Origin of the sequence: Nonomuraea composti (assembly GCF_012034275.1) — a bacterium.
GTDB classification, from domain to species: Bacteria; Actinomycetota; Actinomycetes; order Streptosporangiales; family Streptosporangiaceae; genus Nonomuraea; species Nonomuraea composti.
Genome location: NZ_JAATEP010000001.1, coordinates 397490 through 511189 on the forward strand (window position 1 = coordinate 397490; position 113700 = coordinate 511189).

Genomic DNA, 113700 nt, shown 5'->3' on the forward strand with positions numbered 1-113700 from the left:
GATCCGCACCCGGGGGCTGACCAAGCGTTTCAAGGGCGGCCAGGTCGCCGTGGACAAGCTGGACCTGACCGTGCCGCGCGGCTCGGTGTTCGGCTTCCTCGGGCCCAACGGCTCGGGCAAGACGACCACGATCCGCATGCTGCTCGGCCTGGTGGCGCCCACCGAGGGCGAGTACTCCGTGCTCGGGCTGCCGCTGGCCCAGGCCCTGCCGAAGGTGGGGGCGGTGGTCGAGGGGCCGGCCTTCTACCCGTACCTGTCGGGCGCGGCCAACCTGATGCGCTTCGACGCCGCCGACCCGGCCGCGCACGGCGCCACCGTCAAGCGGCGCGTCGCCGGCGCGCTGGAGCGGGTCGGCCTGTCGGCCGCCGCCGGCAAGCGGTACCGCAACTACTCGCTCGGCATGCGCCAGCGCCTGGCCATCGCGGCCGCGCTGCTGGGGCCGCGCGAGCTGCTCGTCCTGGACGAGCCGACCAACGGCCTCGACCCGCAGGGCACCCGCGAGGTGCGCACGCTGGTCAAGGAGATCGCGGCCGAGGGCACCACCGTGTTCGTCTCCTCGCACCTGCTGGCCGAGGTCGAGCAGATGTGCACACACGCCGCGATCATGCGGACCGGCAAGCTGGTCGCGCAGGGCACGATCGCCTCGCTCAGCGGCGGCCTGGTCACTCGCATCAAGGTGGAGACGCCCGACCCCGACGACGCCGCCCGCGTGCTGGCCGGGCTCGGCCTGGCCGACGTGCGCGCCGAGGGCCGCGAGGTCACGGCGGAGCTGGGCGGGCACGCGCCCGAGCGGATCAACGCCGCGCTCGTGGGGGAGGGCGTGTCCGTACGAGGGCTGGCCGTGGTGCGGCCGAGCCTGGAGGACGTGTTCGTGGGACTGACAGGGGAGGGCTTCGATGTCGACGCCTGAAGACGCGGCCGCGGGGGCGGGGACACTGACGGACACGACCGGGCCGCGCCGCACGCCGGGGCTGGTGCCGGTGACGGAGACCCTGCGCACGGTCGAACGCCACGAGCCCGCACCCGAGCCCCCGGCGACGGCGGGGCCGGGCACGCGGCCGGTGCGCGCGTTCTGGCGGCTGCTCGGCTCCGAGCTGGGCCTGACCTTCCGCCGCCCGCGCAACCTCGTCATGCTGGCCGTGCTGGGCGTCGTGCCGGTGATCGTGGGCGTCGCGCTGCGCACCTTCGGCGGCGCCGACGACGACATGACCGGCCTCGTCCAGGACGTGGCGGGCAACAGCCTCATGCTGACGTTCGTCTCGTTCTCGTTCCTGGTGCTGCTGCTGATGCCGGTGGCCGTGAGCGTCGTGGCGGGCGACTCGGTCGCGGGGGAGGCCGGCGGCGGCACGCTGCGCTACCTGCTGGCCGCGCCGGCCGGCCGCACCAGGCTGCTGGCGGTCAAGTACCTCAACGCCGTCGTCTACGCCTACGCGGTGACGGCCGTGGTCGCGCTGTCGGCGCTGGTGACGGGCCTGGTGCTGTTCCCGGCAGGGGACGTGACGCTGCTGTCCGGCACCACGGTCACGCTGGCCGACGGGCTGGTCCGGATCGCGATCTCCGTCGGGTACGTCGGCGCGGGCATGGCGGCGCTGGCCGCGGTCGCGCTGGCGCTGTCGGTGTTCACCGAGGTGTCCATCGGGGCCATCGCGGGGACCGTGGTGCTGGTCATCGTCTGCCAGGTGCTGCGGGCCATCCCCGAGCTGGGCTCGATCGCGCCGTACCTGCTGCCGACCAGGTTCACGAACTTCGACGCGGTGCTGCGCAGCCCGATCGACGTGGCCGCGCTGCGCGACGGGCTGCTGACGTTCGGGGCGTACATCGTGCTGTTCGGCTCGATCGCGTGGGCGCGCTTCTCCGGCAAGGACATCACGTCCTGACGCGGGACGGCCGGAAGCACGGGCCCGCGCCTGGCGATCAGGCGGCGGGCCCGCGCGCTGCGTGCGATCCGTACGATCTCAGGCGGACGGGCGGCGGCGCAGGCCCAGGACGCCGATCACGACGCCGATGACGCCCACCGCCAGCCCGACCCCGCCGAGCAGGCGGGCGGTGCCGTCGGACGACGAGGAGGCGGCCACGGGCGTCACCGACGGCGAGGCGGGCCCCGTGGGCGCGCTCGTGGGCGACGCGCTCGTGTGCGCCGTGCTGCCCTCAGCGGCGGCGGGCACCAGCTTGAGCAGCGGCGCCGGGTGCTCGGCCTCCGTGCCGTCGGACTTCGGGGCCTCCGACCAGTCGACGACCTCGCCCCCGGAGTAGGTCTGCTTGGTCGGGAACATCAGCGAGTCGACGTCCTTGGGCAGCTGCCCCATGGACACCTCGAACTCCTGGAACTCCCCGGGATTGATCTTCCCGCCCTCCCAGACGACCTTGGTGACGGCCTCGTCGAGGTCGCCGTACTCGGTCTTGACGGGCGCGGGCAGCTTGCTCTCGGTGACCTTGACCTGCCACCCGGGCACGGGCTTGACGGACACGAAGGCCAGCGGGTGGTCGGTGGGGAAGGACACCTCGATCTTGGTGGTCGAGGCGTTGTCGCGCTCGTTCGGCACGCGGAAGGCGACCTTGGTGAACCCGCCCTGCTCGGCGGTGCCCGGCTGGATGGTGACGTGGGCCAGCGCGGGCAGGGCCAGGCCGGCGGTGAGCGCGGCGGTGGTGGCGAGCACGGTCGCGGCACGGCGGACGAAGGACATGTCGAAGCTCCACTTGGGTGATGGGGATGAAAAGGGGTGTCAGAAGGTCAGGCGGGAAGTGGAGGACCACGCCTGGCCAGGCTGTGCCGGAACCCCGGCTGCGGCGGCACCACCCTGGTGCGGACGACGGGCGCGCCGGGCCGCGAGACGGGCACGGCGGCGGGGGAGAGCAGGACGGCGAGCCGGCGGCCGACGCGGCGCAGCAGCGACCACAGGGCGGCCTCGCCGCGCGACAGCCACAGGCCGGTGATGACCGTGGCGGTGAGGTGCGTGAGGAGCATGCCGGCGTTGACGGCCAGGCCGCCCTGGGCGTGCCCGTGCACCGAGACGTAGGAGGCGCCCTCGCCGGCGAACAGCTCGTGCAGCCCGAGCTGCGCCCCGACCAGCACGAGGTTGATCGTGCCCGCCGAGCGCTCCCTGCCGCACAAGGCCAGCCCCAGCGCGGAGACGCCCGCGAGGCCGAGCGCGGCGGTCTGCGGCGCGGGCGCGGCACCGCCGCCGAGCACGTGGGCGAGCGCGGCCAGGGTCACGCAGACGGCGGCGAAGGCGGCCGTCCGCGCGAGGCGTAGGGGAAGTCGCGCACGCATGGGTGTGCCCCATGCTCTCACGGGGCAAGGGGAGATGAGACCTCGAGTCCCAAGCTGCTCAATGCCTGGTCCGAAAATGGCATTTGTCGCTAGGGTCGTGCCGATCGCGCTGACATAGAGGTGAGAACGTTGCGGCACTTAGGTGGTTTGCTGATCGGCCTGGTGGTGACGGCGGCCGTGCTCGGAGGCGGCGGATGGGCGGTGCAGCAGGCCGCCGCGAACGCCGCGGCGAACCCGCCCGACGGCCAGCGGATGTGGATCGCCCTCGGCGCGATGGCCGCCGTCGGACTCGTCGTGGGGCTGGTTACGGCCGGCCGGATCTCCCCGCTGGCGACTTTCGTGCCGTCCCTGGTGCTGCTGGCCTGGACGGTCGTGTACGCGCTCGACACGAACCGGGCGCTCTCCCTGGTCCCGGCCGAGCCCTCGATCAACCGGATCCTGCTCGAAGCCGGCACCGGCGCCAAGACCCTCCTCACGACCGGCGTGTACGCCCTGCTCGGCGTGGCCCTGTTCATCCCCGTACTGATGCCCTCGCGGTGGTCGCGCCGCGACGACGAGCTCGACGAGGACTACGAGAACAGCCCTGAGGGCAGCTACTACTGACCCTCGCGAAGACCTCGGCACGGCCGTCTCCCTCCCGGGAGGCGGCCGTACGCATGTGACGCAGGTCACACCCGAAAGCGCGAACTCCTGCCGGTCCTGCGGGCGAAAGCCAGCGAACACACCGTACGGACGGGAGCGACATGTGACCGACGAAGTGCCAGGCGGACCCGCCGACTCCGAGCTCATCCGGCGGTCCGAGCAGGTCCCTGAGCTCTTCGCGGAGCTCTTCGACCGGCACGCGGCCGCCCTGCGGCGCTATGTCGCGAGGAGGCTCGGGGACTCGCTGGCCGACGACGTCGTCTCCGACGCGTTCCTGACCGCGTTCCGGCGCCGCCGCCACTACGACGCGGGCCATCCCGACGCCCGCCCCTGGCTGTACGGCATCGCCGCCAAGCTCATCCAGCGCCACCGCCGCGTCGAGGTCCGGCTCTACCGGGCCCTGGCCCGCACCGGCGTGGACGAGCTGACCGAGCCGTACGCCGACCGGATCGACGACCGCGTGGCGGCGGAGCAGGCGGGCCTGGCCGCCGCGCTGGCGGACCTGCCCGCCGCCGACCGCGAGGTGCTGTTACTCGTGGCCTGGGCGGACATGACGTACGAGGACGTGGCCCGCGCGCTGAGCGTCCCCGTCGGAACGGTCCGCTCCCGCCTGCACCGGGCCAGGGCCAGGACTCGCCGCGCGCTCGGCGGCAGCGACCCCACCACGGCACGAGAGGAGTCCTTGGATGGATGACCTGCGTTCCCTTCGCGAGCTGCGTGCCGTGGTGCCGGAGCCCGACGAGGCCTGGCTGGCCCAGGGCCGGCGCCGGCTGCTGCGCCGGATGCGCGGGCACGGGCGCGGGCGCCGGTTCGGCCGCGCGCTCCTGGTGGCCGGCGCGCTGGGCACGGCCGCGGCGGTCGCGCTGGTGGTGGTCAGGCCGCAGGAGCCGGTGCCGCCCGCCCCGTCGAGCGGGCCGCCGATCGTCCAGCTCGACGCGGACGCGGTGCTGGCCCGCGCGGCCGCCACGGTCGGCCGGCGCAAGGCCGCCGAGGTGCCGCGGCCGACGCAGTGGCAGTACACCAAGAGCCTGGACAAGCAGCCGAACGGCGACACGGTCAGGGCCAGCGAGCAGTGGATGCGCTACGACGGCAAGCAGACGGCCGCCTTCGGCGAGGACGGCCGCCTGGTGATCAGCGACGTTCCGCCCGACCCGGGCGACGACGACCTGTCGCCGCAGCAGTACGACCAGAAGCTGCGCGAGCTGCCCACCGACCCGAAGAAGCTGCTGGCCAAGGTGACCAGGGACCGGCACTGGATCGACTACCCGAGGGAGGAGGGCGTCCCGCACGTCGTCGCCCCCGACGCGGACCGCGCCTACGGTGTGATCATGCTGTACCTCAGCCGGTACGGCGTCATGCCGCCCGAGCTGGAGTCGGCCCTGTTCGAGGCGCTGGCGCTGATCCCCGGCGTCCGGATCGAGCAGGGCGTCACCGACGCGGCCGGCCGCAGCGGGCTGGGCGTCTGGCGCGAGACCGGCCGCGGCGACGAGATCACCCGCAGGTACCGGATCCTCGACCCGCGGACGTACCGCTATCTGGGTGAGAGGACGGTCTGGCTGCGCGACCAGTACTTCGATGGCGATCCCGAGCCGGCCGTCACCAAGGGCTCGGTGTGGCTCACCGCCCTGGTGACGTCGACGATCGTGGGGCGGCCGGGCGAGCGCGGCTGACGCGCCCGCCGGGCGGGGCCGTTACGAGGCGCTGCCCGTGTAGAGGCGGGTGACGACCTCCTCGATCGACGACTGCTCGGGAGCCGTGGCCATCAGGTCGTCGAGGGTGCCGTCGAAGGCCAGCCGCCCGTGGTCGATCAGCATGACCCGGCGGCACAGGCGCTCGATGTCGCCGAGGTCGTGCGTGGTCAGCAGCACGGTGGTGCCCCGCTCGGCGTTCACCCGCAGCAGGAAGTCGCGGATGCTGGCCTTGCTGACCACGTCGAGCCCGATCGTCGGCTCGTCGAGCACCAGCACGTCGGGCGCGTGCAGCAGCGCCGCCGCCAGGTCGCCGCGCATGCGCTGGCCGAGGCTGAGCTGCCGCACCGGCGTGCGCAGGAACGCGCCGAGGTCGAGCGTGTCGGTCAGCTCGTCGAGCCGGGCGGCGAAGGCGGCGCGGTCGATCCGGTAGAGGTGCCGGATCAGCTCGAAGCTGTCGCGCAGCGGCAGGTCCCACCACAGCGTCGTCCGCTGCCCGAACACGACGCCGATGCGCCGCGCCAGCGTCGTGCGGCGGCGCGAGGGGTCGAGGCCCGCCACTCTGACGGTGCCCGAGGTGGGGGTCAGGATGCCGCACAACATCTTGATCGTGGTGGACTTGCCGGCGCCGTTGGGGCCGAGGTAGCCGACGAACTCGCCCGCCGACACGGTGAACGACAGGTTCTGGACGGCGTGGACGACGCTCCGCTTCACCTTGAACGAGCGGCCCGCCCGGTCAAGCTCGATCATTGCTCAACTCCCCGTGGATCGGTAGTGCCGGAGGCCCTGCCGCCAGACGAGCGCGGCCGACAGGGCGAGGACCAGCGCGGCGGCCGGTCCGAGGAAGCGCATGAACCCGGGCGTGCCGAACGGGTCGGCCCGCTCCAGCACGTACAGGCCGGGCTGCCAGTTGACGAACGCCAGCGGCAGCACGTACGTCACGCCCTTGACCAGGTCGCGGGAGTAGACGCTGAACGGGTACTGGGTGAGCTGGCTGCCGCCGTACGTCAGGGTGTTGACCACCTCCGGCGCGTCGGTCAGCAGGAACTGCAGCGCCCCGGCGATCGTCCACAGCGACGCGAAGATGACGATGCCGGTCAGCACCATGACCGGGATCATCCACGCGCGCTCCCAGCCGATGCCGAGCGCGGAGACGGCGTAGCCGAGCACGAGCCCGGCCTGGAGGATGCGCCCGATCCGGGTGGCCATGAAGCGGTCGGCGGCGAGCTGGATCCACGCGCCGACCGGCCGGATCAGGAACGTGTCGAGGGTGCCGGCCTTGATGTGCGTGCTGACCCGGTCGAGGTTGCTGACGAAGGTGTCGCAGATGGTGAAGGCCAGGTTGGCGGCCCCGTACAGGAACAGCACCTCCTCGCGGGAGAAGCCGGCCAGGGTGGTGGTGTTGGCGAAGATGATCAGGATGACGGCCACGTCGATGGCGGCGATGGCGAAGCCGAGCACGGTCATCATCGCGAACGACACCGGGTACGCCGCCGCGGCCCTGGTCCAGGTCCACAGCAGCAGGAAGTACGTCCTAGCCACCCTGGATCACCACCTTGTGGCGGATCGCCCTGGTGCCGAGCGCGCCGAGGCCGAGCAGGACCACCGCCCAGAGCGCCTGGACGGCGAGCGTGTCGGCCACGGCCGCGGTGCCGAGGTAGAGGTCGGTGGGCAGCTGCACCATGGCGGCCCACGGCAGCACCATGACGAGGTCGCCGAACCAGCCGGGGAACAGGTGCAGCGGCACCATCATGCCGCTGAAGAACGTGCTGAGGACCATCGACAGGACGGTGACGCCCCGGTCGTCGAGCAGCCAGCAGACCGACAGCGCGACCAGGTAGCGCCAGCCGAAGCTGACGATCACGGCGAGCGCGAAGCCGGTCAGGAACGCCGCCCACTGGCCGGGCCGGGTGGGGACGCTGATGCCGAAGAGCAGGGCGCCGAGCAGCATGGGCGGGATGCCGCGCACCAGGAACAGGTACGCGGCCCTGCCGACGTCCTCGGCGAGCGTCCACAGCTGCAGCGAGGCGGGGCGGACCAGGTCGAGCGCGATGTCGCCGCTGCGGATGCGCTCGGGGATGGTCAGGCCGCCGCCGAAGAGCTGCATCGGCCCGATGAAGGCCTGGGTGACGAAGCAGAAGGTGATGGCGTCGGTGATGTCGTAGCCGGCCAGGCCGGGGCGGGCCTGCCAGACCGCGACGAGCGTGTATGCGCGCAGGATGCCGAAGACGCTGTTGGTGAACGCGCCGGCGAGCGCGCCACGGACGTAGGTGGCGTGCTTTCGGAAGCCGTACCGGACGAGCCGGGCATAGAGCGGAAAGGTTTTGCACCTCCAGGGTGTGAGGGCACGGTCACGGACCGTGCCCGGACCCGCGCACGGGTCTGCCGACGGGAAAGACGCGATTATCCGGTGCGGGCCCGGCGCCGCGCAACGCAATAAACGCCCGCCGCCACCCTCCCGTCACCGTGCCGAAATATCCCCGCAAGGGATGAGTTACTTACTGGCCGGTAGGGATCGCGCGTGGCGGGAAGGAATCACCCGAAAGGGGGCGGTATGCGAGTCGATCGGGACGTGATACCCGAGTATCCCCTGAGCTGGCAGGCCAAGGCGCTGACCGGCCTCTTGCGCGGCACCGTGAAACCGGCCTCCAGCCTGCTGCTGCGCCACCCGCTGGCCCTGGCCGGGGCCGCCCGCCTGGGAGACCTCGCCCGGCTGGTCAACGTGCCGCAGCCCGCGCACGTCGCGGTGGTGCCCGCGACCTTCTCCGCGTGCGGCGGCGAGTGGGTGCGCGGCGGGCAGGGGCTCGACGAGCGCAAGGTCGTGCTGTACTTCCACGGCGGCGGCTACTTCTCGTGCTCGCCGCGCACCCACCGGCCGATCACGTGGCGGCTGTCGGTGGCGGCCGGGCGGCCGGTCCTCGCGCTCGACTACCGGCAGGGGCCGGTGCACCGGCTGGCCGACTCGCTGGCCGACGCGCTGGACGCCTACGACTGCCTGCTGCGACGCGGGCACGAGCCCCAGGACGTGATCCTCGCGGGCGACTCCGCGGGCGGCCACCTCACGCTGGCGACCCTGCTGGCGCTGCGCGACCGGGGCCTGCCGCTGCCGGCGGCGGCCATCTGCCTGTCGCCGTGGGCCGACCTCACCGACGTGCCGCGCCGGGCCAACCGCTGGCAGGACCCGATGCTGCCGGCCGGCCGGGTGCGCTGGCTGGCCCGCCGGTGGACCTCCGGCCTGGACCCGTGGGACCCGCTCGTCTCGCCGGTGCACGGCGACTTCACCGGCCTGCCGCCGCTGATGATCGTGACCGGCTCGACGGAGGTGCTGCGCGACGAGGCCTGGCGGGTGGCGCAGCGGGCGCGGCTGGCGGGGGTGCCGGTGCGCTACGAGGAGTGGCCCCGCATGCCGCACGTCTTCCCGATCCTGGCCGACGTGGTGCCCGAGGCGCGGCTGGCGTTCCGGCACATCCGGCAGTTCCTCGGGGCGGTGGCGGCTATACCGGAGTCGATGGGGGACTCGGCCGCCGCGTGAATTCACCTGCCCCGTTTAGGGGCATGGGTTTACGGTAGGAGGAACGGGAGGTGTAAGGTTAGGTATACCTAACTCAGGGGGACTGTTCCATGGCTGACAAGCATGCGGATCACCACCGGGGTGTCGTCCAGCGGACCGAGCGCATCTCCCGCCACATGGTCCGGGTGGTCATGGGCGGTGACGGGCTGGCGGGCTTCGCCACCAGGGGGCTCACCGATCATTACGTGAAGCTGGTCTTTCCGTGCGAGGGGGTCGAGTACCCGCAGCCGTTCAGCGTGAAAGCCTGCCGTGAGACGCTGCCGCGCGAGGTCTGGCCCAAGCTGCGCACCTATACCGTACGAGCTTGGGACCCCTACAGCCACGAGCTCACCCTCGACTTCGTCGTGCACGGCGACGAGGGCCTGGCCGGCCCGTGGGCCGCGCACGCCCGGCCCGGCGACGAGCTGCTGATCCTCGGCCCCGGCGGCGGCTACGCGCCCGACCCCGACGCGGACTGGCACCTGCTCGTGGGCGACGAGAGCGCGCTGCCCGCCATCGCGGCCTCCCTGGAGGCGCTGCCCGACGGCGCGACCGCCCGCGTCCTCATCGAGATCGACGGGCCGCAGGACGAGCTGAAGCTCGAAACGGCCGCCGACGCCCACATCAGGTGGGTCTACCGGGGCGGCAGCCCCGTCGGCGAGCGGCTCGTGGCCGCCGTCCGCGAGCTCGACTTCCCCGACGGCGACGTGCATGCCTTCGTGCACGGCGAGGCCGGCTTCGTGAAGGAGCTGCGCCACCACCTGCGCCTGGAGCGGGGCGTCCCCCTCGACCGGCTGTCCATCTCCGGCTACTGGCGGCTCGGCGCCGACGACGAGACGTGGCGCCAGGTCAAGGGCGAGTGGAACCGCCAGGTCGAGGCGGAGGAAGCCGCCGCCATCGCGTCCTGACTTACCGCGGAGGCACGACCCCCTTTCCTTCGATACCCCTTTTGTCAGACATGCGGAAAGCCCGCCCTGGATGCCCTCACAGTGTTGCCTTGCCATGACACTGTCAGGAGGGGCGGGACCGGATGGCGCGTGGTGCGAGCGAGCTGCCGCCCGGCGTGCGGCCGCTCACAGTGGGGGACCCGGCCGTCATCGGCCGCTACCCGCTCCTCGGCCGCCTCGGAACGGGCGGGATGGGCGTGGTGTACCTGGCCGAGCACCCTCAGGGTGACCTGGTCGCGCTCAAGACGCCGCAGGCGGTGCATCTCCACGATGCCACGCTGCGGGCGCGCTTCGCAGAGGAAGTGGCTTTCTCGCGAAGAATACTCCCGTTCTGTACGGCGGCGGTCGTCGAGGACGGCACCGACGGGGACCGGCCCTACCTCGTCACCGAGTACCTCCCCGGGCCGGCGCTCTCCCAGGTCGTCGCGGCCACCGGCCCGCTCCCGCCCCGCCTCGCCCACGGCGTCGCGCTCGGCGCCGCGGCGGCGCTGGTGGCCGTGCACGAGGCCGGGCTCGTGCACCGCGACCTCAAACCGGGCAACGTGCTGCTGTCCCCTTCCGGGCCGCGCGTCATCGACTTCGGCATCGCCCGCGACGTCGACACCCTCGCCGCCCACACCCAGGCCGGGCAGGTCATGGGCAGCCCCGGGTGGGTGGCGCCCGAGCGGCTGACCGGCGGGGCCGCGCTGCCCCCCTCCGACGTCTTCGCCTGGGGGTGCCTCGTGGCCTTCGCCGCCACCGGGCGGCATCCGTTCGGGGACGGGGAGCCGGACGTGCTGACGCGGCGGATCCTGTTCGACCCGCCTTCTATCGAGGGCGTGCCCGCTCTGCTCCGTGCCGCCGTCTCGGCCGCCCTCGCCAAGAACCCCGCCGACCGGCCCTGGGCCGCCGACCTGCTGCGGGCGCTGCTGGCGGCGGCCGGCGCCGGGTCTCCTCGGGAGTTGCGGCCGGCCGTGGAGGAGGTGCTGGGGGAGATCTGGAGGCCCGTCCCCTACCCGGCCGGGGGCGGCCTGGCCCGTCTCGTACGTACGGAGGAGGCCGCCGGGCGGGGCCGGGGGAAGGGCAGGAGGAGGCGGGCGGAGGGCCGGGGGGATGGTGCGGCGGGGGCGCGGGCGAAAGGCCGGGCGAGGTCGCCGGCGAGGTCGCGGGCGCAGCTTTCGCAGGCCAGTTTCGCGGCCCTGGCCACGGTCTCCATCGCGGCCATCACGGTCGTCGCCGCCTCGGGCGGGGACGGGCCGAGCGGCGGGTCGCTGCTGCCGGGGGACCCGTCCGTCGTGCGGTCCTCGTCCAGTGCCGCCGTGTCCGCCGCGCGGCCCTCGGCCGTCATCCGTGGGAACGCGCCTCCGGTGCGGCTGGCCACGAGGACGGCGCGGCCCACGGTGTTCGTGACGCGGACGCGGACGAAGGGGCCCGTCGTCGTCCTGACGCCTTCGGGGGAGCGGCGCGGCACGTCCCGCGTCACGGAGAGCAGCGGCCCCGGCGGCGGGGAGGGGTGCGTGACCCCGGCGGGGCGCAGGCGGGGGAACGCGGCCGGGCTCGACTGCCCGCGGCCGACGGGCACGATCAGCCCGATCCCGCAGGACGGGCCGGGGGAGTCGCCGATCCCGTCCGGCACGCCCTCGGACACCCCGGCGACGACCGGCACCGCCACTCCCTGAAGCGCTGCGCTCCTTCGAGTGGCGGGGCCGCCGTCAGCCGGGACCTAAGGAGCCGCCGGCGCACGCGGACGGTCTTCCGGCGGCCCGCACGCGGACGGCCGCCGGCGGGGCGGTCGTCGCCCGGACGGCCGCCGGCCTCGTAGGCGGCCGGGTGGCGGCGGTCGGGACGGCCGTCAGCCGGACGGCCGTCGGCGGGGCGGCGGGGCGGGCACGGCAACGAGGAGCGAGGTGTCGCAAGGCGCCTCCTGACACGAGCGATGGTGCTGCTGCCAGTGTGACCCGGCGGCATCGCCGCAGGCTGTGCCCTCGGTGACAGGCACTTCCGCCGAAAACGGGCGGGTGGGCGGAGCGGTGGCGGACGTGCGTGGCGTCGCGTGCGTGGGTTGGGTGTGCGTGGGTTGGGTGTGCGTGGGTTGGGCGGGCCGCGCCGGTGCTGGGTTACCGGCGCGGCCCGCTTTCGCCGGGGGAACCTTCCCATGCCCTGGAGGTGGCCGGCGAGCTCGGACGAACCTCAGCGGATCTCAGCGGATCTCACCGGTTCTCAGTGGTGGAACTGCTCTTCCTCGGTCGAGCCCTTGAGCGCCGTCGTCGAGGAGTCGGGCGCGACGGCGGTGGAGACGAGGTCGAAGTAGCCGGTGCCGACCTCGCGCTGGTGCCGGGTGGCGGTGTAGCCGCGCGACTCGGCGGCGAACTCGCGCTCCTGGAGGTCCACGTACGCGGTCATCCCGTCGCTGGCGTACCCCTGGGCGAGGTCGAACATCGAGTAGTTGAGCGAGTGGAACCCGGCGAGCGTGATGAACTGGAACTTGTACCCCATGTGCCCCAGCTCGCGCTGGAACTTGGCGATGGTGGAGTCGTCGAGGTGCTTCTTCCAGTTGAACGACGGCGAGCAGTTGTAGGCGAGCATCTGGTCGGGATACTCGGCCTTGATCGCCTCGGCGAACGCGCGGGCCACGTCGAGGTCGGGCGTGCCGGTCTCCATCCAGAGCAGGTCGGAGTACGGCGCGTAGGCCAGGCCGCGCGCGACGCACGCCTCCAGCCCGTTCCTGACCCGGTAGAAGCCCTCGGCGGTGCGGTCGCCGGTGACGAACGCCTGGTCGCGCGGGTCCACGTCGCTGGTCAGGAGCGTCGCGGCCTGGGCGTCGGTCCGCGCGATGATCAGTGAGGGGACTCCGGCGACGTCCGCGGCGAGGCGGGCGGCGTTCAGGGTCTTGATGTGCTGGCCGGTCGGGATGAGCACCTTGCCGCCGAGGTGGCCGCACTTCTTCTCGGAGGCGAGCTGGTCCTCCCAGTGCACGCCCGCGGCGCCGGCCGCGATCATGCCCTTCATCAGCTCAAACGCGTTGAGCACGCCGCCGAAGCCGGCCTCCGCGTCGGCCACGATGGGCGCCAGCCAGTGGGGGGCGTCACTGTCACCCTCGGACCAGGTGATCTGGTCGGCGCGCAGCAGCGCGTTGTTGATGCGGCGCACGACGGCGGGCACGGAGTTGGCCGGGTAAAGGCTCTGGTCGGGGTAGGTGTGGCCGCCCAGGTTCGCATCCGCGGCCACCTGCCAGCCGGACAGGTAGATGGCCTTCAGCCCGGCCTTCACCTGCTGCACCGCCTGGTTGCCGGTCAGCGCGCCGAGGGCGTTGACGTAATCCTCGGTGTGCAGGAGCTGCCACAGCCGCTCGGCGCCGAGCCGGGCCAGCGTGTGCTCCTCCTGGACGCTGCCGCGCAACCGGATCACGTCCTCGGCGCTGTACGTGCGCTCGATGCCCTCCCAGCGAGGGTCGTTGTCCCATTCGTCCTGCAGCTGCTCGGCAGCTCCCTTGAGGCGATCGTTCATTGTTCACTCCCTTGTCGTCCCCTGGGCTCACGCCGAGTCTCTGCCCTGGCCGCCACCACCAAACAGCCCGAAGTGGTCAGAAGAATCGCGAATCTTCCGCTCGCGTACATTACTGATGGGTATTCAGAGGCGAAGAAATCGCAACTTTTACCGTTGGCCTATACCAATCTCGTGCGCGGAACGCCCCTCACGGCGGCTCGCCCGGGACACGGACCCGTGGCGCCGGAAGGCTAGAAAATGGGCCGAATTTCTGTCTAAGATCCTGCTATGGCCTCCTTGCTAGGCGAAGAACCGCTGTCTTTGACGCAGGAGCTTGATCTGATCGCGTTTGGCCAGCGCCTGCGCCACCTGCGCAAACAACGCGGCCTGACGCTGTCGGACCTCGGCTCGCGCGTCGGCAGGGCGCCCAGCCAGCTCTCCCTGCTCGAGAACGGCAAGCGCGAGCCCAAGCTCTCCCTCCTCAAGTCGCTGGCGACCGCCCTCGGCGTCCCCGTCGAGGAGCTGCTGCGCCGCCAGCCGCCCAACCGCCGCGCCCAGCTGGAGATCGCGCTGGAAGAGGCCCAGCGCGACCCCGTCTACGCCGGGCTCGGCCTGCCCCGGCTGAAGGTCTCCGCCCGCGTGCCGAACGACGTCCTGGAGCACCTGCTCGGCCTGTACGGCGAGCTGCGCGCCCGCCAGGCCCGCGGCACCGCCACCCCCGAGGAGGCCAGAGTCGCCAACGCCGAGCTGCGGCGCAGGCAACGGGAGGTGGGCAACTACTTCCCCGACATCGAGAAGGCCGCCGCCCAGGCGCTGGAGGCGGTCGGCTACCGCACCGGCGCCCTGTCGCAGAGCACGATCCAGAGCCTGGTCACCCACTTCGGCTACACCGTGCACACGGCACAAGACCTGCCGCGCTCCGTCCGTTCCATCACCGACCTGCGCAACCGCCGCATCTACGTCAAGCACGAGCAGCTCGGCATGCACACGCCGCGCACGATCCTGCTCCAGACGCTCGGGCACCTCGCGCTCGGCCACGACAAGCCCCGCGACTTCGCCGACTTCCTGCGCCAGCGCACCGAGGCCAACTACTTCGCCGCCGCCGTCCTCGTCCCCGAGAAGGCCGCCGCGCTCTACCTCCAGGAGGCCAAGTCCGACCGGGCGCTGTCGGTGGAGGACCTGCGGGACGTCTTCGCCGTGTCGTACGAGATGGCCGCGCACCGCTTCACCAACCTCGCCACCCACCACCTCGGGCTGGTCTGCCACTTCGTGCGCAACGACGCCGGCGGCACCATCTACAAGGCGTACGAGAACGACGGCATCGTCTTCCCCGCCGACGAGCAGGGCGCGATCGAGGGGCAGCGGATGTGCCTGCAGTGGTCGGGGCGGCAGGTGTTCGCCTCACCCGACCGGTTCTCCGTCTACTACCAGTACTCCGACTCGCCCACCGGCACGTACTTCTGCGTGGCGCACGTCGATCCCTCCCGCGAGCGGGACTTCGCGATCACGCTGGGGGTGCCGTACAAGGAGTCGCGCTGGTTCAGGGGGCGGGAGACCACCCACCGCACCAAGTCCGGCTGCCCGAACGGCGACTGCTGCCGCCGGCCGCCCGCCGAGCTGGCCGAGCGCTGGGAGGGGTACGCCTGGCCGTCGGCCCGCGCCAACTCGCACGTGCTGGCCGCGCTGCCGCCGGGCTCGTTCCCCGGCGTGGACGAGGCCGACGTGTACACGTTCCTGGAACGGCACGCCACCGCCACCTGAGGCCGGGAGCCCGGCACGTCCCTCTTGGGCTCAGCGCTCGATCTCAGCGCTCGGTCTCAGCTCTTGGGGTCAGCGCTCGGGCGGGAGGCAGAGGGTCAGCGCGCCCGCGGCGATCTCGGCCTTGAACCGGTCGGTGAGCCCGCGCTCGCCGCCGTCGAGCTCGTACCGTAACGGGCGTCCGAAACGGGCCGAGACCTTCCTGGCGCGTGAGACCCGCACGAGCGGCGAGCCGTCGGAGCGGCCCGCGGCCATCCTGGCGAGCACCCGCGCCCACTGCACCGGCCCCTTCGCGGTGGTGATGCCCACTTCGAGCCAGCCGTCGTCCGGCCGGGCGTCGTCGAACGCCTCGACGCCGGCCGCGATCGTGCTCACGTTGCCCAGCAGCAGGCAGCTCGCCCGGCCCTCGAACCAGGTCGCCCCGTCCAGCTTGATCTTCATCGGCACCCGCGGCCCGCTCACGTGCCGCACCGCCGCCCTGAAGTAGCTGAGCTTGCCGAGCCGCCGCTTGGCCCGGCCGTCGACGTCGGCGATCATCTCGGCCTCGAACCCGGCGCCGGCCATCACCGCGAAGTGCTCGCCGTTTACGATGCCGAGGTCCAGCTTCTCCTGCCGCCCGTGGAAGCCGATGCGCACGGCCTCGTCCAGGTCGGCGGGGATGCCGAGGTTGGTGGCGAACAGGTTCGCGGTGCCGGCGGGCAGGATGGCCATCGGCACGCCCGAGCCGGCCATGGCGTCGGCGCAGCGCTGCACCATCCCGTCGCCGCCCCAGACGAAGACCAGCTCGGCGCCCTCGTCGAGCGCCCTGCGCACCTTCTTGCCGGCCTTCTTGCTCTTGGACACCTCGTACCAGAGCAGCTCGCCGACGTCCTGCTCGCTGATGAGCACGCGGAGCGCGTCCAGGCCCGCGCCTAACGTCTTCTTGCGATGTGCCACGACGGCCACGGTGGGGGGCATGCGAACCTGGCTACCCACGGCGCGCCCGGATACGCCTGGACCGGGATCATCCTGGGGCGTCGCGCGGATCAGTCGAGGGGGGCGTCGCTGTAGGCGACGTCCTCGTGGGCGAACCTGCGCAGCGCGCTGAAGACGACGTCGCCGAGCGCCGTCCACACCACGGCGGTCTCCAGGATCGCCTCGGGCTCGGAGCCCCGGGTGAGCCGGCCCAGCTCCGCCTCGGCGACCTCGCGGGCCGCCTTGGCGTAGACCTCCAGCAGCTCGATCTGGTCGGTCTTGCCGAGCCGGTGCAGGGTGGCCAGCGCCGAGGCCAGCGTCAGCCTGGCCGGGTTGGACGGGCGCACCTTCCAGCCGAGCCGCTCGATCAGCGCCTCGGTCTCCTCCTCGGCGGCCCGCCAGGCGTCGTCCTTGACCACCTTGGGAGTGACGGACATGGCGAACTGCGCCTTGCCGGCCTGGTCGATGACGCTCATGCCGGGCGCGTCCATCTTCTCCAGGACGTCGCGGGTCGCCGCGACGCTCAGCCCGCCGACCTCCAGCAGCGCCCGCACCAGCCGCAGCCTGCGGACGTGCTCCTCGGTGTACTGGGCCTGGTTGTAGCTGGTGCGCTCGCCGGGGGACAGGAGACCTTCGCGCAGGTAGTACTTGATCGTCGGGACGGGCACGTCGGCCCTGCGGCTCAGCTCCGCGATGCGCATGGTCTCCCCTTCCGCCCAACTCGTACCCACGAGCCGGCCCTTGCCAACCCGCCGAAAAGGATAGTAGACAGTTCTCGTATCCATTTTTCGACCCAGTCTCGGGAGTTGATCGTAATGGACCACCGACCGCTCGGCCGGACCGGCGTCAAGGTCAGCCCGCTCTGCCTCGGCGGGATGATGTTCGGCCGGTGGGGCGACAACGGCCCCGGCGAGACGGCGAAGCTGATCACGCGGGCCCTCGACGCCGGCGTCAACGTCATCGACACCGCCGACGTCTACTCCGCGGGCGAGTCGGAGGAGCTGATCGGGCGCTTCCTCGCCGAGAACGGCCTGCGCGACGAGGTCGTGCTGGCCACGAAGGTGCACGGCCGGATGGGCGAGGGCCCCAACCGCGGCGGCAACAGCCGCGCCTGGATCATGCGGGCCGTCGACGACAGCCTACGGCGACTTCGTACCGACCACATCGACCTTTACCAGATCCACCGGCCCGACCCCTCGGTCGACATCGACGAGACGCTGGGCGCCCTGACCGACCTCGTACGCGCCGGCAAGGTGCGCTACATCGGCTGCTCCACCTTCCCCGCCCACCAGGTCGTCGAGGCCCACTGGGCGGCCGAGCGGCGGCAGCGGGAGCGCTTCGCCAGCGAGCAGCCTCCCTACTCGATCCTGGCCCGCGCGGTCGAGGCCGACCTCCTGCCGGTGTGTCAGCGGTACGGCATGGGCGTGCTGGCGTGGAGCCCGCTGGCGGGCGGCTGGCTGTCGGGCCGCTACCGCGAGGACGCCGAGCTGCCCCGGAGCAGGCGCGCCGCGCTCCTGCCCGCCCGCTACGACATGGAGCTGGAGGCGAACCGGCGCAAGCTCGCCGCCGCCGAGCGGCTGGCCGTGCTGGCCGAGCAGGCGGGGATGTCGCTGGTGCAGCTCGCGCTGCAGTTCGTCATGCGGCACCCGGCCGTCACCTCGGCCATCATCGGGCCGCGCACGATCGAGCACCTCGACAGCCACCTGCGGGCCCTCGACGTCCGGCTGACGCCCGACGTGCTCGACGCGATCGACGAGATCGTGCCGCCCGGCCTGACGATCAACCCCGCCGACACGGGCTGGCGCCCGCCCGAGCTGCTCGACCCGGCCCTGCGCCGCCGCCCGTAGCCCCCGCGCGCGCCTCGGGGAGCGAGCATGACAATTCTGGATAGTGGAAAGTGCTACTCTCAATCCGAGCCTCGTCATCGAAGGAGAGATGATGTTCGCCACCATCGGCCGCTTCGCCGTCAGGCGACGAACGTGGGTGTTCGTGGCCGCGATCCTGTTCGTCGTCCTGGGCGGCTTCTGGGGCTCGGGGGCCGGCGGCGTCCTCGGCGGCGGGGCCGGCCTCGACCACCCGCACGGCGAGTCGGCCCAGGCCAACCGCCTGCTCGCGGGCACCCTGGGCAGGCACGTCGCCGACGTCGTGGTCATGTACGAGAGCGACACCATGTCCGTCGACGACCCGCGCTTCAGGCGGCAGGTCGAGCAGGCCGTCGCCAGACTGCTCCGAGACTCCTATGAATGGGTGGAGAGCTACTACTCCACCGGCTCGGCCGACTTCGTCTCGCACGACCGGCACAAGACCTACGTCGCCCTGCAGCTCCCCGGCGCCGTCGAGGAGGAGCAGGGCGCCGTCCACGACCGCATCCTCCCGCTGCTCGACGCCCCCGGCCTCACCGAACGCTTCGGCGGACTGACCGCCGTGGGCCGCCAGTTCAACACCATCAGCGACCGCGACCTGGCCACGGCGGAGCTGCTGTCCTTCCCGCTGCTGATCATCCTGCTGCTCGTCGTCTTCCGCAGCCTCGTCGCGGCCGCACTGCCCCTGGCCATCGCCGTCCTGGTGGCGGTGGGCTCGCTCGTGGTGCTGCGCATCGTCGGCGGCCTGGTCGACCTGTCGACCGCCGCGATCAACGTGGTGGTGATCCTCGGCCTGGGGCTCGCCACCGACTACGCGCTCCTCATCGTCAACCGGTTCCGGGAAGAGCTCGCCGTCGGCCGTGTGGACGAGAACGGTGTCGTCCGCCCGGCCGCGGCCGGGGACGCCGCCGCACGCGCGCCCGCGATCGAGAACGCTGCCGCACGCGCACCTGAGGCCGGGGACGCTGCCGTGTCCGGAACCGCGATCGAGAACGATGCCGTACATGCAGCCGCGATCGAGAATGCCGTCGTGCGTGCGATCGCCACGGCCGGCCGCACGGTCGCGGTCTCCGGGATCACGGTCGCGGTCACGCTCGGCGGCCTGCTCGTCTTCCCGTCCCGGTTCCTGACCTCGCTCGCCTACGCCGGGGTCAGCGTGGTGCTGTTCGCCGTGATCAGCGCGCTCACGGTGCTGCCCGCGCTGCTGCGGGTGGCCGGCCACCGCATCGACGCGCTGCGCGTCCCGCTGGTCGGGCGGCGCCGTACGAGGCCGGAGGGCCGGCGGTGGTACCGCACCGCGCACGCCGTCATGCGGCGCCCCGTCACCGTCGTGCTGGGCATCACCCTCGCGCTGGGCGCGCTGGGGACGCCGCTGCTGGGCGCGGTCTGGTCCCGCCCGGCCGAGTGGGCGCTGCCCGCCGACACCGACAGCGTCATCGTGACCAGGCAGCTCGCCGAGGAGTTCCCGTACGACCCGACCAAGGTGATCAGCACGGTCGTCCGCATGCCCGGCCCGGCCGGCACGCCGGAGGCCAAGGCCCAGCTCGACGCGTTCGCCCAGCGGCTCGGGCGGATCGACGGCGTCGAGCGCGCGCGGGTGACCGGCACCGAGGGCGACCTCGCCCGCATCACCCTGGGCTACTCCCTGTCCCCCTACGGCCAGGAGATCAGGGACGTGGTGGCGAAGCTGCGTGCCGAGCCGCCACCACCGGGCGCCACCGCCCTGTTCGCCAACCGGCCGGCGGCCATCGCCGACATGCTGGCCATGATCGGCGACGGGCTGCCGTGGATGCTGCTCATCACCTCGGTGGTCACGTTCGTGGTGCTGTTCCTGGCGTTCGGCTCGGTCACGCTGCCCCTCAAGACCGTGCTGACGAACCTGCTGTCGTTATCGGCGGCATTCGGCGCGATGGTGCTGATCTTCCAGGACGGCTTCCTGTCGGGGTTGCTCGGCTTCACCGCGCCCGGCTTCATCGACGCCAACATGCCCGTCATGATCGCGGCGATCGCGTTCGGCCTGGCCATGGACTACGAGGTTTTCATGCTGGCCCGGATCCGCGAGCACTACCTGGCCTCCCGCGACCCGGTGGAGTCGGTGGCGGTCGGCGTCCAGCACACGGCCCGCATCGTGACGGCCGCCGCGCTGCTGCTGGGGGTGGTGGTGGGCGCGTTCGTCATCACGAACGTCACCGTCCTGAAGATGATCGGCGTCGGCCTGGTGGTGGCGCTCGTCGTCGACGCGACCATCGTCCGCGGCCTCCTCGTCCCGGCCTCCATGAAACTTCTCGGCCCCTGGGCGTGGTGGGCCCCGCGCCCCCTGGCCCGCTGGTGGGACCGGCACGGGCTGCCCGAGCCCGAGCAGCCCACCATGCCGGTCGCCGCCCCGGTCTCCGTGCCCGACGCGGGGCGCCGGTCGCGCTGACCACCAGGAGACCGGTCATGGTGGCGGTCCGCTCCCAGCCGGAGGCGCTGCCTCGGTCCTGCCCGCGGGGCAAGAACTTGCGGTGTGCTGAGGCGGCACCCACCGAAGGGCAAGGGTTCACGGTGGGGTGGCGGGTGTCTCACGGCGGGGCAAGAGCTCGCAGGGCCGTGGAGGCAGACGTCCGACCGCGGGGCAAGGGCTCCGCGGTGGGGCGGGTGGGCGCCCCACCGCGGAGGAAGGCTCGTGGCATCGGGGGCGGGCCGCCCACCGCGAGGAGGACGGGTGGTGGCGACTTCGGAGGCGCGTGGCGGCTCGGGGGAAGTCGTCCGGGTGGCGTTGGTCAGGTGGGGAGGACTGCGCCGGTCCACTGGGTGGCGGCGGCGGTGTAGACGGATCGGGTCTCGCCGTCGAAGTACGGGGACATGCTCGTGTCGAAGCGCAGGTCGGCATCGCGGTCGGTGACGCTGATCGTCACGCCGTTGAGGTAACCCTGGCCGGTGGCCTTGTCGTAGCGCAGGAGCCAGGAGGAGCCGAGGGCGCCTTCGCCGGTGAAGGGGGAGCCGACGCCGAGCAGTTCCTCGCCTTTGAGGCTGGGGACCTGCACGGAGGTGGGGCGGCCGCTGGAGCTTTCGAGCGTGTCGCCCGTGTACGGCAGGGTGCCGTCGGGGTGCGGGCCGGCCGGGTAGCCGAAGACGTCGGTGGCGGAGTCCACCGGCTGGTTCCAGGCCAGGCCCTGGCCGCCGGCGTTGTCGCCGAGCCTGCCGAAGTTGACCGGCTCGCCGGTGGCGGAGGGGGCGACGCCCTCGTACACGGTGATGAAGGCGTAACCGCGGTCGAAGTCGCCGTAGGCGTCGAAGTCGTAGTGCCCGTAGAGCTGCCGGCCGACGTAGAGGCCCAGGGGAGCGGTGCCGTTGGTGTAGGCGGGCACGAAGGCCCACTTGTCGAGGGCGTAACCGGTGCGCTGGATGTCGAACCCGCAGTGCGCCGCCGTCGCCACGACGTTGCGGTACTGGGAGTGGACGGCGGTGCCGGTGCACCAGTGCGGCAGGCCGTCGGCGCCGAGGAAGAACACCTTGCCCGAGGTCGCGGGCGTGACGGCCGCCGCGGTCGAGGTGGTGGCGGGGAGGGATGGGGGGATGGTGCCGGGCTTGGTGTCGGGGGTGGCGCCGCCGCCGTCGAGGAGCTTGCTGGTGGAGGTCCGGACGTTGTACGGGGTGGCGGCGGTGAGGTTGGCGCCGCCGTCGGCGAGCCAGAACGTCGCGATCTCGGCGGCGGCCGGCTGCGTGGCGGCGAGTGGCTTGCTGATCACGTTGGCGGCTGCTGTGGTGAGCGGTTCGCTCGTCGCGCCGGCAGTGGTGGCCGGGGCGGCCACGATGAGGGAGGCCAGGAGAGTGATGGTTAATGCGCCTGTTGTTCGATTTCTCATGCGATTCTTCTCCATGTGGGGGGCAGGCCCTGGCGGTTTCGAACATATGATCGCCGCCAAGCAAAGAGGCTACCTGTCGCTTCCGTTCTGATCAATGGAGGTGGGACGTGTCATGCGGCGTTCACCCTCACGCCATCCGCCTCTTGATCATCATCATTCCGCCGTCGGTACGTTCGGGCAGCGGCCCCTCGTTCCTGGAGAAGTCGCAAGGCCCTTTTCCGCGGCACCCCCACAAACAGGTGGAAGATGTTACAAGCGCACGGTAAATCGGCATTCATCCGTCGTCTCCTGATCCCGCTGCTGTCCCTCATGATGGTGGTGTGCCTGGCCCCCGCCCTGCCGGCGAGCGCGGCCGACCAGGACGTCACCATCACCCTCAACGCCTCCGACCTCGGCCTGAGCACCGCCGTCCTGCGGGACATCGTCCCTGAGATGCAGGCGGAGATCAGGGAGCACGGCGGGCTCGGCGGCGCGCTCAAGCAGGCCGTCGCGGACGGCTCGGCCCCGATGCACGAGCGGGTCGACACCTCCGTGTGGCCCAACTTCACCGGCACGGTGAACCTGACGGGCAACGGCGGCGGGCTGGTGCTCACCATCCCGGCCGGGGAGATCACCAGCTCCTCGTTCTGGCAGGACATCGCCGCCACGGCCATCGGCTGGATCGTCGGCTACGGGCTCAGGATGTTGTGCATCGGCTTCCTGACGTCCAGCGGTGTGGGCGCGGCGATCATCCCGCTGGTGTGCACGCCGCTCCAGACCACCGTCACCGGCATCATGGCGGCGCTCATGACGCACGCGTTCGCGGGGACGCTGGGCACCATTGAAGCGACCAGGGACATCATCATCGCGGGCATCCTCGGGCTCGCGGGCGGCTACCTGTGGGAGAGGTATCTCGCGCCGTGGGCGAAGGCGCAGCTCGCCTCGTCCATCAAGAAGGCTGGCGGCTGGATCAGGAACCAGGTGCCGTGGCTCAACCGGTGGTTCGGCGGCGTGACCGCCGAGCGGGTGGAGAATCTCGGCTGGCGCTTCGAGGAGCTGGAGGAGCTCATCGCCGAGGAGACGGCGGCCTGGGCCGGCGTCGAGTCGAACCTGCAGCGCGACCTGCGCATCCTGCCGCTGGGCGACTCGATCACCTATGGCGCGGGCAGCTCGGACGGCGGCGGCTACCGGCCGACGCTCAACAACCTGCTCAGGCAGGACGGGGCCAACGTCACGTTCGTCGGCTCGCAACACTCGGGCCCGGCGCCCGACGCTCACGAAGGGCGTTCCGGGTGGACGATCTCCCAGGTCGCCGGCATCACGGACGCGGCGCTGAGCACGTACCGGCCGAATGTGGTGCTGCTGCACATCGGCACCAACGACCTGAACAACAACGACGACCCGGGCGGCGCGCCGGCCAGGCTCGGCGCGCTCATCGACCAGATCTTCCGCACCGCCCCCGACGTGACGCTGCTGGTCTCGACGATCGTCCCGTCGAACTGGGGGCCGACGCAGGAGCGGATCCTGCGGTTCAACGAGGCGGTCCGGTGGGAGGTCGGGGTGCGGTGGGGCTCGGGCAAGCACGTCTACATGGTCAACATGACCACGGTGACGCTGACCGACCTGGCAGACCTCCTGCATCCGAACGACTCCGGCTACCTGAAGATGGCCGGCGCGTTCTACCAGGGGCTGGTGCAGGCGGGGCGGGCCGGCTGGATCGGCGCGCCCGGCGGCGGGAGCCCGGCTCCCGCCCCGATCAGGGGCTGGTTCCCGCAGGGCACGATCGCGTCCGGCACCTACAGCGGGGACACCAGCAGAGTCGTCTACGCCGACGTCAACGGCGACCGCAGAGCCGACTACCTCCAGGTCAACGCCAACAGCTCGGTGCAGGCGTGGCTGAACGGCGGCCCCAACCCGAAGGAGCCGGCGGGGGGCGCTGACTGGTTGTGGTACCCGCAGGGCACGATCGCGAGCGGTGTCGGCGCGCCCGGGGCCAACATCCGCTTCACCGACCTGAACGGTGACGGGCGGGCCGACTACGTGAAGCTCAATGACGACAGCTCGGTGCAGGCGTGGCTGAACGGCGGCCCCAACCCGAAGGAGCCGGCGGGGGGCGCTGACTGGTTGTGGTACCCGCAGGGCACGATCGCGAGCGGTGTCGGCGCGCCGGGCAGCCACATCCGTTTCGCGGACCTGAACGGTGACGGGCGGGCCGACTATGCGAAGGTCAATGACGACAGCTCGGTGCAGGCGTGGCTGAACGGCGGCCCCAACCCGAAGGAGCCGGCGGGGGGCGCTGACTGGTTGTGGTACCCGCAGGGCACGATCGCGAGCGGCGTCGGCCAGCCCGGCCACCGCGTCCGGTTCGCCCCGCTCTACGGGAGCCGGTCCGCCGACTACATCCTCATGGGCCGCTCCGACGACAACCACACCGGCACCCAGCCCTACGACAGCTCCGTGCAGGTCTGGCAGAACGGCGGCCCCGCGCCAGAAGGCGGCGACTGGTACTGGTGGCCGGGCGGTGAGGTCGCGAGCGGTGTCCTCGTCGAGGGCGCGCGGATCCAGTTCGCCGACCTGAACGCCGACGGCCGGGCCGACTACCTCGACGTCGCCCCGGGCACGGGCGCCACCCGGGCCTGGATCAACTTCGGCTGACCCTCCGCATCCGGGAAGGTCACCGGCCGCGGGCGGTCTTGAGATGGGCGGCGGCCTGCTCCAGGTGGGTAGCGGGCCGCCGACGCCGCGCGCGCCGCGTCCTCGGCCGGTGACGCCCGCGTCGAGCGCGAGACCCAGCGGATATTGCGCATTTCGTGCAATACTCATCGCGCGTCTTGCGCAGGTCCATGGGGCCGGAGGTGGCGGCGTGGGGCCCGGTTCGTGCTCGCCCTGGCCGATGATCTCTCAGGGGCAGCGGAGACGCCCGCCGCGCTCATGGTGCCCGGCCGGTCCGCGACCTCGCCCGCCTGAAGGAGGCGGGCCCGCCGGCCCGCACGTACGGCGGCGCGATGGCCGTGGTCAGGCACCCGGAGGCGTCGCTGCGGCGGCAGCGCATCGGGGAGGCGTTCGAGGCCAAGCGGGCCATCGCCGCGTGGGCGGCCGGGCAGATCCGTCCCGGCGAGACGATTCTGCTCGACGCGGGCTCGACGACCGGCGCCTTGGCCCACGAGCTGCGGCATGCCACGGACCTGACGATCGCCACCACCGGGCTCAACGCCCTCCAGGAGCTGGTCGGCGCCACCGGCGTGCACGTCGAATGCCTCGGCGGCACGCTCCGGCAGGTGAGCCAGGGCTTCGTCGGCCCCGCTCGCGGAGGCGGCGCTCAGCCGGGTGACGTTCGACCGGGTGTTCCTGGGGGCCGACGGGGTGACGGCGGAGGACGGCATCTGCGAGGCCAGCCTGCGGCAGACACGCATGAAGGAACTCATGATGGGCCGCTCCCGGCACGTCTACCTGCTGGTGCACGCGGCCAAGCTGGGGCGGGGGCCGTTCCACGCGTGGGCCCGCATGCCCGACACGTGGACCCTCGTGACCGACGCGAGCGCCACCCGGGAGGCGCTGGAGCCCTTCGTGGCCCGGGGCGTGGACGTCGTGACCCTGCCCGTCGGGGACTGATGGTAGTTCCTCGGGCTGCTGCCCCTCGCGGGTGCGGCGAGCCGGGTGCGGCGAGCCGGGGTGGTGAGCTGCTCCGATCGGTGGGCAGGACTGGGCGTTGGACGCGTTCACGCAGGTGAGCGGGGCGCCAGGGTAGAAGGAGGGGGAGCGACACCGTACGAAGGCCGAAATATGGGGAATCGGGGGGAGGTGTCGCATGCTCCCAGAAGTGCGTGGATGGTTGCGGCGCCGTACGTCGTCCGCCGGGGACTGGCCGCTGCGGGACCTGCTGGCGGCCAAGGGGGAGACCACGGTCAGCGTGGTGCTCCCGGCGCGCGACGAGCGGGAGACCGTCGGGGAGATCGTCGGCGTGATCCGGCGGGAGCTGGGCGGGCTCGTGGACGAGCTCGTCGTCATCGACTCCCGCTCCACCGACGACACCGCGCTGGTGGCGGCGCGGGCGGGGGCCCGGGTGCACGCTCAGGACGAGATCCTGCCGCAGCTCAAGCCGCTCGACGGCAAGGGCGAGGCGCTGTGGAAGTCGCTGGCGGTCACGTCGGGGGACGTGCTGGTGTTCGTCGACGCCGATATCCGGAAATTTCGCTCTTCCTTGGTGCTTGGGGTGCTCGGGCCGCTGCTGGGCGACCCGACCGTGGCGTACGCCAAGGGCTGCTATGACCGCGCGATCGACGCGGCCGGCAACGGCGGCGGGCGCGTCACGGAGCTCGTCGCCCGCCCGCTGATCAACCTGCACTGGCCCGAACTGGCCGGTTTCGTGCAACCGCTGGCCGGGGAGTACGCCGGGCGCCGCTCCGCCCTGGAACGGGTGCCGTTCGTGACCGGATACGGGGTCGAGCTGGGGCTCCTGATCGATCTGCTGGAGCTGGCGGGGCTGGACGCGTTCGCCCAGGTGGATCTGGGGGCGCGCGAGCACGCGCCGCAGTCCACGGAGGCGCTCGGCGGGATGGCGGGGCAGATCATGCTCGCCGCCTGGTCGCGGCTGGAACGCCAAGGGAAGATCCGGGCGTTCCATGAGCCGTCGGTGCGGCTCGCCCAGTTCCGGCGGGGGCAGGAGGGGCACGACGTGCTGGTCAGGGACGTCGGGATCGGCGAACGCCCGCCGATGCTCACCATCGAAGCCTGACCCCGCTGCCCACCCCGCGACCACCCGCCCGGGTCGTCGGTCTCGCCTCACCACTCGTGGCGGCGAGGCGAGGAGGTCACTTGAGTGCCGTGGCGACGAAGGCGGCGATCTGGTCGCGCATGCCCTCGTGATCCTCGGCCGCGTCGCCCAGAATGATCCGCGCGAGCTGCGGCATCATGGAAGGCAGCAACGCCAGCCCCGTCAGCATGAACAACGTGCGCGCCGTGGCCACCGAAGGCTCCCGCTCCCCGCGCGCCGCCGCCAGCGACGCCGTCTTGCGCCCGCAGCGCTGCACCCGCGCCTCCTGCCCTTCCAGCAGCTCCTGCCCCCGGTAGTTGAGCGCCTCCCACATCAGCAGGCGTACCAGGTCGGGATGGCGGTGGTAGTAGTCGGTGAGCTTGGCCACGTAGTCGGCGGGGTCGGCGCCGGGCAGGGCGATCTGGGCGGTCAGGTCGTCGAGCGCCTCCGTGATGACCGCGTCGAACAGCTTCTCCTTGCTGCCGAAGTGCCCGTAGATGCGCTCCTTGTTGACGCCGGCCCGCTCGGCGATGCGATCGACGCGCGCGCCCGCCACGCCGTACGCGGCGAACTCCTCCCGCGCGGCCTCCAGCAGGGCGGCGCGGGTGGCGGCGGTCGAGACCTTGGGTGTCATGGCGACATCTTAGCCACCAACCAGTTGGTTGCAAACCAACTGTCTAGTTGACATCCAACCAGTTGGTTGGCTAGCGTCCGACGCCATGACACTCACTGTTTCCCCGACCCCCCGGCTCCGGCCGCCGACCCCCGCCACGGCCCCCTTCGCCAGCACGCTGACGGCGTTCACGCTCACCGCGATCCTGGTCAGCGGCCAGTTGTACGTCGTGATCCCCCTCCTGCACGACATGGCCACCGGCTGGGGCGCCTCGCCCGGCGGCCTGACGTGGCTGGTGACCGCGTTCGGCATCGGCTACGGCATCGGATTCCTGGCGTTCGGCCCGCTTTCCGACCGGTACGGCCGCCGCCGGTTGCTGATGATCGGACTGCCGCTGGCCGCGTTGACGACGGCGCTGGTCGCGTTGAGCCCGTCCCCTGAGGTGGCGATGGGGTTGCGGGCGGTCCAGGGCGTGGCGGTGGCGATGTTCCCGCCCGCCGGGATGGCGTACCTGGGGGAGCGGCTGGAGCCGCGCCGCCGCGTGGTCGCCATCGCGGCGGTGACCGGCGCGTTCCTCGCCTCCGCCGTGCTGCTGCAGGTCGCGGCCCAGCTCCTGGTGGACGTGATCGGCTGGCGCGGGCTGTTCGCGCTCTCGGCGGCCGGGTTCGTGCTCGCCGCGCTGGGCCTGCGCGCGGTCATGCTCCCCGACCCGCCCCGGGAAACCGCAGGCCCCGCCCGAGCGGGCGGCCTCGCGCAGGCGGGCGACTCCGCGCAGGCGGGCGGCGCCTCGCACCACAGCGCCGCCGGATCCCTGCTGTCGGCCTACCGGCCGCTGCCGGGCCTGCTGTTCCACCGGGTGCTGAGCCTGCGTTACCTGGCCACGGTCATGCTGATGGTGAGCTTCGTGGCCGTCTACACCGGCCTGCAGATCTACGGCGGCACCTCACCCGCCGAGCTGCTCGCGCTGCGCGCGGCGGGGCTGCCGTCGATCGTGCTGATGCCGCTCCTCATGCCCTGGCTGGCCAGGGTCCGCATGACGACCAGGGCGGTCGCGTTCCTGGCGGTCGCCGCGCTCACGCTCGCCGCCGTCGGTCTCACCGGCACCGCCGTGCTGGTGCTCCTGCTCGCCCTGTACGTCGCCGCCATCACCGGCGGCCTGCCCAGCATGAACGAGTCGATCTCCGCCGAGGCCGGCGGCGCCCGGGGCACGGCGCTGGCCCTGTTCTCGGCGGCCCTCGCGGTGGGCGGCAGCGTCGGCCCGCAGGTGGCCGCCGCGTTCGGCGGTTTCACCCCGCTGATGTACGGCCTCGCGACCGGCATGGCCCTGGCCGCCCTGCTCGTCCTGGTCTCCACCTGGACGGCAGGAAAGCGATAGCCCCCGCCGAAGGTTCGCGGATGGGCATTCCGGTGGCGGGCTACCGCCCGGTAAGGTGTTACCGCCGGTAACTTTGAGGGGGAGCGCATGGCGGGGTTCTGTCCGGAGCCGAGCGACGACGTCGTCCAGGTACGCGACTGGGTGCACACGTTCGCCCGCGACGTGATCCGCCCCGCGGGCGCCGAATGGGACGAACGCGAGCAGACCCCCTGGCCCGTCATCCAGGAAGCGGCCAAGATCGGGCTGTACTCGCTCGACTTCTTCGCCACCCAGTGGTTCGAAGAGAGCGGGCTGGCGCTGCCGGTGGCGTTCGAGGAGATCTTCTGGGGCGACGCCGGCATCGGCCTGTCGATCACCGGCACCGGCCTGGCCGCCGCCGCCCTGGCCGCCAACGGCACCCCCGAGCAAATGGGGGAGTGGCTGCCGCAGATGTTCGGCACGGAGAACGACGTCAAGCTGGGCGCGTTCTGCGCCTCCGAGCCTGACGCCGGCTCCGACGTCGGCGCCATCCGCACCCGCGCCGTCCCCGACGGCGACGACTGGGTGCTCAATGGCGTCAAGACCTGGGCCACGAACGGCGGCATCGCGAACGTCCACGTCGTCGTCGCCTCCGTCGACCCGGCGCTCGGCACCAGGGGCCAGGCGTCGTTCGTCATCCCGCCGGGCACGCCCGGCCTGTCGATGGGGCAGAAGTTCCGCAAGCACGGCATCCGCGCCTCGCACACGGCCGAGGTGGTCCTGGAGGACGTCCGGGTGCCCGGCTCGTGCCTGCTCGGCGGCAAGGAGAAGCTGGAGGCCCGGCTGGCGCGCGTACGCAAGGGAGAGCGCGCGGGGGAGCAGGCGGCGCTGCGCACCTTCGAGACCACCCGCCCGTCCGTGGCCGCCATGGCGGTGGGCATCGCCCGTGCCGCCTTCGAGTACGCCCGGGACTACGCCCGCGAACGCGAGCAGTTCGGCCGCAGGATCGGCGAGAACCAGGCCGTCGCCTTCCTGCTCGCCGACATGGCCACCCGCGTGGACGTCGCCCGCCTGCTCACCTGGCGGGCCGCGTGGATGGCCCGCACCGGCCGGCAGTTCGAGCAGGCGGAGGGCTCGATGTCGAAGCTGGTGGCGGGGGAGACGGCGGTGTGGGTGACGGAGCAGGCGATCCAGATCCTGGGCGGCGCCGGCTACACCAGGGAGCATCCGGTGGAGCGCTTCCACCGCGACGCCAAGATCTACACCATCTTCGAGGGCACCTCCGAGATCCAGCGGCTGATCATCGGCCGCGCGGTGACCGGCCTGCCCGTCCGCTGAGCGCCGCGCGCGGCCCGCTTACCCTTTGTCCTCCAGGATCCGGTTGAGTTTCTCCGTCAAGGGCGTGGAGAGTTTCTCCTGGACTCCGGGGAGGATGGCGAGGTCGTCCTGGGCTGTCGCCTCCGCGAGGGCTTGGCGTACTTCGTCACGAGTGAGTCGGGGGGAGTTGGGCATCTTGATCTCCTTGGTTCGCTTCTTATACGTTCTGTACCCTAATAATTACACACTGTAACCACATGCCGTTCCGCTGAGAACTGGCCTTACGCGATCTCACAACAAGGGCCCCCAAACCATCACCCTGCTTTATCGCACGATCACGATGACCCCGTCCGCGCGCCAGAAGGACACTGGATCCACGTGAATGTCGTGCCCCGCGCCAGGCTGCTCGCCGGCGGGAAGAAGGCGGGGCCGAATTCGCGGCGTTCCCCATGAAATGGAGCAATGCGCGATGCAGGAAATCCAAGGTTTGTCCTTCACCGATATCGCCGAGCAGTTCGGCACCCCGGCCTACGTCTATGACGCCGATGAGATCACGGCGACGTACCGGCGGTTGCGGGGTGCGTTCGACGAGCGGATCCAGCTGTTCTATTCGCTCAAGCCCAATCCCAACATCAGCGTCGTCGGCCTGCTGGGCAGTCTCGGCGCGGGGGCGGAGGTGTGCTCGCTGGGCGAGCTGCGCTCGGCGCTCGCGGCGGGCGTGCCGGCCGACCGGATCCTGATGACGGGGCCGGGCAAGAGCGTCGAGGAGCTCACGGAGCTGGTGACGCGGGACGTGCGGGCGATCATCTGCGAGTCGTTCGCCGAGCTGCGGACCATCGACGAGATCGCGGAGCGGCTCGGCAAGCGGCCGAAGGTGATGCTGCGGGTCAACCCGGCGCACGGTGTGGAGGGCGGCAGGCTGACGATGGCCGGGCGGCCCCGGCAGTTCGGGATCGACGAGGATCTCGTGCTGGAGGCCACCACGACCGTGGCGGACCATCCGCACCTCGACATCGTCGGCGTGCAGATCTACACCGGCACCAGGATCCTCGACGCCGAGGTGATCGTGGGCAACACCGAGCGGGCGCTCGACCTGGCCGCGAAGGTCGCCACGAAGCTGGGCATCCACGTCCGGATGGTGGATCTGGGCGGCGGGATCGGGCTGGCGTACTTCGAGGGCGAGAGCGACCCCGATGAGGAGGTGTTCGTGTCCGGCATCAACCGGGCGGCCAGGCGGTTCCTGGAGGCCCACCCGGACGCGATCATCGCGATGGAGCCCGGCCGCTACCTGGTCGGCACGGCCGGCGTGTGCGTGCTGCGCGTACGGTACGTCAAGGAGTCGCGCGGCCAGCGTTACGCCGTCACCGACGGCGGCTCGAACATGAACATGTCGGCCATCGGCCTGGGCACCTACGTCAAGCGGAACTTCCCGACGGTGCTGCTGTCGGACGAGCGTCCGCTGGACGGCAAGTGGTCGGTGACCGGGCCGCTGCTGACCCCCACCGACGTGCTGACCAAGCAGGCCGAGCTGCCGGAGCTGCGCCCCGGTGACCTGGTGGGCATCCTGCGGATGGGCGCGTACGGGCCGACCGCGTCCATCGCGTACATGAACGGGCAGGGCTACCCGGCGGAGATCCTGGTCGTGGACGGCGTGGCCCACCTCGTACGCGAGCGCGACACCCCCGACGACCTGCTGCGCAAGCAGCGGCTGGTGGACTTCGCCGAAGGCGGAGGCGGGGGTGGGGACGGGCGGGTGGACATCCGGCCGGCGATCGCCGACGTGCTGGGCCGCGAGGTGAGCGAGCTCGGCACCGACAGCCGGCTGCACGACGACCTGCACCTCGACTCGCTGTCGATGGTCGAGCTGGTGGCCAGGCTGGAGGACGAGTTCAAGATCGTGGTGGATCCGGAGGCGCTGACGCTCGCCCACTTCGCCACGGTCGACTCGCTCACCGCGTACGTCAGGAGCCGCCTGGATGAACAGTGAGCTGCTGCACGACCTGCTGGACGCCGCGCCCGCCGGCGCCGTCGCGATCGCCGAGCGCGGGCACCCGGTGCGGTACCGGGACGTCACGGAGGCCGGCACGCGCATCGCCGCCTGGCTGGGCGAGCAGGGCGTCGGCCCGGGCGACCGGGTGCTCCTGTCGCTGACCAGGGCGCGGGCGCTGGACACGCCGGCGTGGGTGTACGCGTGCTCGGTGGCGGGCGCGGTGTTCTGCGTGCTGCACGAGCAGGTGGCCGGGCCGGCGCTGGACTACGTGCTCGACGACGCCGCGCCGGCGCTGGTGGTCTCCGACAGCCGCAAGGTGCTCGGGCAGGCGGTCGCGCACGGGGTGCCGGCCGCCGGGCCCGACGCCGGGCCGGCCGGGGTCGCGCCGCACCGGTACGCCAGGGTCGGCGCGGACGCCCCCGCCTGCATGATCTACACCTCGGGCAGCACCTCCCGGCCCAAGGCGATCGTCTCCACGCACGCGCAGATGACGTTCGTGGCGCGGGCCATCCAGTCGCGGCTGCGGTACCGGCCGGGCGACGTCGTCTACACCACGCAGCCGTTCTCGTTCGACGTCGGCCTCTACCAGATCTTCCTCGCGGCGCTGGCCGGCGCGCAGGTGTGGCTGCCGGGGCAGCTCGGCGCGAGCCTGCGCATCGTCCCTGAGCTGCGGGAGTCGGGGGCGACCGTGCTGCCGACGGTGCCGGCCGTCGCGCAGGCGCTGGCCGTCGGCCTGGCCAAGAGCGCGGAGCCGGTGCCGGTGCCCCGCCTGCGGCTGCTCACCAACACCGGCGCGGCCATGCCCGCGGGGGTGCTCGCCGCGCTGCGGGCGCGGCTGCCGGGCCTGCGCGTCCAGCTGATGTACGGGCTGACGGAGTGCAAGCGGGTCTCCATCATGCCGGTGGACGGCGACCTCGAACGGCCGGGATCGTCCGGCCTGCCGCTGCCGGGCACGCAGGTCACGATCGTCGACGCCGCGGGCCGGCCACTGCCGCCGGGGGAGGTCGGCGAGATCGTGGTCAACGGCCCGCACGTGATGAGCGGCTACTGGAACCAGGAGGAACTGACCGCCGACCGGTTCCGGCCGTCCGGCCTGCGGACGGGGGACTTCGGCCACCTCGACCGCGACGGCTACCTGTACGTCGAGGGCCGCCGCGACGACGTCTACAAGCAGAGCGGCTTCCGCGTCAGCGCGACCGAGGTGGAGGCCGCCGCGCTGGAGCTGCCCGGCGTGCGCATGGCCGTCGTGCTGCCGCCGAGGGACGGCGACGAGAGCGCCGTGCTCGTCGTGGTCGGGGACACCGAGCCCGCACGCGTACGGGCGGGGCTCGCGCACCGGCTCGAACCGTTCAAGGTGCCCAAACGGTGCGTGGTCGTGGACGAACTGCCGCTCAACCAGAACGGGAAGGTCGACAAGAAAGCGCTTGCCGTCATCACCTGACCATTTCCGGTCGGTCATGTTTTCCTTTTTGCCGCAGGCTCCGAATTCGGGGTCTGCGGCTTTTTACATGGTGCGCACATCCGGCCGGGCGGCGCCGTACGTATAGGGTCTGGGAGTCGCGGAATCGCGCATGCCGTACCGGGGGAAGTCCACATGGGAAGCCTTTTTTCGCTTTGGCACCAGAAGGCGGAAAGCAACGCGCGCAGAGCGGTGGACACGTACGCCGCGCGCATACCCGAATATGCCAGGATCGCCGGCGACCGGGAAATCCGGTCCGAGCTGCTCGACTTCATGATTTTCCTGCGGCGGCGGGTCGCCGAGCTGTCCGCGCAGGATCGTCCGTTCACCTCCGACGACCTCGGCGTCATGGCCGAGATGGGCCGCCTGCGCGGCGCGGGCGGCCTCACGCTGCCCGCCCACCGTCACGCCCTGACGCTGCACACGTCGCTGACGCTGCGGGAGATCTCCGAGCTGAGCGGGCCGCACGACCTGGAGGAGATCAGGCGGCTGATCGCCTGGGTCACGACGCGGGGGGAGGCCGGCCAGCAGGTCTACACGCAGGCGTTCATGGACGCCCGCGACGCCGTCCTGCCGGTCGGGCTGCGCCTCGGGCAGCTCGCCGAGGCGCTGCTCGGCAACGACCCCGCCGCCGCCGACCACGCCGTCGGCCTGCGGCTGCCCCTGCATGACGGCTACCTGGTCACGGTCGTCAGGATCGGCGACCGGCAGCCCGTGCTCCCCGAGGAGGCGCAGGCCGAGATCGTGCGCGAGTTGCTGACGGCCGGGCAGGTGCCGATGTGCTTCACCGGGCCGGGCGAGTTCGTGGCGCTCATCCCGCAGCCCGACGTGGACGGGGCCGGCGTCGGGGCCAAGGCGCGGGCCCGGGCGGTGGCGCTGACCAGGCGGCTCGGCGAGCTGACCGGGCTCCAGTGCGCGGCCGGGGTGGCGGCCGGTCGGCGGGGGCGGCTGGCCGAGGCGTTCGACCAGGCGCGGCAGATCAGCCGGGTGGCACCCGTCCGCGCCGTCACGGACAGCACGGTCACCGACGCCGTCCACCAGCTCGCCGACGTGTTCGTCGAGTTCGGGGTCGCGGGCACGCCGCCGATTGACGAGTGGCTGAGCACGATCGCCGAGCGGCTCGCGAACGGGCCCGACCTGGTCGTCACGCTGGACGCGTACTACCGCAACGACCTGCACCGGATCCGGACCGCCGCCGCCCTGCACATCCATCCGCGCACGCTCGACTACCGCCTCCAGCGGGCGCGGCGGGTGACCGGCCTCGACCCGTCGTCGGTGCGGGGGATCAGGGTGCTGAGCGCGGTCGTGACGCGGGCGCTGTCGGGGGTGTGGCTCGACTGATCGGTGGAAAGGCGGGAAAACGGTTGCCGCGGCCGCTCGCGCCGTCCTGCCGCTGGAGCCGCCGGAGGTAGAGTGACCGAGGGTAAGGTGGCCGGAAATCAGGGGAAAGCATGCGGAAGCTGGCGCGTCACGCCACGATCACCGACGTCGCGGCGCTGGCCGGGGTGTCGGTGGGCACGGCCTCCAAGGCGCTCAACGGGCGCGGCTCCCTGCGCGAGGAGACCCGCACGCGCGTCAAGGAGGCCGCCAGGCAGCTCGGCTTCGAGGTCAACGCGGGGGCGCGCAGCCTGCACTCCGGCCGCACCTACACCGTGGGCATGATCACCACCGACACCATCGGCCGGTTCAGCATCCCCGTCCTCATGGGCGCCGAGGACGCGCTCGGCGCCGGCCAGATGTCGGTGTTCCTGTGCGACGGGCGCGACGACCCGATCAGGGAGCGGTACCACGTCAAGACGCTGCTCAGCCGGCGCGTCGACGGCATCATCGTCACCGGCCGGCGCACCGAGGCCCGCGCGCCCATCGCCCCCGCGCTGCCCGTGCCCGTCGTCTACGCCTTCATCAGCTCGACCGACCCCGACGACTGCTCCGTCGTGCCGGACGAGGAGGGCGGGGCGCGCAAGGCGGTGGAGCACCTGCTGGCCATCGGCCGCACCCGCGTGGCGCACGTGACCGGGCCCGAGCACCACCACTCCGCCCGCGTCCGCTCGGCCGCCACCGTCGCCCGGCTCGCCGAGGCGGGCCTCTCCTTGGCGGGGCCGCCGCTGTTCGGGGCGTGGAGCGAGGCGTGGGGGCGGCAGGCCGTCGGCATGCTGCTGGCCGGCGGCACCACGTTCGACGCCGTCTTCTGCGGCAGCGACCAGATCGCGCGCGGCGTCGCCGACGCGCTGCGCGCCGTGGGGCGGCGCGTGCCCGAGGAGGTGGCGCTGGTCGGCTACGACAACTGGGACGTGATGGCGCAGGCCAGCCAGCCGCCGCTGACCAGCGTGGACATGAACCTGGAAGGGCTCGGCAGGACGGCCGCCGAGATGCTGCTCGCCGCCATCAACGGCACCCCGTCGCCCGGCCGGCACGCCCGGCCCTGCCACCTGGTGGTCAGGGAGTCGACGACGGTCCCGCTGCTGCCGGCCTGACTGCTCTCGGGAAGGCTCATTCGGACGGGCGGTGCAGCAGGAGCATCGCCGCGTCGTCCAGGAGCGGGCCGCCGGTGTGCTGCACCAGATCCGCCCGCAACGCGTCGAGCCCGGCCTGCGGGTCGTCGCGGCGCAGCAGCCAGGCCCGCGCCTCCAGCGGGTAGAACTCCCCGCGCCCGTTGCGCGCCTCGATCACCCCGTCGGTGAAGAACAGGATGCGGTCACCGCTCCCGAACGGCACCCGGTGCGTCTTGACCGCCGCCGACTCCAGCGCCCCCAGCCCCAGCGGCAGGCCAGGGTCGGGCGGCTCGGCGGTGCTCAGCGTGCCGTCGGCCCGGATCAGCAGGGGCGCAGGGTGCCCGAAGTTCACCAGCGCCATCTCGGTCTCGTGGATCTCGGCGACGATCGCGGTCACGAACTGCTCCCCGCCCAGATGCCGGGCCAGGCTCGCCTCCAGCCGCTCGCCGATGTCGGCCGGATCGGCCTCGTCGTAGGCCGCCTCCCTGAACGCCCCCAGCACCCACGCCGCCGTCTCGACCGCCGCCAGGCCCTTGCCCTGCACGTCCCCGATCAGCAGCCGCACCCCGTGCGGGGTCGTGACGATCTCGTACAGGTCGCCGCCGATCTGCGCCTCCGCCGCCGCCGAGGTGTAGGACAGCGCCACCTGGAGGTCACCCGCCCGCCGGGGCACCGGGCGCAGCAGGACGCGCTGAGCCGCCTCCGCGACCTGGCGGACGCTGGCCAGCTCGCGCTCCCGCCGCAGGCGCAGGCGGCTGGCCAGCATGCTCGCCGCCGTCACGCCCACGATGCTGACGACCGTCAGGTTGTTCTCGAACGTGAACAGCAGGTCGTTGTAGACGGCCATCAGCACGCACAACGCCAGCCCCACCGCCCCCACCGCCGCCGTGCGGCGCACGCCGCCCGACACCGACGCGAAGGCCGGGCCGAGGGTGAGCAGCGGCAGGAAGACGAGGTTCTCGCCGGCCAGCAGGTCGGTCAGGACGACACCCAGCATGACGACGAAGGGCAGCCAACGCAGGATTCGCAGCGACCTCATCCGACCCCCGAGTGAACGTCTTCCGACGTACCAGCATCGCGCAGGAAACCCGTCGTTCTCAACCCGGGAGCCCGGGACATCCGGTATGCGCGATTACCTGAAATCCCGCCCAGGGTATATGGCGGATTATGCCGGGCCATCGGCTGAAACGTGTTCGCGCCGGTACGCACGGTGAAAGTAACGAGTTGTTTATCGGCACCTTCTCTAAGCTCAGGATGGATAGATTCGACGTGACGGAAAGGAGCCCGCAGGTGGCATTGGCCGACGCCGGCATACGGCGATTACTGGTGGATTCGGGGGAGCCCAGAGGCTGGGTGTCCCCCAGGACCGACCTGGTGACGGCGCTGCTCGGAGTGTGGTTCGGGGTCGGGCTGATGATCGACGCCTGGGCGCACACCAATCTGACGGCGCTGGAGACGTTCTTCACCCCGTGGCACGCGGTGTTCTACTCCGGGTTCGCCGCGGTCTCCGGCTGGATCCTGTGGCAGGTGTGGCGCAACGTACGCGCCGGAAGGCAAGGGCTGGCGGCGGTGCCGACGGGATATCTCGCCGGGCTGGTGGCGGTGCCGGCATTCGCCGCGTTCGGGTTCGCCGACATGATGTGGCACACCATTCTGGGCATCGAGACGAGCCTCGACATTCTTTTCAGCCCCTCACATCTGGGGCTCATCGTGACGATGCTCCTCATCATCACCACGCCGCTGCGCTCGGCGTGGAACGCCCCCGACGTCGGCACCCGGCCGACGCTCGGGCGCCTGCTGCCCGCCCTCATCGGGCTCGCGTTCGCCACCACGCTCGTGTCCCTCTTCCTGTCGTACGGCGACGCCATGCAGTACCGCGCCGCGCGCATCGTCGAGGCGTTCTCCTCCGTGGAGGACCCCGGCGCCGACCGGCTCGCGCTCGCCATGGTCGTCACCAACGTCGTCCTGCTCAGCCCCGTGCTGCTGCTGGTGCGCCGCTGGGCGCTGCCGTTCGGGTCGGTGACCGTCATGTACACGATCGCCGTGCTCATGCCGGGCGCGCAGACGGAGTTCCAGAACGTGTCCGTGCTGCTGTCGTTCGTGGCCGCCGGGCTCGCCAGTGATCTGCTGATCCGGTGGCTGCGGCCGTCCGGGCAGCGGCGCGGCGCCTACTGGGCCTTCGCCGGGCTGTCGGCGTTCGCCACGTGGACGCTGTACATCGTGATCGCGTCGATCGCGGGCGGCGGGCTGCCCGCCGTGCCCGAGCTGTGGACGGGGGCACCGATCATCGCGGGGCTCATCGGGCTCGCGCTCGGCGCGCTGTTCCTGCCCAACGCGGCCGCCGCCGCCCCTGGTCCGTCCGGCGAGGCGTCCGTGGCGGCTCGCGAAGAGAAGGTCGCGCCCGGCGTGGGCGACGCCGAGCGCGCATGATCGTACGAGCCCTGTGCCTCGCCGCCGTCCTCGTGCTGGCGCTGGCCGGCCCCGCCGGGGCGCACAACGTCACGGCGGGGGCGGACCTGCGGATCGCGCAGACGATCGGCGGGGCCGAGGTCACGGTGGTGGTCAAGGGGACGACCCGGGTGCCGGGGCCGCTGCGGGTCGGCGTCATCGCCTACCAGCCGGTCTCGGGCATGCCCGTCGCCCTGGAGGTCCGTTCCGTCGAGGACGGCCGCACCGTGACGGGCACCGCCCAGGCGGCGGCCGACCCTGCCTACGCCCAGCTCCAAGTGGAACGGACGGGGCCGCACGAGCTGAAACTCAGCGCCGGGGGCGAGAGCGCCGTGATCCCGTTCCGCGTGCTCGTCGAGCGCGGCGGGACGGGCGACTTCCTCATCTACGGCGGCCTGTTCGTGGCCGCGCTGCTGCTGGTCGGCGGCCTGCTCACCGGCGCCACGGCCCGGCCCGGCAGGGCGATGGCGCTGGCGGCCGGGGCCGCGGCCGGGGTGACCGTCGCTGCCATGGTCGTCGTGTTCGAGCCGCAACTGCCCCCGCCCGCGCCCGACGGCGCCGCCCCCACCATCGCCCCCACCGCAGGAGCCCTCGCGGCGGGCGGGCGGCCGTACGCGCAGGCCCGGGTGGAGACCGTGCCCGCGCGGCCGGAGGCGGGCGCGGAGTTCACGCTGCGCCTCGACCTCATCGACGGCTCCACCGGACGGCCCGTCGACGACCTCACCGTGCACCACGAGGCGCTCGCCCACGTGGTCGTCACCAGCGCGGACGGCCGCTACTTCCGGCACGTCCACCCCCTGCGCACCGCGCCCGGCCGCCTGGAGGTCCGCCTGCGCGCCGACCGCCCGGGCCGCTACCTGGCCCATACCGAGCTGGAACGGGAGGACTCGGGCGGCCAGCTCCTCACGACCGGGTTCGAGGTCGGGGGAGAGGCCCCGGCCGTCGCGAAGACCGGCACGGGCGATCCGGCCGGCGCGTCGGGTGGGGCGGGCGATCCGGCTGGTGAGGCGTCCGGTGGGGCGGGCGATCCGGCTGGTGAGGCGTCCGGTGGGGCGGGTGATCCGGCTGGGGTGGCGGGCGGGAGCGGGGTGCCGCGCCTGCGGCCCGGCGTGCCCGTCGCGGGCCGGCCCGCCACGATCGAGCTGGACACTCCCGCCGGGGTACGGCCGTGGCTCGGCATGACCGGGCACCTGCTCGTACGCAACCAGGACGGCGACTTCCTCGGCCACGTGCACGAGATGGGCACCCCCGGCGCCCGGCTGCGCTTCACCTTCAGCTTCCCCGCGCCCGGCCGCTACCTCGCCTGGATCCAGTACGCCACCGCCGACCGCATCGTGACCACCCCCTTCACCGTGGACGTGACGGCATCGGAGGTCAGGCGATGAGAATGAAAGCGGTCCTGGCGGCCGGGGTGCTCGTGGTGGCCGGGGCGGTCGTGTTCGTGGTCGGCAGGAGCGCCTCGGCCGACCCCATCAACGTCACCACCACCGGCACCCATTACGCCGCCACCGTCCTGATCGAGGACCCGCACCCGGGGCGGGTCGCCGTCCAGGTCGAGGTGGGCAAGGGCGACGCCGACAGCGTCGCCCTGTCCGCGGTGATGGCCGACATGGGGCACTCCACCCCCGAGGTCACGGCCACGGAGCGGCAACCTGGCCGCTTCGTGGCCGAGGGCGAGCTGTTCTCGATGAGCGGCGTCTGGGAGCTGTCGATCCGCCTCGACGGGCCGGCTGGCGAGGAACAACTCGCCGTCAAGGCCCTGATCACCGACTAGCACCGGTACGTTGGCGCGGCCGTGCGCGGCCTCCGCGCTTTTTGGCCTCCGCGCCTTGCGGCGTCAGGCCGCGCACCGCTCCGCATGCCGCGCCGCGGGTGCGCACAGGGCGCAGGGAGCCGAGCCCCATGTGCGCCGATGCAGGCAGCGTGCTGCACCCAGCCAGCCTGCTGCCCGCATCGCCGCATCGCCGCATCGCCGGATCGGCCGCGTCAGCGCGTCGGTCGCGTTGGCCGTGTCGGTGCGTCAGGCGGCGTCGATGTGCCGTGCCGCACCGTGCCGCACCGTGCCGCGCCGGTGTGCTCCCACGGGGGCCGCCGTGGCGGGCTGCGCTGACGCGTCCGGCGCCCCGTCCCCCGCCGCACCGGTGGGCGCGAGCAGTGGGCGGTCGTCACCGTTCCGTGTCCTGGACGAGGGTTGACAGTGCGCAGGACGCGGTTGATGATTATTCCTACTTGTATAGTAGGAATGATAGGGAAGGGGAGATCGTGCGAGCTCTCATCCTGCTCGGGCTGGTCGGTCTCGCAGCCCAGCTGGTGGACGGCAGCCTCGGCATGGCCTATGGCGTCACGTCGACCACGCTGCTGCTGGCCATCGGCACCAACGCGGCGGCTGCCTCCGCCACCGTCCATCTCGCCGAGATCGGCACCACGCTCGCCTCGGGCATCTCCCACTGGCGTTTCGGGAACGTCGACTGGAAGGTCGTCGCGAAGATCGGCCTGCCGGGCGCGGTCGGCGCGTTCGCGGGGGCGACGTTCCTGTCGAGCCTGTCCACCGAGGTCGCCGCCCCGGTCATGTCGCTCATCCTGCTCGCCCTCGGCGTCTACATCCTGATCCGCTTCACCGCGTTCGGCCTGCCGCGCGGGAACCTGGGCAAGCCGCTGCGCCGGCGGTTCCTGGCGCCGCTGGGGCTGCTGGCCGGGTTCGTGGACGCCACCGGCGGTGGCGGCTGGGGGCCGGTGGGCACGCCCGCCATCCTGGCCAGCGGCCGGCTGGCCCCGCGCAAGGTGATCGGCTCGATCGACGCCAGCGAGTTCCTCGTCGCGATCGCCGCCAGCGTCGGCTTCTTCGTCGGCATCGGCTCCGAGAACATCAACTTCGCCTGGGTCGCCGTCCTGCTGCTCGGCGGTGTGATCGCCGCGCCGATCGCCGCCTGGCTCGTCCGGCACATCCCGCCGCGCATCCTCGGCTCGGCCGTCGGCGGCGTGATCGTCCTGACGAACGTGCGCACGCTGCTGCGCAGCGACTGGATCGACGCCTCCAGCGGCGTCCAGACGGTGGCGTACATCGTCATCGCCGTCATCTGGGCCGCCGCGATCGCCTACTCGGTGCGCGAGTACCGCCGCGACAAGGCCAACGAGTCGGTCGAGGCGGTGGAGAGCGAGCTGAGCCGGCGTACGCCGACGGAGGAGGAGACGGCCTCCGCCTGAGCCGGCCCATGAGAATCTCCGCCCGTACGCAATACGCCCTGGGCGCCATGCTCGCCCTGGCCGTCGCCGACAGCCCGGTGCACGCTGAGAAGATCGCCGTCACGCAGGACATCCCTCGTCGCTTCTGCGACAACATCCTGCTCCAGCTGCGCCGGGCCGGCCTCATCCGCAGTCAGCGCGGCCCCGACGGCGGTTACTGGCTGGCCCGGCCGCCCGGGGAGATCGCGCTCGCCGACGTCATCCGCGTCACGGAAGGGGCCGAGCAGGCCCTGCGCCCGTTCTCCCCGGCCGCCGCCCCGCTCGCCGAGATCTGGGACCGGCTGCGCAGCCAGGAGGACGCGCTGCTCAGCGAGATCACCCTGGCGGACGTCATCGCCTCCCGAGACCGACACCTCGACCTCGACCGCGACCGGGATCGCGAGCGAGAGCGAGACCGCTCATCCGGGAACGGGCGGGACGTCCCGAGCGATGCCGGCCGCGGAATGTCGTAGGCGGGTGGCAAGCTGGGGCGGTGGCTTTCGGGGTACGCGAGTTCGAGCTGGCGCTGATGCACCGCATGCGCGACGTCAACGCGCAGAAGGTGGAGGAGGCGCTCGGCCGCGCCGGCGCCTCGCGCGCCGAGCTGCGCGAGGCGCACGCCCACTGGACGAGGCTGGCGCACGCCCCGAGGGCACCCAAGGGGGCCGCGGCGCTGCGGATGGCGCTCGGCCCGCCGCCGTTTCGAGGGCGCAGGCCCGCCGGGAGCCTCACCTGTGAGGTCCTGCGCTGGCCGCTGCCGTCCTGGCCGGGCCTGGAGTACGAGGCGCTGGTCGGCCCCGGCGGCGAGCTGTGGAACCAGTGGTTCGTCCGGCCCTCCGGCCCCGTCACGCTGAGCTTCGCCGGCCTGGTGCCCTGGGCCTGCGTGGTGGCCGACGTCGCGGCGAGCTTCCCCGGCGCCGTGCAGATCGACGGGCCCGCGCCGCACCACTGGACGATCGACCTCCCCCACGGCGGGCGCACGCATCGCGCCCGCTTCGTCTACGGCCTCTTCCAGCGCCTCGACCGGGCGCCGTCCATGCCTGACTGAGCAGGGGCCGGGCGCCGTCCGGGCCTGGCTGAGCGACGGACGATGGGCCCAGGTCCTCACGCGGGTGTGTGGATCGTGAGGACCTGGGCGGCGGCCGGGCGCCGTCGGCGGAAGGCGCCCGGCCTTTCGGGAACGCCGCGTCAGCCTGCTTTCCCGAGCTTCAAGGCCGGGGTCATCGGGGGCGCTTGACCGTCAGCAGCGCCTGGTAGGCGGGCTTGGGCGCCAGGTTCTCGTCGAGCAGGCACGCCGCGCCCTCCCCCTCGAACCAGCCGGGCACCCACGAGTGCCGGTCGGTGAAGCCCCAGACGGTCATCTCGCGGCACGCCTTGACGCTGAGGCAGTCGGTCAGGGCCCGGCTGTAGTACGTGGCCTGGGTGGCCAGCTTCTCCGGGGTCACCGGCAGCACCATCCGCACGTCCAGCTCGGTGATCGCGACCTCCAGGCCGAGGTCGGCGAAGCGGCGCATGACGTTCGCCCAGTCGGCCGGGTAGTCGTACTGGATGCCGAGGTGGCCCTGGAAGCCGATGCCGTGGATCGGCACGCCCCGCGCCTGGAGGTCCTTGACGATCGACAGCGTGGTCTCGATCTTGGGGGCGTTCCATTCGAGGTTGTAGTCGTTGATGAAGAGCTTGGCGTGCGGGTCGGCGCGGTGCGCCCAGCGGAAGGCGTCGGCGATGTAGCCGGGGCCGAGGTGCTTGAGCCAGATGCTCTGGCGCATCGTGCCGTCCTCTTCCACGACCTCGTTGACCACGTCCCAGGCCCGGATCTTGCCCTTGTAGCGGCGCACCTGCGTGGTGATGTGGTCGCGCAGGATGGCGCGCAGCTCGGTGGCGTCGATGGAGCCGTCCTCGACGCCCGTGGTGAGCCAGGCGGGGAGCTGGTTGTGCCAGACGAGGGTGTGGCCGCGGACCTGCTGGTGGTTGCGGCGCGCGCTCTCGACCAGGGCGTCGGCGTCGTCCCAGGTGTACACGCCGCGCTGCGGCTCCACCGACTCCCACTTCATCGCGTTCTCGGCGGTGACCTGGTTGAACTCGCGGTTGAGCACCTTGCGGTAGTCGGCCTCGTCGCGCAGCACGGCGACGTCCACCGCGGAGCCGATGTTGATGCCGTTCTGCTGGGCGAGCTGGCGCAGGTCGCGGGGCGGGCGCGGGTGGGCGGAAGCGGCGGCGGGGAGCGGGGCGGCGAGGACGAGCGCGAGGGCGATGATCAATGGCTTCACCGAATGACCTCCGGCGCGGTGGGGGTGGCTGGGGGCGACGACACGGGCTCCGAAAGTTTCGGAATTGTGTCGATAGTTTCACCGATTGCCGGAACCGTAAGCGTTCGCGGACGCCACGTCAACACCCGCCGCCCCGCGTCAAGGACGCGCGGGCCCCTCGCTCAGGCCGCGTGGGCGCGCAGGCCCGCCTTCCGCCACACCTTGAACAGGCGCCTGGCCGAGCCGCCCACCGGGCCGACCGCCTCGTAGAGGACCTTGCGGGAGACCGGCCGGGCCGTCTGGACGGCGGTGACCGCGTCGTCTGCCGAGGTGATCGTGCTGGAGCAGACGCTCAGCAGGTAGTCCGGGATCCGCAGGGCCGGATCCGTGCAGCCCACCAGCGGCACGCCGACGGCGGCGACGACGGGGAACACCGTCCCGGGGATGCCGATCGCGACCTCGGCGCGGGCCGACGCCTGGACCGAAGGGACGGTGCTGATCTCGTACCGCTCCCAGAGCGAGCGGTCCTCGCGCGGGTGCAGGCCCACCAGGATGTGCTTACCTGCCGCCGCGAGCCGCTCGGCCGCGGCGAGCAGCAGCTCGGTGCCCGGCGCCGAGCCGCCGCTCTCGCTGGACCTGGTGACGCTGGTCAGCACCAGGACGGTGCCCGCCTCGGGCGCGTGCCGGGGCAGGTCGTCGGTCTGCGGCGTGCCCACCACCTCGATGGGACGCCGGGTGCCGAGGTAGTCGTCGAACACCGCGGCCTCCGCCGGCGACGACGCCGTGACGGCCCGCAGCCGCCCCCTGAACTCCTTGGCCCTCGGCGCCTCCACCGGCAGCTGGTACGCCAGCGAGCTCGCCACCAGCGGCACCCGGCGCAGCCGCGCCGCGCAGTCGGCCGGCCAGTCGCCGGCGCCGGTCACCACGAGCAGGTCGGCCTCGCCCACCTCGCCGGGCAGCACGACCGGCACCGGGTCGCCGGGCTTGATCCCCGACCGGTCGGGCACGAGCTGCGCCAGGTCCCATCCCAGCCGGCGCGCCTCGGGCAGCAGCGGGGCCGCGTGGTAGGTGCCCCACGGCTCGTTCGTGGCGATCAGGACGCGCGGGGCGGGCCTGATCATGGCCCGGGCGGAGGTGCCGCCCAGCACGGTGAGCCCGGCCCCTGCGAGGGCGCCAGTGAGCAAGGAACGTCGGGAAACAGCGTTAAAAGTCATGAAATGGCAATTTATGGGGTGGTTTGGGCGGGATTGTGAACGTGGATGGTCCGCCAGGCGAACGAGGAAGCCGGGACGGGATTGAACGGATCACCACCCGCCGTACGTGATGAGGGCATGGTGTCACGCATGCTCGCCCTCCTCGCCCTCGCCGCCGCGCTCCTCGTCGGGCTGCCCACGGCCGCCCACGCCTGCAGCTGCGCGGACCTGACGCCCGCGCTCGCCGTGCGGGAGGCGGACGCCGTCTTCACCGGCACCGTGACGAACGTACGCGAGGAGGACAGACCGGGCCGGCCCCGCGTCTACACGTTCCTGGCCGACCAGGTTTACAAGGGGACGCCGGCCGCCAGGATCACGCTCACGAGCAACGCCGACAGCGCCTCCTGCGGGTACCCGTTCCAGCGGGACGGGCGTTACCTCGTGTTCGCGGCCGTCAGCTCCAGCGGGCCCGCGGTCGAAGGGGTCGAGCTGTCGTCCGGCATGTGCTCGGGGAACGTGCCGGTCGACCGGGGCACGGGGCCGCTGCGGCCCGGCGACGAGCGCAAGGCCGGGCACGAGAGCCTGGCCGGGCCCGTGGACGCCGAGTTCGTCCAGGCGCTCGGCACGCCTCAGCCGCCGGCGGCGGCCGTGGAGACCGGCACCGCTGGGCCGCTGCGGGCGGATGGCGACGCGGTCGCGGAGCGGGGCGCCGCAGGTGCCGGCGACGTCTGGGGGTGGGCCGCCGGCGGCGCGGGCGTCGTGCTCCTGGTGGGCGCGCTCACCGCTATGGCGCTGCGCCGCCGGGGCTCTGCGGCGGGTCGTCGCTGAGCCGGCCCTCGGCCTCCCTGCGCCGGCGGCGCGCCGTCAGGAGCGGCAGGCCGAGCCCCAGCAGGACGAGCGCCACCCCGGCGAGCCGGACGAGCGAGGGCAGCCTCCCCTGCTGGACGCAGTCGATCACCACGGCCGACAGCACCTGCCCGCTGATCACCAGCACGGACGCGCTCATCGCGCCCAGCCTCGGGAACACGTGACTGTTCACGGCCACGAACAGCGCCCCGAACACCCCGCCCGCGTACGCCGCGACCGGCACGTCCGTGAGGTCCGGCCACGTACGCAGGACGAGCAGCACCGCGCTCAGGAAGACGAAACCCACCACGTGGTTCCACACCGAGGCCCTGAACGCGCCCGCCCGGGTGCTGAGCTGGCCGTTGATGGTCCGGCTGGCACCGATGAGCACGCCGTTGAGCAGCGCCAGCACGATGAAGAAGAGCACGGGTCACGCTCCGCCGAGCACGATGAGCACGCTGCCCGCGAGCACGCACCCGGCGACCGCCAGGTCCATGGCCGTGACGCGGCGCCTGGGGGTGTGCAGCAGGCCCAGCCGGTCGGCGGCGGTGCCGAACACCACCTGGCCGGTGAGCATCAGCGCGATGGTCCCGGCCAGGGCCAGCTCGCTGTTGACGGCCACGGCCGACAGGACGACGACGAGCGCGCCGGGGATGCCGCCCAGGTAGTACCAGCGCGGCGTCCTGTTCGGGCTGTCGGTTCCTGTTCGCGGCGGCGGTCTGCGCCGGCCGATCGCCAGCACGAGGAGCAGCGCGACCACGGCGCCGATGGCGTGCGCGGCCCAGGAGGCGTAGAGGGCGTCGGTGTGGCGGGCGAGCACGGCGTTGGTCTGGGTCATCAGCGTGAGCAGCACGCCGCCCGCGATCGCCAGCAGCCAGTCGAGCGCGCGGCCGGTCACCGCGCGCGCTCCTGCGCGGCGGCCCCGCCGCCCGGTTCGGTCCCATCGAGTTCCATGTCGGTGCATTGAAACACGTTCGCGTGACCGGCGCGGACCCGGGGTGCGAGAGACGGCTACCTTTGGGCGGGGGCTCGCGTTCTGAACGGCGCCTGGTACGCCCACTGCCAGGCGAGTTCGAGCGGCCCGCGCTCGAACCGGCGCAGCCACAGCGACGCCAGCACCATGAACAGCAGGCAGATCCCGGCCCAGGCCACCGGCACCCACCAGGGCCGCAGCCCGTCGAGCCGGCCGGCCAGCCCGAGGCCCCAGCCGTAGCAGAGCACGCTCGCGGCCACGTTCTGGAACACGTAGCAGGACAGCGCCGTGCGCCCGACGGCGGTGAGCCCGCGCCGCAGCACGCCGGGCTCGCCCCGCAGGCCGAGCACGATCGAGGCGATCAGCGCCAGCAGGCCCAGCGCGACCAGCGGCGCCACGAGGTAGCGGTCCACCATGAACCAGGCGGGGCCGGCGAAGGAGGTGATCAGGTTCAGCGGCACGCCGGCGCCGAGCCCGGCGGCCATCAGCCGGGAGCGCAGCCGCGCGCCCCGCTCCTCGAAGAGCCCGGCCCGCATCAGGCGGGCGCCGAGCAGGAACAGCACGATGCCCAGTGGCACGATGAAGACCAGCTCCGCGCGGAACAGCACCAGGTTGTCCAGCCGGAGCCGCACCTGGTCCAGCCAGCCGCCCGGGTACGCGACCGCCGCCGCCCCACCGCCCGGCGACCCCGCCCCACCGCCCGGCGATCCCGTCCCGCCGCTCGGCGATGCCGTCAGCAGGGCCAGGGTGAGCAGGCCCACCATGGCCACGTGCAGGGTGCCCGCCGCGACCATCCAGGCCGTGACGACGCGCCGGCTGCGGCCGATCAGGTATGCGACGATCATCGAGGTGAGCGCGTACCCCATCAGCACGTCGAACTCGAAGATCAGGACGAAGTGCACCGCACCCTCCGCCAGCAGCAGCGCCGCCCGCCACAGGTAGCGGCCCGGCCACCGCGCGCCCTTGCGCGCCGCGCTGCGGTACTGCAGCTCCAGCCCCACCCCGAACAGCAGCGTGAGCAGGCCGAGGAACTTGCCGTTCGACAGGAACCGCAGGAACGTCTCCGCCACCCCCGGCTCCCCGCCGAAGCTCAGGATGCCGAGCGGGCCGGCCGGGTCGGTGAAGATCCAGATGTTCGTGCCGAGCGTGCCGAGGATGGCCACGCCGCGCAGCACGTCGAGGGCGTCGATGCGTCTGTCCACGCTTCCCACTGTGCTGGCGCGCGGACCGGCATTGATCGTCCAGGAGAGCGAGATCGGCCGTACATCGATGGATGTACGCAGGCGCGAGGAGCCGGTGTGAAGACGTACTACGAAGCGCCCGACCCCTACGAGCCCGCGCCCGGCGACCCGCCCGCGGTGTTCCTGGCCGGCGGGATCACGGGGGTGGCCGACTGGCAGCGGGAGGCGGCGCGCGCGCTCGGACGGGCCGGCGCGATCGTGCTCAACCCGCGCCGGCGCGACTTCCCGATCGGGGATCCCGGGCAGACGCCGGTGCAGATCGCCTGGGAGCATCGCCACCTGCATCTGCCCGGGGTGCTGACCCTGTTCTGGTTCCCGGCGGGCGGCAGCACGCAGCCGATCGCGCTGCTGGAGCTGGGGGCGGCGCTGGACAATCCGGCGCGGGGGATCGTGGTGGGGGCGGACCCGGGGTATCCGCGGGTGGCGGACGTGCACTGGCAGACGCGCCTGGCCCGGCCGGGCGAGGTCGTACGCGCCACCCTTCCCGACACCCTGGCCGCCGCCCTCGCCCGCCTATCCAGACAGGGGAGTGGGACGCCCTGAGCGGGCACGTAGGGGCGGGCGGCTCGGTGCCGGCCGGTGTCCTCGTGGTCGCCGGACGGCCGCCGCCCGCCCCCGAGGGCGTCACGCCTGGACGCCGGCCTCCTTGGCGGCACGGTCGATGGCGGCCAGCTCGTCGTCGGTGAAGTCGAGCCGGTCCACGGCCGCCACGTTCGCCTCCAGCTGCTCGGGGCTGGAGGCGCCCACGAGCACGGAGGTGATGCGCGGGTCGCGCAGCGCCCACGCGAGCGCGAGCTGCGCCACGGTCTGGCCCCGCGAGCTCGCCAGCTCCGACAGCGCCCGGACGAACGCCAGCACCTCGGGCGTCACCCGGTCAGGCGTCAGGAACCGGCCTTCGGCCGCCCTCGAGTCGGCCGGGATGCCGTTCAGGTACCGGTCGGTGAGCAGGCCCTGGGCGAGCGGCGAGTACACCACGCACCCGATGCCCTCCTCCTCCAGCACGCCCAGCAGCGCGTCCTCGATGCGCCGGTTCAGCATCGAGTACGGCGGCTGGTGCACCAGCAGCGGGGTGCCGAGCGAGCGCAGCAGGCGGGCGGCCTGGGCGGTGCGTTCGGGGGAGAAGTTGGAGACGCCGACGTAGAGGGTGCGGCCGGTGCGGACCATGTGGTCCAGCGTGGCGACCTGCTCCTCCAGCGGCGTCTCCTCGCCGTCGCGGTGCAGGTAGAAGATGTCGACGTAGTCGAGGCCGAGCCGGGCCAGCGAGCGGTCGAGGGTGGCCAGCAGGTGCTTGCGGGAGCCGCCGTAGCCGTACGGGCCGTCCCACATGGGGTTGTAGCCCTTGGTGGTGACCACGACCTCGTCGCGCAGCGACTTGGGGAACAGGCGGCCGAAGGCCGACTCGGCGGCGCCGACGGGCGGGCCGTAGCGGTCGGCGATGTCGAAGTGGGTGATGCCGAGGTCGAAGGCCTTGTGCAGGATCGCGCGCTGGCTCTCGAGTGGCTTGCCCTCGCCGAAGTTGTGCCACAGGCCGAGCGACACGGCGGGGAGGAGGAGTCCGCTGCGGCCGCACCTTCTGTACGGCTGGCGTTCGTAGTCCAAGGAAGACCTTCCGCAAAGATCGCGATGAAACGTTTTACGACCCTTAGTCAATCATCTTCTCCGCCTCTCGTTCTTTACTGAGCTGTACAGAATGGGCTAGCCTCCTTGTCCCATGGGAAGGCCACGCGAGTTCAGGGACGAGGCGGCCGTCGAGGCGGCCATGCAGGTGTTTTGGGAGAAGGGCTACGAGGCCGCCACCACCCAGGACCTGTGCGAGCGCACCGGCCTCGGCCGCGGCAGCCTCTACAACGCCTTCGGCAGCAAGCACGCCCTGTACGAGCAGGCGCTGCGCCACTACGCCGCCACCAAGGCCGAGGCGCAGCTGCGCATGCTGGACGAGCCCGGCCCCGTCAAGGACCGCCTGCGCGACCTCATGCTGGGCGTCATCGACGCCGACATGGCCGACCCGGGCCGCCGCGGCTGCCTGGCGCTGAACGCCGCCGGCGAGGCCAGCGGCCGCACCGGCGCCGTCGCCGGCCTGGTGCGGCGGCAGTTCGACGACCTGGAGCAGGCCATCCACCGGCTGGTGCTGGTCGGCCAGGCGTCGGGCGAGCTGTCGTCCGAACGGCCGGCGCTCCAGGTGACGCGGGCCTTCCAGAGCGCCTATTACGGGCTGCGCGTGCTCGCCAAGGTCACCGACGACCGCGCCGCGCTCCTCGACGTCGTCGAGGGGGCCATCGCGGCCCTGTAGACACCCCCCAGTAAGTGGAACGTTTTTGCCGCCCCATTTCTGTACCCATCTGTAAAGAATGGAATTGATCGTGTCCTCGGTCTCCAAGGCCACCGTGCCGTCCCTGATGCTGTGCGTCTTCGGCATCACGACCGGCGAGTTCGTCATCGCCGGCATCCTCCCCGACGTCGCCCGCGACCTGGCCGTCTCCATCCCCGCCGCCGGCCTGCTCGTCACCGCGTACGCCATCGGCATGATCGTCGGCGGCCCCGTGCTGACCGCGCTGACCGCCCGCTACCCGCGCAAACCCCTCATCATGACCCTGCTCGCCATCACGATCGCGGGCAACCTCGCCTCCGCGCTCGCCCCCGCCTACCCCGTGCTCTTCGCGGCCCGCGTCGTCACCGCCCTGGTGACCTCCACGTTCTTCGCCAACGCCATCGTCATCGCCGTCTCCACCGCCGGCCCGGGCAGGCAGGCGTCCACGGTCTCCAAGCTCGTCTTCGGCATGAACCTGGCCATGATCCTCGGCGCCCCCATCGGCACGTTCCTCGGCTCCGGGTACGGCTGGCGGGCCCCGTTCCTCGCCATCGCCGCCTGCTGCGCGGTCGGCCTCCTGCTCGTGACCCGGCTCGTGCCGGACGTCCGCGACGCCACCCCCGCCACCTCCGCCGTCGCCGAGCTGCGCGTCTTCCGCCGCGGCGACGTGCTGCTCGCGATCGCGGTGACCGCCGTCGCGAACGCCGGGCTGCTCATGGTGTTCACCTTCTTCGCCTCCCTCGTCACCGAGATCAGCGGGTTCGCCGCCGGCGCGGTCGCCGTGCTGCTCCTGGTGTACGGCGTCGGCGCGACGGCCGGCAACTTCGCCGGCGGCCGCCTCTCGGACCGGGCCCCGATGGCCGCCCAGCTCGGCCTGCTGGCGGCGCTCGCGGCGGCGCTGGTCGCCATGTGGGCGCTCAGCGGCACCATGGCGGCCACCGCCGTCATGGTGTTCGTGATCGGCGCGCTCGGCTTCTCGGTGATCCCCGGCATGCAGGCGCGCGTCCTCGCCACCGCTGCCGGGGCGCCCACCCTGGCCATGGCCGTGAACGCCTCCGCCTACCAGCTCGCCGCCGCCTTCGCCGCCTGGCTGGGCGGGCGGGTCATCGACGGCGGCCTCGGGCTGCGCTCCCTCTACCTGGTGGGGGCGGCGGTCACGGTGGCGGGCATCGGCGTGAGCGCGTACGCCTGGCTCCGCGACCGCTCCCGCACCCCGGAGCCGGCCACCCAGCCCTGACCCGGCCCGGCTCCGGCTCGGCCGCTCTCCATGACCCCCCGGCTCTAGCGCTTGCCCACCGGCCAGTCGAGCGCCGGCCGGTCGGGCTTGCCCGAGGTGCGCAGCTCGGGCATCCTGCCCGGCAGGTGGTAGCGCACCCGCCAGGCGTAGAAGCCGGCGTCCGCGCGCGGCCGGCCGTCCCTGCCGGGCGCGGGCGTCTCCTCGATCTCGGAGAAGGCGGGCAGCAGCGTCCTCGGATCGAGGTGGTACTCGGCGTGGTACCCGGTGCCCATCGAGCCGACGTAGCTGTACGGGTGCGTCTGCGGGTCCAGCTTCGTCTCCTTGAACGACCACATGAGCAACTGCCCGCCGTAGTAGAGCCCGTCGGCCCGCCGCACCGGCGTGAAGTCCACCGTCAGCCGCAGGTACTGCTTGCCGCCCACCTCGGCCAGCTTCAGCTCGCTTGGGTTGACCAGCCCCTTGTAGTCGGTCCGCAGTGCCCGCACCCACACGTCGGCCTGCTCCGCCGTCAGGCCGCCGGTGGACAGGTTGTCGCTGATGTAGCGGTACGCCCTCTTGGGCGCGCACATCGTGTCGGCCTGGGTGCCCTCGCTCCACTTCTTCAGGTAATAGCTGTAGAGCAACGACCGGCCGTTGTCGCAGAACGACACGGGCGCGTCCGCCTCGCCCGCCCCCCAGGCGAGCTGCCACTCCTTCGTCCGGTAGTCGTAGCCGCTCTCCCACACGAAGTCGGGCCGGTTCCTGTCGAAGTCCGCCCTCTTCGTGTACGACGCCTGCGTGATGTGCATGACGGGCTGCGTGACCGTCGCCTTCCAGCTCGCGTAGAACAACGCGGTGCGATCGAGGCGCGCCACGTCCTGTTCCGTCAGCCTGCCCTTCCGCAGCACCTCCAGGCTGGAGGCGTCCACCTCGCCCGCGTCCGAGCCCGCGTCGCCGCCGCCGGCGAGCTGCCGCCACGCCATCAGCCCGGCGCCGCCGAGCACGAGCACCACGGCGAACGAGATCACGGCCGCGAGCAGCGCCTTCCCGCCGCTCTTCCTGGGCGGCGGGGGCGGGGGCCAAGGGTCGTGCTGGTGGTTCGGTCCTCCCGGCCACTGCGTCATCCGGCCCTCCCGTCACGTCCGCCTCGCTGACAAGGCGGCCACGCTAGCAACACCCCCGCTCGCTTCGAAAATGCTTCAAATGTCGCGTCACAAGAGGGATCCAAGTGACGTACAAGACCGGCTGAGGATCATGGGCCCCGCACAAGCAGAGAAAGGGACCCCAGGACATGAGAAGGACAGCGTTGCTGCTGGGCGCCGCACTGCTCAGCGGTCTGCTGGCCGCCCCGACACCCGCGCTCGCCGTGGCGCCGGCCGCCGTGAAGGTGGCCCAGGTCAAGGCGAGCCCCGCCCGGCAGTCCGGCGCCTGCCCCGCCACCGTCGGCTTCTCGGCCGTGGTGACGGCCAAGGGCGCGGGCGCCGTACGGTACCGCTGGGTGCGCGGCGACGGCAGCAGGAGCGCCGTCAGGAGCCTGCGCGTGAGCGGCCCGCGCAAGGTGGTCGTGCGGGACCGCCAGACGTTCGACCGCAGCACCTCCGGCTGGCAGGCGGTCGAGATCCTGGGCAGGAAGGGCCTGTCGGCCAAGGCGAGGTTCAGCGTCACCTGCCCGGGGCCGGTCGTCGTCTGGAACGACCACCGCCCCCTGCCCGCCCGGCCCGGCAAGCCGCTGACCGCCGCCGCGTCCGTGACGGCCGACCCGCCCTCGTACGGCGGGGCGTGCCCCACGACCGTGCGGTTCACCGGCACGATCCAGGTGTCGCGCACCCCGGCCGACGTGCGCTACCAGTGGGTCGACGATGCCACGGGCGAGGGGCCGGTGCAGGTGCTCTCCTTCGCCGCGAACGGGCCGCGCAGCCGGCAGGTCGTGCTGCCGATGGCGGTGGGCAGCTCCGGCAGCGGGTGGAAGGCGATCCGGCTGATCACGCCGGGGCAGCACTCCACGCGGGCCGCCTACGAGGTGACCTGCACGTCCACGCCGCCGACGTCACCTCCGCCGACGTCACCTCCGCCGACGTCACCTCCGCCCACCAGCCCGCCGCCGACGAGCCCGCCCCCGACGACCCCGCCGGCGCAGAAGCCGCAACCGAGCATCGCCGCGCTCACCCCCGGCGACTACGCGGGCGAATGCCTCGAACCGGTCACCTATCAGGCCACCGGCCGCATCGCGCTCCCGGCCGGCCCGGCGGCGAAGGTCACGTACTGGTGGATCCTGGACGGGAGCAAGTGGCAGCAGCAGGTGCTCGACTTCGCCGCCTCCGACCGGCCCCGCACCCAGGACGTCACCGCGTCCTGGAGCCTGGACCGCACCGGGGCCGGGCGGCACACGCTCGGCCTGATGACCGAGGGCGGCCCGGCGGAGCCGGTGACGCGCGCGTTCGGCTTCACCTGCACCGACCAGCCCGGCGACGCGCGGCTCACCTTCCGCTACCTGCTCACCCCGGTCTTCCACGGCGTGTGCGACGGCTCGTACGGGCTGCGCGCCGACGGCCTGGTGATGACCGACCGCGAGGCCGAGGTCAAGTACCGCCTCGTCGTCGACGGCAAGCCCGGCCCGGTCAGGAGCGAGGTCCTCAGACCCGGCATCAAGAGCAAGATCGGCGACTTCTGGTACGGCTCGGCCCGCAGCAGCGGCACCGGCGTCGTCCGCCTGGAGGTGCTCAACCACAACCGGCCGTTCATGCAGGAGCCCTACACCTGGGAGTGCAGGGACAAGGACCCGGCGCCGGGCACCGTGAAGATCGTCGAGCTGCGGCCGGACGCCTACTACGGCGACTGCGTGGACGCCCCCTACGTGACCGCGCACGGCACGTTCACCGCCACCCCCGGCACCGAGATCACCTACCGCTGGGTCGCCGACGGCAACCCCACCGGGTCCTACACCCACAAGGTGGGGGAGAGCGGCATCCTGGAGGTGCAGGCGGCCTACTGGGACCGTCCCGAGCGCAAGGACGGCACCGTCGTCCTGGAGGTGCTCAACCATGACAAGCCGTCCATGCGGGCGGTGTATCCGGTGACCTGCCGGTAGCGCACCGGGGGGAGAAACGGCTCTTCCCCCGGCCGCTTCCCGGGCACACAGTGGGAAGGACCGCGCGGCGCCGGGAGTGTGCATGGCCGATTCTTCGATGACCCGGTTCTACCGGGAGCACGGTTATGTGCTGGTCAAAGGGCTGATCGGCAAGGACGAGGCGCGGGCGTACCGCGAGGAGTGCCACGCGCTGCTGTCCCGGTTACGCCCGTACGACCCCACCTGGGGCAGCGCGAGGCGGCTGGCCGGGTTCGCCACCGAGCTGCGCCACTGCCACGACGTGCAGTTCCACTCGGCCGCGTTCGGCCGGCTCATGCTCGACCCGCGCTTCACCGGCGTCGCGGCGGCCCTGATCGGGTCGGAGAACCTCCAGCTCCACCACACCAAGATCTTCGTCAAGCCGGCGGAGAAGGGCTCGCCGTTTCCCCTGCACCAGGACGCCGCGCACTTCCCGCACACCCGCCACACGGTCGGCGCGGCCATCTTCCACTTCGACGACGCGCCCGAGGAGAAGGGGTGCGTGCGGGTCGTGCCGGGCAGCCACCGGCACGGGCCGCTGCCGCACGTCGAGGAGGGCGGCTGGCACCTGCCGCCGGAGCGGTGGCCGCTGGAGGAGGCGGTGCCGGTCGAGGCGGAGGCGGGTGACGTGCTCTTCCTCAGCTATCTGACCGTGCACGGGTCCGGGGTCAACCGCTCGGACGAGGCCCGTACGACGCTGCTCATCCAGTTCCGCGACCCGCAGGACCGGCCCGCCGACGACGTGCACCCCTCGCGGGGGCAGGGCATGATGCTGCGCGGCTTCGACCCCCTGACCGGACCATGAGGGCCCGCGCCGGGCTCGTCGCCACGGTGCTGGCGGCGCTGGCGCTCGGTTGCGCGCCCGCGCCGACGCTGCCCGAGACCCACGTGGACGGCGTGCGGATCGTCGAGCGGAAGCCGGTGGGCGCGCGCGGCCAGGCGCTCAGCGTCCACTCCCGCGCGCTCGGCCGCCGGACCCCGGTACGCGTGCTGCTCCCGCCCGGCTGGACCCGCGGCTCCGGGCCCTGGCCGGTGCTCTACCTGCTGCACGGCTGCTGCGGCGCCGGGCATCTCGGCTGGATCGACGAGGGCGGCGCCGAGCGGCTCACCGACCGGCTGCCCGCCGTCGTCGTGGTGCCGGAGGGCGGCCGGGTCGGGTTCTACTCCGACTGGGTACGCGGCCCGAAGTGGGAGACCTTCCACATCGAGGAGCTGATTCCGCTGATCGAGGCCGAGTTCGGGGCCGGGCCCGACCGGGCGATCGCGGGGCTGTCGATGGGCGGGCTGGGCGCCATGGTGTACGCCGCCCGCCACCCCGGCCTGTTCCGCGCCGCCGCGTCGTTCTCCGGCGTCCTCGACACCACCGGCGACCGCTCGGGCGTGCGGCGGCTGGTCGGCGAGAACGGCGAGGACCCCGACGCGCTCTGGGGCGAGCCCGACGGCCCCGAGTGGAACGCGCACAACCCCGCCCGCCTCGCCGCGCGGCTGGGCGGGATGCCGCTCTACGTCTCCTGCGGCGACGGGCGGCCGGGGCCGCTGGACCCGCCGGGCGCGACCGGCGACTACGAGGGCGCGCTGCTGCGCCAGGCGAAGGTCTTCGCCGGGCGGGCGCGGGCGGCGGGCGCCGAGCTCACCACCGACTTCTACGGCGCGGGCACGCACACCTGGCCCTACTGGGAGCGGGCGCTGGAACGGGCCCTGCCGATGTTACGCGCGGCGATAGGCGCCTGATCACTTCCACGTGGCGTCGATCGTGGCGGCCGGTGATCGGCGGGCTGGTAGACGTCCCACCAGACGGCGCCGCCCGTGGTGAGGGAGTCCTGCGGGGCGCGACCTGCACGCCGCGGTAGCCGGCCGGGCCGAGGTGGGCGGTGCACTCCCTTGCCACGGAGGTCCAGTTCCAGCTCCACAGGTTGGCGATCACGTCCCGGTCGCCTTGGGGGCGGCCTGCGCCGCGTCGATGCCCATGAGGACGGCCGCCAGCGGGAATTCTCTGCGAGGATGCAGGACGGCTGGGATCGTGACCGTTCCGTTATCTTCCGTGCGTATCGGCGCCCCTGATCCGCTCTCGTAGGCCACAGAGGGATGAACGGAGGCGGCGAATGACCATCGACTACATCCGCGAAGCTCCCCGGCACGGCGAGACCGAGAGATTCGGGCCGCCGTGGCAGGGCCTCACCCTTCCTCGGGAGCTCCTAGACCGGCACGGCGCCAAGATCCTCGACCCGTGGGCCGTCGGCCTCGACGACGGCGAGACCAGGCCCGACTCCACGGTCTACCGCGCGGACGTGCTCCTCGTACCCGGCCACCTGCTCATCGACCGGGCCGCCACGGAATGGATCGACGCGGCACTCGGCGAGGTCGGGCTCAGACTCTCGCAGGAGAGCATCGAGCGCGCCCACCGCAGGGAGTACGACCACGAGACCGTCTGGATGCCCGCCGTCCTGACCGTCGCAGAAGGCGGGCGCGACGTCAAAGCGGACGCCTGGCCCGCCCTGCGCGCCGTCCGCCGGGCCCTGCGCGCGGCGCCCGCCACCCTCGCCGGACGCGACGACCTGGCCAAGATCTCCCTGGACCACCTGTTCGTCGGCTCCGCCACCAGCGGGATCGGCTCGCTCGACCTCGGCGGCGAGCCCGCCACCAGCGGCCACGCCGTCACCGAGGAGCCCGGCGGAGGCAGCCGCCCCGGCTACGGCCGCACCCCCGTCACCGTCGTCGCCGGGCCGCCCCGCCGCCGCACCCTCCAGGAGCTCGGCGGGCCCCGCGTCACCGTGGCCATCCTCGACACCGGCGTGACCGCCCACCCCTGGTTCAAGCCCGTCACCGACCCCGACGCCTTCCTCACCGTCGACCCGGCCGGACAGCAGCTCATCGAGGACACCCACCCCGCCTACCAGGGCCGCGACATCGCCAAGCTCGTCGGGTACGAGGACCTCGGCCACCTGCCCAACCCCCTCATCGGCACGCTCAACTCCCACACCGGCCACGGCCTCATGCTGGCCGGGCTCATCGCGCAGATCGCCCCCGACGCCCGCGTCCTGTCGTACAAGGTCATGCACAGCGACGGCGTCGTCCCCGGCGAGGCCCTGCACGCCGCGCTCGACCGCCTCGTCGCGCTGCTCGACGCCGGGCCGGCCGTGGACGTGCTGTGCTGCTCCTTCGGCGGCTTCGCCGAGACCGGCGACGCGGCCATGCAAGCCCTGTTCGACAAGGTCAACCAGCTGCGGGCGCGCGGCGTCATCGTCGTCAACGCCGCCGGCAACTACGCCACCACCCGGCCCTTCTACCTCGCCGCCCTCTCCGAGACCCCCGTGCAGGGGCCGCCGCTCGCCCCCATGCTCGGCGTCGCCGCCAAGAACCCCGACGGCACCATCGCCATCTTCAGCAACGAGCACCCCGCCGTACGGTGGCGGGCCCCCGGCGCCATGGTCGTCAGCACCTTCCCGCCCCAGTTCCGCGGCGCCCAGAACGCCACGCTCACCACCGGCGAGCGCGCCTCCCTCGACTGCGACGCCATGGGCACGCACTGCGCCTGGAGCGGCACGTCGTTCGCGGCGCCGATCGTGGCCGGCGCCGTCGCCGCCGAGCTGACCAAGACCGTGCAGCAGGTGGGGGTCGATCGCGTCGCCCGGGCCAAGGCCGTCGTCGACGCGATGATGGACGACAAGGTCGCGCGCCCGGAAGTCGTACCGATCTGATGACCGGCGACCCGGCCCTCGACCCGGCCCTCGACCCGGCCCGCGACGCCGGGCTCGACCCCGCAGCGGATCCCGCGCCGCGGCGGGCGCCCACCCCGCGCGCCCAGCGCCGCGATCGGCTCGCGGCCCTGCTCGTCGAGGCCCGTCAAGGCGACCGCGACGCGCTCGACGCCATCGTCGCCGAGCTCACTCCCGTGCTCTGGCACACCGCCAGGAACCAGGGCCTGAGCCGGCAGGCCGCCGAGGACGTCATCCAGACCACCTGGCTCACCCTGCTGCGTCACCTGCACGCCATCTCCGTGCCCGGCGCGCTCATCGAATGGCTCGTCACCACCGCCCGCCGCGAGGCGTGGCGGGTCAGCCGCGCCTCCCGCAAGGACGACCTGCCCGGCGACGACACGTTCGACGACCTGCCCGACCCCGTGCTCACCCCCGACGAGCTGCTCGTGGACGACGAGCGGCGGCGCGCGCTCTGGCACGCGGTCGAGAGCCTGCCCAAGAGGTGCGCCGAGCTGCTGCGGATCATCGCCTTCGTGCCCCGCCCCCACTACGACGCGGTGGCCGCCGCCCTGAACATGCCGCTGGGCAGCATCGGGCCCACGCGCGGCCGGTGCTTCGCGAAACTGCGCCTCCTGCTCGCGAAGGACCCGGATTGGAGCTCCTGATGAACACGGCCCAAGGGGATTTCCCCGCCTTCAGCCCCGAGGACCAGCACCTCGCCGACGAGATCGCGAACGTCTACCGCGTCGTCGATCCCGTGCCCGCCACGCTCGTCGCCCGCCTGCAGTTCGCCCTCGCCCTCGAATCACCCGAGTTCGAATCGCCCGAGTTCGGGTCGCCCGGGTTCGAGGTGCTGCGCCCGCAGGAGGAGGACGTGCTGCCCGCCGGCGTGCGCGGCGGCGAGGACAGCCGGACGATCACGTTCGACAGCGAGATCCTCACCATCATGATCAGCGTCAGCGCGCGCGACGAGCACGCCGTCCGCGTCGACGGCTGGCTCGCCCCGCCCGGCGACCACCTCGTCGAGCTGCGCTGCGGCGCCGGCGCCCACGTCGTGCGGGCCGACGACCAAGGACGGTTCGTGCTCGACGTGGTGCCGCGCGGGCTGTCGCAGCTCGTCGTACGCCAAGGGGTTGATGATCCGGCGCAGGCGGCGATACTGGCGGTGACGCCCTCACTCATCCTCTGACCACCGCCCCCCCGACTGCGAGGCCGGATGCGCGACCACGGGCGTGCGGCCACGCTCCGCCAGCAGGCGGAGCGCCTGCACAGGCTCAGCGTCGAGGCGACCGACAACGGCCGCCCGGCCCTTGCCGCCCGCCGGCTCCGCCAGGCCCTCACCCTGCTCGGCCGGAACCCCCAGGAGCCCGACGCCTCCGGGGACGCCTCCGGGGACGCCTCCGGTCACGACGCCGGTCACGACGCCGGTCACGACGCCGGTCACGACGCCGGTCACGACGACCTGGTCGCGCGGCTGCTGACCAGCCTCGCGCACGCCGAGGCCGAGCAGGGCCGCACTGAGCTCGGCATGGCCCTGCTCGACCAGGCCCAGCGCCACGCCACCCCCGCCGGGCTGGCCATCGTGCACGCCCAGCGCGGCCTCATGCACCTGCGCATGGGCTCCAGCACCGAGGCGCTGCGCGAGCTGGACCTTGCCGCCCCCATGCTCCAGGACGGCGACCCCGTCGAGCTGGCCAGAGTCCTGCTCAACCGCTCCGTCATCCACATCGCGACCGGCCACGTCCGCCAGGCCAGGGACGACGCCCGCAGGAGCGCCCAGATCGCGCAGGCGCAGCACCACCCCGTCATCGCCGCCAAGGCCCTGCACAACGACGGCTACTGTGACCTGCTGCTCGGCGACGTGCCGGCCGCGCTCAGCGTGTTCGCCCGGGTGGAGCGGCTCTACCAGGACGACAACCCTGGCTTCCTGCCCGTGCTCGCCCTCGACCGGGCCCGCGCGCTGCTCACCGTCGGCCTGACCGACGAGGCCGGGCACACCCTCGACCGCGCCATTGACGGCTTCCGCCGGCAGCGCCTGATGCAGGACTACGCGGAGGCCGAGCTGGCCAGGGCCCAGTGCGCGCTGGACGCCGGCCGGCACGACGAGGCCCGCGCCTGGGCCCGGCGCGCCGAGACCCACTTCCGCCGCCGGGGCAGCGCGGCCTGGGCGCGGCGGGCCGAGCTCATGCGGCTGCGCGCCGACCTGGCTCGCGGCGCCGCCCCACGGTCGGTGGCCAGGCGCGCGTGGGAGCTGGCGGGCCGTTTCACCGGGCTCGGCATGCCTGACGACGCCGAGATGGCCCGCCTGGTCTCGGTACGCGCCCTCCTCGCCGCCGGCCGCCTGCCCGCCGCCACCGTCACCGCCACCGCCCCATGCGCACCCCCGCCCCCTGCGGATGCGCCCCCGCCCCCTGCGGGCGTCGCACCGGCCATGACACGGCAGGACGTGCCGCCGCCGACCGGGGCACCGGGCGCGGCGGAGGCGCCCGCCGCCGGACGGCCGTCGTCCGGTGAGGCGCCGGCGGGCGGTGAGGTGCCGGGCGGCGGCGAGAGGCGGGTCAGCGGTGAGGCGCAGGCCGGCCGCGAGGCGGGGGTCGGTGCGGTGCAGGTGCCTGGGCAGGGGCCGGTCGGTGAAGGGCGGGCCGGTAAGCGGGGGAGGGGCGAGCCGCTCGACGTGCGGTTGATGCGGCACCTCGCCGAGGCCGAGCTGGCCGGGGCGCAGGGGCGGCGGGGACAGGCGTTGCGGAAGGTGCGGGACGGGCTGGCGCTCATCGACTCCCACCGCGGCAGGCTGGGCAGCCTCGACCTGCTGACCGGCGTCGCGGCCCTGGGCGCCGACCTGGCGGCGCACGGGTTGCGGGCGGCGCTGGCGGGCGGTTCGCCGCGGCAGGTGTTCGCCTGGTCGGAGCGGTGCCGGGCGCAGGCGTTCAGGTTCCGGCCGACGCGGGCGCCCGAGGACGAGCGGACCGCCGAGGCGCTGGCCGAGCTGCGCCAGCTCGCCCAGCAGATGCACGCCGACGAGGCCGCCGGGCACCGCCGCCCCGCGCTGCGCAGGCGCTGCCTGGAGCTGGAGCAGGTGATCAGGGAGCGCGGCTGGCAGCTGCCCGGCGTCGGCGAGCGGCTGGCCCCGGCGCCGGTCGCGGCGGTGCGGGAGGCGCTGGCCGAGGACGACCTGGCCATGGTCAGCCTGCTCAACGTGGGCGGCGGGCTGCTCGCCGTCGTGCTCGTGAACGGCCGCTGCCACCTGCACCGGCTGAGCGCGTACGAGCCGGTGGCGGAGGCGGCGCGGCGCCTGGCGGGTGACCTGAACGCGCAGGCGGGACGCAACCTGCGGCCCGCGATGAAGGCGGTGATCGAGGCGTCGGTGCGGCGGCAGCTCGGCGTGATCGCCGGCGCGCTGGAGGCGCCGCTGCGGCAGGCGCTGTCCGGCGCGCGGGGGATCGTGCTGGTCCCCACCATGGGCCTGTCGGCCGTGCCGTGGGGCCTGCTGCCGCAGGTGCGCGGCCGGCCGCTGTCGGTGGCGCCGTCCGCGCTGGTGTGGCTGGCGGCCAGGCGCGCCGCGGAGCCGTTCGTACGGGACGGCAGCTCCTCCGTGCTGGTCGCGGGGCCGGACCTGGAGCACGCCGAGCGGGAGATCGAGCGGCTGGGCGCCGTGCATCCGAAGGCGCGCCGGCTCACGGGCGGCCTGGCCACCGTGTCGGCCACCCTGTCGGCGCTCGACGGCGCGTCGTTCGCGCACTTCGCCGCCCACGGCCACCACGAGCGCGAGAACGTGCTCTTCTCCCGCCTGGTCCTGGCCGACGGCCCCCTCATGGCCCACGACCTGCAACGCCTGGACCGGACGCCGGGCCACGTCGTGCTGTCGGCGTGCGACGTGGGGCAGGCGGTGGTCAGGGCGGGCGACGAGCTGCTGGGCTTCACCGCGGCCCTGCTGCATCTGGGCACGTCCACGGTCATCTCCAGCCTCACGCGGGTGCCGGACGCGGTGGCCGAGCGGGTCATGACGGCCTACCACCGCGGGGTGTCCGTCGGCGCGTCCCCGGCCGACGCGCTCGCCGCGGCCGCCGAGGGGGAGCCCGCGTGCACGTTCGTCTGCTTCGGCGCAGGCTGAGAGCGCCGGTGTCCCAGGGCCCGGGAGTGCGGCGCCTCAGCTCAGGCGCACGCCGATGAGGCAGGTGTCGTCGTCGGTGTCGGAGTTGCAGTGGGTGAGCAGGTCGTCGAGGCGGTGGTCGAGCGTCGTGGCGGCCCGCTCGGCGATGGCGAGGAGCTGGTCCTGGGCGTGGCGCATGTTGTGGTCGCGCCGCTCGATGAGGCCGTCGGTGTACATGAGCAGCGTGTCCCCGGCCCGCAGCTGGAGCTGCCCCTCCTCGTAGCGGGCGTCGGTGAACGCGCCCAGCAGCGGCCCCTTGACCATCGGCAGCTCCGAGCCGTTCCCGTCGCGCAGCAGGATCGGCGGCAGGTGGCCGGCCCGCGCCCAGCGCAGGACGCGCGTCGGCGGGTCGTACAGGGCGCACACGGCGGTCGCGGTCATGCGATCGGCGAGGTGGTGGGCGACCTGGTTCAGCCAGTCCATGATCTGCGCGGGGCCGGCGCCGGTCGTGGCCAGGCCGCGCAGCGCGTTGCGCAGGACCACCATGCCGGTGGCCGCCTGCACGCCGTGCCCCGCCACGTCACCCACCGACAGCAGCACCCGCTGCGACGGCAGCGCCACCGCGTCGTACCAGTCGCCGCCGACCAGATCCTCCTTCTGCGCCGGCCGGTAGCGGACGGCGATGTGCAGGCCCAAGGAGTCCATCGTGGCGTGCGAGGGTGGCATGATCGCCTGCTGGAGCTGCAGCGCCAGGCGGTTGCTCGCGGCCGAGCGCTCCTCGGTGTCGGCGAGCTGGTCGCGGGTGACCGCCAGCGCCACCTCCGTCCAGTGCTGGGAGGAGATGTCCTGGTACGCCCCCCGCACCGCCATGAGCCGCCCCTCCGGCCCGAACACCGGCTCGGCCACCACCCGCATGTGCCGGGTGATCCCGTCGGGGCGCACCAGCCGGAACGCCACGGCCGCGAACCGGCGGTGGTGCAGCACCGTGCGCAGGAACCGGCCGATGGCGATCTCGTCGTCGGGGTGGGCGTGGTCGCGCAGCCGCTCCAGCGGGATCGGCTGGTCGCCGGGCTTCATCCCGTACAGGGAGTAGAGCTGGGCGTTCCAGGTGATCTGGCCGGTGACCGCGCTCTCCTCGAAGCCGCCGATGCGGCCCAGCCGCTGGGCGTGCTCCAGCAGGCCGGCCAGGCGGGCGTCCTCGTCGTGGTCGCGCCACACCATCAGGACGCTGTCGCCGTGCCGGGTGAGGCTGACGTCCGCCACGCCCGTCGTGCTCAGGCCGAGCGCCATCCGTTCGGCGCGGAACGGCTCGCCCGTGGCGTGCACGTGCAGCAGCCGCCCGAACAGGCCGCCCGCCGCCCGCGGGTACGCCTCCAGCAGCAGCGCGCCCGGCACCAGCGGGTACGCCTCCAGCAGCAGCCCGTCGCCGCCGGCGAGGCGGTCATTGACGTGCCGGATGCGGAAGTCGGCCGGCTCGCCCCGCGAGTCCAGGTGCGCCCGCAGCACGAGCGCCGGGTCGGGCAGCGCGTCGGCCAGGTCCACCACCTCCGACAGCGCGCCGGTGGGCGGCGCCAGCGGCACGAACGGCGCGTCCAGCGTGTGCGCGCACAGCTCCGCCATGGCCTCGATCTGCCGTTCGAGCCGGGGCGGGTGCGGGGGCAGGGCGTGCGGCCAGCAGATCTCCAGCACGCCGAGGATCCGGCCGCCCATCGTCATCGGCACCGTCACCCGGCCGCCGCCCGCGACCAGGCGGCCGATGGTGGGCAGGCTCGCGTCGGCGTGCCAGATGATGCGCCGCTCCGCCAGCGCCCGGCCGGCCGGGGTGAGCACGCCGGGCGGCACGTGCCGCCACCGCCTGGCCTCCTCCGGGCCGAAACCGGCGTAACCGGCCAGGCTGAGCGCGGCGCCCGGCTCGGCCACCCACACCGCGACCGCCGTGGCGCCCAGCGGGGCCAGCGCGTGCTCCAGCAGCGCCATGGCCACCACCTGCGTGTCGCGGGCCCCGAGTGCGGCGCTCTCGGCGGCGCGCAGGCGTACCGACACCTCCGGGTCGGACTCGGCCGCCGCGCCGATGCGGTCGCCGGCGACCTCGTTGACGATGTCGGCGGCCAGCTCCAGGCGGGACACGCCGGCCTTGGAGGCGAGCGTGGCGAGCTGCTCGGCGGCCTGCGCGGGGGCGCAGTGCAGGCGCTCGACCAGCACGCCCTTGGCCAGCTCGATCAGGGCGCGGTCGTCGGCGGCGCGCCGCACCCGCTCGATCTCGCGCCGCAACCGCTCGACGGTCGCGGCCAGCCTCGCGATCTCCCCCTCCCCCTCGCCGCCTTGGGACTCGCCCCCGCCCTCATACGATTCGCCCTCATGCGATTTGCCCGCACCGCCCTGCGGCTCGGGCGCGCCGTCCTGCGGCTCGGGCGCGGCGTCCTGCCAGGCGGGCGGGTCCGGCAGGTCGGTGATGTCGGCCGAGCTCAAGGGGGCCGAAGGGACGGGGGGAGGAGGCGCCTGGTCGTCGTGGCTGGAAGGGAAGTGCACGTCGCCGCTCCTCGGAAGGTCGTCAGGACGGGTCCATCCAGTGCTGGATGCGTTCGATGAGATGGTCGGCGTCCACCGGCTTGGTCACGTAGTCGCTGGCCCCCGCCGCCAGGCTCTTCTCCTGATCGCCCGGCATCGCCTTGGCGGTGACCGCGATGATCGGCAGGTCGGCGTACTGCGGCATGGCCCTGATCGTCTCCGTGGCCGTGTAGCCGTCCATCTCGGGCATCATCACGTCCATCAGGATCAGGTCGGTCTCCTCGTGGGCGGTCAGCGTGTCGATGCCCTTGCGGCCGTTCTCGGCGTGCAGCACGTTGATGCCGTGGATCTCCAGCATGCTCGTCAGCGCGTACAGGTTGCGGGCGTCGTCGTCCACGACCAGGACGGTGCGCCCGGCGAGCGTGTTGTCGATCTCGCGGGCCGCCGCCGCGTTCACGGTGCCGGTCCTGACCAGGGGCAGCACGTCGCCCGGCTGGTCGGCGGTCAGGTGCAGCGCGATGCGCTCGCGCAGCTCGTCGAGGCTGGACAGCAGCTCCAGCGGCTGGTGCGCCAGGCTCACCTCCTGCTGGGAGTGCGAGCGCCAGCTGTTGTACGCCAGCACCGGCACCCCGTGCAGCCGCGGCTCGCGGTCCATGATGTCCAGCAGGTGGTAGGCGGACAGGTCGGGCAGGCTGAGATCGAGCACGATGCAGTGGCACGGCTCGCCGGTGAGCATGACGGCCGCCTCCTCGGCGCCGGCCGCCGTGACGACCTCCATCGTCCCGTCCTGGTCGCGGGCGCCGGCCAGGTCGCCGACGACGCTCTCGGAGACCAGCGACAGCAGCCCGTGGGGCCGCTCCTCGATGACGAGCAGCCGCCGCGCCGACACCGGCGCCCGCTCCGCCGGCTGCGCGGGCTCCCCGCCCTCCGCCGGCACGACCTCGAACCCGGGCCGCGCCACCGGCAGGAACAGCGTGAACACGCTGCCCTGCCCCGGCGTGCTCTGCACGGTGATGGCGCCGCCCAGCAGGTAGGCGATCTCGCGGCAGATGGACAGGCCGAGTCCGGTGCCGCCGTACTTGCGGCTGGTGGTGCCGTCGGCCTGCTGGAACGCTCCGAAGATCACTTCGAGCTGCTGCTCGGGGATGCCGACGCCGGTGTCGACGACGCGCAGCGCGATGGCGGGGCCGTTCGGGCGTACGGAGACGGGCAGCTCGGACGGCGAGGCCGGCTCGATGCGCAGCTCCACGCTGCCGGTCTCGGTGAACTTGACCGCGTTCGAGAGCAGGTTGCGCAGCACCTGCCGCAGCCGCGAGTCGTCGGTGAGCAGCTCGGCGGGCACGCCCGGCGCGGTGGTGACGCGGAAGGCGAGACCCTTCTGCCCGGTCATCGGGCGGAAGGTGGCCTCGACGTAGTCGAGCAGCTTGCGCAGCTGCACCCATTCGGGGTTGATGTCCATCTTGCCGGCCTCGACCTTCGACAGGTCGAGGATGTCGTTGATGAGCTGCAGCAGGTCGGAGCCGGCGGAGTGGATGATCCCGGCGTACTCGACCTGCTTGGGCGTCAGGTTGCGGGTGTGGTTCTGGGCGAGGAGCTGGGCCAGGATCAGCAGCGAGTTGAGCGGCGTGCGCAGCTCGTGGCTCATGTTGGCGAGGAACTCGCTCTTGTAGGTGGAGGCCAGCGAGAGCTGGTGGGCGCGCGCCTCCAGCTCCTGGCGGGCCTGCTCGATCTCCAGGTTCTTGGTCTCGATGTCCTGGTTCTGGCGGGCCAGCAGCGTCGCCTTCTCCTCCAGCTCGGCGTTGGAGCGTTGCAGCTCCTCCTGCTGCTGTTGCAGCTCCTCCGAGCGGGCCTGCAGCTCCACGGCCAGCCGCTGCGACTCCTTGAGCAGCTCGTCGGTACGCGCGTTGGCCACGATCGTGTTCAGGTTGACCCCGATGGTCTCCATGAGCTGGTCGAGGAAGGCGCGGTGCACCGGCGTGAACGCCTGCACCGAGGCCAGCTCGATCACGCCGAGCACCTGCTCCTCGACCACGATGGGCAGCACGATCACCGACGTGGGGTCGGTCCTGCCGAGCCCGGAGGAGATCGTGATGTAGCCGGCCGGCAGGTCGGTCATCGCGATCGTCCTGCGGCTGCGCGCCGCCTGCCCGACCAGGGCCTCGCCGATCCTGAACCGGGTGGGCCGCTCCGGGTCGGCGGGGTAGCCGTAGGCGCTGATGAGCTTCAGCTCGCTCTCCTCGGCCAGGAAGAACGCGCCGTACTGGGCCGAGACCAGCGGCGCCAGCTCGTTCATCACCAGCTCGGCGACGGTGGCCAGGTCGCGGTGTCCCTGCATGAGGCCCGACATGCGGGCCAGGTTGGACTTCAGCCAGTCCTGCTGTTCGTTGGCGTTGGTCGTCTCGCGCAGCGACTTGACCATCGAGTTGATGTTGTCCTTGAGGTCGGCCAGCTCGCCCTCGGCGTCCACCGTGATCGACCGGGTCAGGTCGCCGGAGGTGACCGCGCTGGTCACCTCGGCGATCGCGCGGACCTGCCGGGTGAGGTTGCCGGCCAGCTCGTTGACGTTCTCCGTCAGCCGCTTCCACGTGCCGGAGACGCCCTCGACCTCGGCCTGGCCGCCGAGCCTGCCCTCGCTGCCCACCTCGCGGGCGACCCTGGTCACCTCGGCGGCGAACGACGAGAGCTGGTCGACCATCGTGTTGATCGTCGTCTTCAGCTCCAGGATCTCGCCCCGGGCGTCCACGTCGATCTTGCGGGTCAGGTCGCCGCGCGCCACGGCCGTGGTGACCTGGGCGATGCTGCGCACCTGGTTGGTCAGGTTGTCGGCCATGGAGTTGACGTTGTCGGTGAGGTTCTTCCAGGTACCGGCCACGTTCGGGACCCGGGCCTGCCCGCCGAGCTGGCCCTCCGTGCCGACCTCGCGGGCCACGCGCGTGACCTCGTCGGCGAACGCGCTCAGCGTGTCGACCATCGTGTTGATCGTCTGTGCCAGGGCCGCCACCTCGCCCTTGGCCTCGACGGTGATCTTCTGCGACAGGTCGCCGCGCGCGACGGCGGTGGCCACCTGGGCGATGCTGCGCACCTGGTTGGTCAGGTTGGAGGCCATGACGTTGACGTTCTCCGTCAGGTCCTTCCAGGTGCCGGAGACGCCCCGGACCGTCGCCTGGCCGCCCAGGTTGCCCTCGGTGCCGACCTCGCCGGCCACCCTCGTCACCTCGTCGGCGAAGGAGGAGAGCTGGTCCACCATCGTGTTCAGGGTGTTCTTCAGCTCCAGGATCTCGCCGCGGGCCGAGACCGTGATGCGCTGCGACAGGTCGCCCCTGGCCACGGCGGTGGCGACCTGGGAAATGTTGCGCACCTGGTCGGTCAGGTTGCCGGCCATGAAGTTCACCGAGTCGGTCAGCGCCCGCCAGGTGCCGGCCACGCCCTTGACGTCGGCCTGGCCGCCGAGCCGGCCGTCGGTGCCGACCTCGCGGGCCACCCTCGTGACCTCGGCGGCGAAGGAGGAGAGCTGGTCGACCATCGTGTTGACGGTGTTCTTCAGCTCCAGGATCTCGCCGCGCGCGTGCACGGTGATCTTCTGCGACAGGTCGCCGCGCGCCACGGCCGTGGTGACCTGGGCGATGCTGCGTACCTGGTCGGTGAGGTTGCCCGCCATCGCGTTGACGGACTCGGTGAGGTCCTTCCAGGTGCCGGAGACGCCGGGCACCTCGGCCTGGCCGCCCAGCCGCCCCTCGGTGCCGACCTCGCGGGCCACCCGCGTCACCTCGGAGGTGAACAGGGACAGCTGGTCCACCATGCCGTTGAAGACGGAGGCGATCTCGCCGAGCAGCCCGTCGGCGTCGTCGGGGAGCCTGGTGCGGAAGTCGCCGTCCCTGACGGCGGTCAGCCCCGCCAGCAGCCGGCGCAGCTCCGGCTCCTCACCCGCGTCTCCCGGGCCTCGGGCGCGCTTTCCACGCGCGGACGAATGGGACGTGCCGACGGTGGAGTCGCCCATGACCGGTCCTCCGTAGTCGCCCGGGCTTCCTCAGGTAGCGGAGACATTAGCCGGAACTGTCCGCGGTGCGCGCTAACCCCAGGTTGTCATCTATCTATCACAGGACGTATATGTGAGGTGAGCGAATCCCGCACGGGCCCGGCCACCGCCGGCCCGTCACTCGTCCGTGGCTCGCCGGGCGCGCAGGGCGCGGAGCTTGTGGCGGTTGCCGCAACGTTCCATGGAGCACCAGCGGCGGGCACCGGGGCGGGAGGTGTCGACGAACACCAGGGGGCAGTCGTCGCTCGCGCACTCGCGGATGCGCCCGGCGAACGGCCCGGACAGCAGCTCGATCATCTCCCTGGCCATGGTGGACAGCGCCTGCGCCGCCCGCACGGGCGGCTGCCACGCGGTGCTGGTGCCGTCGGCGCCGAGCCCGGGGACGAGCGGCGCCTCGGCGGCGGCCCGGTTGATCGCCGCGATCGCGGCGGCCGGGACGGGGCGATCGGCCGCCCGGGCGTGCGCGGCCACCCAGATCGCCTGCCGCAACGCCTTGGCCGCGGCCAGCTCGCTCTCGGTCACGGGCGCCGTCACGACGGCGCCCGGCGGCGGCTGGGCCAGCCACGCGGCGAGGTCGGCGGGCTCGTGCAGGCTCTCGAACACCGCGTAGGGGCCCTCGCCGCCGGTGTGCGCGAAGTCCAGGCACAGGGCACCGGCGTCGAACCAGAAAGACCCGCCCTTGGGATCGTGCAGGAGCCGCCCGGTTGTCCTCGCTCGCATGAAACCAGTATAACTGGTGTCGCAGCGAAACCGCTTTTACCGGTTTCACCAACCGAGGAGACAGCGCATGCCCGTACGGCACATCAACCCCGAGGGACTTCACCGCAGCCCGGCCTTCAGCCAGGCCGTCGTGGTCGAGCAGCCCGCGAAGACCATCTACGTCGGCGGGCAGAACGGCGTCGGCCCCGACGGCAAGGTCGTCGGCCCCACCGTCGGGGAGCAGGCCAGGCAGGTGTTCCGCAACCTGGCGACCATCCTGGAGAGCGAGGGGGCGAGCCTGGCCGACATCGTGCACTGGCGCATCGCCGTCGTGGACGGCCACACCTTCGACGAAGGTGTGGCCGCCTTCCAGGAGGTGTGGAACCGGGCCGACCCGCCGCCCGCCATCACGGTGCACGTCGTGGCCGGCCTCAATCCCGGATGCCTCGTCGAGGTCGACGCGGTCGCCGTCGTGTGACGGCGTGGTCAGTGGCCGGAGGAGGAGGCGGCGGCGCGCTCGCGGGCCAGCCGCTCCTCGCCCGACAGCGTGGCCAGCGGCTTCTCCTTGATGAACAGCACCGCCACCAGGGCCAGCACGGTGAGCGGCACGCCGATGAGGAACAGCTCCGCCGTGGCGGTCGCGTACACGTCCTGGATGATGCGGACGACGGGCGCGGGCAGCTTCGAGATGTCGGGCACGGCGTGCGTGTCGGCGCCGGAGCCGCCGGCGCCGGCCATCGGGCCGAGCTTCTCCGTCAGGAGCGTCGTGACCCGGTTGGCCAGCACCGCGCCGAGGGCGCTGACGCCGATCGTGCCGCCCATGCTGCGGAAGAACGTCAGCACGGAGGTGGTGGAGCCCAGGTCCTGGGCGGGCACGTCGTTCTGGGCGGCCAGCACCAGGTTCTGCATGAGCATGCCCACGCCGATGCCGAGCACCGCCATGTAGACGCCGAGCAGCACGGTGCCGGTCCCGCCGTCGATGGTGGCGAGCAGGCCCATGCCGCCGAGCATGACGACGCCGCCGGCCACCAGGAAGCCCTTCCAGCGGCCCGTCCTGGTGATGAGCTGGCCGGCCACGGTCGAGGAGACCAGCAGGCCGAACACCATCGGCAGGCTCATCAGGCCGGCCACCGTCGGCGACTTGCCGAGCGCCACCTGGAAGTACTGCGACAGGAAGACGGTGCCGCCGAACATGGCCACACCGACCAGCGCGCTGGCGATGGTGGCGAGGGCGACGGTGCGGTTCCTGAAGATGCCGAGAGGGATGATCGGCTCGGCGGCCCGCGACTCGACCCAGACGGCCAGCGCGAGGACGATCAGGCCGCCGCCGACGAGGCCGGCCGTCCACCAGGAGCCCCACGCGAACTGGTTGCCCGCCAGCGACGACCAGATCAGTAGCGTGGAGACGCCCACCGTGATCAGCAGGGCGCCCAGGTAGTCGACCTTGACCTCCTTGCGCACCACCGGCAGGTCGAGGGTGCGCTGCAGCAGGATGATGGCCACGATCGTGAACGGCACGCCGAGCAGGAAGCACCAGCGCCAGCCGAGCCAGGAGGTGTCGACGAGCACGCCGCCGATGAGCGGCCCGGCCACGGTGCCGATGCCGAACACGGCGCCGAAGATTCCGGAGTAGCGGCCCAGCTCGCGCGGCGGGATCATGGCCGCCATCACGACCATCGACAGCGCGGTCATGCCGCCCGCGCCGACGCCCTGGACGGCGCGGCTGACGATGAGGATCTCCACGTTCGGCGTCAGGCCCGCGATCAGCGAGCCGGCCACGAACAGCCCCAGAGAGAGCTGGATCAGCAGCTTCTTGCTGTAGAGGTCGGCCATCTTGCCCCAGAGCGGCACGGTGGCCGTCATGGCCAGCAGCTCCGTGGTGACGATCCAGGTGTAGACGGTCTGCGTGCCGTGCAGGTCGGTGATGATGCGGGGCAGGGCGTTGGCCACGACGGTCGAGGCCAGGATGGACACGAACATGCCCACCATCAGCCCTGACAGTGCCTGAAGGACTTTTCTTCTGGACGTGGGCGCAGCGGCCGCGGGCTCGGGCTGCGCGCTGGTGGCTGTCATCTTTCCTCGATCTCTCGGGCAGGAGGGGGCCCCGCGGCGCGAGGCTCCTGCGAACACCGGCAGGACGGAGACGTGCACGCCCTGCGGAAGGGTCAGAAGGGGGTGGGTGACCGGGCCGGTCAGGGATTGGGCAGGCCGGCGGCGAGCTGGCCGAACGCCTCGTCCACCAGGCCCGGCAGTGACGGGCGCCCGCCGGCGGCGCTCCAGCGCAGCATCGCCACCCGGAAGGCCGCCATGGCGGCCGCGGTGGCCAGCTCGGGATAGCCGCTCGTGCCCGGCGCGACGCCGGCGCGGCGGGCGACGGCGGCCGTCACGGCCCGCTCGGTCTCGCTGCCGCTGGCGACGAGCCGGGGGAGCAGCGACGGGTTCTGCTCGAACACCTTCAGCCGGAGCAGCCAGCGCTCGCGCTGCTCCTGCACGCGCTCGGCCTCGGCGCGGGCCATCAGGCGCAGCGCCTCCAGGACGGGCACCCGCGCGGGGACGGCGTCCAGCCGTGCGCACAGCTCGGCCGCGGACGCCTGGTGCGAGCCGATGAGCGCGTCCTCCTTGGACGGGAAGTAGTTGAAGAACGTCCGGGAGGAGACGTCCACCGCCTCCGCGATGTCCTCCACCGTGACCGCCGCGAGGCCGCGCTCGGCGACCAGGGTCAGGGCAGCGTGCTCCAGCGCCGCGCGGGTCTCGAGCTTCTTGCGATCCCTGCGGCCGAGCTCCTCTGCGCTGTCCACGATGGTCACAATGCTAAGGCTAGAGGGAAAATTTCAGGGTCTGCAATGTTTCAGCGTCTGAAGTGCTATATGTCACAGCAGGGGAGCCGCCTCCGGCGGCCTTTCCAGTGGCTTTTCCGGCCCGCGCGTGCATAATCCGGCCGCAGGAGGGACAGGAACGAGCACATGGACGCCCCCTCCGAGATCAACCCCGCGGGCACCGCCCAGGCGCACGACGGGCATCCCAGCCTCAAGCGGGTGATGGGCCCCGGCCTGCTGCTGTTCTTCATCATCGGCGACATCCTCGGCACCGGCATCTACGCCCTGACGGGCCAGGTCGCCGGCGAGGTCGGGGGAGCGGCCTGGCTGCCGTTCGCCATCGCCTTCGTGGTCGCCGCGATCACCGCCTGCTCCTACCTTGAGCTGGTCACGAAGTACCCGCAGGCGGCGGGCGCCGCGCTCTACGTGCATAAGGCGTTCCGCCTGCACATCGTCACCTTCCTCGTGTGCTTCACCGTGATGTGCTCCGGCATCACCTCCGCCTCGGCGGCCTCGCGCGCCTTCGCCGCGAACCTCGCCGCCGGCTTCGGCCTCGACGTCGGCAACGGCGTCATCCTGGCCATCGCCCTGGGCTTCATGCTGCTGGTCCTGGCCGTGAACCTGCGCGGCGTCGGCGAGAGCGTCAAGATCAACGTCGTGCTGACCGCGATCGAGCTGTCCGGCCTGCTGCTCGTCATCCTGCTCAGCCTGTGGTTCATCGCCGGCGGCAACGCCGACTTCTCCCGCGTCGTCGCCTTCGAGACCGCGGCCGACAAGAGCGTGTTCCTGGCCGTGAGCACCGCGACGTCGCTGGCCTTCTTCGCCATGGTCGGCTTCGAGGACTCCGTGAACATGGCCGAGGAGACCAAGGACCCCTCGCGGATCTTCCCGCGCATCATGCTCACCGGGCTCGGCATCACCGGGCTGATCTACGTCCTGGTGTCCATCTGCGCCGTCGCCGTGGTGCCCGTCGGCCGGCTCGCCGACAGCGAGACGCCGCTGGCCACCGTGGTGCAGACGGCCACCCCCGGCTTCCCGATCGCCGACCTGCTGCCGTTCATCTCGATGTTCGCCGTCGCGAACTCCGCGCTGATCAACATGCTGATGGCCAGCCGGCTGCTGTACGGGATGAGCAAGCAGGGGGTGCTGCCCGGCTTCCTGTCGAAGGTGCACCCCACGCGGCGCACGCCGGAGACCTCGATCGTGTTCACCACCGTCATCGCCCTGGGGCTGATCACCTTCGTCTCGCTCGACCCCGAGAGCCCGGTCGTGGCGCTGCTGGGCGGCACCACCTCGCTGCTCCTGCTCGCCGTCTTCGCCGCCGTCAACCTGTCCGTCCTCGTCCTGCGCCGGGACCGCGCCGGCTTCAAGCACTTCAGCGCGGGCCGCGTCCTGCCCGTGCTCGGCACCATCACGTGCCTCTACCTCGTGCTGCCCTGGTCGTCGGGGCGCCCGGCCGGCCAGTACGAGATCGCGGGCGTGCTCCTGGCGATCGGGCTGGTCCTGTGGGCGCTCACCTGGTTCGCCCATCACCGCCGCCAGGCGGACCGCTGACGGCTCACCTGACGGTCGCGTCCACCAGGAGGAACGACAGCACGCCGGTCGCCAGCAGGGTCGCGTACAACACGATCACGCCGATGACCACGAGCACGCGCCGCCACGCGCCGCGCCCGCGAGGGGGCGGCGCGCCGCGCTCCGCCCCCTCTGACATGCTCAAACGCTAACAGTCCTGCTCAGCCACGCACGGTGGTGACGCGCAGGCGCGGGTCCGCCCTGATCTCCGCCTCGGTGAACCGCTCCGTCACCCACTGCCCGCGCGAGAACAGCGCCGTCTGGTCGGCGTGGTGCGGCGAGGACGCGTTCGCGGACAGGGAGTAGGTCAGGATCGTGCGGGTGCGCGGGCCCGACGGGGTGAGCTCCACGGCCATCATGAAGCTGGAGCCGGTGTCCACGTCCGGGTAACGCCCGTCCGCGCCGAGCCGGCCGCGCGACCGGATCCGGTCGAAGCAGCCCTCCGCCTCGGTGCAGCCCGGGATCGCCACCGACGCGTACCGCTGGGCCTGGCCCGGCGTGAGGGCCAGCGGGATGGCGTCCGACGCGAACCGCTGCACGACGTCCGCCAGCGAGCGCAGCACGTACGGGTCGTCGCGCTTGAGCCCGCGCGGCGTGGTCAGCGGGTGCTCCGGATCGAACGGCACCTTCCACCACTGCTGGAAGGGCTCGCCCGGCTTGTGGGGGCGCTCCAGGCCGGTGTAGAACTCGCGCCACAGGATCGCCCCTGCACCGTCCAGCGTGGCGCGCCCGTCCCAGGCCGCCAGGGTCCGGCACGCCTCCCGCAGGTCCACCCGCCGCCCGTCGGACGCGGTCGCCGACGGATGGGCGCGGCACACCGCCGCCACGTCCGCGCGCATCATCTCGAACGTGAGGTTCCGCTTGCCCTGCGCGGTGGCCTGCAACGTCTCCAGCGTGAACCCCGGCGCCCCGAGCCCGTCCGCGCCGGACAGCCGCCGGGCGATCATGTCCAGGCCGACGCGCGGGCGCGGCTCCACGTCCGTCCTGCTCGATCCCCACACCTTGGCGTACGAGGTGAGCGGCGCCGCCGGGTTCGTCATCCAGGGGCTGTTGTTGGAGTTGGCCACGTAGTCCGCCCGCGTCAGCCTCGGCTGGGCGGCCGGCCCGAAGATGCCCGGCACGACGGCGTCGCGGTCCCTGCCCCACAGGCAGGCGGAGGTGGAGCCGTCCAGCACGTACGCCTCCAGCGACGGATCCGGCGACGGCACGGCGCAGCGGCCCGCCTGGGCGTCGGTGACGTGCGGGACGGCCGAGGCGTCGGCGAACGTCGCGCTCCCGCTCACGTCGGTGGCCAGCGTGTAGACGAACGCCATGCCCTGGTGGGCGTCCTGGGCGGCACGCAGCCCCGCCACGTCGCGGGCCTTGCCCATGGCCAGCCACTCGTCGGCCGAGCGCAGGTTCGCGGCGTTGACGTCGGCCAGCGCGTACGCGTACCCGTCGCCGCGGCCCGCGGCCAGGACGGGGCCGTAGCGGGAGGTGTAGAGGGTGCGGCGGGCCACGGTGCCGTCCTGGAGCGGCACCTCGACCACCTGGCGGCCGATCGGCTCGGCCCGGCCGTCCACCAGGTGGGCGCCGTCGCCGGCGAGCCTCAGCCGGTAGAGGGTGTAGCGCTGGGCGTGGGAGACGGTGTGGGTCCAGGCGACGCGCGCGTTGTGGCCGATCTGGACGACCGGGGTGCCGTACAGGCTGCCGCCGGAGACGTCGAGCACGCCGGGGATGGTGAGCTGCACCTGGTAGAAGCGGCGGATCCCGGTCCACGGGAAGTGCGGGTCGGCCAGGAGCATGCCGTGGCCGCTCCGCGTCGCCCGGCGGCCCAGCGCCCAGCCGTTGCTGCCCGGCGCGGGCGCGGCGGCCTCCTCCCCGGTCTTTTCCGGCGGCCCGGTCTTTTCCGGCGGCCCGGTCTTTTCCGGCGCCTCGTTCTTCTCCGGCTCCTCGCCGCCGGCTATCGCCTCCTTGAGCGGGGAGCTGCCCGCCATGCGGTTGAGGTCGAGGAGGTTGGCCCAGATGTCGTCGGCGGTGATCGGGCCGACCCACGACCTGCCCCGGCAGGCCGGGTCGGGCAGGTTCGCCACGCCCGTCTCCTCCAGGTAGCGGTTGTAGCCGGCCACGTAACCGGCCACCAGCTCGCGCAGCTCGGCGCTCGGGCCCAGCGGGGGCGGCTGGGCCAGCACGCGCCGGATCACGCCGGAGGCGGCGACGCTACGGTAGTAGACGTCGCTGGTGAGGTTGTCGACCGGGCGGACGGCGTCGTCCGACCGCTCCTCCGGCCCGAAGGTGCGCGAGCGCTCACCGCGTAACGTGATCACCCAGGAGGCCAGGACGCACAGGTTGTCCTGGGCGAAGGCGTAACCGTAGCCGAACCCGAGGCCGCCGTGGTCCCTGGCGGTCACGTGCGGGATGCCGTACTCGGTGCGGCGGATCTCGGCCGTGTAACGGGTGGCGGCGGTCGGGGCGTTCACCAGGGACGTCGCCGCCAGGGACAGCGCCGTCACCATGGACAGCAGTTTCATGGGGCTCCTACTCGAAACGCGCGTTGTCCGGCGCGGTCAGGTGCCGCAGCAGCGGCACGGCCATGAGGATCACCAGCAGGGACGCGGCCAGCCCGCCCCCGACGGTCGCGAAGTAGACCGGCCCGGGCACGGCCATGGAGGCGCCCTTCATCGCGAGCCGGTCGACGAACGGCCCCGCCACCCCGAACCCGGCGCAGGCGGCGACGGCGGCGGCCAGGACGAGCGGCAGCGCCGACTCCAGCAGCACCACCGCGGCCAGCGTGCGGGCCGGCGTGCCCGCCAGCCGCAGCAGGGTGAACGGCTGCCGGCGCTCCATCAGCCCGCCGCCGACCGCCACCACGAGGCTGCACCCGCCGGCGAGCAGGGTCAGCGCGACCATGGCCAGCGCGATGTTCTCGGCCTGCGTGAACACCGTCGCCCTGGCCTGGGCGACCTCGGCGAACGTCATCGGCGGGCCTGCGCCGTACCGGGCGAGCAGCGTGCGCAGCTCCTCCAGCGTGCCCGGGTCGTCCATGCTGACCAGCACGGCCGCCAGGCCGAGACCGTCGGTGGAGACGGCCCGGCTCGCCGGCCCGGCGACGGGGAGCAGCCGGTCGATGGACAGCGGGTTGTCGGCCTCGACGACCCGCTCGAAGTAGCCGGTCACGGCCTGCGCGCCGGCCGGGCAGCGGCCGAGCGCCGGGTAGCGGGCCAGGCCCGCGCAGTCGGCGGCGGTGGCGGGCGGCGGCGGCCCGTCGCCGGGCACGGGCCCGGCCCGGCCGGTGTCCGGCAGGGCGTAGATGGGCAGCACGCCGACACCGGGCCGGGCGCGCAGCTCGGCGAGCAGTTCGGCGCCGGCCTGCGGCGCCAGCCCGGTCGCGCCCGGGTAGGGGGCGAGCGGGGCGCGCAGCACCCCCGAGAGCGTGCCGCCGGCCACCGCCTGCTGCCCGGAGATCACGGCCGGGACGATCCCGGCGATCGCCGTGCCCATGAACACGGCCAGCACGAGCCCGCTCACCGAGCGGAAAGCCGTCGCGGGGGCGGCGGCCAGCCGCTGCGCGGCCAGCAGGGTCGCCGCGCCCCTGGTCACGCGGGCGGCGAGCCGGGCGGCCAGCATCGTCAGCCACGGGCCCGCCAGGACCAGCCCGGCCATCACGAGCGCGAGCGCCGCAGCGGCGAGCAGCGGGTCCGGCTCGCGCGCGCCTCCCTGGAAGACCGGCCCGGCGACCAGTGCCAGCCCGGCCAGCAGCGGGATCACCCGCCAGGCGCGCGGCGGGCGCGGGGCGGCGGCCTTCCTGGCGGCGCCGAGCGGCGAGATCCGGACGCGGCGCAGCGACCAGAGCGCCGTGCAGCCCGCCAGGACGGGGACGCCGGCGAGCACGGCCGCGTACTGCCAGGGGGCCGGGGCGACCAGGTCGGGGAAGAAGCGGGAACCGGTGACGCGGATCAGGGCCACGGCCGGGCGTACGAGCTGGAAGAGCGCGACGCCGAGCAGCGCACCCAGCAGCGCGCCGAGCGCGGCCTCGACGGCGGCCAGCACGTTCACCTGACCGGCGGTCGCGCCGGCCAGCCGGAACGCGGCGAAGCGCGCCTCGCGGCGGGCGGCGGCCAGCCGGGTGGCCGCGTTCACCAGCACGAGCAGCGGGACGAACAAGCCGATCGCGGCCACGGCGAAACCGATGCGGTAGAGGTCGCTGTCGTCGTTGCGCAGCGCCGCGAAGGGCGCGGTCTCCACCGCCTCCTTCGAGTCCACCTGCCGTGCCCCGGGCATGGCGGCGACCTCCTGCGGGGTCCGCCCCACCACGACGACCAGGTCGTCCGGGCCGGACAGCGCGGCCCGGCCGATCGTTGCCGCGCGGGTGCCGGGGAAGCGGTCGGCCAGCCGCTCGCGCGGCACCGTGTCGAGCAGCCTGCCCAGCGCGGGGGAGACGGCGTACTGCCCGGGGCCCGGCATGCGGGCCAGCCCGGGGATCGCCGGGGCCTGCCCGCCGAGCGCGGCGGCGTCCAGCCGCTTGATCGTCCGGCCGGCGTAGTAGTCCTCCCGGTAGCTCCACAACGCGCCGGCGGCGGTGGCGTCGAGGGCCCAGCCGCTCGGCGCGGCGCCCGTGGTGCACTCCCAGCAGGGCCGGCCGGTGGTCGTCTGGAAGGCGTTGAACAGGGACAGCGTGGTCAGCAGCACCATGACGCCGGCCGCCACGCCGGCCACGATCAGCGCCAGCCTGGCCGCCGCCTCCCCGCCGCCGCGCAGCGACAGCCGCAGCCCCAGGCCGATCATCGCGCGACCTGCCCGGCGAACGGGTCGGTGACGCGGCCGTCGCGGACGATGACCTCCCGGTCGGCGTACGCGGCCACCCGGGCGTCGTGCGTCACCACGATCACCGTCGTGCCCTCCTCGCGGGCCAGCCCGACCAGCAGCTCCATGACGTGCTCGCCGGTGAGTGAGTCGAGCGCGCCGGTCGGCTCGTCGGCGAACAGCACCCGCGGCCCCGTCACCAGCGCCCGGGCGATCGCCACCCGCTGCGCCTGCCCGCCCGACAGCTCGCCGGTGCGCCGGCCGCCCAGCTCCGCCAGCCCCAGCCGCTCCAGCCACTCGCCGGCCCGCCGGTAGGCGTCCCTGCGCCGGGTGCGGCCCAGCAGCATCGGCAGGGCGACGTTGTCGGCCACGGTCAGCTCCGGCACGAGCTGCCCGAACTGGAAGACGAACCCGAAGGAGGTGCGCCGCAGCTCCGTGCGCCTGGCGTCGCTCATTGTGTCGAGCCGCCGGCCGCCGAACCACACCTCGCCGCTGTCGGGCGTGAAGATCCCGGCCAGGCAGTGCAGCAGCGTCGACTTGCCCGAGCCGCTGGGCCCCATCACGGCCAGGATCTCCCCGGCGCGCACCGCCAGGTTCGCCTCGCGCAGCGCGGGGGTGTTGCCGTAGGAGCGGCTGAGCTCGCGCGCTTCGATGATCATGAGTCGCGCACCATGGCCGCCAGCGCGCCCAGCCGCGCCTGCGTCACGTCGATCCAGCGCAGATCCGCCTCGAGGTGGAACATGCCGTGGTCGGCGAGCAGCGCGTCGGTCAGCGAGCCGTTCTGCTTGATCTGGGTGAACTCCCGCATGCGCCGCAGGTGCGTGGCCCGCTGCAGGTCGAGGTAGCCCGCCGCGTCGCGGCCCAGCATCAGCGCCAGCACGACCTTCGTGAACAGCACCGTCTGCAGGTACGGCTCCGCCGCCACCGGCTCGGCCAGCCACGCCTCCACCTCCCGCGTGCCGAGCGGGGTGATGGCGTAACGCTTGCGGTCGGGCCCGTCGCCCGGCTCGCTCTGCCCGGCCGTCACCTTGCCATCCCTGGCCAGGCGGCCGAGCGTGGAGTAGACCTGGCCGAACGGGAGCGGCTTGCCGCGGCCGAAGAAGGTGTCGTAGTCGCGCTTCAGGTCGTAGCCGTGGCTCGGCTCCCGCTCCAGCAGGCCGAGCAGCGCAAGGGGGACGCTCATGCCCGGCGACTATACACCAGGGGTATATACGCGGTGTATAGGCGTTCAGTCCTTGCCCGCGTACGCCGCCAGGCCGTCCGCCATCCGCTGCATGAACCGGGTCAGGTACCACTGCCAGAAACGGCCCGCGAACCGCGGCTTCGCCTCGAAGACGCCCCTCCAGACGATCTCCGTGCCGCCGCCCGGCGCCGCCGTCAGCTCCACCGTGCCCCGGTAGGAGCGGAACGGGCCGCCCAGGTTGTCGTAGACGAACCGGCGGTCGGCGACCAGCTCGACGATGCGCTCCCGCGAGACGTTGCGCCCGGTGCGGAAGATCCGGGTGTCGCCGGCCCGCTGCCGGTCGCGCGGGTCGGCGCCGCCCTCGATCTCGGCCGCGTCGATCGGCGACCAGGAGGGCCAGGTGGCGGCGCGGGTGAGCGCCTCGAAGACCGCCGCGGGGTCGGCGGAGGAACGTGAGGTGACGGTGTAGGTGTAGGGCACCGTCCGAAACTAGGCGGCGCCGCACGCCCGGAGAATGCGGGAGATTGCGCGACCATCGACCGGGCGTTGCGGGCGGCCGGCCCAGGCTCAGGACGACCTGGCTTACGACCGTGCCTTGCGGTAGGCCGACGGGCGGACGCCGACGTGGCTCAGGAACGCCGCCGACAGCGCGCCCGGGCTGCCGAAGCCGCACCGCTCGGCGATCTGCGCGACGGTGAGCGTCGTGCCCGACAGCAGCGAGCGCGCGTGCTCGATCCGCAGCCGCGTGAGATACCGGAACGGCGTCTCGCCGGTGTCCTCGCGGAAGACGCGGACGAAGTGGTAGACGCTGAGGTGCGCCTGCGCGGCCAGGTCGGCGAGCGTCAGCGGCTCCGCCAGCCGCTCCCGCATCACGGCCGCGGCCCGGCGGACGGCCTCGCGCCCGCCGCCCGGCCCGCCGTCGTCGCGGCCCCGCGACAGCAGGTGCGTGGTGAGGAACGCGGCGGCGGACTGCGCGTACAGGTCGCCGGCCTGACCGGCGGCGGGCAGCGACCGCACGACCTGCTCCACCACCGGGTCGCCCGCCCCCAGCGCGGCCGACAGCGCCTCGAAGTCCGGCTCCGGGCCGCCCAGCTCGGCCGCCGTCCGATCGACGGTGGCGCGCGGGATGTGCACCTGCACGGTGTTGAGCGGCGCGGACGCCCGGTAGCTGCGGACCGTCGAGCGGCCCGGGACCATCAGCTCCATGCGGCCGGGGACGTAGCGGCGCCGCGCCGGCCTGCCGCCCGCGTGCGTCCGCATGATCGCGTTACCGGCCGTGCAGAGCACCAGGTGCAGGTCGGACGTGCCCGGCAGCGGCAGCTCCTCCGCCTCGGGGGCATGCGTGAAGGACTGCACCAGCAGCGACCGCCAGCCCGCGTCGTGCCAGCTGCAGTAGGTGTGCCGGACATATCCGCTCGGGTCGGTCTCCGCGTACGGTGCCAGGTCGAAGTCGCGCGTCTCGAACACCGTTCCAGCCTAGGCGGGATGCCCTTGATCGGCTCCGCCCGGCCGGGTCGCTAGCGGGCGGCGAGGTGCCGGTGCGCCCACTCCTCGAACGTGGTGAGCGGCAGGCCGAGGGCCCGCGCGTACTCGGGCCGGGCGGGCTGGCCGGCCACGTTGATGAACTCGTGCGACATGACGCCCGGCCCCGGCATGCCGGCGGCGATCGCCTCCTCCATCGTCAGGTCCGGCGCGGACACCTCCACGCCCAGGGCTCGGGAGAGGACGGCGGCGATCTCCGTCATGGGCAGGTAGTCGCCGGCCAGCTCCAGCTCCACCTGGTGGAAGCGCTCGGGGTCGGCGAAGGCGGCCGCGGCCGTCGTGCCGATGTCGTCGACCGCGACGAGGGAGAGGTGCGTGCCGGGCCTGAGCACGGTCACCAGCCCGCCCTCGACGCCGCGCGGGAACAGGTAGGCGACGGACGGGAGGAAGTTCTCCATGAAGAAGCCCGGCTTGATGATCGTCCAGTGCTCGAAGCCGGCTTCGCGCACGCGGTCCTGTGCCCCGGCCTTGGCGGCCTGCACCGGCTCCATCGCCGCCCAGCGGCCTTCGGCCCAGCCGGGAGCTTCGGTGTGCTGCCCCGCGCCGGAGACGGACGTGTGCACGAACTGCGGCACGCCCGCCGCCCGCGCGCCCTCGACGAGGTTGACGGCCTGGGTCAGCTCGCCGCCGAAGTCGAAGGCGCCGTCCCTGAACGGGGGCATCTGCACCGAGAAGACCGCCCGGGCGCCCTGTGCGGCCCTGGTCACGGAGTCGCGGTCGTCGAGATCGCCGGTGACCAGCTCGGCGCCGAGCGCCTCGATCGCCTTGGCCCGGCCGGTGCCGGGGTCGCGGACCAGCGCTCGCACGGGGACGCCGGCCGCCAGGAGGGCGCGGGCGGTGGCGCCGCCCTGCTGCCCGGTGGCGCCGGTGACGAGGACGGGTGCGTTGCTCATGAGGGTCTCCTGTTCAGCAAAACGGCGGACCCCGCCGTTTCTGTTCAGGTAACATATGGCGGACCCCGCCGTTTAGCAAATGTGAGGTGACGCCATGACCGGCCGGCGCGCGGACGCCCGGCGCAACTACGCGCTCCTGCTCGACGTGGCCAAGGAGGCGATCGCCGAGCACGGGCCCGACGCGTCCCTGGAGCAGATGGCCCGCACCGCCGGGGTCGGGTCCGCCACCCTGCGCCGCCACTTCCCCACCCGCCAGGCGCTGCTGGAAGCGGTCTTCCGCGAGGAGGTCGAGACCCTGTGCGCCCGCGCCCGCGACCTCACCGCCCACCCCGACACCCGGGCGGCCCTGCTGGAATGGCTGCACGCCGTCACCGCCGCCGCCACGACCATCCGGGGGCTGGCCGTCGCGCTGGCCCGCGAGCGGGCCCTCAACGCCGACACGGCCGGCGCCCCCTGCTGCTCGGTGCAGCTCACCGAGGCCGGCGACCCTCTGGTACGCCGCGCGGCCGGCGCCCTCACCCCCGGCGTCACCACCGACGACCTGCTCACCCTCGTCACCGGCATCGCCCTGGCCGCCGAGCACCACCCCGACCCCGCCGCCGAGGCCGAGCGCCTGCTCGGCCTGGCCATCACCGGGGTCAGTCCGCAGTGACCGTTGGTCGGCCAGGCGGGGCCGCCGCGTCGCTCAACTGGAGCGTTCCGACGAGTCGAGCGCGGCGGCGATCGCGTCCTCGACCCGCTCGTGCACCGGCAGGTGCGCCACCACGCCCGTGATCTCGAACAACCGCGCCGGCAACGGCTGCACCCCCGCCAGATGCACGACCCCGCCCGCCTTGAGGCAGTCGGTGGCGCACTTCAGCAGGACGTGCAGGCCCGAGCTGTCCATGAACGGCACCCCGGACAGGTCGAACACCAGCCGTTCGGTGGGGGCGGCCCTGACCTCCTTGAGGTAGGCGTCGAGGTCGGCCCGGTTGGTGGCGTCCATCTCGCCGGTCACGGCGACCACGGTCACCCCGGACAGGTGCTGGTGCGCCAGCGTCAATGACGGCATCTGCGGAGTCACCGCTTTCGCCGGCGGAACTTGACCATCAATGAAGGATAATCCGCTGCGGTCGTTGGCGATATCCCGGTTTTTCCTGGTGCGATGGCAAGATCTGGTGCTTGGGAGGCGGGAGCGGTGCTCTGGCGCCCGTCCTGCTAGCCGTGGCCGTGACCATGGCCCACGAACGCCGCCGCGGGCTTGCCGCCGGGCACCAGCCCGAGCGCCACGACCCCGGCCACCCCCGCCACCACGGCACACCACACGAACCCGGCCACGAACCCGCCGGCCCCCGCCCCCGGCACGAGGCTCGCGGCGGCCACCGTGGACACGACGGCCACCCCGATCGAGCCGCCGAGCTCGTGGAAGGTGTTGATGACGCCGGAGGCGACGCCGTTCTCGCCGGGAGGGATGTTCGCCATGGTCGTGGTGGTCGCCGTCACGAACGCCGGCCCGATGCCCAGCGAGGCCAGCACGAACCCGGGCAGCAACGTCGTGTAGACGCTGGTCTCCGGAGAGCTGCGCGCCATCAGCGCCGCCCCCGCCGCCGTCACCACGAACGCCGCCACCGCCACCGGCCGGCCACCCACCCGCCCGATGAGATGGCCGCCGGCCTGCGCCCCGATCGTGATCGCGACGGCCGCCGGCAGGAAGACCAGCCCGGTCTCCAGGGCGCTGAACCCGAGCACGTGCTGCAGGTAGAGGGTGCTGAGGAAGAACAGCCCCAGCATCAGCCCGGTGGCCACCAGCATCACGAACGTGCCCGAGATCACCGGCCGCCGCGCGAGGGTCGAGGCGCGCATGAGCGGCGACCGCATGGACCGCTCGACGAGCACGAACGCCACGTACAGCAGCGCCGCTCCGGCCAGCGGCAGCACCGTGCCCGCCGCCGCCCATCCGGCGTCGCCCGCCGTGACCAGCCCGTAGATCAGCAGCGCCGTCGCCAGCGTGACGATCAGCGCGCCGGGCACATCCACCGGCTCCCGCCGCCCACCGGCGCCCGCGCCCGTCCTCGCAGCGGCCGCCCCCGCCTTCGGCCCCCTCACTGGCACCACGGCGGGCACGGCGGCCAGCACGATCAGCCCGATCGGCACGTTGACGAAGAACACCCACGCCCACCCGGGCCCGGCGGTCAGCAGCCCGCCGACGAGCACGCCCAGCGCCGCCCCCGTCCCGCCGATCGCGGCCCACACGCCGAGCGCGCGTGCCCGCCGCTCGCCGTGGAAGGTACCGGTGATCACGGCCAGCGCGGCAGGCGACAGCAGCGCCGCCCCGACCCCTTGGAACGCCCGCCCGGCGATGAGCGCCATCCCGCTCCCGGCCAGCCCGCACACCAGCGACGCCGCCGTGAACAGCCCGAGCCCGGCCAGCAGCGTCCCGCGCGCGCCGAACGCGTCCGCCAGCCGCCCGCCGAGCACCATGAGCCCGCCGAAGCAGAGCGTGTACGTGGTCACCACCCAGGTCAGCGACTCCCGGTCGAGCCCCAGGTCGGCGCCTATGGTCGGCAGCGCGACCTGCACCACCGTGATGTCGACGATCAGCATGAACTGCGCCAGGCACAACAGCACCAGCACCGCCCAGCCACTGCCGCCATGCGCCGCCGTGTTGTCATGATGAGCCATCCGCCACTCCTTAACTTGAACACTGATGTTCAAGTTAGCATGCCGGAACGGTACCCCGGTACCGTGTTGCTGGGAGATATGAGTCCCGTCGGATGGCATGCCGGACAAGCGGCATCGCGCGTTTCACACGCGCCCGAACCAGCGAAGCCGCACGCTAAGACAGCGGCTCGCGGGTGGACGACCGGCCTCGCCCGCCCTTACTCGCCCTTCGCGGGCCCCCTGGCCGGCCGGGCGGCAGGCGGAGCGAGCAGCGACAACATCGTCTTGATCAGCACGTCCGCCACCTCCTCAGGGGCGAGCCGGCCCGCCTCCCGCTCCTGCGCGGCACTGTGAATGATCGAGAAGAACGCCGTCACCAGCCACGGCAACGGCAGGTCGTCGCGGAAGTCACCGTCGCGCTGCCCGCGCGCGATGAGCCGCCCGACCCGCCGCAGCGGCGCCTCGTGGTGCTCCCTGATGCGTTCGGTGGCCAGCACCCGATCGGCCGCGAGGAACAACCGCCGGTGCCGGTCGAGGATCTCCCACGCCGAGCGCAGCAGCCCCGCCATGGCCTCGGGCGCCGGCGCCGTGTCGATCGACTCGTCCTCCAGCACGCCGTCCGCGATGCTCACCGCGTGATCGAGCACGGCGTCCACCAGCGCCTCACGCGACGGGAAATGCCCGTACAGCGTGACCCGCCCCACCCCGGCCGCCTTGGCGATGTCGGCCACGCTGGCGGCGGGGTCCGCGCTGAGCAGCCGCGTCCCGGCCTCGAGGATCGCGGCGATGTTACGCTCGGCGTCCGCGCGACGGGCGGGAACGGGCTGTCGTGCCGCGGCCTTCACCATGACCCCACCCTACGACGCCGCCCCCGCACCCCCTGGCAAGGGCACCGGCCATTCGGGACGCCCGCGTCGCGCGCCCCCGCCGCCCCCGGCGGCTACGCTGGAGATCGGAGGCGATCGATGCGCGCACGCGATCTGGCCGTCGACTTCCCGACGGTCACCCTGGACACCCCGGCGCTGGAGGCGGCCAGGCTGCTGGCCGACCGCGACCTGCCCGGGCTCATCCTGGTCGACGAGGGCGGGCGGCCGCTCAGCATCCTGCCCGGCACGCAGGTGCTGCGGCTGGCGGTCCCGGCGTACTGCCAGGACGACCCCGCGCTCGCACGGGTGGTGGACGAGGCGCACGCGGACCGGTTCCTGCACCGGCTCGGCGGCAAGAGCGTGCGGGAGTGCCTGCCGGAGCAGCCGCGCGAGCTGCCCGTGACCGACTCCAAGGCGACGGTGCTGGAGCTGGCGGCGCTGATGGCCCGCACGCGCAGCCCGCTCGTGGCGGTGGTGGACGACGAGCGGCTGGTGGGAGCCGTGACGTTGCAGTCACTGCTCGACCACGCCCTCCAGCTCTGAGCGCGCCGGCGTGGAGCAGGAGATCGTCCAGGCGCTCGGCGCGTCGGCCATCGCGATCGAGCCGCTGACGCACGTGAAGGAGGAGACCGTCCGGGTGCTCGGCGCCCCGGCCACCGCCGTCGAACCGCTCACGCACAACGCGATGAACGGCGTGACGGCGGGCATCTGGCGGGTCCGCACCGGCCGTCGTTCGGCCATCGTCAAGGTGCTGACCAGGCGGAAGGAGGCCGGCGCGGGCTGGGAGAGCGCCACCGACCCGCGGCACTGGAACTACTGGCGGCGCGAGGCCGACGTCTACTCCACCGGCCTGCCCGCCCTGTGGTCGGGCGCAGGCGTGCGCGCGCCGCACCTGCTGCGGCTCGTCGAACGCGACGACGGCGACCTCGCCCTCTGGCTCGAGGACGTCACCGGCACCCCCGCCACCACCTGGCCGCTCGCCCGCCACACCCTGCTCGGCCACCAGCTCGGGCTGGCGCAGGGCGGCGCGGGGCCGGTCGAACAGCCGTGGACGAGCCGGTCGTTCCTGCGGGACTACGTGGGCTCGAAGCGGGTGCCGTACGAACTGCTGGAGGACGACACCACCTGGCGGCACCCGCTCGTCGGCGAGAACCTCCCGCCGGGCCTGCGCGGCGAGCTGCTGCGCCTGCACCGCGACCGCGAGTGGCTCCTGAACGTCATGGAGTCGCTGCCGCGCACGCTGTGCCACCTCGACCTGTGGCCCAGCAACGCCCTCGACGCCGGCGGCGAGAGCGTGCTCATCGACTGGGCGTTCGCGGGCGACGGCGCGCTCGGCGAGGACATCGGCAACCACATCCCGGACAGCGTCTTCGACCTGTACGTCCCGGCCGCACACCTGCCGGAGCTCGACGCGGCCATGTACGGCGGGTACGTCAGGGGGCTGCGCGAGGCCGGCTGGCGCGGCGACGAACGCCTGGTGCGGCTGGCCGTCTGCGCCTCCGCCGTCAAGTACGACTGGCTGGTGCCGCGCATGCTGCAGCACCTCGACCGGCAGCCCGTGGGCTACGGCGGCCAGGCCCCCGTCGAGGCCGCCCGCCTCTACCGGGAGCGCGGGGCCGCCATGATGTTTCTCGCCCGGTGGGCCGACGAGGCCCGCCGCCTGTCGGACGCGCTCGCGTGACGGCCGCCGCCAGCAGCCTCGCCCGCCGCACGCCCGCCCGCCTGCCGCATGCGTACCCGCTGCACGCCTGCCTGCCGCATGCGCACCCGCTGCACGCCCGCCTGCCGCACGCCTGCCCGCTGCATGCCCGCCCGCCCGGTTCAGTGGCGTGGCTCAGCCCCGAACCCGACCGCGAAGGCCACCTTCAGGTAGTGCCAGGCCGGCTCGCTCAAGAGCCCCTTGGTGGCCGTCTCCGCTCCCTCCGCCTCGATCTTCCCGTACAGGGCCGACATAGCCTGCCGATCGCCACCCACCAGCCCCTCCACCGCCTCGCTCCACCGGCCCGCGAGGTCCTGGACGGCCGGTTCCGCCGGGTCGGTGCCGCGTTCGGCGTGCTCGGCCGCCTCCGCGGCGAGCCCGGTGAGCCGGCGCAACCAGGAGGTGACGCCGTCCTGGCCGAGCTCGCGGTGCCGCTGCTCGAAGCGGGCGAGCTGTTCGGGGGTGAAGTGCCTGGCCTGCATCATGGCCTCCATGGTCTTGATGAGCTGGTCGATCGACGGCTCCTCGGACGCGTCGAGGGCTTCGGCCACGCCGAGAAGCCGCCGGTGCAGGGCGCGCTGGCTGGCCAGGTGACGTTCGACCTGGTCGAGCTGGCGGCGTAAGGTGTCGCGGACGTCGCTGCTCTCCAGCGCGCCCGCGATCTCGGCGAGCGGCAGCCCCAGCTCCCGCAGCGCCAGGATCCGGTACAGCCTGCGCACGTCACCGCTGGTGTAGAGGCGGTGCCCGGCCGGGGACCGCCCGGCTGGGGCGAGCAGGCCGATCTGGTGGAAGTGGTGCAGGGCTCGCACGGTCACGCCCGTGGCCGTGGCGAGCTCGCCGATCTTCCAGAGTCGTTCGTTCACGTCCGATCACCGCCTTGAGCACGACGGTAGGTCCTGACGCCGCGTCAGGTGCAAGCCCGCGCGTGCCCCTAGTGAGCCGGGCGTCAATGAGCGTCCGGCTTCCCGCCACACCAGGTACCGGCGTTGCGGTCCGCCGCCGTCGCGGACAACGGGCCGGCTGGACGCCGGAGGCGTCGTCGCGCCGGACGCGCCTCAGCCGGGACGCCTGAGCTCCGAGGCGCGTAGCGCCCCCAAGCGGAAGCCCTTTCGGGGCGGGCAGGAGATGAGCAAGCACCCCCATCGGGTAACGGGTGGGGACGGGCAAGCATCCCATCGGGCAACGGGTGGGGAGCCGGGTCAGGGGAGTTCGGAGAAGCGTTCTACTTGTTCGGTGCGGCCCGAGACCAGGACGATGTCGCCGTACGAGAGCTCCGTCTCCGCCGTCGCGTACGTGAACTCCTCGCCCGGCGGCTTGACCGCCACGATCGTCACCCCGTACTTGCGGCGCAGGTTGGAGCGGCCGAGGGGGACGCCCACGTACTCCTTGGGCGGGCTGGTCTTGGCGATGGCGAAGCCTTCGTCCACCTGCATGTAGTCGAGCATGCGGCCGCTGACGAGGTGGGCGACGCGTTCGCCCATGTCGTGCTCGGGGAAGACGACGTGGTGGGCGCCGATGCGGCTGAGGATGCGGCCGTGCTGGGTGCTGACGGCTTTGGCCCAGATGTCGTTGATCTCCAGCTCGACCAGCAGGGACGTGGTCAGGATGCTGGCTTCGATGTCGCTGCCGACGGCGACGACGGCCTGGTAGAAGTCGGGGACGCCGAGCTGGCGCAGGGCTTCCATGTCGGTGGCGTCGGCGGTGGCGATCTGGGTGATCTGGCCCGCGAGGCTCTGGGTGATCTTGGGGCGGTGGTCGATGGCGAGGACCTCGGCGCCGCGCCGGGTGAGCTCCAGCGCCAGCGACGTGCCGAACCGGCCCAGGCCGATGACGACGACCGGGTCGCCCTTGTACTCAGCCAACGATGACACGCTCCTCGGGTAGCTCGTAGTGCCGGGCGCGCCTGTTGAGTGCCAGGGCGGAGCCCAGGGTGAGGGGGCCGATCCGGCCGATGAACATGAGGACGACGAGCAGCAGGTGCCCGGCCGTGCCCAGGCTCGCGGTGATGCCGGTGGACAGGCCCGCCGTGCCGAACGCCGCGACGACCTCGAACAGGACCTGGTCGAGACTGTGCGGGGTGAGGGCGAGCAGCGCGTACGTGGCGATGCCCACGATGGCGGCGCCCAGGGCGGTGATGGTGACGGCCTGGCGCTGGGCGGAGTTGGGCAGGCTGCGGTGGCCGATGTTGACCCGGCTCTCGCCGCGCAGCTCGGCCCACACGACGAAGGCCAGCAGCCCGACGGTGGTGACCTTGATGCCGCCCGCGGTGCCGGCGCTGCCGCCGCCGATGAACATGAGCAGGTCGGTGGTGAGCCAGCTCGACGGGAACATCTGGGAGACGTCGAGGGTGTTGAACCCGGCCGAGCGCGGCATGACGGCGGCGAAGAACGCGGCCAGCACCTTGCCGCCCTCGTCGAGCGGCCCGAGGGTCTTGGGGTTGCGCCACTCGATCGTCAGGAAGGCGAGGGTGCCGAGCAGCAGCAGGACCGCGGTCACCCACACGGTGATCTTCGTCAGGATGGTCCATTTGCCGGGACGCCGCCAGGAGCGGGCCAGCTCGAACACGACGGGGAAGCCGAGCCCGCTCACGATGCTGGCGATGGCGACGGTCAGGCAGATCCACCCGTCGGACACGAACCGCATGAGGCTGTCGGGCCACAGCGCGAACCCGGCGTCGTTGAAGGCGCTGATGGCGTGGAAGACGCCCAGGTAGAGGGCGCGGCCGAACGGCTCGTCGTACCCGGTCACGAAGCGGGCGGTCAGGACGGTGGCGGCGACGGCCTCGCACACCAGGCTGAACACGACCACCTTGCGCAGGACGTGCCGCACGTCGCTCATGCTCAGCGTCTTCGTCTCCGCCTGGACCGCGATCCTGGCCCGCAGACCTAACCGGCCGGAGACGAGCAGCGTGAACAGGGTCGCCATCGTCATGATGCCCAGGCCGCCCGCCTGCACCAGCCCGGCGATGACCAGCTCGCCGAACACCGACCAGTGCGACTCGGTGTCGACGATCGCCAGGCCCGTCACGCAGACGGCGGACGTCGCGGTGAACAGCGCGGCCAGCCAGCCGGCCGACACACCTTCGGTGGTGGCGAGGGGCAGCGCGAGCAGCGCCGTGCCGACCGCGACGGTCAGCCCGAACGCGGCCACCACGACCTGTGCGGGGTGCCGGAAGCGGGAGGTGAACGGCGTCAGCAGCCCCATCACCGCACCCCGGAGCGCCCGTGACGGCCGTGATCGCCGTGACGACCTGGGCCACGCATCCGCGAACGCCTCCCCCGAACATCCGACCGGCAGTCTCTTGCCGACCAGACTTCCCGGCGCACCGCGCACTACCGTAACAGGCCCGCGAGCGCCGGCGTACTTACGCCTCCTTGACGGGAAAACTAGCGGAGAATGGGCGCCGGACGTTATTCGCCGCCCTTGCGCAGCGCCGACGGCTTGTGGACGGCCTTGCCGCCGCTCTTCTCGCTGCGCACCACGTACTGGGGCTCCTCGGGGGAGGCGGCGACGGTGCGGCCGGCCTCCTTCCGCCGCTTGGTGATCTTCTTTTCGACCTTGCCCTTGGCGGTGCCGCCGTGGCTGCTCCAGGTGACCTCGTCGCCCGGCGACAGGTCCTTCTTCTTCTTGGACGTCATGGGGCCCGCGCTACCCGCCGCCCCCGCCGCCAGCCGGGCGGGGCCGTTTCTTTACCGCAGCGAGCCGAAGAACTCGCGCAGCTCGGCGATCAGGATGTCGGGGGTCTCCAGCGCGGCGAAGTGGCCGCCACGGTCGAACTCGGACCAGCGCACCACGTTGTGGACCCGCTCGGCCAGCGGCCGCACGGAGAAGTCCGTCGGGAACACCGCCACCGCCGTCGGCACGGTACCCCTGGGCGCCGGCGCCCACATGCCGGGGTCGTTGAACCGCTCGTAGTACGTGTGCGCCGACGACCCGGCCGTCCCCGTGAACCAGTAGACGCTGACGTCGGCGAGGATCCGGTCGCGGTCCACGGCGTCCTCGGGCAGCTTGGCGGCCGGGTCCGTCCAGTCCTTGAACCTCTCCACGATCCAGGCGAGCTGCCCGGCGGGGGAGTCGTGCAGGGAGGCGGCGATGGTCTGCGGGCGGGTGCCGTGCAGCCGCATGTAGGCGCCCAGCTTCTCCTGCCACTCCTCCATGCCGGCCAGCCGGGCGCGCTCGGCCTCCGTCAGCGTGCCCATGACCTCGGGGTGCGGGAACGTGAGCAGCGCGTTGACGTGCACGCCGATCACGCGGTCCGGTGACGTGCGGCCGAGCAGCGGGGCGATGAAGGCGGAGACGTCGCCGCCCTGGACGCCGTACCGCTCGTACCCGAGCCTGGACATCAGCTCCGCCATCGCGGCGGCCGTGCGCCCGTCGGTCCAGCCGGGGCCGGGCAGCGGCCCCGAGAAGCCGTAGCCGGGCAGGGAGGGGATCACCAGGTGGAAGGCCGGGCCGCCGTCCGGGCCCGGGGTGGTGAGCGGGCCGATCAGGTCGAGGAACTCGACGACCCCGCCGGGCCAGCCGTGCAGGAGCAGCAGCGGGACGGCGCCGGGCGCGGCGGAGCGGACGTGCAGGAAGTGCACGTTCGCGCCGTCGATGGTGGTGGTGAACTGCGGGTACGCGTTCAGCGCCGCCTCCTGGGCGCGCCAGTCGAAGCCGCCGGCCCAGTGCTCGGCGAGGGGCCGCAGGTAGCTCGTGGGGACGCCACGCTCCCAGCCGGTGCCGGGCACGTCGGGGGCCCATCGGGTACGCCGGAGCCGGTCGCGCAGGTCGTCGAGCTGCTCCTGCGGGATGTCGATGCGGTACGGGGTCACGTCGCTGTTCTTCATGTGAGCGACTGTAGGAACGATCGGTGACAGGTTCTGGCACCGATGCGGGACAGAATGGGGGCCATGTTGGAGACCTCCGCCCGGCTGCTCCGCCTGCTGTCCCTGCTGCAGTCCCGCACCGACTGGACGGGCGCCGAGCTGGCCGGGCGGCTCGGCGTCGGGCTGCGGACCGTACGGCGCGACATCGAGCGGCTGCGCGAGCTCGGCTATCCCGTGGACGCCACCCCTGGCGTGGCCGGCGGCTACCGGCTGGGCGTGGGGGCCGCCCTGCCGCCGCTGCTGCTGGACGACGAGGAGGCGGTGGCCGTGGCGATCAGCCTGCGCATGGCCGCGACCGGCAGCGTCGCCGGGCTGGGGGAGGGGGCGCTGCGGGCGCTGGCCAAGGTGCAGCAGCTGCTGCCGTCGCGGCTGCGGCACCGGGTCGGCGCGTTCCGGGAGACGACGGTGGCGCTGGCCGGGGCCGCCGCGCCCGCCGTGCACGCCGACCTGCTGGCCGCCGTGGCCGCCGCCTGCCGCGACCACCGCCGCCTGCGCCTGCGCTACCGGGGGCGTGATGAGGTGTCGCAGCGGGAGGCGCAAGGGGAAGCGCAGCGGGAGGCGCCGGGGGAAGTGCAGCGGGAGACGCTGCGGGAGGTGGAGCCGCACCGGCTGGTGCACACGTCGCGCCGCTGGTACCTGCTGGCGTGGGACCTGGGCAAGGACGACTGGCGGACGTTCCGGATGGACCGCGTCGAGGGGCCGCTCGGCCCGCCGGGCGCGCGCTTCACGCCCCGCCCGCTGCCGGAGGACGACGCGGCCGGGTACGTGTCGCGCTCCATCACCTCGGCCCCCTACCGCTACCGGGCCCGCATCCTCTACCACGCCCCGCTGGAGGCGGTCGCGCCGCGCACCTCGCCGGGCGCGGGGCGGCTGGCGGCGGTGGACGAGCGGACGTGCGTGTTCCTGGCCGGGTCGAACTCGCTGGACGAGCTGGCCGTGCACGTCGCGGTCAAGGGCTTCGAGTTCGAGGTGCTGGACCCGCCGGAGCTGGGGCCGTACCTGCGCGAGGTGGCCGGCCGCCTCATGCGGGCGGCCGGAGAAGGCGGGCACACCGAAGGCGGGCATACCGAAGGCGGGCATACCGAAGGCGGGCATACTGAACGCCATGCCCGATGAGCTTCCCATGACCGTGGAGGAGCTGGTCGCCGCCGAGCGCAGCGGCCGGCGCCTGAAATATCTGTACTTCTGGGGACACCAGCCGGCCCGGGACGGCGGCGTCGGCCAGGGCTGCCTGAGCCAGTGGTGGCCGGTCACGTTCACGGAGGACGGGCACACGTTCGCCTCGGCCGAGCACTACATGATGGCGCACAAGGCGTGGCTGTTCGGCGACGAGGAGGCGGCGGCCAGGATCCTCGCCGCCGGCCATCCGAACCAGGCCAAGGCCCTGGGCCGCACCGTCAAGGGCTTCGACCAGGCGACGTGGGAGGAGCACCGCTTCGGCATCGTCGTCCGCGGCAACCTGGCCAAGTTCAGCGGGCACGCCGACCTGGCGGCCTACCTGCTCGGCACCGGCGGCCGCGTCCTGGTGGAGGCCAGCCCGTACGACCGGATGTGGGGCATCGGCCTGGCCGCCGGCGACGAGCGCGCCGCCTCACCCGAGCGCTGGCGGGGCCTCAACCTGCTCGGCTTCGCCCTGATGGCCGCCAGGCGGCAGCTCCAGGCCGGAGGCCACGGGTAGCCACCGGGCTCAGGTCGGGAACCGCAGGTAGCCCGGCGGCACCCCGTCCACCAGCCACACCCCGTTCGCGCTGCGCAGGAACGCGTGCCCCTCGGCGTGCATCACCCCCGCCGCCACGACCAGCACCACGGGCGCGCCCCGCCGCGCCCCCACCCGCGTGGCCGTCTCCCGGTCGGGCGACAGGTGCACGTGGTGCCGGCTCATCGGCCGCAGCCCCTCCCGCCGGATCGCGGCCAGGAACCGCCGCACCGTGCCGTGGTAGAGCACCTCGGGCGGCTCGACGGCGGGCAGCCCCAGGTCCACGGGTACGGAGTGCCCCTGGCTGGCCCTGATCCGCCCGGCCTCGATCGCGTAGCGGCGCTTGTCGTTGCCGGCGACGACCTGCCGCAGCTCGTCCGGTGTGATGGGGAAGCCGTGGGCGGCGGCGGCCCGCAGCAGCTCCGCCACCTCCACCCAGCCGCCGGGGTCGAGGGTGAGGCCGATGCGCTGCGGGTCGTGCCGCAGGTGCCTGGACAGGTACTTGGAGACGCGGATCATGCGACGTTCGTCCATCAAGAATCATGGTGCCCCGTGCGGCGCCCCACCGCCAGCTGATTACCCCGCAATAGCGGACATCCAGGACACGCCTTGGCGTGCCGTTGGGGCTCGGGTGAGCCGTCCAGGGTAAGGGCCGGGCATGGACACCCAGGTCACGACGCCCGCCACGCACATGCCCCCGGCCCGCGAGATCGACGTGGAGACGCTGCGCCGGCGGCTGGAGGAGGCCGTGGACGGGGAGGTACGCTTCGACACCGGCAGCCGCGCCGCCTACTCCACCGACGCCTCCAACTACCGCCAGGTCCCGATCGGCGTGGTCGTGCCGCGCACCCTGGAGGCTGGGGTGGCCGCCGTGTCCGTGTGCCGGGCCAGGGACGTGCCCGTGCTGTCGCGCGGCGGCGGCACCAGCCTGGCCGGGCAGTGCTGCAACGCGGCCGTGGTCATCGACTGGTCCAAGCACTGCGGCCGGGTCGAGTCCGTGGACGTGGCCGGGCGGCGGATCGTCGTGCAGGGCGGGGCCGTACTCGACCAGGTCAACCAGGTGCTGGCGGGCGACGGGCTGATGGTCGGGCCCAAGCCGTCCAGCCACCGCGCCTGCACGATCGGCGGCATGATCGGCAACGACTCGTGCGGGGCCTCCGCGCAGGCGTACGGGAAGATGGCCGACTCCGTGCTGCGGCTGGAGATCCTCACCTACGACGGCGTGCGCGCGTGGGTGGGGCCGACCGGCGAGGACGAGTACGCCCGCGTCCAGAGCGGCGGCGGCCGCCTGGCCGAGATCTACCGGCAGCTGCGCGACCTGCGTGACGACACCATGGAGCTGGTCCGCACCCGCTTCCCCCGCCTGGAGCGGCGCGTGTCCGGCTACAACCTCGACCAGCTCCTGCCCGAGAACGGCTTCAACCTGGCCCGCGCCCTCGTCGGCAGCGAGGGCACGCTCGTCGTCGTGCTGCGCGCCGAGCTGGCCGTGGTGCCGCGCCCCGCCGCCCGCGCGCTGGCCGTGCTCGGCTTCGAGGACATCTTCACCGCCGCCGACGCCGTCCCGTCCGTGGCCGCGCACCGGCCGCTGGCGCTGGAGGCCATGGACGAGACGATGTACCGGCTGGCCCGCGCCGAACGCCCGCACGACCCGGCGCTGCGCGACCTGCCGCCGGGGGCCGGCTGGCTGCTCGTGCAGTTCGGCGGTGACAGCGCCGACGAGGCGCGCCAGCGGGCCGAGGACATGATGCGCGACCTGTGCCGCGGCGACGGCCGGCCGCCGCCGTCGCACGCCTTCCTCGGCGACCCGGCCAGGGAGGACGAGCTGTGGCGGCTGCGCGAGTCGGGGCTGGGCGTGGAGGCGTACCCGCCGACCGGGCGGCAGACGTACGAGGGCTGGTCGGACGCGGCCGTCCCGCCCGAACGGCTCGGCTCCTACCTGCGCGAGTACGACCGGCTGCGGCACCGCCACGGCTACGCCCACTCCGCCCTGTACGGCCACTTCGGCCAGGGCTGCGTGCACGGCCGGCTGCCGCTCGACCTGCACACCGACGACGGGATCGCCCGCTACCGCAGGTTCGCCGAGGAGAGCGCCGACCTGGTCGCCTCCTACGGCGGGTCGCTGTCGGGCGAGCACGGCGACGGGCAGGCGCTGGCCGAGCTGCTGCCGCGCATGTTCGGCGAGCCCGTGGTGGCGGCGTTCGGCCGGTTCAAGGCGATCTTCGACCCCCGGAACCGGATGAACCCCGGCAAGATCGTCCACCCGCACCGGCTCGACCAGGACCTCGCCCAGCGGCACTTCTACCCGCTGGAGCCGCGCCGGACGTTCTTCGACTACCCGGCCGACCACGGGCGGTTCGGGCACGCCGCCACCCGCTGCGTCGGCACCGGCAAGTGCCGCAAGCACACGTTCGAGGGCGGCGTCATGTGCCCCAGCTACCGCGTCACGCGCGAGGAGGAGCACTCCACGCGCGGGCGGGCCAGGCTGCTGGAGGAGATGGTGCGCGGCGACCTGATCACCGACGGCTGGCGGTCGGAGGCCGTGCGGGACGCGCTCGACCTGTGCCTGGCCTGCAAGGGCTGCCGGGCGGAATGCCCGGTGAACGTGGACATGGCCACCTACAAGGCCGAGTTCCTGGCCCACCACTACCGGCGCCGGCCGCGGCCGGTCGCGCACTACTCCATGGGGTGGCTGCCCCTGTGGGCCGCGCTCGCCTCCGCCGCCCCGCACGTGGTGAACGCGCTCACCCAGACGCCGGGGCTGTCGCGGCTGGTCAAGGCCGCCGCCGGGGTCTCCGGGCGGCGGGCGCTGCCCCGGTTCGCGGGGGAGCGGTTCACCGACTGGTTCAAGGGGCGCGGCGTCGTCGGGCCCGGCACGCGCGGGCGGGTGGTGCTGTGGGCCGACACGTTCTCCAACAACTTCGACCCGCGCGTGGGGCGGGCGGCGGTGGACGTGCTGGAGGCCGCCGGGTTCGAGGTGCACGTGCCGCCGGTGACGCTGTGCTGCGGGCTGACGTGGATCAGCACCGGGCAGCTCGGGATCGCGCGCCGGGTGCTGGCCCGCAGCGTGCGGGCGCTGCTGCCGTGGGCCGAGGCCGGAGTGCCGGTCGTGGGGCTGGAGCCGAGCTGCACCGCCGTGTTCCGCTCCGACGGGCCCGAACTGCTCAACACGGCGCAGACGCGGCTCGTCTCCGAGCGCACGCTGACGCTGTCGGAGCTGCTGGAGCAGCGGGCGCCCGACTGGCGGCCCTCCTCCGCCGGCGGGTCCGTGCTGGCCCAGGTGCACTGCCACCAGAGCGCCATCATGGGGTACGACGCCGACCGGGCCGTGCTGGCCCGGTTCGGGTTCCGTACGCGGGTGCTCGACTCCGGGTGCTGCGGGCAGGCCGGGAACTTCGGGTTCGAGCGGGAGCACTACGACGTGTCGGTGGCGTGCGCCGAGGAGGGGCTGTGGCCCGCCGTACGGGCGGCGGGCGACTCGGAGGCCATCCTCGCCGACGGCTTCTCCTGCCGCACCCAGATCGCCGCCTCCGGCACCGGCCGGCACGGCAGCCACCTGGCCGAGATCCTGGCCGCCGCCCTCCGCCCGCACTAAGGGCCCGCACTGAGGGACGCTCACCCGCCCACGCCCGGAGATGCTCACCCCTCCAGGCTGAGCGCGAGCCGGCGGGCCAGGCCCGTGTTCCGGCGGTGGCCCAGCCGGTGCACCGCCAGCTCCAGCGCCTCCCGCTGCCCCACCAGCACCACCCACGCCTTGGCCCGCGTCACCAGCGTGTAGAGCAGCTTGCGCCGCAGCATGATCCCGCCGGACTCGGCCACGATCGGCGCCACCACGAACGGGTACTCGCTGCCCTGCGAGCGGTGCACGCTGATCGCGTACGCGTGCGTCAGGTCGTCGAGCTCGTCGAAGCCGTAGCGCACGGTCTCGCCGTCGTCGGTGCGCAGCTCGATGACCCGCTCCTCCCGCACGACCGCCGTCACCGTGCCTGTCTCCCCGTTGAAGACCCCTTTGTCGTAGTTGTTGCGGATCGGCATCACCCGGTCGCCCACCCGGAACACGGTCGCCCCCGACCAGTGCTCGGGCTTGTCGTCGGCGGCCGGGTTGAGCTGGTCCTGGATCAGCCGGCCGAGCGCGGTGGCGCCCGTCTCGCCCTTGCGCATCGGGCACAGCACCTGCACCTGGTCCGGCTCGACGTTCTGCTTGCGGGGGATCGCCACCATCGCCAGGTGCGCCACCCGCCGCGCCACCTGCTCCGGGTCGTCGAGCTCCTCGAACCAGAACCCGCCGCCGCCCGGCACCGCCGGCAGCCGGCCCGCGCGGATGCGGTGGGCGGCGTCGATGATGCCGCTGCCGCCCGCCTGACGGAAGACGTGGGTGAGCTGGACGCGCGGGACGGCCGTCACGCGCAGCAGGTCGGCCAGGACGTCGCCGGGCCCGATGCTCGGGAGCTGGTCGCCGTCGCCGATGAGCAGCAGGTGGCTGCCCGGCCGGACCGCCGAGGTGAGCCGGGTCGCCAGGTGCAGGTCGAGCATGGACGCCTCGTCCACCACGATCAGGTCGGCCTGCGACGGGCGCTCGTCGAACAGCGTCTCGGGGTCGGGGTCGGGCTGCTGGGCGAGCATGCGGTGCACGGTCATCGCGGGCAGCCCGGTCAGCTCCGACAGCCGTTTGGCGGCCTTGCCGGTGGGGGCGGTGAGCGTCACCGAGCCGCCCGCCGCGCGCACGGTGGTGGCGATGGCCTTGACCGTGTGGCTCTTGCCGCACCCCGGGCCGCCGGTGATGATCGAGACGGTGCTGGTCAGCGCCATGGTGACCGCGGCCCGCTGGTCTTCGTGCAGGTCGGGGTCCTCCCGGTAGGCGCGCAGCGGCAGCGTGGAGCGGGCGTTCATGAGCGCCGTGAGCTGCGCGGTGAGCGCCACCTCGCGGCTGTGCACGTGCTTGAGGTAGGCGACCACCTGCCCCGGCTGGGCGGGCGCCGTCTCCAGGACGAGCCGCCGGTCGGCCGCCAGCGCGTCGACCATCGGCCGGACGACGTCGTGATCCTGCTCGATCAGCTCGGCCGTCTCCCTGACCAGCGTGGAGACCGGCACGTAGCAGTGGCCGTCGCGGCTGCCCGCCGCCTCCAGCCGGTCGAGCAGCGCCGCCTTGACCCGCTCGGGGCTGCGCTCCGGCACCCCCGACTGCAGCGCGATGCGGTCGGCGATGCGGAACGCGATGCCGCGCACCCGCCCGATCAGCCGGTAGGGGTCGGTGGCCAGCACCTCGTCGGCGTCGGCGCCGAACACCTGGTAGATCTTCGCGGCCAGCAGCGGGCTGACCCCGAGCCCCTGCAACGTCACCATGAGCGCGGCGATGGCCTTCTGCTCCTGCCACGCCTGCACGATCTGGCCCTGCCGCTGCGGCCCGATGTTGACGACCTCGGTGAGCCGCTCGGGCTCGCTGTCGATGACCTTGAGCGTGGCCTCGCCGAAGTGGTCGACGATCGCGTACGCCAGCCGCGGCCCGATGCCCCTGATCAGCCCCGAGCCCAGGTAGATGCGGATGGCCCGGACCGACGACGGCGTCACCCGCTCGCAGCCGGTGACCGCGTAGCGGCGGCCGTAGCGGGGATGGCGGCTCCAGTCGCCGAACAGGCGCAGCGTCTCGCCCGGCTGGATGCCGGCCAGCGCCCGGCCCGTGGCCACGAAGTCGGGCACGCCGTCGGCGCTCATGCGCGCGACGGTGTATTCGTCCTCCCGGACGTAGACGAGCTGCTCGACGGACGCCTCCACACGGGAGATCAAACCATCCGCGACCGACAAACGCCTCACATGGCCGTGGGATAGGTGCGGACTCCGCTACCTGCGGTGGCCCGCTGGACGCGGAGCACCGTAGCTCTCAGGCTCCGCGTCGCCCCACGGCTCGCCGTGCAGCGGGTGCACGGCCCTGGTCTCGTCCAGCCACAGGAACGCGTCGTAGCGGCGGCCCACGACCGTCGGCACGTAGTTGCCCCACCGCTCCCGGTCCGGGTGGTACACGACGCCGATCGCCCGGTGCCCCATCGGCTCGTCGTACCAGTCGGCCCGCAGGCCGGGCGGCGGCACCAGGAACAGCGCGTCCCGGCCGGGCAGCGCCTCGTGCAGCAGCGACTCCAGCGAGGCGGGCCGGGCCGGCGGCACCCGCATGACGTGGTGCTGGGCGCCCCACCGGTCGCCGGCCACGACCGTGCCGTGGTGGGTGCCGAAGCCGACGAGCACGACGTCCTCGCGGTGCCGCTCGCGGGCGAGCTGCCCGAGGTTCGTCATCCCGGCGGCGGCCATGTCGGTGGCGCGGGCGTCGCCGATGTGCGTGTTGTGCGCCCACACGACCCCTTTCGCCGGCCCTTTCGCCGGCCCCTTCGCGGGCCGGCCGGAGGCGTGGTGCTCGGCCAGCCGGTCGAGGGTGTCGGCCATGTGCACGTCCCTGACGTTCCACGACTCGGGGCCGCCGCGCACCATCGCCCGGTAGTAGCGCTCGGCGCCGGCGACCACCTCGGCGTTCTGCCGCACCCCGAACTCGTCGCCGCCCAGCGCGGCCAGCAGGTTCACCACCTCGTCCTCGCAGGTGTCGGGCACCAGCCGGGTGGCCAGGCCGTACTGCTGCGGGTCGTGGCCGTAGGACTCGAAGCAGTACAGGGCGCGCATAACGCTGTCCATCTGCCCCGGCAGGTGGGCGGCGGCGTAGCGGCGGATGGCGCGCAGCGAGTCCCAGAGGCTGTAGACGTCCAGGCCGTGGAAGCCGCACCGCTCGCCGGGCGGGCGGCCGGCGTTCCAGCCGCGCAGCCAGCGGCAGAACGCGACGACCTCCTCGTTCGCCCACATGAACGTGGGCCAGCGCTCGAAGCCGTACAGGGCGTCGTACGGGTCGGCGCCGGTCGTGACGGCGCGGTCCACCCGCTCGCAGTCGGGCCAGTCGCCCTCGACGGCGACGAAGCCGAAGCCCTTCTCGGCGATCAGCCGGCGGGTCAGCTCGGCCCGCCAGGTGTAGAAGTCGTGGGTGCCGTGGCTGGCCTCGCCGATCAGCACGAACCTGGCCTCGCCCACGCGGTCGAGCAGCGGGCCGAGGTCGCCGGGCGCGGTGAGCGGCAGCGCCGAGCGGCGCACCTCGTCGACGTTCGTCATAGGTCCTCCTCGGCCGGCAGGGACTCCTCGGGCAGGGACTCCTCGGGCAGGGGCTCCTCGGGCAGGGGCTCCTCGGCCAGCGCCGCCAGGCATTCGCGGGCGAGTTGCAGCTCCTCACGAACCTGGACCACCAGCACGGGAACGGCGGCGCCCTGCGCGCTGACCGGCCCGTCGTCGGAGCGGTTGCCCAGGACCGGCGGCTCGACCCCGAGCAGCCCCAGGCGGCGGCAGACGGCCTCGCGCACCTCGGGCTGATCCCAGCCGATCTCGCCGGTGAACACGAGCGCGTCCAGGCGCCGCAGCGAGGTGGCCGCGGCGGCGATCTCGCGGCTCACGCGGTGCGCGAACACGCGCAGCGCCAGCCCGGCCGCCTCGTCGCCGTCGCGCTCGGCGGCGACCAGCTCCCGCGTGTCGCCGGACCGCCCCCGGGACAGCCCCAGCAGCCCCGACCGGCGCTCCAGCCCCTCGGCCAGCTCCTCCAGCGACAGCCGCCCCAGCAGCCACACCAGCATCCCCGGGTCCACGCTGCCCGAGCGCTTGCTCATGGGCAGCCCGTCCAGCGGCGTGAACCCCATCGAGGTGTCCACGCTGCGCCCGCCCGACACCGCGGTCACGGAGCATCCGCCGCCGAGATGGGCGAGCACGAGATCCAGCTCGTACGCCGGCCGCCCCAGCAGCTCGCAGGCCCGGTCGGCGGCCCACGCGTACGACAGGCCGTGGAAGCCGTAGCGGCGCAGGCCGTAGCGGTCGCGCCACTCGGCGGGCAGGGCGTACACGGCGGCCTCGTCGGGCAGCCCGGCGTGGAAGGCCGTGTCGGGGCAGAGCACGTGCGGCACGGCGGGAAGCTGCTCGCGGGCCGCCTCCAGCAGCGCCAGCGCGGGCGGCAGGTGCAGCGGTGCCAGGTCGGTCAGGCCGCGCAGCGCCTCGGCCGTCTCGTCGTCGGCCACCGTGGGCGCGCGCACGACGTCCCCGCCGTGCACGAGCCGGTGCGCGACCGCCCTGATGTCGCGGTCGAAGTGGCCGCCGAGGAACGCCGACAGCTCCTCCCTGGCCGACCCGGGATCGACGGCCCGCTCGGCGTGCGCGCTGTCGATGACGCTGCCGCCCTGGACGAGGTCGAGGCGCAGGCTCGACGACCCCGCGTTGACGGTGAGTACCGCCGCCGACTCCAGCACCTGCTCGTCCATGCCCGCCCGGCTACCCCACCCGATTCCGACAAAACGGGCGGATGCTCTTTGCCGCGCTCAGGGGTTGTCTCTCCGGAAGCTCGGGTAGTCGTGCCAAATGACTATCACCTTGCAGGTGAACGGCGTGCCGCGCACGGTGGACGTGGACCCGCGGATGTCGCTGCTCGACCTGCTGCGCGAACGGCTCGGGCTCATCGGCGCGAAGAAGGGCTGCGACCACGGCCAGTGCGGCGCCTGCACGGTGCTGATCGACGGCCGGCGGGCCAACGCCTGCCTGGCGCTGGCGGTGGCGGTGGACGGCCGAGAGATCACCACCGTCGAGGGGCTGGCCACGGACGGGCAGCTGCACCCGCTGCAGAGCGCGTTCATGGAGCACGACGCCTTCCAGTGCGGCTACTGCACGCCCGGCCAGCTCTGCTCGGCCGCCGGCATGCTGGGCGAGCCGGGCCCGAGCGCGGTCACCGAGGACCTGCTCGACGACCCCGACCTGACGCCCGAGGAGATCAGCGAGCGCATGAGCGGCAACCTGTGCCGGTGCGGCGCGTACGTCGGCATCGTCACCGCGATCGGCGAGGTGGCCCGATGAGACCCTTCGAGTACGCCCGCGCCGGCAGCACCACCGAGGCCGTCCGCCAGTTCGCCCCCGGCACCATGTACCTGGGCGGCGGCACGAACCTGGTGGATCTCATGCGGCTGGGCGTGGCCGAGCCGGAGCGGCTGGTGGACGTCAGCCGCCTGCCGCTCGACGCCGTCGAGGAGCAGGGCGAGCGGGTCCGTGTCGGCGCGACCGTGCGCAACACCGACCTGGCCGCCCACCCGCTGATCCGCGCCCGCTACCCGATGCTGGCCCGCGCCGTGCTGACCGGCGCGTCCGGCCAGGTCCGCAACGTCGCCACCGTCGCCGGAAACCTGCTGCAGCGCACCCGCTGCACGTACTTCCAGGACGTCACCCGGCCCTGCAACAAGCGCCGTCCCGGCTCGGGCTGCCCCGCCATCGCCGGCGACCACGGCAACCTGGCCGTGCTCGGCACCTCCGACGCCTGCGTGGCCACCCACCCCTCCGACATGGCGGTGGCGCTGGCCGCGCTGGACGCCCAGGTGCACGTCACCGGGCCCGGCGGCGACCGCATCATCCCCATGCCGGGCCTGCACCGCCTGCCTGGAGAGGAGCCCGAGCGCGACACCGTGCTCGCGCCCGGCGACCTCATCACCGCCGTCGAGCTGCCGCCCCCGCCACCCGGCGCCTCGCTCTACCGCAAGGTCCGCGAGCGGGCGTCGTTCGCGTTCGCGCTGGTGTCCATCGCCGCCGTGCTCGACGTCGGCCGGGACGGCACCGTGACGAGCTGCCGCATCGCGCTCGGCGGCGTCGCCCACGCGCCCTGGCGGGCCGAGCGCGCCGAGCGGGCGCTGATCGGCGGCCCGGCGACCGGCGAGGCGTTCCTCCAGGCGGCCGAGGCCGAGCTGGAGCAGGCCCGGCCGCTGCCGCGCAACGCCTACAAGGTGCCGCTGGCCCGCAACCTGATCGTCGCCACGCTGGAGGAGCTCGCGCCGTGAACCGCATCGAGGGCCGCGTCAAGGTCACGGGGCTGGCCACGTACGCCGCCGAGTACCCGGCCGAGAACGTCGCCTACGCCTACGCCGTGCAGGCGCAGATCGCCAAGGGCCGCGTCAAGCGCGTGGACGCCGCCGCCGCGCTGGAGCTGCCGGGCGTGCTGGCCGTGCTGTCCTGCGAGGCCGCGCCGCGCCTGCCCGAGGACGCCGATCCCGAGCTGGCCCTGTTCCAGCGGCGCGAGGTGGCCTACCGGGGGCAGATCGTGGCCGCGGTCGTGGCCGACACGTACGAGATCGCCCGCGACGCCGCCGCGCACGTGCGCGTCGACTACGACGCCGACGACCACGACGTGCGCCTGAGCGGCGACCACCCCGGCCTCTACCAGCCCGAGGTGGTCAACCCGAACTTCCCGTCCGACACCGACAAGGGCGACGTGGAGGCGGGTCTGGCGGCCGCCGCGACCACCGTGGACGTCACGTACGAGACGCCCGTCCTGCACAACAACCCGATGGAGCCGCATGCGGCGCTGGCCCTGTGGGACACCGAGGGCCGGCTGCTCGTGTACGACACGGCGCAGGGCACCAGCGGCAGCCGCGACACCATCGCGAGGACCCTGGGCCTGCCGCCGGAGCAGGTGCGCGTGGTGTCCAGGCACGTCGGCGGCGGCTTCGGGTCGAAGGGCACGACCCGGCCGCAGGCGATCCTGGCCGCGCTGGCGTCCCGCATGGTCGGCCGCCCGGTCAAGATCGCGCTGACCCGGCAGCAGATGTTCGACGTCACCGGCTACCGCACGCCCACGATCCAGCGGCTGCGGCTCGGCGTGGACGGCGACGGCCGGCTGACGGCGCTGGAGCACCTGGCGTACGAGCAGAGCTCCACCCTGGTCGAGTTCGCCGAGCAGACCGCGACGCCCACCCGCGTCATGTACGCCAGCCCCGCGCTGCGCACCGGCCACCGCCTGGTCCGGCTCGACGTGGCCACCCCGTCGTGGATGCGCGCGCCGGGGGAGTGCCCCGGCATGTACGCGCTGGAGTCCGCCATGGACGAGCTGGCCTGCGCCGCCGGCCTCGACCCCGTGGAGCTGCGCGTCCGCAACGAGCCGGAGACCGAGCCGTTCAGCGGCGTGCCGTTCAGCTCCCGCAACCTCGTGGGCTGCCTGCGCGAGGGCGCCCACCGCTTCGGCTGGCGGCACCGCGACCCGCGGCCGGGCGTCACCCGCGAGGGGGAGTGGCTGGTCGGCACCGGCGTGGCCGCCTCCACCTACCCGGCCAGGCGCTCGCCGTGCCAGGCCGTGGCCACGATGCGCGACGGCGACGTCCTCGTCCAGGTGGCCGCCGCCGACATCGGCACCGGCGCGCGCACGGCGCTGACCAGGATCGCCGCGAACGCGCTCGGTATCGCGCCGGAGCGCGTGCACGTCGAGCTGGGCGACAGCGACCTGCCGCGGGCGCCGGTGGCGGGCGGCTCGGCGGGCACCGCCTCCTGGGGCACCGCCGTCGTCCGCGCCTGCGAGGAGCTGCGCCGCGACGGCAAGGAGGGCCGCGCCGACACCACCGACGAGGTCAAGGCCGACGCCGAGCTGGCCAGGCACGCCTTCGGCGCCCAGTTCGCCGAGGTGCGGGTCAGCGCGGTCACCGGCGAGGTCCGCGTGTCGCGGCTGCTGGGCGTCTTCGCCGCCGGGCACATCGTGGACGAGAAGCTGGCCAGGTCGCAGTTCCTCGGCGGCATGACGATGGGCCTGGGCATGGCGCTGATGGAGGAGACGCTCACCGACGAGGAGTTCGGCGGCTTCCTGCACCGCGACCTCGCCCAGTACCACGTGCCCGCCTGCGCCGACGCCCAGCACGTCGAGGCGGTCTGGCTGGAGGAGGAGGACGGCGAGCTCAACCCGATGGGCAGCAAGGGCATCGGCGAGATCGGCATCGTCGGCACCGCCGCCGCGATCGGCAACGCCGTCCACCACGCGACCGGCCACCGCTTCCGCGAGCTGCCGATCACACCGGCGAAGATCCTCACGGCCAGGTTTTAGCGGCGCTTTGCAAGGAAGAGGAAGTCTCTCGTTGAACGGCGGGAGGCATGGTGAAGAACGAGGTGCGGCCGGAGCAGGACCACTCACGGCAGGAACGGGAAGAGTCGCGGCAGGAGCGGGCGGATCGCAACTTCGTCGAGCTGCTCCAGGGCGCGCGTGTCGCGGTCACCGGGGTGCAGGTGCTGTTCGCGTTCCTGCTCACGGTGCCCTTCTCCTCCGGGTTCTCCCGGCTGGACCAGACGGACCGGTGGTTGTACTACGCGGCGCTGGTCAGCGCCGCGCTCGCGTCGATCTGCTACATCGCGCCGACCGCGCAGCACCGCGTGCTGTTCCGGCAGGGACGCAAGGAGACGCTGGTGCACCGCTCCAACTCCTACGGCATCCTCGGCGCGCTCGCCCTGGTCGTGTCGATGACGACGTCCACGATGTTCGTCATCGACTACCTGTTCCAGGCGCCGGTGGCGTGGATCACGGCGGGCCTGCTGGCCGCGCTGGCGATGTGGACGTGGTTCGGCCAGCCGGCGATGGACCGTTCGGACCGCTCCGCCGATCAGTCCGCCGATCGGTCCTCGGGCGAGGGCAGCTCGGTGTCGTCGCCGGACGACTGACGGGTGTAGGCGGCCCGCGCCACCATGTAGGCGGCCACCGACACGGTGATCACCTGGGAGACGCCGATGAGCAGCAGCGGCCCCGCGTACCCCCAGGTGGGGCGGTGCAGCCACATCGCGAGCAGCACCAGCAGCACGCCGAGCACCTGCGGTTTCGTGCCGGCGTGCATGCGGTCCAGCGTGGTGCGGAAGCGCATCAGCCCGATCCCGGCCGACAGCGCCAGGGCCGAGCCGAGCAGCAGGCACCCGGCCGCCGCCGCGTCCAGAGCGGTCATCGCGACCTCCTCGAGAACATCGGCGGCCTCCTCGAGAACACCGGCGGCCTTCCCGAGCAGGACAGCACCTTCATCGCGACCTGCCTGCGAAGAACCGGGCCAGGGACACCGACCCCACGAACCCCAGCAGCGACAGCACCAGCAGGATCGGCAGGTCCGAGTAGTCGTCCCGGGCCACGGCGAACGCGCCGGCGCCGCACATCGACAGCGACGTGAACACGTCGAGCGCCACGGCCCGGTCCAGCATCGAGGGCCCGCGCGCCAGCCGGTAGAACGAGGCCGCCGCCCCGCACCACAGCAGCGCCACCGTCGCCAGGTAGACGGCCGTCATTCCAGCTCCTCCCGGTCCCGCCGGGTGCCGAACGCGCGCACGATGCGCGACTCCAGCCCGGCCACCTCCGCCCGGATCTTCGTCGTGACGTCCCCGGTCACGCCCAGCACGTGCACGACGAGCTCCCTCCGGTACGCCTCCACCACCAGCGACCCCGGCACCGTGGACACCGCGATCATCACCAGCACGGTCATGGCCTCCGACGACGTGCGCAGCGGCACCCGTACGATCCGCGTCGGCGGCGGCCCCGGATGCGCCACCCAGAACACGACCCGCGCCGTCGAGATCACCATGTCCCACGCGAACCACAGCAGGAACCTGACCAGGGCCAGCGGCCACACCCTGATGCCGGGGTCGAGGATGGGCAGCGGCAGCAGCCACGTCACGACCAGCCCCGTCACCAGCCCGCCCAGCACGTTGCCCGCCGTCAGGTCGCCCCACAGCGTCACCCACACCGCCGCCAGCCACGCCACCAGCGGCAGCGGCACCCGCCGCCCGAGCAGCCGCGGCGCGAGCCGGTCCCGCTTCACGGTCGCCCGCCCAGGACGGCGCTGACGTACGGCTCGCGCGCCATCAGCTCGACGGCCGCCCGGTGCGCCAGCGCCCCCAGAGGCCCGGCCAGCACGGTGAACGACAGCCCGAGCGCGACGAGCGCCGCCACCGACAGCGGCAGCGCCGCCGGCAGGGCGGTGGTGGTGACCGTCGGGTCCTCGCCGGTGTGCTCCTCGCTCTCCACGACCTGGCCCACCCGGTCGGGCCGGGGCGCCCGCCAGAACGCCTTGCCCCACGTCTTCGCGACCGCGTACAGGGTGAGCAGGCTCGTCACCAGCCCTCCGGCCACCAGCGTCACCGGCAGCCACCCGCCTTTCGCGAGGCCCGCCTGCACCAGCATCAGCTTGCCCAGGAAGCCCGACATGGGCGGGATGCCCGACAGGTTCATCGCCGGGACGAAGAACAGCACCGCGAGCAGCGGCGACGCCCTCATCAGCCCGCCCAGCCTGGTCACCGACGTCGTGCCGGTGCGCCGCTCCACCATGCCGCACACCAGGAACAGGCTCGTCTGCACGGTGATGTGGTGCACCACGTAGAACACCGCCCCCGCCAGCCCCGCCACCGTCGACAGCGCCACCCCGAACACCATGTAGCCGATGTGGCTGACCAGCGTGAACGACAGCATCCGCTTCATGTCCGTCTGCGCGACCGCGCCCAGCACCCCGGCCAGCATCGTCGCCAGCGCCACCCACATCAGCAGCGTCGAGACCGGCCCGCCGGGGAACAGCAGCGCCTCCAGCCGGATGATCGCGTACACGCCGACCTTGGTGAGCAGGCCGGCGAACACCGCCGTGGCGGGGGCGGGCGCGGTCGGGTAGGAGTCCGGCAGCCACGCCGACATGGGGAAGATCGCCGCCTTGATCGCGAACGCCAGCAGCAGCGTCAGCTCCACCAGCAGCTTCACCTGCTCCGGCAGCGTGGCGAAGCGCTCGGCGAGCTGCGCCAGCGACAGCGTCCCGGTGGCGCCGTAGGTGATGGCCAGCGCGATCAGGAACAACATCGACGAGGCCAGCGCCATCAGCGTGTACGTGGCGCCCGCCCGGATCCTCGACTCGGTGCCGCCGAAGGTGAGCAGCACGTACGAGCCGCTCAGCAGCAGCTCGAACGCCACGAACAGGTTGAACAGGTCCCCCGACAGGAACGCGTCCGCCACCCCCGCCACCATCACCAGGAACGCCGGATGGAAGACCGCCATCGGGGCGTCGTGCTCCTGCTCGTCGTAGGCGTTGACGACCGAGTACACCATGACGCAGAACGTCACCGCCGACGACACGACCAGCACCAGCGTCGAGAGCCGGTCGGCCACCAGGCAGATGCCGATCGGCGACGGCCAGCCGCCCAGCTCGGTCACCAGCGGGCCGCCCGTGTCGGCCGCGACCATCAGCACCACCGACACGGCCAGCGAGATGCCCAGCGTGACCAGGCTGATCACCGACTGCAGCCGCCGCAGCCGGCCGCCGATGGCCAGCTTCACCCCGGCGGCCAGCAGCGGCAGCAGCACGGGCACGCACACCAGGCTTGCCAAGGAGCCACTCACGCGTCGTCGCCCTCCAGCTCGGGGTCCTGCGCGAGCGCCTGGCGCTCCCGCTCTTCCCTGATGGCCGTGCGCATCTGCCGGCGCGCCTCCCGCTGCCTGGCTTTGAGCTTCCTGCGCAGCTCCCGCTCCCTGGCCGCCTGCTCCGCCCGCCCCCGCCGGTGCTCCTCGCGCAGCTGCTCGATCCGCTCCACGTTCGACAGGGCGCCGGGGTCCTCGCGCAGCCCCACCTCCTCCAGGCGGGTCTGCAGCTCCTCCTCCGACAGGCCCTCGTAGCGCAGCTCGCGCATCCACTGGCCCAGCTCGTCGTGCACGCGGGAGATGCGCCGCTCCAGGTCGGCCTCCTCCAGCCGCTCCCGCTCGGCCTGCTCGGCCTCCAGCTTGGCCAGCTCGGCCCGCTGCTCGACGACCAGCCGCCGGTAGGCGTCCTGCCGGGCCCGTACGGCGTCGCCCAGCTCGCCGCGCCGCGAGCGCAGCCGCACCCGCCGGTCCTCGGTGTCGTCCTGGACCTCGTCGCTGCCGGTGAGCTGCCACGAGCGGTGCACCAGCGCCAGCAGGAACGCGGTCACCCCGAGCGTGATCACGATCGCGGTGAGCACCATGGCCTGCGGCAGCGGGTCGGCCAGGCCGGTGCCGCCCACGAAGGGCGGGCCGCCGGCGTCGCCGCCGGAGGTGACGATCAGCAGGTTCACCCCGTTGCCGAGGACGATGACGCCGGCCAGCACGCGCACCAGGCTGCGCTCCAGCATCAGCGTCACCCCGCAGGTGATGAGCACGCAGCAGGCGGCGAACGGCACCAGGGAGACGCTGCTCACTCGGTGGCCTCCTGGTCGATCTGCCGGTCCAGCTCGGCCCCGAGCGCGCGCAGCACGTCCTGGACCATGCCGACCACCGACACGTACACGCCCAGGTCGAACAGCAGCCCCGTGGACAGGTGCACGTGCCCGACCAGGGGCACGCTCACCTCCGTGGCCAGCATGTCCAGCGCCGCCCGCCCGAACAGCAGCCCGGCCAGCGCCGTGCCCGCCGACAGCGTCAGCCCGACGCCCATCAGCACGCCCGCGTGCACCGGCACCGCCGCGGCCAGCTCGTTCCTGCCGCCGGCCAGGAACCGCACAGTGATCGCCAGCCCGGCCACGATGCCGCCCGCGAAGCCGCCCCCGACGCCGCTGTGCCCGATGAACAGCAGGAACACCGACAACGCGAGCACGGTGTGGAACGTCAGCCGGGCCGCCACCTCGAACGCCAGCGCCCGCTGCCCGCGCGGCAGCGTGGCCGCCAGCCAGTGCGTGCGCCCCTCGGGCCGGTGCCCGCCCTCGGCCCGCTCGATCGCGTACGACCGGCGCCGCAGGAACACCAGGCTCGTCACGCCCAGCGTCAGCACGATGAGCACCGCGCTCTCGCCCAGCGTGTCCCAGGCGCGGATGTCGAGGATGATGGCGCTGACGATGTTGCGGGCGCCGGCCTGCCGCGCCGCCTCCTCCATGAACGCGCCCACCGGCTCGGTGCCGCGCGCCGCCATCGCCAGCATGCCCGCCCCCGTGGCCACCACCCCCACCGCCAGCCCCAGGGCCAGCCGGAACGGGAACGCCAGCCGCCCCTTGTCCGGCTGGACCGGCAGCCGCCGCAGCACGAGCGCGAACACCACCAGGCTCAGCGTCTCGGCCAGGAACTGGGTCAGCGCCAGGTCGGGCGAGCCGTGCACGAGGAACAGCAGCGCCGTGCCGTACCCGGTCAGGCCGATGACCAGGGCCAGGAGCACGTACGCGCGGGAGAACAGCACGAGGATCGCCGCGGCCGCGAGCAGCACGGCGATGACCGGCTGCTCGGGCCGCTGCCAGGCGACGACCGGCACGTCCAGGTGCGGCTCGCCCCCGTAGACGACGGAGAACAGGCCCACGCCGACCGTCGCGAGGAGTGTCAGCGTCAGGTAATCGGGCACCGAGCCCCGCTGGATGAGGCCGGTGAGCTGGATGGCGAACCGGTCCAGCCGCCGGATCATCGCCCAGAACACCTGGCCCGAGTCCACGAGGTGCAGCGCCACCCCCGCGCGCGCCACCGGCTCCCTGGCCAGGAACAGCGCCACCCCGCCCGCCAGCGCCGCCGCCGACAGCAGCAGCGGCACGGACGGGCCGCTCCAGGCCGCCAGGTGGGCGTGATGGCCCGGATCGCGGAACGTGCGCAGGTAGGGCGCCATCACGCCCTCGAACCACGGCGCCAGAGGCCCCGCCACCAGCCCCAGGACGGCCAGCAGCGCGGCGGGCACGAACAGGACCGCCGAGACGTGGTGCACCTCCCGCGTCCCGGCCCCCGGCTTCGGGGCGAAGGCGCCCCACAGGAACCGCAGCGTGTAGGCGGCCGTCAGCGCCGAGCCCGCCACCACCCCCGCCAGCACGAGCGGCGCGTCCAGCAGCGCCTCCAGCGCCGCCTCCTTGCCGGCGAACCCCACCAGCGGCGGCAGCCCCGCCATCGACGCCCCCGCCAGCACCGCCACCCCGCACACCCACGGCATCAGGCGCCACAGCCCGCTCAGCTCCCGCAGGTCCCGGGTGCCCGCCGCGTGATCGACGATGCCCACCACCAGGAACAACGCCGCCTTGAACAACGCGTGCGCCAGCAGCATGCCCACCCCGGCCAGCGCCGCCCCCTCGGTGCCCGCCCCGAACAGCACCACCAGGAACCCGAGCTGCCCCACCGTCCCGTACGCCAGCAGCCGCTTCAGATCGGTCTCCCGCAGCGCCCGCCACCCGCCCAGCACCATCGTCAGCACGCCCAGCGGCACCGCGACCGCCCGCCACAGCGCCAGCTCGCCGAACAGCGGCCCCAGCCGGGCCAGCAGGTACACGCCCGCCTTCACCATCGCCGCCGCGTGCAGGTACGCCGACACCGGCGTCGGCGCCGCCATCGCCGCCGGCAGCCACGTGCTGAACGGGAAGACGGCCGACTTCGACAGCGCCCCCGCCAGCACCAGCAGCACCGTGACCGGCGCCAGGTCCGCCGGGCGCAGCTGCGACATCTGGTACGTGCCCGCCTGCTGCCCCAGCAGCACGAACCCGGCCAGCATCGCCAGGCCGCCGAACGTGGTGACCGTCAGCGCCTTCATCGCGGCCTGGCGGCTCATGCGGCTCTCCGGGTCGTACCCGATGAGCAGGTAGGAGAAGACGGTGGTCAGCTCCCAGAAGACGTACAGGAGCAGCAGGTCGTCGGCGGCGACCAGGCCCAGCATCGAGCCGGCGAAGGCCACCATCGCGCCGCCGTAGCGGCCGAGCCCGTCGTCGCCGCGCGGGAAGTAGCGGGCGCTGTAGCACAACACGAGCACACCGACCCCGGTGACCAGCGCCATCAACAGCACGGACAGCGGGTCGGCGCGGAAGGACAGCTCCATGCCCATCGCCCACGGGCGGCTCTCCCGCACCGGCAGCGGGCGCGCCGCCAGCCAGGCCGTGTAGCACAGCCCGGCCGCCGGCGGCACGGCCAGCACCGCGAAGCAGGCGCGACCCAGGCGGGCGGCCAGCCAGGGAGCGCAGGCAGCCGCGACCGCGTGCAGGATCAGCAGCGACTCCATGGGCTCCTCGGGCGGACTCGGGCGGCGTCTCGCGTCAGGACGTTGACCGGAGCCGGTGGGAATTTCCGGCTACGTCCGCCCAATCTCTCCCGAGGCCGCTCCGCGCATCGCGCAGGCACGACCGTTGTTGACCCGAACGTCACCAGCCCCACACCTGCGCGAGGTGCGGGGCTGGTGAAAGGAGCGGAGCCGATCGGCCTTGCGCCTTGCCGGCGGAGGCGCCGGGTCAGGCCATGGGGTTCGGGTCGGGCCTTGGGGTTCGGGTCAGGCTTTGGGGTTGACGTCGCGGCAGGTCCCCGGTCGCGGGGCGGTCCCCGTGATCAGGTACTGGTCCACCTTGCGGTCCAGGCAGGCCGACCCGCGGCGGTAGCCGGTGTGCCCGTCGGCGTCGCGCGTCAGCAGCACGCCGTGCGCGAGCTGCCCCGCCAGCGCCTTGGCCAGCTTGTACGGCGTCGCCGGGTCGCGCGTCGTGCCCACCACCACGATCGGCGGGGAGCCCTTCGCCCGCACCTTCTTGGGGTACCGGGTGCCCTTGACCGGCCAGTACGGGCACGGGTTCTCCGGATGGTCCACGCAGTTGATGGCCATCAGCGCCTCGAAGCTGTTGTCGTAGCGGCCGTCG

Annotated in this window: 98 protein-coding genes and 2 pseudogenes (2 of these 100 only partly in view); 50 read left to right on the forward strand and 50 right to left on the reverse strand. The window is 73.0% G+C overall.

All coding sequences use genetic code 11. From position 1 onward, the window contains the following. Together HCN51_RS01770 and HCN51_RS01775 are read left to right on the forward strand one after the other, a co-directional pair. On the forward strand, positions 1–910 hold the 3' portion of the coding sequence (locus HCN51_RS01770) for an ATP-binding cassette domain-containing protein (protein ID WP_168005987.1). 77 nt of this gene lie to the left of the window's left edge; 910 of the gene's 987 nt are visible here — the last part of the coding sequence; its start codon lies off the left edge, out of view; its stop codon occupies positions 908–910. Beyond that, the gene (locus tag HCN51_RS01775; protein ID WP_168005989.1) at positions 897–1877 is read left to right on the forward strand and encodes an ABC transporter permease; all 981 of its coding nucleotides are present in this window, start codon (positions 897–899) and stop codon (positions 1875–1877) included. The genes HCN51_RS01770 and HCN51_RS01775 overlap by 14 nt, the downstream gene beginning before the upstream one ends. Before the next feature lie 78 nt (positions 1878–1955). Here HCN51_RS01775 and HCN51_RS01780 read toward each other — a convergent pair whose 3' ends face one another. After that, on the reverse strand, positions 1956–2684 hold the full coding sequence (locus tag HCN51_RS01780) for a YcnI family copper-binding membrane protein (protein ID WP_168005991.1): 729 nt from the start codon (positions 2682–2684) through the stop codon (positions 1956–1958). A 47-nt stretch (positions 2685–2731) separates the two neighbouring features. Further along, positions 2732–3271: an MFS transporter gene (locus HCN51_RS01785; protein WP_168005993.1), complete on the reverse strand. Its 540-nt coding sequence runs from the start codon at positions 3269–3271 to the stop codon at positions 2732–2734. 120 nt (positions 3272–3391) lie between these two features. Between HCN51_RS01785 and HCN51_RS01790 the strand changes: the two genes are divergently transcribed. From HCN51_RS01790 to HCN51_RS01800, 3 genes are all read left to right on the forward strand, one after another. After that, on the forward strand, positions 3392–3874 hold the full coding sequence (locus HCN51_RS01790) for a hypothetical protein (protein ID WP_346433495.1): 483 nt from the start codon (positions 3392–3394) through the stop codon (positions 3872–3874). 142 nt (positions 3875–4016) lie between these two features. Further along, positions 4017–4607: an RNA polymerase sigma factor gene (locus HCN51_RS01795; protein ID WP_346433496.1), complete on the forward strand. Its 591-nt coding sequence runs from the start codon at positions 4017–4019 to the stop codon at positions 4605–4607. After that, a complete protein-coding gene (locus tag HCN51_RS01800; protein WP_168005995.1) occupies positions 4600–5583 on the forward strand; it encodes a CU044_5270 family protein in 984 nt (327 codons plus the stop codon). The genes HCN51_RS01795 and HCN51_RS01800 overlap by 8 nt, the downstream gene beginning before the upstream one ends. A 21-nt stretch (positions 5584–5604) precedes the next feature. On the opposite strand, the gene HCN51_RS01805 is transcribed toward HCN51_RS01800, so the two are convergent. From HCN51_RS01805 to HCN51_RS01815, 3 genes are read right to left on the reverse strand one after another with little or no spacing between them, the layout of a single operon-like run. Beyond that, positions 5605–6351, reverse strand: a complete 747-nt coding sequence (locus tag HCN51_RS01805; RefSeq protein WP_168006005.1) for an ABC transporter ATP-binding protein — start codon at positions 6349–6351, stop codon at positions 5605–5607. 3 nt (positions 6352–6354) lie between these two features. Further along, positions 6355–7143, reverse strand: coding sequence for an ABC-2 family transporter protein (locus HCN51_RS01810; protein WP_168006007.1), 789 nt, complete (start codon positions 7141–7143; stop codon positions 6355–6357). Beyond that, the gene (locus HCN51_RS01815; RefSeq protein ID WP_206066397.1) at positions 7136–8038 is read right to left on the reverse strand and encodes an ABC transporter permease; all 903 of its coding nucleotides are present in this window, start codon (positions 8036–8038) and stop codon (positions 7136–7138) included. Before HCN51_RS01815 ends, HCN51_RS01810 begins: the two co-directional genes overlap by 8 nt. A gap of 117 nt (positions 8039–8155) precedes the next feature. Between HCN51_RS01815 and HCN51_RS01820 the strand changes: the two genes are divergently transcribed. From HCN51_RS01820 to HCN51_RS01830, 3 genes are all read left to right on the forward strand, one after another. Next, complete coding sequence (locus tag HCN51_RS01820) at positions 8156–9133, forward strand: alpha/beta hydrolase (RefSeq protein WP_168006009.1); 978 nt, start codon at positions 8156–8158, stop codon at positions 9131–9133. Between the two features lie 89 nt (positions 9134–9222). Beyond that, positions 9223–10059 carry a siderophore-interacting protein gene (locus HCN51_RS01825; RefSeq protein ID WP_168006011.1) on the forward strand — a complete coding sequence of 279 codons (837 nt, stop codon included), beginning with the start codon at positions 9223–9225 and terminating at the stop codon, positions 10057–10059. 122 nt (positions 10060–10181) lie between these two features. Next, positions 10182–11756, forward strand: a complete 1575-nt coding sequence (locus HCN51_RS01830) for a serine/threonine-protein kinase (protein ID WP_168006013.1) — start codon at positions 10182–10184, stop codon at positions 11754–11756. 541 nt (positions 11757–12297) lie between these two features. Here the strand turns inward: HCN51_RS01830 and aceA are convergent. Next, positions 12298–13584 (reverse strand): isocitrate lyase, encoded by a 1287-nt coding sequence (gene aceA / locus HCN51_RS01835; protein ID WP_168006015.1) that lies wholly within the window; start codon positions 13582–13584, stop codon positions 12298–12300. 267 nt (positions 13585–13851) lie between these two features. On the opposite strand from aceA, the gene HCN51_RS01840 reads away from it, so the two are divergent. Then, positions 13852–15324, forward strand: coding sequence for a helix-turn-helix domain-containing protein (locus HCN51_RS01840; RefSeq protein WP_428981524.1), 1473 nt, complete (start codon positions 13852–13854; stop codon positions 15322–15324). A gap of 69 nt (positions 15325–15393) precedes the next feature. On the opposite strand, the gene HCN51_RS01845 is transcribed toward HCN51_RS01840, so the two are convergent. Beyond that, entirely contained in the window at positions 15394–16278 is an 885-nt protein-coding gene (locus tag HCN51_RS01845) for a diacylglycerol/lipid kinase family protein (protein WP_168006019.1), read from the reverse strand. 68 nt (positions 16279–16346) lie between these two features. After that, the gene (locus HCN51_RS01850) at positions 16347–16976 is read right to left on the reverse strand and encodes a MerR family transcriptional regulator (protein WP_168006021.1); all 630 of its coding nucleotides are present in this window, start codon (positions 16974–16976) and stop codon (positions 16347–16349) included. Positions 16977–17090: 114 nt separating this feature from the next. Here HCN51_RS01850 and HCN51_RS01855 point away from each other — a divergent pair, with 114 nt between their 5' ends. Then, positions 17091–18122: an aldo/keto reductase gene (locus tag HCN51_RS01855; RefSeq protein WP_168006023.1), complete on the forward strand. Its 1032-nt coding sequence runs from the start codon at positions 17091–17093 to the stop codon at positions 18120–18122. 88 nt (positions 18123–18210) lie between these two features. Further along, a complete protein-coding gene (locus tag HCN51_RS01860; protein ID WP_168006025.1) occupies positions 18211–20559 on the forward strand; it encodes an MMPL family transporter in 2349 nt (782 codons plus the stop codon). 340 nt (positions 20560–20899) lie between these two features. Here the strand turns inward: HCN51_RS01860 and HCN51_RS01865 are convergent, their stop codons facing one another. After that, positions 20900–21985 carry a trypsin-like serine peptidase gene (locus HCN51_RS01865; protein ID WP_206066398.1) on the reverse strand — a complete coding sequence of 362 codons (1086 nt, stop codon included), beginning with the start codon at positions 21983–21985 and terminating at the stop codon, positions 20900–20902. Positions 21986–22231: 246 nt separating this feature from the next. Here HCN51_RS01865 and HCN51_RS01870 point away from each other — a divergent pair, with 246 nt between their 5' ends. The 4 genes and pseudogenes from HCN51_RS01870 to HCN51_RS01880 all read left to right on the forward strand — a co-directional run bounded on the left by HCN51_RS01870 (position 22232) and on the right by HCN51_RS01880 (position 26699). Then, the gene (locus HCN51_RS01870; RefSeq protein ID WP_168006027.1) at positions 22232–24619 is read left to right on the forward strand and encodes a GDSL-type esterase/lipase family protein; all 2388 of its coding nucleotides are present in this window, start codon (positions 22232–22234) and stop codon (positions 24617–24619) included. A gap of 350 nt (positions 24620–24969) precedes the next feature. Continuing rightward, positions 24970–25197: pseudogene (locus HCN51_RS62895) on the forward strand (hypothetical protein); the annotation flags it as partial. A gap of 73 nt (positions 25198–25270) precedes the next feature. After that, positions 25271–25576 (forward strand): annotated as a pseudogene (locus tag HCN51_RS61015) (DeoR/GlpR family DNA-binding transcription regulator); the annotation flags it as partial. A gap of 196 nt (positions 25577–25772) precedes the next feature. After that, positions 25773–26699 carry a glucosyl-3-phosphoglycerate synthase gene (locus HCN51_RS01880; RefSeq protein ID WP_168006029.1) on the forward strand — a complete coding sequence of 309 codons (927 nt, stop codon included), beginning with the start codon at positions 25773–25775 and terminating at the stop codon, positions 26697–26699. A 76-nt stretch (positions 26700–26775) separates the two neighbouring features. On the opposite strand, the gene HCN51_RS01885 is transcribed toward HCN51_RS01880, so the two are convergent. Next, positions 26776–27351, reverse strand: a complete 576-nt coding sequence (locus HCN51_RS01885; protein ID WP_168006031.1) for a TetR/AcrR family transcriptional regulator — start codon at positions 27349–27351, stop codon at positions 26776–26778. A gap of 85 nt (positions 27352–27436) precedes the next feature. Here HCN51_RS01885 and HCN51_RS01890 point away from each other — a divergent pair, with 85 nt between their 5' ends. The 6 genes from HCN51_RS01890 (at position 27437) to HCN51_RS01915 (ending at position 35903) form a co-directional block, all read left to right on the forward strand. Beyond that, positions 27437–28705, forward strand: coding sequence for an MFS transporter (locus tag HCN51_RS01890; protein WP_168006033.1), 1269 nt, complete (start codon positions 27437–27439; stop codon positions 28703–28705). 87 nt (positions 28706–28792) lie between these two features. Then, positions 28793–30001 carry an acyl-CoA dehydrogenase family protein gene (locus HCN51_RS01895; protein ID WP_168006034.1) on the forward strand — a complete coding sequence of 403 codons (1209 nt, stop codon included), beginning with the start codon at positions 28793–28795 and terminating at the stop codon, positions 29999–30001. Between the two features lie 448 nt (positions 30002–30449). Beyond that, positions 30450–31967 (forward strand): diaminopimelate decarboxylase, encoded by a 1518-nt coding sequence (lysA, locus tag HCN51_RS01900; RefSeq protein WP_168006036.1) that lies wholly within the window; start codon positions 30450–30452, stop codon positions 31965–31967. Continuing rightward, positions 31957–33411, forward strand: a complete 1455-nt coding sequence (locus tag HCN51_RS01905) for a class I adenylate-forming enzyme family protein (RefSeq protein WP_168006038.1) — start codon at positions 31957–31959, stop codon at positions 33409–33411. Before lysA ends, HCN51_RS01905 begins: the two co-directional genes overlap by 11 nt. A gap of 210 nt (positions 33412–33621) precedes the next feature. Continuing rightward, a complete protein-coding gene (locus HCN51_RS01910; RefSeq protein ID WP_168006040.1) occupies positions 33622–34770 on the forward strand; it encodes a helix-turn-helix domain-containing protein in 1149 nt (382 codons plus the stop codon). A gap of 110 nt (positions 34771–34880) precedes the next feature. Then, positions 34881–35903 carry a LacI family DNA-binding transcriptional regulator gene (locus tag HCN51_RS01915; RefSeq protein WP_168006042.1) on the forward strand — a complete coding sequence of 341 codons (1023 nt, stop codon included), beginning with the start codon at positions 34881–34883 and terminating at the stop codon, positions 35901–35903. 16 nt (positions 35904–35919) lie between these two features. On the opposite strand, the gene HCN51_RS01920 is transcribed toward HCN51_RS01915, so the two are convergent. Beyond that, on the reverse strand, positions 35920–36960 hold the full coding sequence (locus HCN51_RS01920; RefSeq protein WP_168006044.1) for a PP2C family protein-serine/threonine phosphatase: 1041 nt from the start codon (positions 36958–36960) through the stop codon (positions 35920–35922). Between the two features lie 251 nt (positions 36961–37211). On the opposite strand from HCN51_RS01920, the gene HCN51_RS01925 reads away from it, so the two are divergent. The 6 genes from HCN51_RS01925 (at position 37212) to HCN51_RS01950 (ending at position 42639) form a co-directional block, all read left to right on the forward strand. Continuing rightward, on the forward strand, positions 37212–38351 hold the full coding sequence (locus HCN51_RS01925) for a hypothetical protein (RefSeq protein WP_206066400.1): 1140 nt from the start codon (positions 37212–37214) through the stop codon (positions 38349–38351). Beyond that, entirely contained in the window at positions 38348–39754 is a 1407-nt protein-coding gene (locus HCN51_RS01930; protein WP_168006046.1) for a hypothetical protein, read from the forward strand. Before HCN51_RS01925 ends, HCN51_RS01930 begins: the two co-directional genes overlap by 4 nt. Continuing rightward, the gene (locus HCN51_RS01935; protein ID WP_168006048.1) at positions 39751–40143 is read left to right on the forward strand and encodes a hypothetical protein; all 393 of its coding nucleotides are present in this window, start codon (positions 39751–39753) and stop codon (positions 40141–40143) included. Before HCN51_RS01930 ends, HCN51_RS01935 begins: the two co-directional genes overlap by 4 nt. A 488-nt stretch (positions 40144–40631) precedes the next feature. Beyond that, positions 40632–41573, forward strand: coding sequence for a TSUP family transporter (locus HCN51_RS01940; RefSeq protein ID WP_168006050.1), 942 nt, complete (start codon positions 40632–40634; stop codon positions 41571–41573). 8 nt (positions 41574–41581) lie between these two features. Continuing rightward, a complete protein-coding gene (locus HCN51_RS01945; RefSeq protein WP_168006052.1) occupies positions 41582–42064 on the forward strand; it encodes an RrF2 family transcriptional regulator in 483 nt (160 codons plus the stop codon). Positions 42065–42084: 20 nt separating this feature from the next. Continuing rightward, positions 42085–42639: a hypothetical protein gene (locus HCN51_RS01950; protein ID WP_168006054.1), complete on the forward strand. Its 555-nt coding sequence runs from the start codon at positions 42085–42087 to the stop codon at positions 42637–42639. A gap of 172 nt (positions 42640–42811) precedes the next feature. Here HCN51_RS01950 and HCN51_RS01955 read toward each other — a convergent pair whose 3' ends face one another. Together HCN51_RS01955 and HCN51_RS01960 are read right to left on the reverse strand one after the other, a co-directional pair. Beyond that, positions 42812–43858 (reverse strand): endo-1,4-beta-xylanase, encoded by a 1047-nt coding sequence (locus HCN51_RS01955; protein WP_168006056.1) that lies wholly within the window; start codon positions 43856–43858, stop codon positions 42812–42814. 161 nt (positions 43859–44019) lie between these two features. After that, on the reverse strand, positions 44020–45021 hold the full coding sequence (locus HCN51_RS01960; RefSeq protein ID WP_206066402.1) for a hypothetical protein: 1002 nt from the start codon (positions 45019–45021) through the stop codon (positions 44020–44022). Positions 45022–45180: 159 nt separating this feature from the next. Between HCN51_RS01960 and HCN51_RS01965 the strand changes: the two genes are divergently transcribed. After that, a complete protein-coding gene (locus HCN51_RS01965) occupies positions 45181–45858 on the forward strand; it encodes a hypothetical protein (protein WP_168006060.1) in 678 nt (225 codons plus the stop codon). Here HCN51_RS01965 and HCN51_RS01970 read toward each other — a convergent pair. The 3 genes from HCN51_RS01970 to HCN51_RS01980 all read right to left on the reverse strand — a co-directional run bounded on the left by HCN51_RS01970 (position 45815) and on the right by HCN51_RS01980 (position 48051). Then, entirely contained in the window at positions 45815–46303 is a 489-nt protein-coding gene (locus HCN51_RS01970) for a DMT family transporter (protein WP_168006062.1), read from the reverse strand. The genes HCN51_RS01965 and HCN51_RS01970 overlap by 44 nt on opposite strands. Before the next feature lie 3 nt (positions 46304–46306). Continuing rightward, a complete protein-coding gene (locus HCN51_RS01975) occupies positions 46307–46774 on the reverse strand; it encodes a DMT family transporter (protein WP_206066403.1) in 468 nt (155 codons plus the stop codon). A gap of 113 nt (positions 46775–46887) precedes the next feature. Continuing rightward, complete coding sequence (locus HCN51_RS01980) at positions 46888–48051, reverse strand: DUF418 domain-containing protein (protein WP_346433497.1); 1164 nt, start codon at positions 48049–48051, stop codon at positions 46888–46890. Positions 48052–48147: 96 nt separating this feature from the next. Between HCN51_RS01980 and HCN51_RS01985 the strand changes: the two genes are divergently transcribed. After that, a complete protein-coding gene (locus HCN51_RS01985) occupies positions 48148–48633 on the forward strand; it encodes a nucleoside 2-deoxyribosyltransferase domain-containing protein (RefSeq protein ID WP_346433498.1) in 486 nt (161 codons plus the stop codon). A gap of 81 nt (positions 48634–48714) precedes the next feature. On the opposite strand, the gene HCN51_RS01990 is transcribed toward HCN51_RS01985, so the two are convergent. Beyond that, complete coding sequence (locus tag HCN51_RS01990; RefSeq protein ID WP_168006068.1) at positions 48715–49689, reverse strand: aldo/keto reductase; 975 nt, start codon at positions 49687–49689, stop codon at positions 48715–48717. Between the two features lie 112 nt (positions 49690–49801). Between HCN51_RS01990 and HCN51_RS01995 the strand changes: the two genes are divergently transcribed. Both HCN51_RS01995 and HCN51_RS02000 read left to right on the forward strand, forming a co-directional pair. Beyond that, complete coding sequence (locus HCN51_RS01995) at positions 49802–50380, forward strand: TetR/AcrR family transcriptional regulator (protein WP_168006070.1); 579 nt, start codon at positions 49802–49804, stop codon at positions 50378–50380. Positions 50381–50438: 58 nt separating this feature from the next. Beyond that, on the forward strand, positions 50439–51635 hold the full coding sequence (locus tag HCN51_RS02000; protein WP_168006072.1) for an MFS transporter: 1197 nt from the start codon (positions 50439–50441) through the stop codon (positions 51633–51635). 44 nt (positions 51636–51679) lie between these two features. Here HCN51_RS02000 and HCN51_RS02005 read toward each other — a convergent pair whose 3' ends face one another. Then, the gene (locus tag HCN51_RS02005; RefSeq protein WP_168006074.1) at positions 51680–52738 is read right to left on the reverse strand and encodes a hypothetical protein; all 1059 of its coding nucleotides are present in this window, start codon (positions 52736–52738) and stop codon (positions 51680–51682) included. A 167-nt stretch (positions 52739–52905) separates the two neighbouring features. Here HCN51_RS02005 and HCN51_RS02010 point away from each other — a divergent pair, with 167 nt between their 5' ends. From HCN51_RS02010 to HCN51_RS61020, 7 genes are all read left to right on the forward strand, one after another. Continuing rightward, on the forward strand, positions 52906–54702 hold the full coding sequence (locus tag HCN51_RS02010; RefSeq protein WP_168005347.1) for a hypothetical protein: 1797 nt from the start codon (positions 52906–52908) through the stop codon (positions 54700–54702). An 82-nt stretch (positions 54703–54784) separates the two neighbouring features. Further along, positions 54785–55525 (forward strand): phytanoyl-CoA dioxygenase family protein, encoded by a 741-nt coding sequence (locus HCN51_RS02015; protein ID WP_168006076.1) that lies wholly within the window; start codon positions 54785–54787, stop codon positions 55523–55525. Next, positions 55522–56451 carry an alpha/beta hydrolase gene (locus HCN51_RS02020; RefSeq protein WP_168006078.1) on the forward strand — a complete coding sequence of 310 codons (930 nt, stop codon included), beginning with the start codon at positions 55522–55524 and terminating at the stop codon, positions 56449–56451. Before HCN51_RS02015 ends, HCN51_RS02020 begins: the two co-directional genes overlap by 4 nt. Before the next feature lie 371 nt (positions 56452–56822). After that, positions 56823–58418 carry a S8 family peptidase gene (locus tag HCN51_RS02025; RefSeq protein ID WP_168006080.1) on the forward strand — a complete coding sequence of 532 codons (1596 nt, stop codon included), beginning with the start codon at positions 56823–56825 and terminating at the stop codon, positions 58416–58418. Further along, complete coding sequence (locus HCN51_RS02030) at positions 58418–59083, forward strand: RNA polymerase sigma factor (protein WP_168006082.1); 666 nt, start codon at positions 58418–58420, stop codon at positions 59081–59083. The genes HCN51_RS02025 and HCN51_RS02030 overlap by 1 nt, the downstream gene beginning before the upstream one ends. Beyond that, a complete protein-coding gene (locus tag HCN51_RS02035; RefSeq protein ID WP_168006084.1) occupies positions 59083–59607 on the forward strand; it encodes a hypothetical protein in 525 nt (174 codons plus the stop codon). The genes HCN51_RS02030 and HCN51_RS02035 overlap by 1 nt, the downstream gene beginning before the upstream one ends. Before the next feature lie 27 nt (positions 59608–59634). After that, positions 59635–62529 (forward strand): CHAT domain-containing protein, encoded by a 2895-nt coding sequence (locus HCN51_RS61020; protein ID WP_168006086.1) that lies wholly within the window; start codon positions 59635–59637, stop codon positions 62527–62529. Positions 62530–62565: 36 nt separating this feature from the next. On the opposite strand, the gene HCN51_RS02045 is transcribed toward HCN51_RS61020, so the two are convergent. The 3 genes from HCN51_RS02045 to HCN51_RS02055 all read right to left on the reverse strand — a co-directional run bounded on the left by HCN51_RS02045 (position 62566) and on the right by HCN51_RS02055 (position 69772). Then, positions 62566–65037, reverse strand: coding sequence for a SpoIIE family protein phosphatase (locus tag HCN51_RS02045; protein ID WP_346433499.1), 2472 nt, complete (start codon positions 65035–65037; stop codon positions 62566–62568). Positions 65038–65059: 22 nt separating this feature from the next. Next, on the reverse strand, positions 65060–69013 hold the full coding sequence (locus HCN51_RS02050) for a HAMP domain-containing protein (protein ID WP_168006088.1): 3954 nt from the start codon (positions 69011–69013) through the stop codon (positions 65060–65062). A gap of 156 nt (positions 69014–69169) precedes the next feature. Next, complete coding sequence (locus HCN51_RS02055; RefSeq protein ID WP_168006090.1) at positions 69170–69772, reverse strand: CGNR zinc finger domain-containing protein; 603 nt, start codon at positions 69770–69772, stop codon at positions 69170–69172. 67 nt (positions 69773–69839) lie between these two features. On the opposite strand from HCN51_RS02055, the gene HCN51_RS02060 reads away from it, so the two are divergent. Next, complete coding sequence (locus HCN51_RS02060) at positions 69840–70229, forward strand: RidA family protein (protein ID WP_168006092.1); 390 nt, start codon at positions 69840–69842, stop codon at positions 70227–70229. A gap of 8 nt (positions 70230–70237) precedes the next feature. On the opposite strand, the gene HCN51_RS02065 is transcribed toward HCN51_RS02060, so the two are convergent. After that, complete coding sequence (locus HCN51_RS02065) at positions 70238–71731, reverse strand: MDR family MFS transporter (protein ID WP_240972304.1); 1494 nt, start codon at positions 71729–71731, stop codon at positions 70238–70240. A 212-nt stretch (positions 71732–71943) separates the two neighbouring features. Next, positions 71944–72558: a TetR family transcriptional regulator gene (locus tag HCN51_RS02070; protein WP_346433500.1), complete on the reverse strand. Its 615-nt coding sequence runs from the start codon at positions 72556–72558 to the stop codon at positions 71944–71946. A 156-nt stretch (positions 72559–72714) separates the two neighbouring features. On the opposite strand from HCN51_RS02070, the gene HCN51_RS02075 reads away from it, so the two are divergent. After that, the gene (locus HCN51_RS02075; protein ID WP_168006096.1) at positions 72715–74121 is read left to right on the forward strand and encodes an APC family permease; all 1407 of its coding nucleotides are present in this window, start codon (positions 72715–72717) and stop codon (positions 74119–74121) included. A 4-nt stretch (positions 74122–74125) separates the two neighbouring features. Here HCN51_RS02075 and HCN51_RS02080 read toward each other — a convergent pair whose 3' ends face one another. The 8 genes from HCN51_RS02080 to HCN51_RS02115 form a co-directional block, all read right to left on the reverse strand. Continuing rightward, positions 74126–74278, reverse strand: coding sequence for a hypothetical protein (locus HCN51_RS02080; RefSeq protein ID WP_168006098.1), 153 nt, complete (start codon positions 74276–74278; stop codon positions 74126–74128). A gap of 22 nt (positions 74279–74300) precedes the next feature. Further along, positions 74301–76649 (reverse strand): penicillin acylase family protein, encoded by a 2349-nt coding sequence (locus HCN51_RS02085; protein ID WP_206066404.1) that lies wholly within the window; start codon positions 76647–76649, stop codon positions 74301–74303. A 7-nt stretch (positions 76650–76656) separates the two neighbouring features. Beyond that, positions 76657–78903 carry an FtsX-like permease family protein gene (locus HCN51_RS02090; protein ID WP_168006100.1) on the reverse strand — a complete coding sequence of 749 codons (2247 nt, stop codon included), beginning with the start codon at positions 78901–78903 and terminating at the stop codon, positions 76657–76659. Further along, entirely contained in the window at positions 78900–79580 is a 681-nt protein-coding gene (locus HCN51_RS02095; protein WP_168006102.1) for an ABC transporter ATP-binding protein, read from the reverse strand. The genes HCN51_RS02090 and HCN51_RS02095 overlap by 4 nt, the downstream gene beginning before the upstream one ends. Further along, on the reverse strand, positions 79577–80104 hold the full coding sequence (locus HCN51_RS02100) for a PadR family transcriptional regulator (protein WP_168006104.1): 528 nt from the start codon (positions 80102–80104) through the stop codon (positions 79577–79579). The genes HCN51_RS02095 and HCN51_RS02100 overlap by 4 nt, the downstream gene beginning before the upstream one ends. A 45-nt stretch (positions 80105–80149) precedes the next feature. Then, positions 80150–80584, reverse strand: coding sequence for an SRPBCC family protein (locus tag HCN51_RS02105; RefSeq protein WP_168006106.1), 435 nt, complete (start codon positions 80582–80584; stop codon positions 80150–80152). A 102-nt stretch (positions 80585–80686) separates the two neighbouring features. Next, positions 80687–81571, reverse strand: a complete 885-nt coding sequence (locus HCN51_RS02110) for a helix-turn-helix domain-containing protein (protein WP_168006108.1) — start codon at positions 81569–81571, stop codon at positions 80687–80689. A gap of 50 nt (positions 81572–81621) precedes the next feature. Next, a complete protein-coding gene (locus HCN51_RS02115; protein ID WP_168006110.1) occupies positions 81622–82539 on the reverse strand; it encodes an NmrA/HSCARG family protein in 918 nt (305 codons plus the stop codon). A 94-nt stretch (positions 82540–82633) separates the two neighbouring features. Here HCN51_RS02115 and HCN51_RS02120 point away from each other — a divergent pair, with 94 nt between their 5' ends. Next, positions 82634–83191: a TetR/AcrR family transcriptional regulator gene (locus tag HCN51_RS02120; RefSeq protein WP_168006112.1), complete on the forward strand. Its 558-nt coding sequence runs from the start codon at positions 82634–82636 to the stop codon at positions 83189–83191. Between the two features lie 33 nt (positions 83192–83224). On the opposite strand, the gene HCN51_RS02125 is transcribed toward HCN51_RS02120, so the two are convergent. From HCN51_RS02125 to HCN51_RS02135, 3 genes are all read right to left on the reverse strand, one after another. After that, on the reverse strand, positions 83225–83590 hold the full coding sequence (locus tag HCN51_RS02125; protein WP_168006114.1) for an STAS domain-containing protein: 366 nt from the start codon (positions 83588–83590) through the stop codon (positions 83225–83227). A 146-nt stretch (positions 83591–83736) separates the two neighbouring features. Next, on the reverse strand, positions 83737–85200 hold the full coding sequence (locus tag HCN51_RS02130; RefSeq protein WP_168006116.1) for an MFS transporter: 1464 nt from the start codon (positions 85198–85200) through the stop codon (positions 83737–83739). A gap of 197 nt (positions 85201–85397) precedes the next feature. Next, positions 85398–86027: a TetR/AcrR family transcriptional regulator gene (locus HCN51_RS02135; RefSeq protein WP_168006118.1), complete on the reverse strand. Its 630-nt coding sequence runs from the start codon at positions 86025–86027 to the stop codon at positions 85398–85400. A 117-nt stretch (positions 86028–86144) separates the two neighbouring features. On the opposite strand from HCN51_RS02135, the gene HCN51_RS02140 reads away from it, so the two are divergent. Continuing rightward, a complete protein-coding gene (locus HCN51_RS02140) occupies positions 86145–86588 on the forward strand; it encodes a CBS domain-containing protein (protein ID WP_168006120.1) in 444 nt (147 codons plus the stop codon). Between the two features lie 10 nt (positions 86589–86598). After that, a complete protein-coding gene (locus HCN51_RS02145; RefSeq protein WP_206066405.1) occupies positions 86599–87726 on the forward strand; it encodes a phosphotransferase in 1128 nt (375 codons plus the stop codon). A gap of 140 nt (positions 87727–87866) precedes the next feature. Here the strand turns inward: HCN51_RS02145 and HCN51_RS62075 are convergent, their stop codons facing one another. The 5 genes from HCN51_RS62075 to HCN51_RS02170 all read right to left on the reverse strand — a co-directional run bounded on the left by HCN51_RS62075 (position 87867) and on the right by HCN51_RS02170 (position 92573). Next, a complete protein-coding gene (locus tag HCN51_RS62075) occupies positions 87867–88607 on the reverse strand; it encodes a MerR family transcriptional regulator (RefSeq protein WP_168006122.1) in 741 nt (246 codons plus the stop codon). A gap of 336 nt (positions 88608–88943) precedes the next feature. Continuing rightward, the gene (locus tag HCN51_RS02155; RefSeq protein WP_080040571.1) at positions 88944–89606 is read right to left on the reverse strand and encodes a potassium channel family protein; all 663 of its coding nucleotides are present in this window, start codon (positions 89604–89606) and stop codon (positions 88944–88946) included. Further along, on the reverse strand, positions 89599–90948 hold the full coding sequence (locus HCN51_RS02160; protein ID WP_168006124.1) for a TrkH family potassium uptake protein: 1350 nt from the start codon (positions 90946–90948) through the stop codon (positions 89599–89601). The genes HCN51_RS02155 and HCN51_RS02160 overlap by 8 nt, the downstream gene beginning before the upstream one ends. A gap of 206 nt (positions 90949–91154) precedes the next feature. After that, entirely contained in the window at positions 91155–91382 is a 228-nt protein-coding gene (locus HCN51_RS02165) for a hypervirulence associated TUDOR domain-containing protein (RefSeq protein ID WP_168006126.1), read from the reverse strand. A 51-nt stretch (positions 91383–91433) separates the two neighbouring features. Further along, positions 91434–92573 carry an epoxide hydrolase family protein gene (locus tag HCN51_RS02170; protein ID WP_168006128.1) on the reverse strand — a complete coding sequence of 380 codons (1140 nt, stop codon included), beginning with the start codon at positions 92571–92573 and terminating at the stop codon, positions 91434–91436. A 63-nt stretch (positions 92574–92636) separates the two neighbouring features. Here HCN51_RS02170 and HCN51_RS02175 point away from each other — a divergent pair, with 63 nt between their 5' ends. Together HCN51_RS02175 and ybiA are read left to right on the forward strand one after the other, a co-directional pair. Beyond that, positions 92637–93728, forward strand: a complete 1092-nt coding sequence (locus HCN51_RS02175) for a helix-turn-helix transcriptional regulator (RefSeq protein WP_168006139.1) — start codon at positions 92637–92639, stop codon at positions 93726–93728. After that, the gene (gene ybiA, locus HCN51_RS02180) at positions 93718–94290 is read left to right on the forward strand and encodes a riboflavin biosynthesis intermediates N-glycosidase (protein ID WP_168006141.1); all 573 of its coding nucleotides are present in this window, start codon (positions 93718–93720) and stop codon (positions 94288–94290) included. The genes HCN51_RS02175 and ybiA overlap by 11 nt, the downstream gene beginning before the upstream one ends. A gap of 9 nt (positions 94291–94299) precedes the next feature. Here ybiA and HCN51_RS02185 read toward each other — a convergent pair whose 3' ends face one another. Next, complete coding sequence (locus HCN51_RS02185) at positions 94300–94842, reverse strand: RNA 2'-phosphotransferase (RefSeq protein ID WP_168006143.1); 543 nt, start codon at positions 94840–94842, stop codon at positions 94300–94302. Between the two features lie 124 nt (positions 94843–94966). On the opposite strand from HCN51_RS02185, the gene HCN51_RS02190 reads away from it, so the two are divergent. Next, a complete protein-coding gene (locus tag HCN51_RS02190) occupies positions 94967–97900 on the forward strand; it encodes an FAD-binding and (Fe-S)-binding domain-containing protein (RefSeq protein ID WP_240972305.1) in 2934 nt (977 codons plus the stop codon). 44 nt (positions 97901–97944) lie between these two features. Here the strand turns inward: HCN51_RS02190 and recD2 are convergent, their stop codons facing one another. From recD2 to HCN51_RS02205, 3 genes are all read right to left on the reverse strand, one after another. After that, entirely contained in the window at positions 97945–100077 is a 2133-nt protein-coding gene (gene recD2, locus HCN51_RS02195; protein ID WP_168006145.1) for an SF1B family DNA helicase RecD2, read from the reverse strand. 66 nt (positions 100078–100143) lie between these two features. After that, complete coding sequence (locus HCN51_RS02200; RefSeq protein WP_168006147.1) at positions 100144–101445, reverse strand: erythromycin esterase family protein; 1302 nt, start codon at positions 101443–101445, stop codon at positions 100144–100146. Continuing rightward, the gene (locus HCN51_RS02205) at positions 101442–102632 is read right to left on the reverse strand and encodes an acetate/propionate family kinase (RefSeq protein WP_168006149.1); all 1191 of its coding nucleotides are present in this window, start codon (positions 102630–102632) and stop codon (positions 101442–101444) included. Before HCN51_RS02205 ends, HCN51_RS02200 begins: the two co-directional genes overlap by 4 nt. Before the next feature lie 97 nt (positions 102633–102729). Here HCN51_RS02205 and HCN51_RS02210 point away from each other — a divergent pair, with 97 nt between their 5' ends. Genes HCN51_RS02210 through HCN51_RS02225 form a run of 4 tightly spaced genes read left to right on the forward strand, consistent with a single transcriptional unit; the run spans position 102730 to position 106821 of the window. Beyond that, a complete protein-coding gene (locus tag HCN51_RS02210; RefSeq protein ID WP_168006151.1) occupies positions 102730–103218 on the forward strand; it encodes a (2Fe-2S)-binding protein in 489 nt (162 codons plus the stop codon). Further along, on the forward strand, positions 103215–104186 hold the full coding sequence (locus tag HCN51_RS02215) for an FAD binding domain-containing protein (protein ID WP_168006153.1): 972 nt from the start codon (positions 103215–103217) through the stop codon (positions 104184–104186). The genes HCN51_RS02210 and HCN51_RS02215 overlap by 4 nt, the downstream gene beginning before the upstream one ends. After that, positions 104183–106213, forward strand: a complete 2031-nt coding sequence (locus tag HCN51_RS02220) for a molybdopterin cofactor-binding domain-containing protein (RefSeq protein WP_168006155.1) — start codon at positions 104183–104185, stop codon at positions 106211–106213. The genes HCN51_RS02215 and HCN51_RS02220 overlap by 4 nt, the downstream gene beginning before the upstream one ends. Before the next feature lie 47 nt (positions 106214–106260). Continuing rightward, positions 106261–106821 carry a DUF6328 family protein gene (locus tag HCN51_RS02225; RefSeq protein ID WP_240972306.1) on the forward strand — a complete coding sequence of 187 codons (561 nt, stop codon included), beginning with the start codon at positions 106261–106263 and terminating at the stop codon, positions 106819–106821. On the opposite strand, the gene HCN51_RS02230 is transcribed toward HCN51_RS02225, so the two are convergent. The 7 genes from HCN51_RS02230 to HCN51_RS02260 all read right to left on the reverse strand — a co-directional run. After that, entirely contained in the window at positions 106764–107096 is a 333-nt protein-coding gene (locus HCN51_RS02230) for a cation:proton antiporter (RefSeq protein WP_168006157.1), read from the reverse strand. The two genes, HCN51_RS02225 and HCN51_RS02230, sit on opposite strands and share 58 nt — an antisense overlap. Before the next feature lie 70 nt (positions 107097–107166). Further along, positions 107167–107427 carry an MrpF/PhaF family protein gene (locus HCN51_RS02235; RefSeq protein ID WP_080040556.1) on the reverse strand — a complete coding sequence of 87 codons (261 nt, stop codon included), beginning with the start codon at positions 107425–107427 and terminating at the stop codon, positions 107167–107169. Further along, on the reverse strand, positions 107424–107957 hold the full coding sequence (locus HCN51_RS02240) for a Na+/H+ antiporter subunit E (protein ID WP_080040555.1): 534 nt from the start codon (positions 107955–107957) through the stop codon (positions 107424–107426). The genes HCN51_RS02235 and HCN51_RS02240 overlap by 4 nt, the downstream gene beginning before the upstream one ends. After that, positions 107954–109516 (reverse strand): Na+/H+ antiporter subunit D, encoded by a 1563-nt coding sequence (locus HCN51_RS02245; RefSeq protein WP_346433501.1) that lies wholly within the window; start codon positions 109514–109516, stop codon positions 107954–107956. The genes HCN51_RS02240 and HCN51_RS02245 overlap by 4 nt, the downstream gene beginning before the upstream one ends. Then, positions 109513–110328, reverse strand: a complete 816-nt coding sequence (locus HCN51_RS02250) for a Na(+)/H(+) antiporter subunit C (protein WP_168006159.1) — start codon at positions 110326–110328, stop codon at positions 109513–109515. The genes HCN51_RS02245 and HCN51_RS02250 overlap by 4 nt, the downstream gene beginning before the upstream one ends. Then, complete coding sequence (locus HCN51_RS02255) at positions 110325–113078, reverse strand: Na+/H+ antiporter subunit A (RefSeq protein WP_168006161.1); 2754 nt, start codon at positions 113076–113078, stop codon at positions 110325–110327. Before HCN51_RS02255 ends, HCN51_RS02250 begins: the two co-directional genes overlap by 4 nt. A gap of 264 nt (positions 113079–113342) precedes the next feature. Then, positions 113343–113700, reverse strand: partial view of an alpha/beta hydrolase gene (locus HCN51_RS02260; RefSeq protein ID WP_240972307.1) — the 3' portion only. It continues 1058 nt past the right edge of the window; 358 of the gene's 1416 nt are visible here — the last part of the coding sequence; its start codon lies off the right edge, out of view; its stop codon occupies positions 113343–113345.

What these genes read in the sequence shown, in the direction of transcription:
- HCN51_RS01785 (WP_168005993.1), bottom strand. Translation starts at nt 3,271, where the DNA reads ATGCGTGCGCGACTTCCCCTACGCCTCGCGCGGACGGCCGCCTTCGCC.
- HCN51_RS02075 (WP_168006096.1), top strand. Translation starts at nt 72,715, where the DNA reads ATGGACGCCCCCTCCGAGATCAACCCCGCGGGCACCGCCCAGGCGCAC.
- HCN51_RS02100 (WP_168006104.1), bottom strand. Translation starts at nt 80,104, where the DNA reads ATGAGCGTCCCCCTTGCGCTGCTCGGCCTGCTGGAGCGGGAGCCGAGC.
- HCN51_RS02000 (WP_168006072.1), top strand. Translation starts at nt 50,439, where the DNA reads ATGGAATTGATCGTGTCCTCGGTCTCCAAGGCCACCGTGCCGTCCCTG.
- HCN51_RS01890 (WP_168006033.1), top strand. Translation starts at nt 27,437, where the DNA reads ATGACACTCACTGTTTCCCCGACCCCCCGGCTCCGGCCGCCGACCCCC.
- HCN51_RS02190 (WP_240972305.1), top strand. Translation starts at nt 94,967, where the DNA reads ATGGACACCCAGGTCACGACGCCCGCCACGCACATGCCCCCGGCCCGC.
- HCN51_RS02135 (WP_168006118.1), bottom strand. Translation starts at nt 86,027, where the DNA reads ATGGTGAAGGCCGCGGCACGACAGCCCGTTCCCGCCCGTCGCGCGGAC.
- HCN51_RS01965 (WP_168006060.1), top strand. Translation starts at nt 45,181, where the DNA reads ATGCTCGCCCTCCTCGCCCTCGCCGCCGCGCTCCTCGTCGGGCTGCCC.
- HCN51_RS02005 (WP_168006074.1), bottom strand. Translation starts at nt 52,738, where the DNA reads ATGACGCAGTGGCCGGGAGGACCGAACCACCAGCACGACCCTTGGCCC.
- HCN51_RS61020 (WP_168006086.1), top strand. Translation starts at nt 59,635, where the DNA reads ATGCGCGACCACGGGCGTGCGGCCACGCTCCGCCAGCAGGCGGAGCGC.
- HCN51_RS01825 (WP_168006011.1), top strand. Translation starts at nt 9,223, where the DNA reads ATGGCTGACAAGCATGCGGATCACCACCGGGGTGTCGTCCAGCGGACC.
- HCN51_RS01820 (WP_168006009.1), top strand. Translation starts at nt 8,156, where the DNA reads ATGCGAGTCGATCGGGACGTGATACCCGAGTATCCCCTGAGCTGGCAG.
- HCN51_RS02030 (WP_168006082.1), top strand. Translation starts at nt 58,418, where the DNA reads ATGACCGGCGACCCGGCCCTCGACCCGGCCCTCGACCCGGCCCGCGAC.
- HCN51_RS01870 (WP_168006027.1), top strand. Translation starts at nt 22,232, where the DNA reads ATGTTACAAGCGCACGGTAAATCGGCATTCATCCGTCGTCTCCTGATC.
- HCN51_RS02200 (WP_168006147.1), bottom strand. Translation starts at nt 101,445, where the DNA reads ATGACGAACGTCGACGAGGTGCGCCGCTCGGCGCTGCCGCTCACCGCG.
- ybiA (WP_168006141.1), top strand. Translation starts at nt 93,718, where the DNA reads ATGCCCGATGAGCTTCCCATGACCGTGGAGGAGCTGGTCGCCGCCGAG.
- HCN51_RS02170 (WP_168006128.1), bottom strand. Translation starts at nt 92,573, where the DNA reads ATGAAGAACAGCGACGTGACCCCGTACCGCATCGACATCCCGCAGGAG.
- HCN51_RS02140 (WP_168006120.1), top strand. Translation starts at nt 86,145, where the DNA reads ATGCGCGCACGCGATCTGGCCGTCGACTTCCCGACGGTCACCCTGGAC.
- HCN51_RS02225 (WP_240972306.1), top strand. Translation starts at nt 106,261, where the DNA reads ATGGTGAAGAACGAGGTGCGGCCGGAGCAGGACCACTCACGGCAGGAA.
- HCN51_RS01775 (WP_168005989.1), top strand. Translation starts at nt 897, where the DNA reads ATGTCGACGCCTGAAGACGCGGCCGCGGGGGCGGGGACACTGACGGAC.
- HCN51_RS01915 (WP_168006042.1), top strand. Translation starts at nt 34,881, where the DNA reads ATGCGGAAGCTGGCGCGTCACGCCACGATCACCGACGTCGCGGCGCTG.
- HCN51_RS02085 (WP_206066404.1), bottom strand. Translation starts at nt 76,649, where the DNA reads ATGAAACTGCTGTCCATGGTGACGGCGCTGTCCCTGGCGGCGACGTCC.
- HCN51_RS02015 (WP_168006076.1), top strand. Translation starts at nt 54,785, where the DNA reads ATGGCCGATTCTTCGATGACCCGGTTCTACCGGGAGCACGGTTATGTG.
- HCN51_RS01855 (WP_168006023.1), top strand. Translation starts at nt 17,091, where the DNA reads ATGGACCACCGACCGCTCGGCCGGACCGGCGTCAAGGTCAGCCCGCTC.
- HCN51_RS02065 (WP_240972304.1), bottom strand. Translation starts at nt 71,731, where the DNA reads ATGTTCGTGTCCATCCTGGCCTCGACCGTCGTGGCCAACGCCCTGCCC.
- HCN51_RS01905 (WP_168006038.1), top strand. Translation starts at nt 31,957, where the DNA reads ATGAACAGTGAGCTGCTGCACGACCTGCTGGACGCCGCGCCCGCCGGC.
- HCN51_RS02175 (WP_168006139.1), top strand. Translation starts at nt 92,637, where the DNA reads ATGTTGGAGACCTCCGCCCGGCTGCTCCGCCTGCTGTCCCTGCTGCAG.
- HCN51_RS01895 (WP_168006034.1), top strand. Translation starts at nt 28,793, where the DNA reads ATGGCGGGGTTCTGTCCGGAGCCGAGCGACGACGTCGTCCAGGTACGC.
- HCN51_RS02080 (WP_168006098.1), bottom strand. Translation starts at nt 74,278, where the DNA reads ATGTCAGAGGGGGCGGAGCGCGGCGCGCCGCCCCCTCGCGGGCGCGGC.
- HCN51_RS02050 (WP_168006088.1), bottom strand. Translation starts at nt 69,013, where the DNA reads ATGGGCGACTCCACCGTCGGCACGTCCCATTCGTCCGCGCGTGGAAAG.
- lysA (WP_168006036.1), top strand. Translation starts at nt 30,450, where the DNA reads ATGCAGGAAATCCAAGGTTTGTCCTTCACCGATATCGCCGAGCAGTTC.
- HCN51_RS01830 (WP_168006013.1), top strand. Translation starts at nt 10,182, where the DNA reads ATGGCGCGTGGTGCGAGCGAGCTGCCGCCCGGCGTGCGGCCGCTCACA.
- HCN51_RS02055 (WP_168006090.1), bottom strand. Translation starts at nt 69,772, where the DNA reads ATGCGAGCGAGGACAACCGGGCGGCTCCTGCACGATCCCAAGGGCGGG.
- HCN51_RS02235 (WP_080040556.1), bottom strand. Translation starts at nt 107,427, where the DNA reads ATGACGGCCGTCTACCTGGCGACGGTGGCGCTGCTGTGGTGCGGGGCG.
- HCN51_RS01920 (WP_168006044.1), bottom strand. Translation starts at nt 36,960, where the DNA reads ATGAGGTCGCTGCGAATCCTGCGTTGGCTGCCCTTCGTCGTCATGCTG.
- HCN51_RS02090 (WP_168006100.1), bottom strand. Translation starts at nt 78,903, where the DNA reads ATGATCGGCCTGGGGCTGCGGCTGTCGCTGCGCGGCGGCGGGGAGGCG.
- HCN51_RS02130 (WP_168006116.1), bottom strand. Translation starts at nt 85,200, where the DNA reads ATGGCTCATCATGACAACACGGCGGCGCATGGCGGCAGTGGCTGGGCG.
- HCN51_RS02095 (WP_168006102.1), bottom strand. Translation starts at nt 79,580, where the DNA reads ATGATCATCGAAGCGCGCGAGCTCAGCCGCTCCTACGGCAACACCCCC.
- HCN51_RS01880 (WP_168006029.1), top strand. Translation starts at nt 25,773, where the DNA reads ATGCTCCCAGAAGTGCGTGGATGGTTGCGGCGCCGTACGTCGTCCGCC.
- HCN51_RS01840 (WP_428981524.1), top strand. Translation starts at nt 13,852, where the DNA reads ATGGCCTCCTTGCTAGGCGAAGAACCGCTGTCTTTGACGCAGGAGCTT.
- HCN51_RS02025 (WP_168006080.1), top strand. Translation starts at nt 56,823, where the DNA reads ATGACCATCGACTACATCCGCGAAGCTCCCCGGCACGGCGAGACCGAG.
- HCN51_RS02125 (WP_168006114.1), bottom strand. Translation starts at nt 83,590, where the DNA reads ATGCCGTCATTGACGCTGGCGCACCAGCACCTGTCCGGGGTGACCGTG.
- HCN51_RS02230 (WP_168006157.1), bottom strand. Translation starts at nt 107,096, where the DNA reads ATGACCGCTCTGGACGCGGCGGCGGCCGGGTGCCTGCTGCTCGGCTCG.
- HCN51_RS01800 (WP_168005995.1), top strand. Translation starts at nt 4,600, where the DNA reads ATGGATGACCTGCGTTCCCTTCGCGAGCTGCGTGCCGTGGTGCCGGAG.
- HCN51_RS01805 (WP_168006005.1), bottom strand. Translation starts at nt 6,351, where the DNA reads ATGATCGAGCTTGACCGGGCGGGCCGCTCGTTCAAGGTGAAGCGGAGC.
- HCN51_RS02160 (WP_168006124.1), bottom strand. Translation starts at nt 90,948, where the DNA reads ATGGGGCTGCTGACGCCGTTCACCTCCCGCTTCCGGCACCCCGCACAG.
- HCN51_RS02115 (WP_168006110.1), bottom strand. Translation starts at nt 82,539, where the DNA reads ATGAGCAACGCACCCGTCCTCGTCACCGGCGCCACCGGGCAGCAGGGC.
- HCN51_RS01850 (WP_168006021.1), bottom strand. Translation starts at nt 16,976, where the DNA reads ATGCGCATCGCGGAGCTGAGCCGCAGGGCCGACGTGCCCGTCCCGACG.
- HCN51_RS02205 (WP_168006149.1), bottom strand. Translation starts at nt 102,632, where the DNA reads ATGGACGAGCAGGTGCTGGAGTCGGCGGCGGTACTCACCGTCAACGCG.
- HCN51_RS01935 (WP_168006048.1), top strand. Translation starts at nt 39,751, where the DNA reads ATGAGAATGAAAGCGGTCCTGGCGGCCGGGGTGCTCGTGGTGGCCGGG.
- HCN51_RS01865 (WP_206066398.1), bottom strand. Translation starts at nt 21,985, where the DNA reads ATGAGAAATCGAACAACAGGCGCATTAACCATCACTCTCCTGGCCTCC.
- HCN51_RS02215 (WP_168006153.1), top strand. Translation starts at nt 103,215, where the DNA reads ATGAGACCCTTCGAGTACGCCCGCGCCGGCAGCACCACCGAGGCCGTC.
- HCN51_RS01885 (WP_168006031.1), bottom strand. Translation starts at nt 27,351, where the DNA reads ATGACACCCAAGGTCTCGACCGCCGCCACCCGCGCCGCCCTGCTGGAG.
- HCN51_RS02010 (WP_168005347.1), top strand. Translation starts at nt 52,906, where the DNA reads ATGAGAAGGACAGCGTTGCTGCTGGGCGCCGCACTGCTCAGCGGTCTG.
- HCN51_RS02120 (WP_168006112.1), top strand. Translation starts at nt 82,634, where the DNA reads ATGACCGGCCGGCGCGCGGACGCCCGGCGCAACTACGCGCTCCTGCTC.
- HCN51_RS02020 (WP_168006078.1), top strand. Translation starts at nt 55,522, where the DNA reads ATGAGGGCCCGCGCCGGGCTCGTCGCCACGGTGCTGGCGGCGCTGGCG.
- HCN51_RS01860 (WP_168006025.1), top strand. Translation starts at nt 18,211, where the DNA reads ATGATGTTCGCCACCATCGGCCGCTTCGCCGTCAGGCGACGAACGTGG.
- HCN51_RS01995 (WP_168006070.1), top strand. Translation starts at nt 49,802, where the DNA reads ATGGGAAGGCCACGCGAGTTCAGGGACGAGGCGGCCGTCGAGGCGGCC.
- HCN51_RS02185 (WP_168006143.1), bottom strand. Translation starts at nt 94,842, where the DNA reads ATGGACGAACGTCGCATGATCCGCGTCTCCAAGTACCTGTCCAGGCAC.
- HCN51_RS02165 (WP_168006126.1), bottom strand. Translation starts at nt 91,382, where the DNA reads ATGACGTCCAAGAAGAAGAAGGACCTGTCGCCGGGCGACGAGGTCACC.
- HCN51_RS01930 (WP_168006046.1), top strand. Translation starts at nt 38,348, where the DNA reads ATGATCGTACGAGCCCTGTGCCTCGCCGCCGTCCTCGTGCTGGCGCTG.
- HCN51_RS01845 (WP_168006019.1), bottom strand. Translation starts at nt 16,278, where the DNA reads ATGCCCCCCACCGTGGCCGTCGTGGCACATCGCAAGAAGACGTTAGGC.
- HCN51_RS01945 (WP_168006052.1), top strand. Translation starts at nt 41,582, where the DNA reads ATGAGAATCTCCGCCCGTACGCAATACGCCCTGGGCGCCATGCTCGCC.
- HCN51_RS02210 (WP_168006151.1), top strand. Translation starts at nt 102,730, where the DNA reads ATGACTATCACCTTGCAGGTGAACGGCGTGCCGCGCACGGTGGACGTG.
- HCN51_RS01780 (WP_168005991.1), bottom strand. Translation starts at nt 2,684, where the DNA reads ATGTCCTTCGTCCGCCGTGCCGCGACCGTGCTCGCCACCACCGCCGCG.
- HCN51_RS02035 (WP_168006084.1), top strand. Translation starts at nt 59,083, where the DNA reads ATGAACACGGCCCAAGGGGATTTCCCCGCCTTCAGCCCCGAGGACCAG.
- aceA (WP_168006015.1), bottom strand. Translation starts at nt 13,584, where the DNA reads ATGAACGATCGCCTCAAGGGAGCTGCCGAGCAGCTGCAGGACGAATGG.
- HCN51_RS02255 (WP_168006161.1), bottom strand. Translation starts at nt 113,078, where the DNA reads ATGGAGTCGCTGCTGATCCTGCACGCGGTCGCGGCTGCCTGCGCTCCC.
- HCN51_RS02060 (WP_168006092.1), top strand. Translation starts at nt 69,840, where the DNA reads ATGCCCGTACGGCACATCAACCCCGAGGGACTTCACCGCAGCCCGGCC.